Source organism: Brumimicrobium mesophilum (assembly GCF_003025005.1).
GTDB classification, from domain to species: Bacteria; Bacteroidota; Bacteroidia; order Flavobacteriales_D; family Crocinitomicaceae; genus Brumimicrobium; species Brumimicrobium mesophilum.
Map to the genome: position 1 here is coordinate 1 of NZ_PVSS01000015.1, position 107880 is coordinate 107880.

123 protein-coding genes are annotated in these 107880 nt (G+C 34.8%); 94 read left to right on the forward strand and 29 right to left on the reverse strand.

Annotation, left to right across the window (positions count from 1 at the left end):
- Positions 1–504 precede the first annotated feature (504 nt).
- The 3 genes from C6368_RS14285 to C6368_RS14295 all read right to left on the reverse strand — a co-directional run bounded on the left by C6368_RS14285 (position 505) and on the right by C6368_RS14295 (position 6094).
- A complete protein-coding gene (locus C6368_RS14285) occupies positions 505–1209 on the reverse strand; it encodes an SDR family oxidoreductase (RefSeq protein WP_107039905.1) in 705 nt (234 codons plus the stop codon).
- Positions 1210–1411: 202 nt separating this feature from the next.
- Positions 1412–2281 (reverse strand): succinate--CoA ligase subunit alpha, encoded by an 870-nt coding sequence (gene sucD, locus C6368_RS14290; RefSeq protein WP_107039906.1) that lies wholly within the window; start codon positions 2279–2281, stop codon positions 1412–1414.
- A 363-nt stretch (positions 2282–2644) separates the two neighbouring features.
- On the reverse strand, positions 2645–6094 hold the full coding sequence (locus tag C6368_RS14295; RefSeq protein WP_107039907.1) for a S8 family serine peptidase: 3450 nt from the start codon (positions 6092–6094) through the stop codon (positions 2645–2647).
- A gap of 205 nt (positions 6095–6299) precedes the next feature.
- Between C6368_RS14295 and C6368_RS14300 the strand changes: the two genes are divergently transcribed.
- The 10 genes from C6368_RS14300 (at position 6300) to C6368_RS14345 (ending at position 13708) form a co-directional block, all read left to right on the forward strand.
- Positions 6300–7247, forward strand: a complete 948-nt coding sequence (locus C6368_RS14300; protein ID WP_107040017.1) for a glycosyltransferase family 2 protein — start codon at positions 6300–6302, stop codon at positions 7245–7247.
- Positions 7248–7249: 2 nt separating this feature from the next.
- Positions 7250–7792, forward strand: coding sequence for a D-glycero-alpha-D-manno-heptose-1,7-bisphosphate 7-phosphatase (locus C6368_RS14305; protein WP_107039908.1), 543 nt, complete (start codon positions 7250–7252; stop codon positions 7790–7792).
- Positions 7776–8552, forward strand: a complete 777-nt coding sequence (locus tag C6368_RS14310) for a toxin-antitoxin system YwqK family antitoxin (RefSeq protein WP_159038616.1) — start codon at positions 7776–7778, stop codon at positions 8550–8552. The genes C6368_RS14305 and C6368_RS14310 overlap by 17 nt, the downstream gene beginning before the upstream one ends.
- A gap of 35 nt (positions 8553–8587) precedes the next feature.
- Complete coding sequence (locus C6368_RS14315; protein WP_107039910.1) at positions 8588–9259, forward strand: hypothetical protein; 672 nt, start codon at positions 8588–8590, stop codon at positions 9257–9259.
- Positions 9260–9592: 333 nt separating this feature from the next.
- Complete coding sequence (gene rpmB / locus C6368_RS14320; protein ID WP_107039911.1) at positions 9593–9829, forward strand: 50S ribosomal protein L28; 237 nt, start codon at positions 9593–9595, stop codon at positions 9827–9829.
- 41 nt (positions 9830–9870) lie between these two features.
- Positions 9871–10053 carry a 50S ribosomal protein L33 gene (rpmG, locus tag C6368_RS14325; protein ID WP_107039912.1) on the forward strand — a complete coding sequence of 61 codons (183 nt, stop codon included), beginning with the start codon at positions 9871–9873 and terminating at the stop codon, positions 10051–10053.
- Positions 10054–10060: 7 nt separating this feature from the next.
- Positions 10061–10216 carry a DUF4295 domain-containing protein gene (locus C6368_RS14330; RefSeq protein WP_107039913.1) on the forward strand — a complete coding sequence of 52 codons (156 nt, stop codon included), beginning with the start codon at positions 10061–10063 and terminating at the stop codon, positions 10214–10216.
- A gap of 77 nt (positions 10217–10293) precedes the next feature.
- Positions 10294–11250, forward strand: a complete 957-nt coding sequence (gene ftsY, locus C6368_RS14335) for a signal recognition particle-docking protein FtsY (protein WP_107039914.1) — start codon at positions 10294–10296, stop codon at positions 11248–11250.
- Positions 11251–11340: 90 nt separating this feature from the next.
- Entirely contained in the window at positions 11341–12762 is a 1422-nt protein-coding gene (locus C6368_RS14340; RefSeq protein ID WP_234369144.1) for an FKBP-type peptidyl-prolyl cis-trans isomerase, read from the forward strand.
- A 16-nt stretch (positions 12763–12778) separates the two neighbouring features.
- The gene (locus C6368_RS14345) at positions 12779–13708 is read left to right on the forward strand and encodes a 1-aminocyclopropane-1-carboxylate deaminase/D-cysteine desulfhydrase (protein WP_107039916.1); all 930 of its coding nucleotides are present in this window, start codon (positions 12779–12781) and stop codon (positions 13706–13708) included.
- A gap of 330 nt (positions 13709–14038) precedes the next feature.
- Here C6368_RS14345 and C6368_RS14350 read toward each other — a convergent pair whose 3' ends face one another.
- Both C6368_RS14350 and C6368_RS14355 read right to left on the reverse strand, forming a co-directional pair.
- The gene (locus tag C6368_RS14350; protein ID WP_107039917.1) at positions 14039–14446 is read right to left on the reverse strand and encodes a hypothetical protein; all 408 of its coding nucleotides are present in this window, start codon (positions 14444–14446) and stop codon (positions 14039–14041) included.
- A 321-nt stretch (positions 14447–14767) separates the two neighbouring features.
- Positions 14768–15202 carry a peptidylprolyl isomerase gene (locus C6368_RS14355; RefSeq protein WP_107040018.1) on the reverse strand — a complete coding sequence of 145 codons (435 nt, stop codon included), beginning with the start codon at positions 15200–15202 and terminating at the stop codon, positions 14768–14770.
- 344 nt (positions 15203–15546) lie between these two features.
- Here C6368_RS14355 and bshC point away from each other — a divergent pair, with 344 nt between their 5' ends.
- Positions 15547–17133 carry a bacillithiol biosynthesis cysteine-adding enzyme BshC gene (gene bshC / locus C6368_RS14360; RefSeq protein WP_107039918.1) on the forward strand — a complete coding sequence of 529 codons (1587 nt, stop codon included), beginning with the start codon at positions 15547–15549 and terminating at the stop codon, positions 17131–17133.
- A 296-nt stretch (positions 17134–17429) separates the two neighbouring features.
- On the opposite strand, the gene C6368_RS14365 is transcribed toward bshC, so the two are convergent.
- The 7 genes from C6368_RS14365 to C6368_RS14395 form a co-directional block, all read right to left on the reverse strand.
- Positions 17430–17858 carry a hypothetical protein gene (locus C6368_RS14365; RefSeq protein ID WP_107039919.1) on the reverse strand — a complete coding sequence of 143 codons (429 nt, stop codon included), beginning with the start codon at positions 17856–17858 and terminating at the stop codon, positions 17430–17432.
- Positions 17858–18334: a hypothetical protein gene (locus C6368_RS14370; protein ID WP_234369145.1), complete on the reverse strand. Its 477-nt coding sequence runs from the start codon at positions 18332–18334 to the stop codon at positions 17858–17860. The genes C6368_RS14365 and C6368_RS14370 overlap by 1 nt, the downstream gene beginning before the upstream one ends.
- 328 nt (positions 18335–18662) lie before the next feature.
- Positions 18663–19469 carry a TerB family tellurite resistance protein gene (locus C6368_RS14375; protein ID WP_107039921.1) on the reverse strand — a complete coding sequence of 269 codons (807 nt, stop codon included), beginning with the start codon at positions 19467–19469 and terminating at the stop codon, positions 18663–18665.
- 45 nt (positions 19470–19514) lie between these two features.
- Complete coding sequence (gene htpG / locus C6368_RS14380; protein ID WP_107039922.1) at positions 19515–21401, reverse strand: molecular chaperone HtpG; 1887 nt, start codon at positions 21399–21401, stop codon at positions 19515–19517.
- Between the two features lie 103 nt (positions 21402–21504).
- Positions 21505–23853 (reverse strand): heavy metal translocating P-type ATPase, encoded by a 2349-nt coding sequence (locus C6368_RS14385; protein ID WP_107039923.1) that lies wholly within the window; start codon positions 23851–23853, stop codon positions 21505–21507.
- Between the two features lie 14 nt (positions 23854–23867).
- Positions 23868–25220, reverse strand: a complete 1353-nt coding sequence (gene hemN / locus C6368_RS14390; RefSeq protein ID WP_107039924.1) for an oxygen-independent coproporphyrinogen III oxidase — start codon at positions 25218–25220, stop codon at positions 23868–23870.
- Positions 25221–26072: 852 nt separating this feature from the next.
- Positions 26073–26495, reverse strand: a complete 423-nt coding sequence (locus C6368_RS14395; RefSeq protein ID WP_159038617.1) for a hypothetical protein — start codon at positions 26493–26495, stop codon at positions 26073–26075.
- Positions 26496–26613: 118 nt separating this feature from the next.
- Between C6368_RS14395 and C6368_RS14400 the strand changes: the two genes are divergently transcribed.
- The 28 genes from C6368_RS14400 to C6368_RS14525 all read left to right on the forward strand — a co-directional run bounded on the left by C6368_RS14400 (position 26614) and on the right by C6368_RS14525 (position 40697).
- Complete coding sequence (locus C6368_RS14400; protein WP_107039926.1) at positions 26614–26865, forward strand: hypothetical protein; 252 nt, start codon at positions 26614–26616, stop codon at positions 26863–26865.
- A 105-nt stretch (positions 26866–26970) separates the two neighbouring features.
- Positions 26971–29064, forward strand: coding sequence for a hypothetical protein (locus tag C6368_RS14405; protein WP_107039927.1), 2094 nt, complete (start codon positions 26971–26973; stop codon positions 29062–29064).
- A gap of 2 nt (positions 29065–29066) precedes the next feature.
- Entirely contained in the window at positions 29067–29954 is an 888-nt protein-coding gene (locus C6368_RS14410) for an AAA family ATPase (RefSeq protein ID WP_199851650.1), read from the forward strand.
- The gene (locus tag C6368_RS14415) at positions 29947–30567 is read left to right on the forward strand and encodes an ATP-binding protein (protein ID WP_107039929.1); all 621 of its coding nucleotides are present in this window, start codon (positions 29947–29949) and stop codon (positions 30565–30567) included. The genes C6368_RS14410 and C6368_RS14415 overlap by 8 nt, the downstream gene beginning before the upstream one ends.
- Positions 30567–30944 carry a hypothetical protein gene (locus tag C6368_RS14420; protein WP_107039930.1) on the forward strand — a complete coding sequence of 126 codons (378 nt, stop codon included), beginning with the start codon at positions 30567–30569 and terminating at the stop codon, positions 30942–30944. The genes C6368_RS14415 and C6368_RS14420 overlap by 1 nt, the downstream gene beginning before the upstream one ends.
- Before the next feature lie 2 nt (positions 30945–30946).
- A complete protein-coding gene (locus C6368_RS14425) occupies positions 30947–31192 on the forward strand; it encodes a hypothetical protein (protein ID WP_107039931.1) in 246 nt (81 codons plus the stop codon).
- Positions 31193–31222: 30 nt separating this feature from the next.
- Positions 31223–31663: a DUF4494 domain-containing protein gene (locus C6368_RS14430; protein ID WP_107039932.1), complete on the forward strand. Its 441-nt coding sequence runs from the start codon at positions 31223–31225 to the stop codon at positions 31661–31663.
- A gap of 4 nt (positions 31664–31667) precedes the next feature.
- A complete protein-coding gene (locus C6368_RS14435) occupies positions 31668–32324 on the forward strand; it encodes a DUF3164 family protein (RefSeq protein WP_107039933.1) in 657 nt (218 codons plus the stop codon).
- 2 nt (positions 32325–32326) lie between these two features.
- A complete protein-coding gene (locus tag C6368_RS14440; RefSeq protein ID WP_107039934.1) occupies positions 32327–32575 on the forward strand; it encodes a hypothetical protein in 249 nt (82 codons plus the stop codon).
- Positions 32576–32593: 18 nt separating this feature from the next.
- Positions 32594–33007, forward strand: a complete 414-nt coding sequence (locus C6368_RS14445) for a hypothetical protein (RefSeq protein ID WP_107039935.1) — start codon at positions 32594–32596, stop codon at positions 33005–33007.
- A 2-nt stretch (positions 33008–33009) separates the two neighbouring features.
- Entirely contained in the window at positions 33010–33807 is a 798-nt protein-coding gene (locus C6368_RS14450) for an HNH endonuclease signature motif containing protein (protein ID WP_107039936.1), read from the forward strand.
- A gap of 12 nt (positions 33808–33819) precedes the next feature.
- On the forward strand, positions 33820–34098 hold the full coding sequence (locus C6368_RS14455) for a hypothetical protein (RefSeq protein ID WP_107039937.1): 279 nt from the start codon (positions 33820–33822) through the stop codon (positions 34096–34098).
- The gene (locus C6368_RS14460) at positions 34088–34390 is read left to right on the forward strand and encodes a hypothetical protein (RefSeq protein ID WP_107039938.1); all 303 of its coding nucleotides are present in this window, start codon (positions 34088–34090) and stop codon (positions 34388–34390) included. The genes C6368_RS14455 and C6368_RS14460 overlap by 11 nt, the downstream gene beginning before the upstream one ends.
- A complete protein-coding gene (locus tag C6368_RS14465; RefSeq protein ID WP_107039939.1) occupies positions 34375–34791 on the forward strand; it encodes a hypothetical protein in 417 nt (138 codons plus the stop codon). The genes C6368_RS14460 and C6368_RS14465 overlap by 16 nt, the downstream gene beginning before the upstream one ends.
- Before the next feature lie 34 nt (positions 34792–34825).
- On the forward strand, positions 34826–35083 hold the full coding sequence (locus C6368_RS17325) for a hypothetical protein (protein ID WP_159038618.1): 258 nt from the start codon (positions 34826–34828) through the stop codon (positions 35081–35083).
- 4 nt (positions 35084–35087) lie between these two features.
- Positions 35088–35363, forward strand: a complete 276-nt coding sequence (locus tag C6368_RS14470) for a hypothetical protein (RefSeq protein WP_107039940.1) — start codon at positions 35088–35090, stop codon at positions 35361–35363.
- 22 nt (positions 35364–35385) lie between these two features.
- A complete protein-coding gene (locus tag C6368_RS14475) occupies positions 35386–35817 on the forward strand; it encodes a DUF4406 domain-containing protein (RefSeq protein WP_107039941.1) in 432 nt (143 codons plus the stop codon).
- Positions 35818–35829: 12 nt separating this feature from the next.
- Positions 35830–36231, forward strand: coding sequence for a hypothetical protein (locus C6368_RS14480; RefSeq protein ID WP_107039942.1), 402 nt, complete (start codon positions 35830–35832; stop codon positions 36229–36231).
- 12 nt (positions 36232–36243) lie between these two features.
- Positions 36244–36660: a hypothetical protein gene (locus C6368_RS14485; RefSeq protein ID WP_107039943.1), complete on the forward strand. Its 417-nt coding sequence runs from the start codon at positions 36244–36246 to the stop codon at positions 36658–36660.
- 84 nt (positions 36661–36744) lie between these two features.
- Complete coding sequence (locus C6368_RS14490) at positions 36745–37533, forward strand: phosphoadenosine phosphosulfate reductase domain-containing protein (protein WP_107039944.1); 789 nt, start codon at positions 36745–36747, stop codon at positions 37531–37533.
- Positions 37534–37598: 65 nt separating this feature from the next.
- Positions 37599–37976: a hypothetical protein gene (locus tag C6368_RS14495; RefSeq protein ID WP_107039945.1), complete on the forward strand. Its 378-nt coding sequence runs from the start codon at positions 37599–37601 to the stop codon at positions 37974–37976.
- A 151-nt stretch (positions 37977–38127) separates the two neighbouring features.
- Entirely contained in the window at positions 38128–38808 is a 681-nt protein-coding gene (locus C6368_RS14500; protein WP_107039946.1) for a hypothetical protein, read from the forward strand.
- On the forward strand, positions 38796–39242 hold the full coding sequence (locus C6368_RS14505; RefSeq protein ID WP_107039947.1) for a hypothetical protein: 447 nt from the start codon (positions 38796–38798) through the stop codon (positions 39240–39242). The genes C6368_RS14500 and C6368_RS14505 overlap by 13 nt, the downstream gene beginning before the upstream one ends.
- A 178-nt stretch (positions 39243–39420) precedes the next feature.
- The gene (locus tag C6368_RS14510) at positions 39421–39654 is read left to right on the forward strand and encodes a hypothetical protein (protein WP_107039948.1); all 234 of its coding nucleotides are present in this window, start codon (positions 39421–39423) and stop codon (positions 39652–39654) included.
- Positions 39655–39773: 119 nt separating this feature from the next.
- Positions 39774–39914 (forward strand): hypothetical protein, encoded by a 141-nt coding sequence (locus C6368_RS17330; protein WP_159038619.1) that lies wholly within the window; start codon positions 39774–39776, stop codon positions 39912–39914.
- Positions 39915–39920: 6 nt separating this feature from the next.
- On the forward strand, positions 39921–40112 hold the full coding sequence (locus C6368_RS14515) for a hypothetical protein (protein ID WP_107039949.1): 192 nt from the start codon (positions 39921–39923) through the stop codon (positions 40110–40112).
- A gap of 47 nt (positions 40113–40159) precedes the next feature.
- Positions 40160–40429 (forward strand): hypothetical protein, encoded by a 270-nt coding sequence (locus tag C6368_RS14520; protein ID WP_107039950.1) that lies wholly within the window; start codon positions 40160–40162, stop codon positions 40427–40429.
- A gap of 1 nt (position 40430) precedes the next feature.
- A complete protein-coding gene (locus tag C6368_RS14525) occupies positions 40431–40697 on the forward strand; it encodes a hypothetical protein (protein ID WP_107039951.1) in 267 nt (88 codons plus the stop codon).
- Positions 40698–41138: 441 nt separating this feature from the next.
- On the opposite strand, the gene C6368_RS14530 is transcribed toward C6368_RS14525, so the two are convergent.
- The 8 genes from C6368_RS14530 to C6368_RS14565 all read right to left on the reverse strand — a co-directional run bounded on the left by C6368_RS14530 (position 41139) and on the right by C6368_RS14565 (position 46917).
- A complete protein-coding gene (locus C6368_RS14530; protein ID WP_234369146.1) occupies positions 41139–41561 on the reverse strand; it encodes a hypothetical protein in 423 nt (140 codons plus the stop codon).
- Positions 41562–41590: 29 nt separating this feature from the next.
- Positions 41591–42115 carry a phage virion morphogenesis protein gene (locus tag C6368_RS14535; RefSeq protein WP_107039953.1) on the reverse strand — a complete coding sequence of 175 codons (525 nt, stop codon included), beginning with the start codon at positions 42113–42115 and terminating at the stop codon, positions 41591–41593.
- A 1-nt stretch (position 42116) separates the two neighbouring features.
- Positions 42117–42320, reverse strand: a complete 204-nt coding sequence (locus tag C6368_RS14540) for a hypothetical protein (protein ID WP_107039954.1) — start codon at positions 42318–42320, stop codon at positions 42117–42119.
- A gap of 3 nt (positions 42321–42323) precedes the next feature.
- Entirely contained in the window at positions 42324–43139 is an 816-nt protein-coding gene (locus C6368_RS14545; protein ID WP_159038620.1) for a phage head morphogenesis protein, read from the reverse strand.
- Positions 43140–43234: 95 nt separating this feature from the next.
- The gene (locus C6368_RS14550; RefSeq protein WP_107039956.1) at positions 43235–44482 is read right to left on the reverse strand and encodes a phage portal protein family protein; all 1248 of its coding nucleotides are present in this window, start codon (positions 44480–44482) and stop codon (positions 43235–43237) included.
- A gap of 2 nt (positions 44483–44484) precedes the next feature.
- Positions 44485–44946, reverse strand: coding sequence for a phage protein Gp36 family protein (locus C6368_RS14555; protein WP_107039957.1), 462 nt, complete (start codon positions 44944–44946; stop codon positions 44485–44487).
- A gap of 3 nt (positions 44947–44949) precedes the next feature.
- Positions 44950–46479 (reverse strand): hypothetical protein, encoded by a 1530-nt coding sequence (locus C6368_RS14560; RefSeq protein ID WP_107039958.1) that lies wholly within the window; start codon positions 46477–46479, stop codon positions 44950–44952.
- Positions 46480–46917: a DDE transposase family protein gene (locus C6368_RS14565; protein WP_107039959.1), complete on the reverse strand. Its 438-nt coding sequence runs from the start codon at positions 46915–46917 to the stop codon at positions 46480–46482.
- Between the two features lie 65 nt (positions 46918–46982).
- On the opposite strand from C6368_RS14565, the gene C6368_RS14570 reads away from it, so the two are divergent.
- The 23 genes from C6368_RS14570 (at position 46983) to C6368_RS14675 (ending at position 62781) form a co-directional block, all read left to right on the forward strand.
- Entirely contained in the window at positions 46983–48020 is a 1038-nt protein-coding gene (locus C6368_RS14570) for a caudovirus prohead protease (protein WP_107039960.1), read from the forward strand.
- Positions 48021–48025: 5 nt separating this feature from the next.
- A complete protein-coding gene (locus C6368_RS14575; protein WP_199851651.1) occupies positions 48026–48958 on the forward strand; it encodes a hypothetical protein in 933 nt (310 codons plus the stop codon).
- A 40-nt stretch (positions 48959–48998) separates the two neighbouring features.
- Positions 48999–49625 (forward strand): N-acetylmuramoyl-L-alanine amidase family protein, encoded by a 627-nt coding sequence (locus C6368_RS14580; RefSeq protein WP_107039961.1) that lies wholly within the window; start codon positions 48999–49001, stop codon positions 49623–49625.
- Positions 49613–49981, forward strand: a complete 369-nt coding sequence (locus tag C6368_RS14585) for a hypothetical protein (RefSeq protein ID WP_107039962.1) — start codon at positions 49613–49615, stop codon at positions 49979–49981. The genes C6368_RS14580 and C6368_RS14585 overlap by 13 nt, the downstream gene beginning before the upstream one ends.
- On the forward strand, positions 49969–50478 hold the full coding sequence (locus C6368_RS14590; RefSeq protein ID WP_107039963.1) for a hypothetical protein: 510 nt from the start codon (positions 49969–49971) through the stop codon (positions 50476–50478). The genes C6368_RS14585 and C6368_RS14590 overlap by 13 nt, the downstream gene beginning before the upstream one ends.
- A 2-nt stretch (positions 50479–50480) precedes the next feature.
- Positions 50481–50927: a hypothetical protein gene (locus C6368_RS14595; RefSeq protein WP_107039964.1), complete on the forward strand. Its 447-nt coding sequence runs from the start codon at positions 50481–50483 to the stop codon at positions 50925–50927.
- Between the two features lies 1 nt (position 50928).
- The gene (locus C6368_RS14600; protein ID WP_107039965.1) at positions 50929–52158 is read left to right on the forward strand and encodes a DUF2586 family protein; all 1230 of its coding nucleotides are present in this window, start codon (positions 50929–50931) and stop codon (positions 52156–52158) included.
- Positions 52159–52182: 24 nt separating this feature from the next.
- Entirely contained in the window at positions 52183–52590 is a 408-nt protein-coding gene (locus C6368_RS14605; protein ID WP_107039966.1) for a hypothetical protein, read from the forward strand.
- A gap of 24 nt (positions 52591–52614) precedes the next feature.
- A complete protein-coding gene (locus tag C6368_RS14610; RefSeq protein ID WP_107039967.1) occupies positions 52615–52908 on the forward strand; it encodes a hypothetical protein in 294 nt (97 codons plus the stop codon).
- Between the two features lie 41 nt (positions 52909–52949).
- The gene (locus C6368_RS17555; protein ID WP_262494884.1) at positions 52950–53075 is read left to right on the forward strand and encodes a hypothetical protein; all 126 of its coding nucleotides are present in this window, start codon (positions 52950–52952) and stop codon (positions 53073–53075) included.
- A 43-nt stretch (positions 53076–53118) separates the two neighbouring features.
- A complete protein-coding gene (locus C6368_RS14615) occupies positions 53119–54984 on the forward strand; it encodes a tape measure protein (RefSeq protein ID WP_107039968.1) in 1866 nt (621 codons plus the stop codon).
- A complete protein-coding gene (locus tag C6368_RS14620) occupies positions 54984–55640 on the forward strand; it encodes a DUF6046 domain-containing protein (protein WP_107039969.1) in 657 nt (218 codons plus the stop codon). The genes C6368_RS14615 and C6368_RS14620 overlap by 1 nt, the downstream gene beginning before the upstream one ends.
- Positions 55640–56608: a hypothetical protein gene (locus C6368_RS17480; RefSeq protein WP_107039970.1), complete on the forward strand. Its 969-nt coding sequence runs from the start codon at positions 55640–55642 to the stop codon at positions 56606–56608. Before C6368_RS14620 ends, C6368_RS17480 begins: the two co-directional genes overlap by 1 nt.
- A complete protein-coding gene (locus tag C6368_RS14630) occupies positions 56605–57108 on the forward strand; it encodes a hypothetical protein (RefSeq protein ID WP_107039971.1) in 504 nt (167 codons plus the stop codon). The genes C6368_RS17480 and C6368_RS14630 overlap by 4 nt, the downstream gene beginning before the upstream one ends.
- Before the next feature lie 6 nt (positions 57109–57114).
- On the forward strand, positions 57115–57348 hold the full coding sequence (locus C6368_RS14635) for a hypothetical protein (RefSeq protein WP_107039972.1): 234 nt from the start codon (positions 57115–57117) through the stop codon (positions 57346–57348).
- Between the two features lie 76 nt (positions 57349–57424).
- Positions 57425–57787, forward strand: a complete 363-nt coding sequence (locus C6368_RS14640; RefSeq protein WP_107039973.1) for a hypothetical protein — start codon at positions 57425–57427, stop codon at positions 57785–57787.
- Positions 57788–57808: 21 nt separating this feature from the next.
- A complete protein-coding gene (locus C6368_RS14645; RefSeq protein ID WP_107039974.1) occupies positions 57809–58153 on the forward strand; it encodes a hypothetical protein in 345 nt (114 codons plus the stop codon).
- Positions 58150–59400 carry a LysM peptidoglycan-binding domain-containing protein gene (locus tag C6368_RS14650; RefSeq protein WP_107039975.1) on the forward strand — a complete coding sequence of 417 codons (1251 nt, stop codon included), beginning with the start codon at positions 58150–58152 and terminating at the stop codon, positions 59398–59400. Before C6368_RS14645 ends, C6368_RS14650 begins: the two co-directional genes overlap by 4 nt.
- Before the next feature lie 5 nt (positions 59401–59405).
- Entirely contained in the window at positions 59406–59639 is a 234-nt protein-coding gene (locus tag C6368_RS14655; protein WP_159038622.1) for a hypothetical protein, read from the forward strand.
- A 2-nt stretch (positions 59640–59641) separates the two neighbouring features.
- The gene (locus tag C6368_RS14660) at positions 59642–60499 is read left to right on the forward strand and encodes a hypothetical protein (protein ID WP_107039977.1); all 858 of its coding nucleotides are present in this window, start codon (positions 59642–59644) and stop codon (positions 60497–60499) included.
- Positions 60496–60978, forward strand: a complete 483-nt coding sequence (locus C6368_RS14665; RefSeq protein WP_107039978.1) for a hypothetical protein — start codon at positions 60496–60498, stop codon at positions 60976–60978. The genes C6368_RS14660 and C6368_RS14665 overlap by 4 nt, the downstream gene beginning before the upstream one ends.
- Position 60979: 1 nt before the next feature.
- Entirely contained in the window at positions 60980–61828 is an 849-nt protein-coding gene (locus tag C6368_RS14670) for a hypothetical protein (protein WP_107039979.1), read from the forward strand.
- Positions 61829–61971: 143 nt separating this feature from the next.
- Entirely contained in the window at positions 61972–62781 is an 810-nt protein-coding gene (locus C6368_RS14675; protein WP_107039980.1) for a DNA adenine methylase, read from the forward strand.
- Between the two features lie 76 nt (positions 62782–62857).
- On the opposite strand, the gene C6368_RS14680 is transcribed toward C6368_RS14675, so the two are convergent.
- From C6368_RS14680 to C6368_RS14690, 3 genes are all read right to left on the reverse strand, one after another.
- Positions 62858–63349 (reverse strand): hypothetical protein, encoded by a 492-nt coding sequence (locus tag C6368_RS14680; protein WP_107039981.1) that lies wholly within the window; start codon positions 63347–63349, stop codon positions 62858–62860.
- 14 nt (positions 63350–63363) lie between these two features.
- A complete protein-coding gene (locus C6368_RS14685; RefSeq protein WP_107039982.1) occupies positions 63364–64293 on the reverse strand; it encodes a mechanosensitive ion channel family protein in 930 nt (309 codons plus the stop codon).
- Positions 64294–64490: 197 nt separating this feature from the next.
- Complete coding sequence (locus C6368_RS14690; protein ID WP_107039983.1) at positions 64491–65414, reverse strand: LysR family transcriptional regulator; 924 nt, start codon at positions 65412–65414, stop codon at positions 64491–64493.
- Between the two features lie 96 nt (positions 65415–65510).
- Here C6368_RS14690 and C6368_RS14695 point away from each other — a divergent pair, with 96 nt between their 5' ends.
- From C6368_RS14695 to C6368_RS14720, 6 genes are all read left to right on the forward strand, one after another.
- Positions 65511–66974 carry a catalase gene (locus C6368_RS14695; protein WP_107039984.1) on the forward strand — a complete coding sequence of 488 codons (1464 nt, stop codon included), beginning with the start codon at positions 65511–65513 and terminating at the stop codon, positions 66972–66974.
- Between the two features lie 145 nt (positions 66975–67119).
- Positions 67120–67758 (forward strand): peroxiredoxin, encoded by a 639-nt coding sequence (locus C6368_RS14700; protein WP_199851652.1) that lies wholly within the window; start codon positions 67120–67122, stop codon positions 67756–67758.
- Position 67759: 1 nt separating this feature from the next.
- A complete protein-coding gene (locus C6368_RS14705) occupies positions 67760–68077 on the forward strand; it encodes a thioredoxin family protein (RefSeq protein ID WP_107039986.1) in 318 nt (105 codons plus the stop codon).
- Entirely contained in the window at positions 68058–68318 is a 261-nt protein-coding gene (locus C6368_RS14710; protein ID WP_107039987.1) for a DUF6952 family protein, read from the forward strand. Before C6368_RS14705 ends, C6368_RS14710 begins: the two co-directional genes overlap by 20 nt.
- 252 nt (positions 68319–68570) lie before the next feature.
- Positions 68571–69875, forward strand: coding sequence for a T9SS type A sorting domain-containing protein (locus C6368_RS14715; protein ID WP_159038623.1), 1305 nt, complete (start codon positions 68571–68573; stop codon positions 69873–69875).
- A gap of 208 nt (positions 69876–70083) precedes the next feature.
- Complete coding sequence (locus C6368_RS14720; RefSeq protein ID WP_317045984.1) at positions 70084–70233, forward strand: hypothetical protein; 150 nt, start codon at positions 70084–70086, stop codon at positions 70231–70233.
- A gap of 425 nt (positions 70234–70658) precedes the next feature.
- On the opposite strand, the gene gcvT is transcribed toward C6368_RS14720, so the two are convergent.
- A complete protein-coding gene (gene gcvT, locus C6368_RS14725) occupies positions 70659–71741 on the reverse strand; it encodes a glycine cleavage system aminomethyltransferase GcvT (RefSeq protein WP_107039990.1) in 1083 nt (360 codons plus the stop codon).
- A gap of 120 nt (positions 71742–71861) precedes the next feature.
- Complete coding sequence (locus tag C6368_RS14730) at positions 71862–74723, reverse strand: GEVED domain-containing protein (protein ID WP_107039991.1); 2862 nt, start codon at positions 74721–74723, stop codon at positions 71862–71864.
- Positions 74724–74930: 207 nt separating this feature from the next.
- Between C6368_RS14730 and C6368_RS14735 the strand changes: the two genes are divergently transcribed.
- The 8 genes from C6368_RS14735 (at position 74931) to C6368_RS14770 (ending at position 84016) form a co-directional block, all read left to right on the forward strand.
- Complete coding sequence (locus C6368_RS14735; RefSeq protein WP_107039992.1) at positions 74931–75626, forward strand: Dph6-related ATP pyrophosphatase; 696 nt, start codon at positions 74931–74933, stop codon at positions 75624–75626.
- 209 nt (positions 75627–75835) lie between these two features.
- Positions 75836–76954 (forward strand): tetraacyldisaccharide 4'-kinase, encoded by a 1119-nt coding sequence (lpxK, locus tag C6368_RS14740; protein WP_107039993.1) that lies wholly within the window; start codon positions 75836–75838, stop codon positions 76952–76954.
- Positions 76935–77747, forward strand: coding sequence for a purine-nucleoside phosphorylase (locus C6368_RS14745; protein WP_107039994.1), 813 nt, complete (start codon positions 76935–76937; stop codon positions 77745–77747). The genes lpxK and C6368_RS14745 overlap by 20 nt, the downstream gene beginning before the upstream one ends.
- Before the next feature lie 21 nt (positions 77748–77768).
- Complete coding sequence (gene gatB / locus C6368_RS14750) at positions 77769–79232, forward strand: Asp-tRNA(Asn)/Glu-tRNA(Gln) amidotransferase subunit GatB (protein ID WP_107039995.1); 1464 nt, start codon at positions 77769–77771, stop codon at positions 79230–79232.
- 1 nt (position 79233) lies between these two features.
- Positions 79234–80478, forward strand: a complete 1245-nt coding sequence (locus C6368_RS14755; RefSeq protein ID WP_199851653.1) for a TlpA disulfide reductase family protein — start codon at positions 79234–79236, stop codon at positions 80476–80478.
- A 12-nt stretch (positions 80479–80490) separates the two neighbouring features.
- Complete coding sequence (locus tag C6368_RS14760) at positions 80491–81603, forward strand: TlpA family protein disulfide reductase (RefSeq protein ID WP_107039996.1); 1113 nt, start codon at positions 80491–80493, stop codon at positions 81601–81603.
- A 14-nt stretch (positions 81604–81617) separates the two neighbouring features.
- Positions 81618–82400 carry a UDP-2,3-diacylglucosamine diphosphatase gene (locus tag C6368_RS14765; protein WP_107039997.1) on the forward strand — a complete coding sequence of 261 codons (783 nt, stop codon included), beginning with the start codon at positions 81618–81620 and terminating at the stop codon, positions 82398–82400.
- 131 nt (positions 82401–82531) lie between these two features.
- Entirely contained in the window at positions 82532–84016 is a 1485-nt protein-coding gene (locus C6368_RS14770; RefSeq protein ID WP_107039998.1) for a DUF5723 family protein, read from the forward strand.
- Between the two features lie 68 nt (positions 84017–84084).
- Here the strand turns inward: C6368_RS14770 and C6368_RS14775 are convergent, their stop codons facing one another.
- Positions 84085–85455, reverse strand: coding sequence for an exonuclease domain-containing protein (locus C6368_RS14775; protein WP_107039999.1), 1371 nt, complete (start codon positions 85453–85455; stop codon positions 84085–84087).
- 308 nt (positions 85456–85763) lie between these two features.
- On the opposite strand from C6368_RS14775, the gene C6368_RS14780 reads away from it, so the two are divergent.
- From C6368_RS14780 to C6368_RS14805, 4 genes are all read left to right on the forward strand, one after another.
- On the forward strand, positions 85764–86924 hold the full coding sequence (locus tag C6368_RS14780; protein WP_107040000.1) for a hypothetical protein: 1161 nt from the start codon (positions 85764–85766) through the stop codon (positions 86922–86924).
- Positions 86917–87519: an RNA polymerase sigma factor gene (locus tag C6368_RS14785; protein ID WP_107040001.1), complete on the forward strand. Its 603-nt coding sequence runs from the start codon at positions 86917–86919 to the stop codon at positions 87517–87519. Before C6368_RS14780 ends, C6368_RS14785 begins: the two co-directional genes overlap by 8 nt.
- Positions 87509–88204: a hypothetical protein gene (locus tag C6368_RS14790; RefSeq protein ID WP_107040002.1), complete on the forward strand. Its 696-nt coding sequence runs from the start codon at positions 87509–87511 to the stop codon at positions 88202–88204. Before C6368_RS14785 ends, C6368_RS14790 begins: the two co-directional genes overlap by 11 nt.
- Before the next feature lie 1668 nt (positions 88205–89872).
- Positions 89873–90175: a GIY-YIG nuclease family protein gene (locus tag C6368_RS14805; protein WP_107040004.1), complete on the forward strand. Its 303-nt coding sequence runs from the start codon at positions 89873–89875 to the stop codon at positions 90173–90175.
- 766 nt (positions 90176–90941) lie between these two features.
- On the opposite strand, the gene C6368_RS17340 is transcribed toward C6368_RS14805, so the two are convergent.
- Positions 90942–91079, reverse strand: coding sequence for a hypothetical protein (locus tag C6368_RS17340; protein WP_159038624.1), 138 nt, complete (start codon positions 91077–91079; stop codon positions 90942–90944).
- Between the two features lie 128 nt (positions 91080–91207).
- The gene (locus C6368_RS14810; protein ID WP_107040005.1) at positions 91208–91942 is read right to left on the reverse strand and encodes a T9SS type A sorting domain-containing protein; all 735 of its coding nucleotides are present in this window, start codon (positions 91940–91942) and stop codon (positions 91208–91210) included.
- A 220-nt stretch (positions 91943–92162) separates the two neighbouring features.
- On the opposite strand from C6368_RS14810, the gene C6368_RS14815 reads away from it, so the two are divergent.
- The 4 genes from C6368_RS14815 (at position 92163) to C6368_RS14835 (ending at position 97309) form a co-directional block, all read left to right on the forward strand.
- Positions 92163–92408 carry a hypothetical protein gene (locus tag C6368_RS14815; protein ID WP_107040006.1) on the forward strand — a complete coding sequence of 82 codons (246 nt, stop codon included), beginning with the start codon at positions 92163–92165 and terminating at the stop codon, positions 92406–92408.
- A 212-nt stretch (positions 92409–92620) separates the two neighbouring features.
- Complete coding sequence (locus C6368_RS14820; RefSeq protein ID WP_107040007.1) at positions 92621–95047, forward strand: TonB-dependent receptor; 2427 nt, start codon at positions 92621–92623, stop codon at positions 95045–95047.
- Between the two features lie 201 nt (positions 95048–95248).
- Entirely contained in the window at positions 95249–96757 is a 1509-nt protein-coding gene (locus C6368_RS17485; RefSeq protein WP_234369147.1) for a peroxiredoxin-like family protein, read from the forward strand.
- Between the two features lie 84 nt (positions 96758–96841).
- Complete coding sequence (locus C6368_RS14835; protein WP_107040008.1) at positions 96842–97309, forward strand: nuclear transport factor 2 family protein; 468 nt, start codon at positions 96842–96844, stop codon at positions 97307–97309.
- A gap of 127 nt (positions 97310–97436) precedes the next feature.
- Here the strand turns inward: C6368_RS14835 and C6368_RS14840 are convergent, their stop codons facing one another.
- Positions 97437–97685, reverse strand: coding sequence for an HAD family hydrolase (locus C6368_RS14840; RefSeq protein WP_199851654.1), 249 nt, complete (start codon positions 97683–97685; stop codon positions 97437–97439).
- Positions 97686–97812: 127 nt separating this feature from the next.
- Here C6368_RS14840 and C6368_RS14845 point away from each other — a divergent pair, with 127 nt between their 5' ends.
- From C6368_RS14845 to C6368_RS14890, 10 genes are all read left to right on the forward strand, one after another.
- A complete protein-coding gene (locus C6368_RS14845; RefSeq protein ID WP_199851655.1) occupies positions 97813–98577 on the forward strand; it encodes a DJ-1/PfpI family protein in 765 nt (254 codons plus the stop codon).
- A gap of 26 nt (positions 98578–98603) precedes the next feature.
- Positions 98604–99647 carry an MBL fold metallo-hydrolase gene (locus C6368_RS14850; protein WP_107040009.1) on the forward strand — a complete coding sequence of 348 codons (1044 nt, stop codon included), beginning with the start codon at positions 98604–98606 and terminating at the stop codon, positions 99645–99647.
- Between the two features lie 12 nt (positions 99648–99659).
- Entirely contained in the window at positions 99660–100250 is a 591-nt protein-coding gene (locus tag C6368_RS14855) for an HD domain-containing protein (RefSeq protein ID WP_107040010.1), read from the forward strand.
- 84 nt (positions 100251–100334) lie between these two features.
- Positions 100335–101321: an oxidoreductase family protein gene (locus tag C6368_RS14860; protein ID WP_234369148.1), complete on the forward strand. Its 987-nt coding sequence runs from the start codon at positions 100335–100337 to the stop codon at positions 101319–101321.
- A gap of 161 nt (positions 101322–101482) precedes the next feature.
- Positions 101483–102847: a hypothetical protein gene (locus tag C6368_RS14865; protein WP_107040011.1), complete on the forward strand. Its 1365-nt coding sequence runs from the start codon at positions 101483–101485 to the stop codon at positions 102845–102847.
- 164 nt (positions 102848–103011) lie between these two features.
- Positions 103012–104016: a helix-turn-helix transcriptional regulator gene (locus C6368_RS14870; protein WP_107040012.1), complete on the forward strand. Its 1005-nt coding sequence runs from the start codon at positions 103012–103014 to the stop codon at positions 104014–104016.
- A gap of 78 nt (positions 104017–104094) precedes the next feature.
- Complete coding sequence (locus C6368_RS14875) at positions 104095–104373, forward strand: multiubiquitin domain-containing protein (RefSeq protein WP_107040013.1); 279 nt, start codon at positions 104095–104097, stop codon at positions 104371–104373.
- Positions 104348–105541, forward strand: coding sequence for a ThiF family adenylyltransferase (locus tag C6368_RS14880; protein ID WP_107040014.1), 1194 nt, complete (start codon positions 104348–104350; stop codon positions 105539–105541). Before C6368_RS14875 ends, C6368_RS14880 begins: the two co-directional genes overlap by 26 nt.
- The gene (locus C6368_RS14885; RefSeq protein ID WP_234369149.1) at positions 105531–105920 is read left to right on the forward strand and encodes a DUF6527 family protein; all 390 of its coding nucleotides are present in this window, start codon (positions 105531–105533) and stop codon (positions 105918–105920) included. Before C6368_RS14880 ends, C6368_RS14885 begins: the two co-directional genes overlap by 11 nt.
- Positions 105921–106134: 214 nt before the next feature.
- Positions 106135–107481 carry a hypothetical protein gene (locus tag C6368_RS14890; protein WP_107040016.1) on the forward strand — a complete coding sequence of 449 codons (1347 nt, stop codon included), beginning with the start codon at positions 106135–106137 and terminating at the stop codon, positions 107479–107481.
- The last annotated feature ends 399 nt before the right edge of the window (positions 107482–107880 follow it).

Sequence of the window (107880 nt, forward strand, 5' to 3'; positions counted from 1 at the left end):
TGCGCCCAAACTTCAGTAATGTTTACATTTACTTCTGTAAAATTAGCAGGGTCATCTGTAAGAAGTACTTTCAATTGTCCTTCCTTTTTTTTATTACATGAAAACGATAAAGCTAACAGTACTACTACAGTGATGATATTTGTTACAATATTTTTCATGAGGATATAGTTTTAATTTTTTTTGTAAATCTATTAAATTTCTTGGTCCATTCCGTTTCATTTCAGAGTATTTAACAATATACTTTGATTTCCCTCCCTGACAACAGCCGAGAGCTTTATGCAGCTTTTTTTATCGCCGGAAAGTATTTTGTGCTTGCGACCTTGGAAGCACACGCAAAAATATTGACTGCTGAAAAGAGTAAAAAAACTAAAGGGCGGAGGGGGAAATGGTGGACAAAAAAAGTAAACACTTGTTGAATAAAAAAAGCCAGATAACTTTGATTATCTGACTCATTTCGTTGTGATATAAAGTAGGAGGGAATCTACTTTTGATTTTACCTAAATTCTAAAATGGATTCGTAGCATGTACTGTTACTTCGGGAACATATGCTCTTTTGTCCATTTCTAAAGTATTGACAATTGTTATTGCTATATCTTCAGGAGTTAATTTGTTTTCTTCCAATGGTCTTTCTGTTCGGTTTTCTTCGTCTCCAAATGCTGTTGGAACTTCACTTGGGTTAACTTGAATAACGCGAATATTGTTTTTTCTAAGTTCTCCTTGCCAGCATTGTGTCATTCCTCTTAATGCAAATTTTGAAGTGGAATAGATTGAACCTGTTGGATAACCTTTCAATGAAGCAGTAGAGGCTATGTTTACAATATTTCCTTCATTTTGTTTGATGAATATTTTAGCTGCTCCTTGTGCTACCATTGCGGCACCAAATACGTTTACTTCATATACTTGCCTTAATTCATCTCTTGTTAATTCAACCAAAGATTTTCGAATTCCGATTCCTGCATTATTAATCAAAACATCTAATCTTCCGAATTCCTTTTCAATAAAAGTATATAATGCATCAATTTCTTCATCTTTCGTGACATCACATTTGAATGGAGTTGCACCAAGTTCATCTGCTACTGACTTTGTTTTATCGTGGTCTCTACCAGTGATTATTACTTTTGCCCCTTTTTCAATAGAAAGCTTAGCCGTTGCTTTACCTAAGCCAGAATTCCCACCAGTGATTAGAACTATCTTGTTTTTTAAATCCATTTTTATGTTGTTTTTGTATATTTTAAATATAAGGTTTAAATAGCGCTTTTGTTTAGAATGAGATTGTAAGATTCGACAATCAATATTAAAAATAAAAATCGGTGATTGAACCAGTCTTAGGCACCCGCATTTCAAAATTAGTCATTTATTGAAACAAAAAAAGGGAACCTTTCGATTCCCTTTTAAATATATTTGTTGAATGTTATTTTAACAATTCAGCCATTTTATCACCAATTTTCGCTGGAGAATCAACAACGTGAATACCACATTCTTTTAAGATTGCTTTTTTCGCTTGAGCAGTGTCTTCATCACCACCAACAATTGCACCTGCGTGACCCATTGTTCTTCCTGCTGGAGCAGTTTCACCTGCGATAAATCCAACAACTGGCTTAGTTCCATGTTCTTTAATCCATCTTGCAGCATTTGCCTCCAAGTTACCACCGATTTCACCAATCATTACGATTCCTTTTGTTTCAGGGTCGTTCATCAGTAATTCAACAGCTTCTTGAGTAGTTGTTCCAATAATTGGGTCACCACCAATACCAATTGCAGTTGTAATTCCTAATCCAGCTTTTACTACTTGGTCAGCAGCTTCGTAAGTTAAAGTTCCAGATTTTGAAACGATACCTACAGAACCTTTTTGGAAAACAAAACCTGGCATAATACCAACTTTAGCTTCTCCCGCTGTAATAACTCCAGGACAGTTAGGTCCAATTAAACGTGTGTCATAAGCAGAGATGTACTCTTTTGCTTTGATCATGTCATTTACTGGGATACCTTCTGTAATACAGATAATCACTTTAATTCCCGCATTTGCAGCTTCCATAATTGCATCAGCAGCGAAAGCTGGTGGCACAAAAATGATAGAAACATCAGCTGCTGTTTTGTCAACTGCATCTTGAACTGTGTTAAATACTGGTTTGTCTAAGTGCTTTTGTCCTCCTTTTCCAGGTGTTACACCTCCTACAACGTTGGTTCCAAATTCAATCATTTGACCTGCGTGGAATGTTCCTTCACTTCCTGTGAAACCTTGGACAATAACTTTTGATTCTTTATTTACTAATACGCTCATGTTCGCGAGATTTTCTACTTTGGTTAATGTCGCCAAAAGTAGAGTTTACAATAGTCAATGACAAGAAAAAACACTAAAATGTTTCGGTTAATTAATAATAAAAGATACTCCAGAAAAAATAAATGTTAAAATTTGAATTTTTATGTTCTGATCAGAAATAAATAGTTAGATTTGCATCAAGGTTATTTTAGTGTAAATAGAATAACCTGGTTTTATAGTTTTAGCATGGTTTAGCAAAAAGAGGAATAAGTGTTTAGCATTTATTCCTCTTTTTCTTTTTAGGAGTTTTTTATAATAACCATCAATCGGTGTTGCAATGAAGGGACGGTTAGTAAACCGTCCGAGATCATTGTCAATTCTCAATTACTTCACCACACTCAATCGTTTTGAGAATACATATTCTTCCTTATTAGTGATAAAGTGGAAATAATAAATCCCGGCTGACCAATTTTCAATAGTAACTTCTTGATTATTTACTAATAGATTGATTTCTTCAACAATTTTCCCGGTAGAAGAGTAGACAATCACCTTATTTATGTCGTCATTCTCTTTTTCTATTGTTATACTCGAAGAAGCAGGATTAGGAAAGAGTTTTATTCCATGCGACAAGATTTGATTGTCTAACCCGACATTTTGAATATTGAAAGAATTGCAGGTTACAACTGTATCACAATCTCCATAAACAGTTAAGCATACATCGTATAAATCTGTTGTTGCGTATGTGTGAGTTGGTTCGAATGCGGTGGATGTATTTCCATCTCCAAAGTCCCATAAATAAGAAACACCGCCTTGTGAGCCATTGGTGAATTCTATAACTAAATCAAATTGATCTGCAGTAAAACCAGCTGTAGGCAAAGGTACATTTGGAGTCAAAACATTGTATTGCGAGGTAATCTCACAACCAATATTGTCAGTTGCAGTAACTTGGTAGTTTCCACTTCCAATATTGTTCCATGTATCTGAATTTGGACCATTGTTCCATTGATATGTGAATCCTGTTCCACCAGAAGCATTAACTGTAATAGAAGCATCTGTTGCATTTTCACAAGTAGGAGGGGTTATGTTTTCATTAATTGATAATTGAGTGTCATAAATAAGTGAGAAATTAACCGTTGTGTCACAACCTGTTGCATCTGTTATTAAGACTGAATAGTTATTGGTGTTTAAATTGCTTATGTTTTCGGAATTCAGTCCATTATTCCACATAAAAGTATAACCTGGAGTACCACCAGAAGTATTAAGAGCAATTGCCCCATCTTGAACTTCATTACATGTTGGGTCAAGAACTGTGGGATTAACAACAATTCCACAAGCTATCCCGCTTCTAATTTCAATGCAATAATCTTCCACTTCACCGAAGTCAAAATTACCACATTCAGCTGGTAATCCTGTAGCTCCAGCACCTTGATAAGCCATTTGAACACGCATTCTAGTTTTGCCTAAAGTAGCTGACGGAGGAATTGTGAAATTGTCATTTACAGCACCTGTTGAAGTCATTCCTTGGTCAAAAAGTAATTCAGAATTGTCGAATACTCCATTTTGATTTATATCTATCCATATTCTCGTGTATTCTTCTAAGGCTTGACCATCAAATCCTGGAGTTAAAGAAAATGGATAGTTTTGACCGATATTTAAATTAAATGAATTGTCATTAAAAATGTAACCATTGTTATCTCCACTGGAAAAAATGTTTCCATCAATTTCAAATTCTTCTATCCATTCATTTTGTACCCCTAAAAGTGCATTTGGCTGATCACCGTTGTTGATACTTGAGATTAAAGTGTTTCCATCTGCTTGAGAAATCATAACTGCAGGAATAGTAACCGTATTACTATTTCCTCCCATATCAATGGTTCCCGGACCATTATTTATGACTATTACGGCAGTAGCACCAGCGTTTTGTGCATTCATTGCTTTCACTGTAAAATTGCAATTTCCTCTTTCTACTATTGCAATATTTCCGTTTAAAGCCGTTCCGTTTATTAAAGCATTACAACCCTCATTAGGAGAAGTTGTTCCGTCATCCACTAATACTAATTCGCCAAAAACATAACCACTTTCAATATCGCCTCCCCAATTGGTAGTTGCTTCAAAAGTGTAGCTTCCGCTAATTGAATTAGGATGATAAACGGTTAAAGTAGGAGTGGAATTAACATTCGCTTCATTTGCACAATATGGTAATTCAATGCAGCTTCCGCATCCAGAAGTTGTAAATGAATAAATCTGTGATGGACTACCTATTTCTCCGTCACAAATTGTAGAAATAGTATATTCATAGCTTGTGCAACTTGTTAAACCAGTAATTAAATATGACGTATCTGGAAATGTATAGTTAGACCAGTTTCCAGAACCAGCTACCTGAATGTTAATTAAATAATCATTGACAACAGCGGTGTCGATAAATGAAATTTTTGCATCATAATCATTTACATTTATGGTGGAAATGTTTGTTGGTGGCATACATGATCCACAAACAATATTCATTAATTCATCCAAAGAGTTTTTGGCATTTATTCTTCCTCCAGTTACTGTTCTTGCTTGTAAGTGTGGTGTTTGATCCACTCCAGCAAACATCGCTTGACGAACTATTTCGGCAGTTCCAGAAGGATCATTTATAGCCATGGTTTCAAGACTTGAACACGGAATACTGTACATTAACCCAACTAATCCTGCGGTTAATGGACATGCAAATGATGTTCCTGAAGTTGATCCATAAGAATTGTTCTGAGAAGTTGTGAAAATGGAAGAACCAGGTGCGGCAACATCAATAGTTTGGTCTCCGTAACCTGCAAAATCAATAATGTCATTGTTATTTGTGGCTGTAACACTAATCATATAATCGCTTGAGCACGTTGTAGGCACATCTCCAAAAGTGTCAACATCTTGATTTTGATTTGTAGTTGCTCCAATGCTTAGAATTCCTGCCTGGCCTAGATCGTCATAAAAGCTACACCAAATTGGGTAGTTTGCAGGGTTTCCACCATCAACTCCCCAAGAAGAGCTTGTTGCTACTACAAAAGCTCCTCTGGCACCATTGGTTTGATTCCACAAAAGTCTTGCACTTAATGCGTAATTGTAAGAAGCTACTATGTTTGCTTCTGTAAACGGACTTGAGTATCCAGCAATATCCATTATTTTTAAATCCCAATTAATTCCTGATACTCCTTGATCGTTATTTCCCTTAGCTCCCATCATTCCTGCACAACTTGTACCGTGGGATCCAGCACCAATATTGTCGTTATTTGTAGAAACATTCCAACCATTGTAATCATCAATGTATCCATTTCCATCGTCATCAACACCATTGTTTGGAATCTCTTCAGTGTTTACCCAATGATTATCACTCAGGTCATCGTGATTTAATAAATCTGCACTTTCTATAAGGGCAACAACAATTTCTTTTCCATTTGGAGTTGTTCCACCAGTTGTAATATCCCACGCTAATTCCGAATCAATATTTGAATGGTGCCATTGTGACCCATAAAACGGATCGTTTGGTGCAGCTCTCAATTCAACTTTTCTGTTGGGTTGCACATATAATATAGAGGATTGTTTTTGTAGTAAACTTAAAACTTCAGCGATATCAGTTTGGGCGTCGTTAAAATCTAGTAACCAAATGTCAGCGTGAGGAGATAAAATGCTTTCTACATTTATTTCAAAATGAGCTGGTGTATTTCTTAGCATGAAATAGGGGTCTTGACCTTTTTGCATTCTCACTAAAACTTGATTTGAAATAGCGTTTTCATATTGTCCATACATTTGTGGAATGGAGATAATAAAAGAAAGAAAAAGAAAAAATGCTGCATTTTTCATAAAATAGAAAATTGTAAACTGTTTTTATTGCATGCAATATAAATTAAAATTTTGTAAGTGTTTGTGGATTTTAGATACTTATCGGTTTATTATAGGTAAGGTGACATTAGTTTGTGCAGAATTAAAAATTAATAATCACCTAAAATGATCTGAAACAAGTTTCAACAAAAGAAATTTTTATATTTGCTCACTCATGGATAGAAAAATCGAAATATCTATTGTTGTTCCTCTTTATAATGAAGTTGAATCACTACCAGAATTGCATAAATGGATAATTTCTGTAATGCAAAAGAACAATTTTACCTACGAAATTATCTTTGTGGATGATGGGAGCAAAGACGGATCTTGGGATGTTGTCATGGAGTTAAAATCTATAGATGAATGTGTTCGAGGAATTAAGTTTCAGCGTAACTACGGAAAGTCTGCTGCACTACAAAAAGGTTTTGAAGCTGTAAAAGGAGAATTTGTAATTACAATGGACGCTGATTTACAAGATTCACCAGAAGAAATTCCAGAGATGGTTCGCATGCTAAAAGAAGACGATTTAGATATGGTTTCTGGATGGAAAAAGAAGAGATTTGATCCTTTGTCCAAAACTATTCCTACAAAATTATATAATTGGACAGCACGAAAACTGACAGGGATTTATTTGCATGATTTTAATTGTGGATTGAAAGCTTATAAATCCATTGTTGTAAAAAGTGTTGAATTGTATGGAGACATGCATCGCTATATTCCAGCCTTGGCCAAGTTTGCAGGTTTTAGTAAGATTGGCGAAAAAGTAGTTCAACATCAGGCACGTAAATTCGGAACAACAAAGTTTGGGTTGAACAGATTCGTAAATGGTCCACTTGATTTACTATCTGTTGTGTTTATTGGAAAGTTTGGTAAAAAACCAATGCACTTTTTTGGAGCAATAGGAACAATTTTATTTTTAATTGGATTCGCTTTTGCATTGTATTTAGGGATTGATAAAATAGTTAGCTTTTTCTCAGATAGTTTGTCTCCATTAATTGCTCAGCGAACAGAATTTTATATCGCTTTAACTGCAATGATTATTGGTAGTCAGTTTTTCCTAGCTGGTTTTATTGCCGAATTAATAGGGAGAAACTCATCATCAAGAAACGTTTACCTCATAGAAACTGAAGTTTAAAAATGCCTGAAATTAAGATTGATTCTTCATGGACACTTTTTCTAGATAGAGATGGGGTGATTAATGAACGTAATTTTGAAGGTTACATCACATCAACTTCGGATTTTAAATTTTTACCTTTTGTTTTTAAGGGTTTAAAAAAAATGTCAAAGCAATTTTCTAGAATTATTGTCGTTACTAATCAGCAAGGATTGGGAAAAGGAATAATGACTGAAACTACACTTGATACAATTCATTATGAAATGTGCAAAGCTTTAAAAGCGGAAGGAATCATTGTGGATAAAGTGTTTTATGCCTCAAATTTAAGAGGTGCAAAAATGGACAGAAGAAAACCAAATGAAGCAATGGGAATTGAAGCCCAGAATGAATTTCCAGAAATAGATTTTAAAAAATCGATTATGGTTGGTGATACTGGGTCGGACCTTCAATTTGGAATGAATCTTGGAATGAAAACTGTACTAATTCATTCAGCGGAAATCGTCACGATTGAACCAGATATTAAAGTAAATAATTTAAATGAACTTGCAGATGTACTCATTTTTTAAATCAATAATTTTTAGTGGAATCCTCACCATTAGTTTTGGGTTTAATTCTTTTGCCCAAATCAATCAGGTTGATGCGCAAGGGAAAAAGCAGGGAGACTGGGTGAAAACTTATGATGATTCTGATGACATACGTTATAAAGGTCAGTTTAAGAATGACAAGCCTGTAGGGAAATTTATCTTTTATTATCCAACAGGACAAGTTCGTTCTATAATAAGCCATGATGAAAATAGTAATCGTTCTGAAGCATTTTATTATGAAACAACAAAAGAATTAATTGCTCACGGAATTTATAAAGGAGAAAAGAAGGACAGTGTTTGGACTCATTTTTTACCTACGGGACATTATAGTTTTACCGAAACCTACAAAAATGGATTGTTGCACGGCGAGCGCATTACGTATTATGGTCGTGAAGCAGTTGAAAATCCCAAAATAAAATTGATTTTAAGAAAAACTAACTTTGAAAATGGAAAGCCAGAAGGGAAGTTCGTCGAATATTTTCCAGATGGTATAATAAAATCTGAAGGTCAGTATTTAGACGGTGCTTTAAATGGTGTGATCTTAAAAAATCATGCGAATGGTAAAACCATGATTGAAGAGCGATGGAAAAATAAGAAGAAGCACGGTTGGTGGATCACTTATGATGAATCAGGAAAAGAATTAGGGCGTATTTATTATAGAAATGGTGTTCAGTTAGAAGGAGATATTCTTACCAAATATTTAGAGAAATTACAAAAGGAAGGAGTTAATCCGAATAATTAGAATATATTTATTACTTTATAATTTAAACCATTCAATTGAAAAAGACAATCATATTTAGTGCATTACTGCTCGGACTGTTTGCTTGCAAGGAGAAAGCTAGTGTTGATTTTGGTTTTGAATACTTTCCAATAAATCAAGGTGCATTTGTTGAATATGAGGTTACTGAAGTTTTTCATGATGTTAACATAATCCCACAACACGATACCAATCGCTACAGATTAAAAACGCTGATTGGAGAAGATGTTTTGGATAATGTAGGAAGGGTAAATCAAAAATTTTTTCAATATCGATATGATTTACAAACTGGAGATTTGATAGATGAACGCGTTTGGACTCGAATATTAGATGGGTCGCGTGGTGAAGTGGTTGAGGAAAATCAGCGTTTAATAAAAATGGTCTTTTCAGTGAAGAATGATGAAGAGTGGGATGTAAATGCCTTTAATTCAATGGACGAACAAGAGGTTTTTTATTCCAACGTTGATGAAAATCAAGTGATTAATGGATTTGATTTTGAAGAGACATGCAAAGTGAATTACGAGGATTTTTTTTCGTTGGTCGATTATCGTGTGAAATACGAAGTCTATGCAAAAGGTGTTGGATTGGTTGAAAAGAATTTCAAAGACTTTACCATTCAAAATTTTGACACTACTGATATTCAGAAAGGCACCGAAGTTTTTTATAAGTTAATTGATTTCGGAGTAGAATAGAGGAGTACTTTTGGAATAGGATTAGTTCAGGCCAGTTCTCTGAGTGCGGGTAAGGTTGAGATAAATCGCACACTAACTGCGGTGAACTCAAACAGTGAAATGAAATATCGCCGCGACTAATTTTTATTAACAAAACAATTTTAGTATAAAAGTAGATGTAATTTAAAATAATACTTGCATATTTTGTTTGATTGCCTTATATTTGCATTCCATTAAAAATGGGGATTGGTTTTTTGCAGAAATGTGAAATAAAATCTTTAAAACCTTGGCTAATAGAGAAAATTTATATTTCTTTGCAGCCGCTTTTGTAATTAGCATAAACTATTTTAAAATATGTCACGAGTTTGTCAGTTAACAGGGAAAAAAGTAATGGTTGGGAACAATGTTTCTCACTCCAACCAAAAAACAAAACGTAAGTTTTACCCTAATTTAGTAAAGAAGAGATTTTATCTTCCAGAAGAGAAAGAGTTTATAACCCTAAGAGTTTCGACTTCGGCGTTACGTACTATCAACAAGAATGGTATTACTGCGTGTGTGAAAGAGGCAAAGGCGAAAGGATATTTAAAATAGTAGATAACTGCATATAGTTATTACACTAGAAAAATAAGAAAATGGCAAAAAAAGGAAATAGAGTTCAGGTTATACTAGAGTGTACTGAGCATAAAGAGTCAGGTAAGCCTGGAACTTCAAGATACATCAGCACTAAGAATAGAAAAAACACGCCAGAGCGTTTGGAATTGAAAAAATTCAACCCTATTCTTAAGAAAATGACAATTCACAAAGAAATTAAATAGTTGAGTTATGGCAAAGAAATCAGTAGCATCTATTCAAACTGGAGGTGGTAAAGCCCACACGAAAGTGATCAAGATGGTGAAAAACGAAAGAGGAGCTTATTCATTCCGTGAATCAATAGTCCTAAATGGAGAGGTACAAGATTGGTTAAAAAACACCAAATAGTATTTGAATACTCTATTTAAATAAATATTTTTAATTAGCTTCTTGCCTCTGGTAGGAAGCTTTTCTTTTTTTATATTATGGCATTATTTGGACTTTTTGGAAAGGATAAAAAGAAGAAGCTTGATGAAGGACTTGAGAAGACCAAAGACAGCTTTTTATCTAAATTAACTCGTACAGTTGTTGGTAAATCCAAAGTTGATGAAGAGGTATTAGATGAACTAGAAGAAGTTCTGATCACTTCTGATGTTGGTGTAAAAACTACGATTAAAATCATACAACGTATTGAAGAACGAGTAAGTAAAGAAAAGTATGTAAATACATCTGAGCTTAAAGGGATTTTGAGAAGTGAAATTGCTTCGCTTTTGGAAGAAAACAATACGAGTGATATCGATTATGATATTCCTACACATCCTGAAAATAATCCACATGTTATAATGGTTGTTGGGGTGAACGGTGTTGGAAAAACAACAACTATCGGTAAGTTGGCTTATCAATTTAAGGACATGGGCAAGAAGGTTGTTCTTGGAGCAGCGGATACATTCCGTGCTGCGGCTGTTGATCAATTGATTATTTGGGCCAACCGAGTTGGGGTTCCAATAGTTGAGCAAGGTATGCAAGCAGATCCAGCTTCTGTAGCTTTTGAAACGCTGGAAGTAGCGAAGTCACAAGGTGCTGATGTGGTAATTATTGATACTGCAGGTAGACTTCACAACAAAGTTAATTTGATGAACGAATTAACTAAGATCAAACGTGTAATGGAGAAAATTATTCCAGGAGCGCCTCATGAAATTTTATTGGTTTTAGATGGTTCAACTGGTCAAAATGCATACGAACAAGCAAAACAGTTTTCATTGGCCACAGAAATCAATGCTTTAGCCATTACAAAATTAGATGGAACAGCCAAAGGTGGTGTTGTAATTGGTATTTCAGACCAAATGAAAATCCCAGTAAAATATATTGGGGTTGGCGAACAAATGAAAGATTTACAGCCATTCAATAAAAAAGAATTTGTAGACTCTTTATTTGGAGAATAAGCAACTATAAAGTCAATATTCCCAAATAAAGTCTTTTTCTTTGCAATTAATTTAAAATCGAAAATAAACAGTAATAATTATATGAAAAAAATGTTTTTTATCCCGTTAGTAGCGTTATTCTTTGCTTGCACATCTTCTCCGAAAGATGCCTCTGAGCTTGATTTAACAGACTTTAAACAAAAAATATCTTATGCACTTGGTGCAGATATGGGTACAAACTTTACGAATGTTCCAGAAGATATTTTTGCGCAGTTAAACAAAGCTGAATTAGAGAATGGATTTTATCAGTACTTAACTAAAGAGAATTTAAAATCTGTTGAATGTAGAGAAATTCTTGAAGCTGCTCTTTCGAATGGAAATGGAATAGATACTACGAAACACAAAATGAGTGAAATTTCTCATTGTTATGGTTCTATTTTCGGAGAAATGTTGAGAAATTCATTAGTTGGAAAAGACGCAATGGATGAAATTAACCCAGATATTGCAAGAATAGGTTTTGCAAATTCTTTGAACAAAACTGATACTTTGATTCCTATTGAAGAACGTCAGCAAATGATTATGAACTTTAACAATGATTTAAACAACTTCGCTGGAGAAGAGTTCATGAATAAAATGGCTAAAAAGCACAAACATGATGTGAAAGAAGAAGGTTATATTCTTTTAGAAAATGCAGAGGGTACAGGAGCGCCAATTGATTTAACTGGTGAGTACAACATTGTTTATACAATGACAAACATAGCGGGAGATACAATTATTTCTACGTTGACTGATCCAAAATTGTCTGATTTAGAAAATGCACAGGTTGTAAATGCGGATGATATAGTTTTTCCAGAAGCATGGAAAATTGCTGCTAAACACATGAAGGTTGGTGGTGATTACACAATTCACACTTCTCATGAATTAGCTTATGGTGAAGAAGGTTTAAGAGCTCCGAATTCTCCAAACTATGTTATTCAACCGTTCTCGGCTGTAACAATCTATTCAAAAGTATTGTCTCAAGGAGAACGTCACGCAGGAGTGAAAGCAAAAGGTATGGAAGTTTTAGAACAAGCTAAGAATCGTCCAAATACTAAGGTTTATCCTGAAGGATTTATTTTAACAACTTTGGAAGAGGGAACTGGACCTAAAGTGAAAAAAGGAGCAGATGTTCAAGCTCATTATATTTTGAGTAATTCCAATGGTGATGTTATAGAAAACAGCTTCATGTCATCATCTCAAAATAATCAACCAGCACCTTCATTTTCTTTGAATGGTGTAGTTAAAGGATGGCAATTGGCTATTCCAGAAATGAAAGAAGGTGGACGTTATAAATTGGTTCTTCCTTATGATTTAGCTTATGGTGAACAAGGAAATCAAAGTATTCAACCATTTGAAACTTTGACATTTGAAATTCAAGTAATAAAATCTGGTGAGCCTGGAACATTAGTTCAACCTCGTCAACCTCAGCAGCAACAACAGTTTTCAGAAGAACAAATGAGACAACTTCAAGAACAGTTGAAAGAACAACAATAATCTTAAAAAATACGAAGTGTTAGATACTTCAAATTCAATTATAGAAAAGGTTCGTCTTCCGATAGGGAAGGGCGAACCTTTTTCTTTTGACATAAAGCGAGACGATTTAATAGATTCCGTTATTTCTGGAAATAAATGGAGGAAGTTGAAATACAATTTGCTTGAAGCAGCGGAAAGAAAAAATGAAGGACTGATTACTTTCGGGGGGCCTTTTTCAAATCATTTAGTGGCCACAGCTAAAGCAGCGAAGGAGTCCAGTTTAAAATCTATAGGAATAGTTAGAGGAGATGAATTATCTTTTAATAGCAATGAAACTTTAAAAGCTTGTCATTCTTTTGGAATGGACTTGGTTTTTATTTCCCGTTCAGATTACAAGGAAAAAGATGAACCTTATTTCATTAAGCAATTGCACAGCGATTATCCAAATTTTTTCCTTGTACCAGAAGGTGGTCGGAGTTATTATGGAGTAATAGGTTGTCAAGAATTGATGTCTGAAACTCTGAATGATTATGATCATATTTATTTATCAGGTGGAACCGGAACAACGGGAGCTGGAATTTTACTTGGTTCCTCTGAAAAATCAGTAGTAAATGTTGTTTCAGCCCTAAAAGGTAGTTTTTTACAGAAAGATATAGAAGGCTTATTGTTGTCAGCTTTAAATGACCAATCTTTTGTTGACTTATTCATGGAAAGGTTAAAGGTGCATAATAGTTCACATTTCGGAGGTTACGCTAAAGTGAACGATGAATTATTTGAATACATCAATTGGATTTATTCGATATTAAATATAAAATTAGATCCGATTTATACGGCAAAAGCATTTTATCAAATGCATAAAGATTTTAAAGAAGGAATAATTTCTCCAGAACAAAAAGTTCTTTTCATTCATACAGGAGGCCTGCAAGGAGCACTTTCTTGGAAAAACAAAATTGATTATTGCAAGTAGATTAAATTATAAAGAGGGTCTAACCAAAGTTAAACCCTCTTTAAAATTATTCAAAATATCTTACTTTAAAACTATTGAGACGTTTAAGGTGTAAGTACCATTTAATCAAAATTTACTTTGATTCAGGTGAGGTGTATTTTTAATATTATTAGTAAATAATTATCAGATTTCATATGTAAATATAATAAAATGTTTTAATTAATATGAATTTATCATCGTTTAATCGATTAAATTTTTAGCTTGGTCGATAAAAAAGTTGTGATTACGCATTCATATTTATAGCAGGGTAATCTTTTTCATTATTAAAATTTCCCTTGCTGAAATTCTTTATTAACCTAGTGGCATCAAAGCTCCTGCAGTGCCTAAAACGATAGATATGATTGTGAAGGCAATACCAAAGATCGTTACGATTGCTACTATTTTCCAATACTTAAGGAAATTAGTAGCAAATTTATCCATATCAAAAGTTCCTCTATCAATGCTCTTGCCAATATTTAATAATAGAGTGGAAACATAAATTACTACGACATAGAGAGCTAAGTAGATCAATCCAATTATCGGATTTGCAACCAATAGAAATACTCCTCCTAAAGCACCCAATGCACCACCTACAATGGCTATAATAGCTACAATTCTAACATAAATCGATGAGTTTTCTAAATTTTCTTTTGCTGTTACAGAAAGTCCTTCATTGTTTTTAAAATCACTGTTTTGATTGTATTCATTAAAATTTTCCATTAATCGTATTTTTTGAGTTTTTATTAATCTTTTAGAAAAATAGCAATTTTATTGGGTTGCCAAGCTTAGACAAAGTTCTTTCTAAAAGCGTTGCGCTAAATTTGTATCTCCTAGATCTGATTAGTTTTCTTCATTATAGAAAGAATGAAGATCAGTTAATGGAATCTTCAACAAGTTTAAGCCATAGTACCTTCAAAAATATCCCAAAATGTTCCTTTTCTTAAGTAAAAGAACACACCAGGTTTTATAATAAAAATGAGACAAAAAAAAGTCCATTTATCAATTCGATAAATGGACTTAAAGATGCTTAGAGCTAGAATTCTAGTCTTCTAAAATCGTAATTTTTTCAATTTTATCACCAACTTTAATTTGGTCTATTACATCCAAACCTTCAGTAACAATTCCAAAACAAGTATGATTTCTGTCTAAATGTGCAGTATTGTTTCTGCTGTGGCATACAAAAAATTGTGATCCTCCAGTATTTCTACCTGCGTGAGCCATTGATAAAACTCCTCTTTCGTGGTGTTGGTTTCCTCCATCTAATTCACAATCGATAGAATAACCAGGTCCACCTGTTCCAGTTCCTTTTGGACATCCTCCTTGAATAACGAAATCAGGAAGAACTCTGTGCCATGTTAAACCATCGTAATACCCTTCTTTGGATAATTTTACGAAGTTCTCTACAGTTTTTGGAGCATCTTGGTCGTAAAAGTCAACCTTCATTTCTCCACGATTTGTTTTTATAATACCTTTCATAATCTTCAATTTTTCTGCAAAGATAATGAATGAAATACTATATTCTAATTTATAAGGAAAATTTGTGAGTTTAAGCATTGCACACGGCTATGACTAGGCGAACAATTGATTTTTAAAACAAGCCTTCTCTATGTTTTTTGAATAAAATCGGAAAATATATTGAACCTTAAAAGTTGCTGAATAGATGAATAATTCATCAATGTTGTTTTATCCTTCTTTCACCCATTTTCGTACAATTAAAATGTAGATTCTTTACATCATTCTATAATCTTAAAAATTTGTCTCATTTGAAAACATTATCCTTTTATCTTTGTCTTTATACAAAGTTAGAGCAGAATATCATTATGGAAAGATTAACAATAGATCGAAGACAAACAGCTTATTTTAGTGATTTAGCAAATCAAATTAATGACAATCAGAAAGCGCTTCAGAAGTATATTCAAGCTCCTTTTAGTTTGGCTAATTTCGAGCAGCAAATTGATTTAAAAAAAGGACATTTTTCAACTTCTCAAAGAGAATTGTTATATAAAGTTGTTGCTCAACAAATGGCTGATTATTCTGATTTTGACAAGGTTAAATATAATGTCGATTTATTAAAAGAACCAAACACTTTTACTGTTACTGCTGGGCATCAATTGAATTTATTTGGAGGACCTCTTTACATTATTTACAAAATAATGGATGCTGTGCGACTGGCAGAAGAGCTAAAGAAAAAATTTCCTTTACAGAACTTTGTGCCTGTATTTTGGTTGGCTACGGAAGATCATGATTTTGAGGAAATCAACCATTTGCATTTATTTCATGATACTTTTTCATGGGAGTCCGATCAAAAAGGACCAGTTGGAAGGTTTTCATTAAATGGAATAGAAGGATTTAAAGAAAGTGTTTTAAGTAAATTCGATAACAATCCAGAATTTGCTGAGTTCATAGATCAGTTTTACAAGACAGGGAGTCTTTCTGATGCAACGACAGCGTTAATGATGAAGCTTTTTGGGGATTATGGTCTAATTACTATAAATGCGGATGATAAAGATTTAAAATCTTCCTTTGCCCCAATAATGAAACGAGAGTTGGAAACTCACTTTTCTGAAAAAGAAGTGCTTAAGACCACAGCGCAACTCGAGGAAGATGGTTTTCATGGACAAGCTATGGCCAGACCTGTGAATTTATTTTATATAAAAGACCAATTAAGGGAAAGAATTATTCCTACGGAAAATGGAGATTTTGAAATAGGGGAAGAATTGGTTTCCAAGGATGATTTATTTAAGAATTTAGAGAAAAATCCTGAACGCTTTTCTCCAAATGTTGTATTACGCCCGCTGTATCAAGAATTTATTTTACCAAACCTTTGTTATTTAGGCGGTGGAGGAGAAATGGCATATTGGCTTCAGTTTAAAGGAATGTTTGATCAAACAGAAGTTCCGTTTCCAATAATAAAAGTACGTAATTCTGTTCAATGGTTTGATAAATCGACGAATAAGAAGATAGAAAAGTTAAACCTTAAATATACAGATGTATTTTCTTCAATTCATGAGGTTAAAAAGCAATATGTTGTTGATAACGCTGAGGAAGAATTAGATTTTAATGAAGTAGAAGAAAAATCTAAAGCCTTAATTTTGGAATTAGAATCTTTAATTGTCTCTTTAGACAAAGGCTTGGAAGGCTACGCTAAAAGTGAAGCAACAAAAATACAGAAACAGGTGCATGGGGTTCAACAAAAGCTCATTCGTCATTCTAAAAAGAAAAACGAAGATGCTATGAAGCAAATCGATGGAATTTATAATCGATTATTCCCAAATAATGGCCTTCAAGAAAGATATGATAATATGATTCCATTCTTAGGGAAATATGGACCTAAAGAATTCGTGAAAATGGTATATGAAATAATTGATCCTGAAGAGGAAGATTTAATTTTAGTTATTGAGGGTTAGATAATTCGTAATTGAAAATTACGAATTATCAATTCGGGTTACCAAGAAAAGTCGTAATTATTCAAAATGTAAGCTCTTTTATGTTAGTTTGAAAAGCCAATTTATTTCTTCAGGACTAACATTTAAGATAAATTGAATAAGTTAATACTAGTGATTAACGATTTATCTTGGTAGCCCTATGATGAAAATTCGTGTGACTTCAAACTATATATTTTCATAAGCTTTCCTTGTGAATATAGATTCAATGCTCAATCAAGAAAGTTAATCTTTAATTTTCAAATGAAATAAATAATTGATTAATCCAACTTCAAATCGAGTACAATTTCAGCATCATAATCATAGCAAGTTTCTTCGCAATTTTCATAGGACGCAGCATTCAGTTTTTCACTATCAATCACCATAATTGTGTCACCATTTTTAACATACTTAGCTGTAGCAGTATATCTTTTACCAACTGGCATTAAGTAATATTCTTCACTCGAATTGGTGGTAAATGTGTCAAATAATTCGCCGTCGTCAAAATAGCCTTCGTAAAAACTAACTTGTATTGGTTGAGCGTTAGGACTTGAAGATAACTCCAACTTTACATATAGTTCTGTAGGTTTAGAAGTGTAACAAATTTGATTTGGATCACATATATCATCTTGAGAATTTGTTTTACTACATGAAACACTCAAGGCAATAAAACCAATGATGACCAACGTATATTTTAAGTGCTTTTTCATTATTCCTCGAGATTATTTGCTGTTTGTTTATTAATAAACACGCTGAATTTAATATTTAACATATGTGGATTGGAGCTAGGGTTTTGGTTTAAATATAAATAACCTAGATTTATTCTGCTGATTTTAGAAAACTGCCAAGATAAACCTGCTCCCGGAGTTATAGCAAAGCCATTGTTTCTGTCTTCACTTAAACCTTTATATGTTCCGTAGAAATATCCAAATTTTGCCATTGCATACAATCCAACTTTACTTGAGTTCATAAACTGAATGAAATAAAACCTTTTTTCTAAGTCAATAGAAAATTGAAACACTTTTTCTTGAAGTTGATAATAAAAGTTGTCAGATTCTTCGAGAAGAACAGTTTTATAATACGGTCGAAAACTTCCGTTTAAGGAGGCACTAAAATCGTAGCCTAATTCTTCAAAACCTAATCCGAAATCCAAAAGAAAATCTTCATGGTTAAATATCGTTCCCATATTTATCCCGAATGAAGGTTGAAAGTAGCTCCCAGCAAATGGATTGGTTAATATTGGTTGCGCTTTGGAATATGTAGGATTAATTGCTAAAAAGCATAACAGTGAAAAACATGTAATTGCTTTTCTAAAATTGTTCAAAACCATATCAATAGTGTATAAAATTTTTTCAATAGTGTAAAAATAAATAAATAATCTATTGTGGTGCAAGCAAAGAACATTCCATTTTTGAAATAGCTTGTCAGGATGTATGGATATTGGGGTTCTAAAGGATTCTATAAATTAAAACCGTCATTCAAGTGAAGAATAGTTTGGGTAAGAATCATTGCCATTATGCCATTCCTCTTTCCTTTTTTATGTTCTCGTAGGCTTCATTTATTCTTTGGAACTTTTCTTTTGCTCCTTTTTGGTACTCTTCTCCCATTGTGGCTACTTTGTCTGGGTGATAGCGTACAGCCATTTTTCGGTAGGCCTTCTTGATTTCGGCATCTTCAGCATCTTTGGTTGTTCCTAAAACCTTGTAATCGCTTTCTGTATCGCGGTGGAACATGTTTTGAACGCTCGTAAAGTCCATGTTTGGAATTCCCATCATGGAAGCAATACGTTGTAAAAGTTGCATTTCTTTATTTGAAACAGAACCATCTGCTTTTGCTATACCAAATAAATAATGAAGTAATTGAACACGCACTTCTGGTTGTGTTCTTGCGCGCACATCATTACAGATATCTTGAATTGGAAGTGCTTGTGGTTGATCAATAAACGTTTTTAACGTTTGCAGGTGGGATGTAGTAAATTGATTTCCGAATTGTTGTTGTAAGAAAGCTTTAACATATTCTAATTCAGACTTCATGATTTTGTCATCCGCTTTCATCACTGCAGCTGATAGCGCCAACAACATAGTTGGAAAGTCATAACGTTGTGTTTGTCTTTGATAGAAATCAAAAATATCTTGGGTAGATCTAAAATTATGTTGTCTTCCCTGACCTTGCTGACCTTGAGTTTCGTTTAAAAAACTAGCTGCACGGGAAAAGTTATCGATGAATGTACCGATTAAAAATCCTAAGAAAGCTCCAAAAAAACGAAATCCCGTTAGGTAAAACCCTAAACCTGCTCCAATCCACTTAAAATATCCTGTCATAACACTAAAAAAAGGAGCAGACTTTAAAACCTGCTCCTCTGAAATTTATACTAATTCTATACTTCTATTTACGAAGTTTGTAAGTGCTTCACCTTTTAACATACCTTGAGAAAGCATTGCTAAATCGGTTAATTGCTTCGCTTTTTGTGAACGTTCATCACCTTTAGCCGCTAAAATACTTGAAATTTTAGGATGGTTGCTATTCACAATCATATTGTAAGTTTCAGGAAAAGCTCCAAAGAATCCTGCACCGCCCATAGCTTGTTGTTCCTTCATTCTTCTAATGAATTCAGGTTGAGTTACCATTATCGGAGCATCAGTTTCAGACATACTTTCAAATTGAACTTTGTACATGTCTTTATTTACAGTTCCTTCAAAAATTGGTTGTAATTCTTTTTGCTCATCTTCACTTAATTTAGAAGGAATATTTTCTTCTTTCTGAATTAATTTATCCAATGTGTCAGCATCAACTCTTGCAAATGTTACGTTTTCTATAGTTGATTCCATTTTTTGAATCCAGTGGGCAACAAGTGGTCCTTGTAATTCAATAACTTTGTAGCCTCTGTCATTTGCAGATTTCACAAAACTAAATTGTTCTTCTTTATTATTAGTGTAAAGGAAAACTGTTTTGTCGTCTTTATCTGTTTGAGTAGCTTTTACTTCTTCCTTGAATTCTTCTGGTGTGTAGAATTTACCATCTGTACATTCCATCATATGGAAAGCTTTTGCTCTATCTGCGAATTTATCGTCAGACAACATTCCATATTCTGAGAAGATACGTAAATCAGCCCATTTTTCTTCAAAGTCCTTACGGTCCTTGTTGAACATTTCTTTCAGCTTATCAGAAACTTTTTTCGAAATGTGAGCACTAATTTTCTTTACGTTACTATCACTTTGTAAATAAGAACGAGAAACATTAAGTGGAATATCTGGAGAATCGATAACACCATGTAAAAGTGTTAAAAATTCTGGTACAATTTCCTCAACACTATCTGTAATGAATACTTGGTTTGAGTACAATTGAATTTTATTCTTTTGAACTTCAACGTTTTCCTTGATCTTAGGGAAATATAAAATTCCCGTTAGATTGAAAGGATAATCTACATTTAAGTGAATGTGGAACAATGGATCTTCAACAGTTGAAGGATATAACTCTCTATAAAATTGAGTGTAATCTTCTTTTTCTAACTCAGCTGGCATTTTTGTCCATGCTGGAGAAGGATTATTGATTTGATCTGGAACTTCGCTAGAAACTTTCTTTACGTTTCCTTCTTCATCTTTTTCGCCTGTTGGATCTTCGATTTGGATTGAACGAGTTCCAAAAATTACAGGTACAGGTAAGAATTTACAGTATTTGTTAAGAATTCCACCAACTCTAGCTTCTTCTAAAAATTCTGCAGATTCTTCGTTAATATGCAATACGATATCTGTTCCTCTGGTCTCTTTCTCCGTCTCTTGAATTGTATACTCAGTCGTTCCATTGCTTTCCCATCTTACTGGTGTTGCATCTTCGTAACGTCCTAAAGTAATAATTTCAACTTTTTCAGCGACCATGAATGCAGAGTAAAACCCTAATCCAAAGTGACCAATAATTGACTCTTTACTGTCTGAATCTTTATATTTTTGAACGAATTCTTCTGCTCCTGAGAATGCGATTTGGTTGATGTATTTATCAATTTCATCAGCAGTCATACCAATTCCATTATCTCTAATAGTTAAGGTTTTGGCTGCTTTGTCTAAAATTACTTCAACTTGTAATTCACCAACTTCTTTATCATATTCTCCATTTTTGGATAATACTTTAAGTTTTTGAGATGCATCCACAGCATTCGAAACCAATTCACGTAAAAATATTTCGTGATCTGAATACAAAAACTTCTTGATGATTGGAAATATATTTTCCGTCTCTACATTAATATGACCTTTTTTCATTCTATTTTAATTTTTTGTTGACGAATGAACATAGTCAATCTTTATGCCATGAGATTTTGACTGTCAAAATGGCAAAGTTTATTTTGGAAGAGAAAAAAAGGGCTTATTTTATTTTATAAGGTTGTATCAAAAACGTACTCAACAAAACAATCGTAATCGAGCTTATCGGCATTAGGATAGCAGCAAAAAGGGGAGTGACATAACCCAGAAAGGCAAATGTAATTCCGAATGTGTTGTAAATCAATGAGAAATACATGCAGATTCTTAGCACCCTTTTAGCATGAAAACCGAACTTAAAGAAGCTTTTAAATTTTTGAATTTTATCACTTTCTATAATAGCATCACATTTTGGTGTGAACCTGAATTCATCTTCTGAGACGCTTATTCCAAGTTCGGCTTCTTCAAGTGCTTCAGAATCGTTTAAACCATCTCCTATAAAAGCTACAACATCACCAGATTCATTAAATCGAATAATGTGATTCTTTTTATCAGTAGGAGAGAGGTTAAAATGCATAGCTATTGGTTGCTCCAAATCTTTGAATAAAATTTCGTCTGTAGCTTTATCTCCTGAAAGTAAAGTAATTTTATAGTCCTTTTGAAGTCTGTTTATTTCATCGATAATCCCTTCCCTTAATTGCGATTGAAATTTAAAGAATCCAACAATTCTGTCATCTACACTGAAATAACTTCCACTTTCTTCAAATATTTCAGTTGCATTAGTGAATTTCGCATTTCCAATTCTTAAGATTTTACCATCTTCGGTTTTGGCTTCAATTCCTTTTCCAGAAACTTCATTGTAATCTGAAATCACGTCGAAATGATCAACTTTATCTTCAAAATAGCGAGTAATACTCTTCGAGTAGGGATGCGTAGATTGTCTTGTTAATGCAAAAATTTGTCCCATTAAATCTTCTGACAATTCTTCACCTTCGTAGTTCACTCCTTCAATTCTATCTTTTGTTAAAGTTCCTGTTTTGTCAAATACAATGTGATTTATACTTTTCAATTTTTGAATTTCGTGACTATTTCTAAAGTACAATCCTGATTTCCCTAACTTCCGCAAAGCATTTCCATATACGAAAGGGAAAGAAATAGCCAGGGCACAAGGACAAGCCACAACTAAAATTGCAGTAACGATTTCCAAAATTCTGCTCGGGTTAACGAAAGCCCAGGTAATTGCAGCAGCTGTTGAGACTACACCTACGATAATCAGAAAATATTTACTTAATAAATTCTCCCTGTTTTGGACGATAGACTTCGTTGTTTTGGCTGATTTATTCCAAATACTTGCAAATTTACTTCTGTTGGTGGTACTCAAAGCCATTACTTGAATCGCAGATCCAATTAATTTACTTCCTGCATAAATTTTGTCACCTTTTTTTAATGTAGCTAAATTAGCTTCACCTGTAATAAAACTTGTGTCGATTACAGCCTTTTCAGAAACTAATTCTGAATCACAAGGAATAATTTCCTCATTGAAAATTTTCAATACATCATCTTTTTCTATGGATTCTATTTTAACAACTTCTTCTTCCTTCGTGATTTTATTAATTCTGTGAACACCCAAAGGGAAATAGGCTTTTGGATCATTGTCAAACGACATGTTTCTATATGTTTTTGATTGAAACCATTTTCCGATCAACAAGAAGAACACAAATCCAGTAAACGAATCCATATAACTGGAACCTTCTTGCATTAATATAGAACTTGTGCTTTTAATGAATAAAATAAGAATTCCAATGGCAATAGGAATATCTAAATTCAATTGGCGGGTTCGAATGGCTGTATATGCGGAAATTAGATATCCGGAAGCAGAATATAAAAGTACTGGGATGGCAACAGCCAAGGTCAAATATGCAGAGAAATTCCTAAAGTTCTCAAACATATCATCCATTCCCAAGTATTCTGGAAATGACCACAGCATAACATTTCCAAATGCAAAGCCAGCAACACCCAATTGCATCAATAATTTCTTGTCGTAACTGCTTTTATTATCCTTTCCTCGACGCAATTCTGGTTTGTAACCTATACTTTCTAATAAAGAAGCTACTTCAGAGAGTTTTCTAGCCTTTTTTATAGATAGCGAAAGTGTTCTTGCAGTAAAATTGGCTTCACTTTCTAAAATGTCAGGATTTAATTTTTGAAGGTTTTCTAATAAATAAATACATGAGCTACAATGAATGGCGGGTAAGAAAAATGTGACCAAATAAAGGTCTTCATTCTGGAATTCAATAAAATCATCAAAAATTTCAGGAACGTCTAAGGCTGTATATTTTGCATCGGTTTCTGAAACAGGTTTGATTCCACTTTGCGCATTAAATTCATAGAATTTATCTAAACCATTATCGCTAAGAATTTCAAAAACCGTTAAACAACCAGAACAACAAAAATCTTTGTCTTCTTTTGAAATTGGTTTTCCAATTATTTTATCTCCGCAATGATAACAACCCATTTTTCAACTAATTATTATACTGATTTACTAAATCTATCTTGTGTTGGAACTTTTTTCGAATAAGGATCCAATGTCATACAAACATTACGAGAAAATGGCTTTCCATCTTCGGTAACGATAATTTCATTTTCATTCCACTCAATAATTTCATCTTTCTGAAATTCATTTAGTGCTTTTTTGAATGCAGAAACATGATTTTTCATCCATTCATCAGCCGCAAAGTTAGTTTCAAATTGACACATCAATTGAGTAATGTGCTCTTTTAAAGTTGCGTCTATTTTTGAGTGAATGTGACCTTTTACGATAGGTAATTCTCCAGCGTCAATCATTTGGTGATAAGAACGTGTGCTTTTAACGTTTTGAGCATAGCCAAAACCATATTCTGAAATAGCAGAAGCTCCCAAACCAATCATTCTGTCGGTTGTGTTGGTGGTGTAACCCATAAAGGTTCTATTTAAAGCTCCGCCTTTCAACGCTTGAGCTAAAATATCTGTTGGTAAAGCAAAGTGGTCCATTCCAATTTCTATATAACCGTTTGCCAGTAATTGTGCTTTAGATTTTTCATATAAATCTCGTTTTTCATCGCCTGAGGGCAAATCTTCTTTAGAAAAACCACGTTGTCCAGTTCCTTTAACCCACGGCACATGCGCATAAGAATAAAGAGAAATAGCATCAGGTTTCAATTGAATTGTTTTTGCAATGGTGTCCATCATGTCAGTCATGGTTTGCATTGGAAGCCCGAATACTAAATCATGACTGATAGAAGTAAAGCCAGCTTTTCGAGAAGCAATCGTTACTTTTTCAACTGTTTCGAAAGGTTGAATTCTGTTGATGGCTTTTTGAACGATTGGACTATAAGATTGAACTCCAAAACTCACTCTTCGGAATCCCAAATCGTATAATGTTTGCAATTGTTCGTCGCTTGTATGGTTTGGGTGACCTTCGAAACTAAATAGTGGATTCGGTCCAGTTTTTACATTTATTACTTCGATTAATCTTCTTAATTGTGCTGCTTTAAAGAAAGTTGGTGTTCCACCTCCTAAATGAATTTCATCAACTTGAATATTTCCACCATTCAACTCTTCATACATTTTCCATTCTTTGATCACTGCGTCAATATAAGGCGCTTCAACACTGTGTTGTTTGGTGATGTGTTTATGACAACCACAAAAAGTACATAAGCTTTCGCAAAAAGGAAGGTGAACATAAACACTTGTGCTGTGGTTCTTGTTTTGTTCGGCTTTTTTGAATATTGGAGCAAATTCAGTCTCCGAAAACTCCATTCTGTTCCAATCTAAAATTGTTGGATACGAAGTGTACCGTGGACTTGATACGTTATATTTATTGATAATATCTTCACTTAACATAATTATTCTTCAACTAAAATTGAAGGCAAATATCGTGCGATATAAGGAGCTTAAAAATGATATAAGTCAGTTTGGTACCACGTATAAATTATGATTGACTAATGGTTTGATTTAAAATATTTAAAACAAAAAAAGATTCAGCTAATAAAGCTGAATCCTAATTATATGTTTAAGTCTGAATAACTTATTCACCCATTATTATGAATGAATACGCTAAACTCTGAAGGTGACAGAGATCTCGGTCAACTTTATTATTACCATAAGTAACAGAATGGATTATAAAAATTCTATCTGAATTATTGTCTTTGAAATATACCCCCCTTAAAACAATAACTACAAAAGACAACATCCAAAAAAAGCCCTAAAAAGCCCAAAAACATTGAAGAGTAACTAAAAAAGGGCTCCTTTATTAAAAAAAGCGAATAGTACAATAACAACGATTCAGTACCTTTTCAGTACCATTTAGAGCGCCATCTACCTCTCCCAAAAGTTAAACAGTACCATTCGGGAGAGAAAACACAACAGAACGCACGTATACGCCACAAAAACGAAATAGTTTTGTGGCTTTTTTTATGCTTTAAACTTAAATTAATGAATGTTTAAATGGAATTATAACAAATCGAGAATAACTCTAAAAAATAGATTAAAACTACATTAAGGACTACATTAAGAACTACACTTTTTTAATAAAATAGATGCCTTTAATAATCAACTTTGCATATTTATGTATGTTTAGGAAGGTTGAAACGTGCCTTTAACGCTCATCTTTATGATGAACTAGTGTTGATAATCAGTTATTTAGTTTTTTAAATTAGTTGATTAAGGGGGGGGTAACGAACAGAAGTGTACTTTTTAAGGCTTTTTCTTGATCAATTCAATCATTTCTGTCAGCAGTTTATTCTCTCTAGTAAGGAAGTCAACTTTGTTGATCAGAAGTTTATTCTCTAACTCTACTTCTTCAACATCTCTCTTTTGTGACAAACTAGAGTAAGTACTAATATTCTCCATTGCTTTAGAAATTCCTGCTCCTTCCATTACCTTATCGTAAGCTCCTCTTATAGTTTGATCAATCTTCAACATTGACCCTTCTCCCCTTAATAACCACTCAACATTTAGGTTTGGAAAATGCTCCCTTATATTAGAGAGTTTATCTTCTCCAATACCTTTTGAAATACTATTAACGTAGCCATTACTGGCTTTAATCAAGGATTCGAACTCTTTAGTTTTTAAATTCTCGTACTTGATAAAACGCTTTAAACGTTCTTTTACACTCATAATCAGGTTGTTAAAGTAATAACGGTGAAATTCATTAGAGAAAAACTCTATTTTACTTGTTAAATAGAGAAAAACTCTATTATATTTGTAAGCAATTAAACACAAATATAATAAATATATGAAATTCACAGAAGAAGATTATACTGATGCGAAAAATGCACACCTAGATAGAGTGAATTTCCTTCGATCACAAATTGCATACGGAGATTGGAAGGAAGTTGTTAAAATTTGTAATGAGTCTGGTGAAGAGATCGGAAGTACAATGCATGCAATTAACATCATAAGAAGTGTGAATTCAAAAAAACACATGGCAGTTTTCAATGCTCTGGAGTCAGTGATAGAGAAAAGATTACAGCAATTCAAATCATGATGCTAAAAGAAAAACCGAAATCAACAATAGATCTGCTCTTAAAAGTAGTAGGACTATTTGGATCTCTAGGAGCCCTCATCCATTTTATGAATTAACACCAACAAAATGCAAAATTCAAATCAAGAGTTACAATACTCTAATCCATACGAATATTACGGTCCTATTTTATGTGTAAAAGCAAGATGGTTGTATAAGGAGGCATGTATTATTACAAAGCACTTATATGATGCACTTAGAGATAGAGGTCATTTAAACGTTGTTCGCCAAGGAAAAGGGAAAGGAAACTACGCATTAGTAGAATTTGAAAGCATTAGAAATGACATTAAAGAACAAATTGAAAATCTTGTAAAACCAATTGAAGAGGTTTACAATGTTCTCGAGGATCTAATAGAACCGGACAACGAAGCGATCAGATATTTCGCTACGCAATACAGAAAACCTGAAGGTGGTTTACTTCCTCCAGCTAAACAACGTGAATACTGTACAAACGCAATCATTCTTAACGCTTGCAAAAAGTTCTATTCTAAGAATGTAGCGAAAAAGAAAAAAGGCTGGATTTGGGATAAACTATCTCAATCGGTTAATGATCTCGACACAGAGAAATATGTTTTCAAACTTCCATCTACTCCCGTAACTCTTAAACGTGCTTTTGCGAGATATGAAAAAGAAAGTTACATGGGATTAGTTCACGGAGGACACGGAAATGATAACCCTCGTAAAATCAACGATGCCATTGAACGCATTATCCTTTCAATTTCAGCGATGAAAAACAAGCCTTTCAATAATTGGATAGTTGAAATGTACATGAGCTTTATGGCTGGCTCTACAGAGATTGTAGACATGCAGACTGGCGAATTATTCAACCCTGAAGATTTTTACCATAAAGGCGCTCCTGTTACCTTCTCGGAGGCGACAGTTTGGAATTACGTTAACGAACCTAATAACCAAGCTTTATTGGCCAAGTATAGAACAGATTCTCACCAATACAATAACAACCACCGTCCACACGTACACCGCCACGCTCCGAAATTCTCACTTTCTAAGATTTCATTAGATGATAGAGATCTGCCTAGAAAATTGAAAAACGGAAAACGTGTGAAAGCTTATTACGCTTACGATGTTGCATCAGGTTGTGTGATCGGAGCATCTTATTCAAGAGATAAAGACACGAAGTTGTTTATTGATTGTATCAAGGACATGCTGCAATTCTTAGGACGTAACAATTACGGAATTCCAATGGAAATGGAAGTTGAACATCACATTGTAAACAACTTCAGAAATGACTTAATGAAGGCAGGAATGGCCTTTCCATTTGTAAGATGGTGTAACCCGGGTAATTCGCAGGAAAAACGCGCGGAACACTTTAACAAGTCAAAAAAGTACGGTTACGAGAAAAGATACCAGGAAGGAATTGGAAGATGGTATGCTAAATCAGAAGCTCATAGAACGATAGTTGAAAAGGTTTTCGATGGTGAAAACAATAACTACAAAGAAAAGCAATTCGACTATGGAGACCTTGTAGCAGACGATATCCACACAATCGAATTATACAACAATGATCTACACCCCAACCAAAGGAAATACAAAGGCAAAACGAGAATGCAAGTATTGGAAGAGAATATCAATCCTAACTGTAATGATTTTGATGATGTGATCTGGTCGAAGTATGTTGGTGATAAAACAACAACTTCAATTAAAAGAAATCAATACATGAGGGTTAATTATCAAGATTATGGAATTCCAAGTATTGATGTAATGAAGCAATTACAACCTAACAATTATGAAGTTGACGCTTACTACATCAGAAATGAGGAAGGAAACATTGACTACGTAGATGTTTTCCAAGGTGAAGAGTACATCTGTAGAGCTGAACCTATTGCAACATTCAATGAGGCAACGGCTGAGCAGACGGATAAAGATAGAGAGAACATGTTACAACAACAGAAATTCATCTCAAGCTATGACGCATCAATCAAGGAAGCATCAAGAAACAAAATCACAAAACTGCAGATCACAGAACAAGTGAAATATCCACGTATTGATCAACCTAAAGAAGAAATTATTCAAGAAGCCTTGGTTATTGATGATTTAGATACGAACGACGATTTTGAAAGGCTAATGGCTTCGAACAATTCTGACGAATGGATTAAGAAATCAAAAGATAGCCTTTACACTGTAAACCAAAGAAACAACGATTAATTATGATAACAACTGAATTTAAACAACGAGTAGTAACGGCAATTACTGAAGATAGACAAAATTATCCATCAGCTGCAAAACAAGCCGTAACATTAGGAATAAGCTCGGCTCAACTATCAAGAATTGCAAAGGGAGAACTTGAGAAAGTGATTTCTAATCCTAACTGGTTAAGCATTGGAAGACGCTTGAACGTATCTCTCCAGGATAGACCAACTTGGAAAGCAGCGAAAACACCAACATTTGAGTTCATATACAATCAATTAACTGATTGCAAGCGTGACTCAGTAAGCGCTTTATTGTGCGATTCTGCGGATATCGGAAAGACATTTACAGCGAAGTTTTTCGTGAAAGAAAACAAAAACGCTGTTTATATCGACTGCTCCCAGGTAAAATCAAAACAGAAATTCGTAAGACAGATCGCTAAGCAATTTGGAGTAATTCACACAGGCCGTTACGCTGATGTTTATGACGATTTAGTTTACTACTTACAATCGATTCCAATGTCAGCGCCTCCTATTATCATAGTGGATGAAGCAGGAGATTTGGAATACCCAGCATTCCTAGAATTGAAAGCATTGTGGAATGCGACCGAGAATATTTGTGCATGGTACATGATGGGAGCTGACGGTTTAAAGGCAAAGATTGAATCTAACCTTGATCGTAAGAAAGTTGGTTTCACCGAAATCCTATCACGATTTGGAGGAAGCTTTCAGAAAGTGTCTCCAGACGGAAAAGAAAACCTTGAAGACTTCAAGAAGTTGCAAATGGGATTAGTTGCCCGAGTGAACTTAGAAGATACTGCAGTTGATTTGAAAAACATCTATAACAAGACTGGAGGATCATTGAGAAAGTTAAGTGCTTACGCTAAAAATCAAAACGGAAATGTCTAAAAAGCAAGCAACATCAATTCAAAAATTTGTCAAGAAGAAATTCAAGGTTATGGCATTCAAAGGAACATGGAAAGAATTACTAGGTACGCCAGCAACCAATGGTTCTTGGATAATCTATGGAGATTCTGGTCACGGAAAAACAACCTTCAGTATGAAACTGATTAAATACTTGTCAAGCTTCAAAAAGTGCGCTTATGTCCCATTAGAGGAAGGTTTACACCTCACGTTTCAAATGGCGGTTAAGGAAGCAAACTTATTGTCATCATCTTCAAGAATTAAGTTATGGGAAGATTACACAGTTGAGGATATAGATGAAGAGCTTTCTAAGCCAAGAGCACCCGAAATCATATTTATTGACTCGGCTCAATATTTCAAGTCAAACGAAAAGTCAGTTAACGAATTAACAAAATTTGAATACAAAGAACTTTCAAAGCGATATCCAAATGTAATATTCATCTACATCTCCCACGCTGAGAAAGGAGATCCAAAAGGAGGACTGGCAAAGTCGATATACTTCGGTTCACATGTCTGCCTCGAAGTAAAGGACTTTTCAGTGTCCCCAATGAAAAACAGATATGGAGGCAAAGTTTCCTTCGACATAAACGAATTATAATGAAAACAAAACAATCACAAGTTACCCGAAGAGTTGCAGAAATGAGCCACACAAAAGAGGCTGTAATGAATGCTATTGGCGCAAGCTTAATAGAATTCAACACTTTCTTATATGACTTAGGTGTGGCAAAGGCTGAACAAAGCATGAAGCATCAAGAATTGGTTAGAATGCCTGAATACTGGAAATGGTTCAGAAATGAATACTTCATGTTTGAAAAGGACCTATTGGAAGACATGACTTACATCCGTGAGGATTTTTTCTCGGGCAATCCTAATCACGTAGCAAACAACAACTACATATATAAACGTGAGATGTGCTTGCTGCTCACAATAGAGAATGTTGACGCATCATTCTACTCATTCATTAAAGAATTCTAATCATGGCACAATCAAGATATATAAACGACGAAAGAAAGCGATTAAACCTCGTGTGTAAACAAATAATTCTCTTAGAAAAAAGCTTAGCGAACTATCGAAAAGTTGACGATTGGTACATGAAAAAATACAGAGATCTAAATGAATTGAGAATATCAAAGAAAACGATCGAGTCACGCATTGAGAATTTCGGAAAGGAAAAAGGACTCTTAGTGCCTTATGTGATTCCTGAAAGATCGACTAAGAATTAATAAACAAGTAACAATTTAAAACCAAAGTATATGAACAACTGGTATGAAGTAAAAGCAAAGTTCGTCAAGCAAATGGATGACGGAAGATTAAAAAGAGTTACAGAGCCGTATCTAATTGATGCAGTGTCGCACATGGAAGCTGAGGAACGAGCTTGGAAAGAAGTTTTAGAGCATGTTGCTGGTGAAGTAATAGTAACCGGAATCACTCCGAAAAACTATAGCGATATCTATGCTTCAGATGAATCATGTGATTTATGGTGGGCATGTGTGGTAGGTTACCGATCTATTGATGGTGATAACGGAAACGAAAAATACATCAAGAGTAACATCCTCGTCGAAGCTGTAAACATTGACACCGCTTTGGAATCATTAAAAACTTTCATAGTCAGCTTCACAGTGGACACATTTATCCACTCAATCAAAGAAACTTCAATAGTTGAAGTTCTACCATACAAACCAAGTAACGATTAACAAAATGGAAACACAAACAAAAGAAAAAAGCATTCACGAAATGACCTCCAAAGAGATTGAGGTCTTTATGAAAAAGAAACGTGCAGCGGAACAGAAAGCATACGAAAAAGAAAAGAAAGAGTACGAAGATGAGCGTGACGCTACTGTACTTGATTTGATTTATAAAGCTGAGGCCGTAAATGAAGCGCTAAAAGAATTCAAAAACACTTGTCACGAAACTTTCGAAGCGCACAAAGAGCGACTTGACAAATACGGAGGTATTAGGTCTAATTCTAAAGGTGGTTTCTCATTAACGCATGCAAATGGAAACATGAAAGCTACTAGGATTAGATCAACTACTCCGCAATGGGATGAGAGAAGCGAAAAAGCGATTGAGCTAATTAGCGACTTCTTGAGAACAACGGTGAAGAAACGAGACGCAAAGCTTTTCGAAATCCTTATCAGCTTCATTCAGAAAAATGACAAGGGAGAGCTTGAGTATGCTAAAGCAATGCACCTCTTCAAGCACAGAGATAAGTACGATGATCCTCGATGGGTGAAAGGCTTGGATTTGATTAACGAATCATTTTCTATTGCTTTCAGATCATACGGTTACACTTTTTCTGTAAAAGACAAAGAAGGAAAATGGGAGAACATAGATATCAACTTTACAAGCTTATAAATATGGGATGGTTCACAAGAAAAAAGCGTGCTGAAATCAGCACGCTTCAACAGAAAAACAGACTACACACGAGACTAAAAAAGGCAATAACACCAAATCAATACATCGTTGATTGTGATATTGAATTTAAAGGTAAAAAAGTGAGTAGAATACAATTCAAAACAAGTGGTAGATCTCGCAAATCAGTCGCTACTGATATTGAGAATGAAATCAAAATCAAAGTGATGAAAGTAAACAGAACTAAAAAGTAAAATCTAAAACACAAGCAAATGGCAATCAAATTCAATCAATATTTCGCAATTGAAAAGCGAATTAAATCATTAGGAGTTGATATTGATCGTGAAGATGTGATTAGTGAATTAACCGGAGGGAAAAAGGATTCCCTTCGGTCACTTACACCACACGAGTATAAAGAGCTCTTATATGCAATGACTAAGACATTAGGCAATGAGGCCAACCGCATGCAAAAAAGTATGGACGCTCAACGCAAGAAGATCATTGCGCACTTAGCAAAGGTTGGTTATACAACTCCTGAAGGAAAAGCCGACATGAAAAGCATTTACAGTTGGGTGTTGAAGTATGGATACTTGCACAAAGGCCTTAATGACTACACAGCCAAGGAGCTTCCTTTTTTAGTTTCCCAGTCACATAATGTCTATAAGAAATTCATTAAAGCCCTTTAATCATGAGAAAACGAAAATCACCACGCATCTGGACACGTGAAGAGGAGGGAATTCTAAAAAATGAATATCCAACAACATCAACTAAGGAGTTGGCAAAGAGACTGAATGTTTCACAGGAGTTGCTAAGATCGAAAGCTAAACGAATGAGCGTAAAGAAAGACGCTTGGACGCATGGCAGACAACCTTGGACAAGGGACCACAAAGAAATGATGACTAAGTACTTCGCAATAACAAAAAGCTCAGATTTAGCAAAAAAAATGAATAGATCAGTCAACTCGGTAAACTCTCAAGCAATTGTGATGGGTATAAGTAAAGATGAAGATTATTTGAAAGAAGTTGCAATTCAAAGAGACTTAGACCTCACCAAAAGAGGAGAAAAAACCCGGTTCAAAAAAGGAAGAGTTTCAAATCGTAAAGGAGTGAAGTTGACTCCAGAACAATTTGCTAAAATGAAACCAAACATGTTCAAAAAAGGACATAAAACACACAATACAAAACCAATTGGTTACTCAAGAATTACCGCCGACGGCTACATCGAAGTAAAAGTCGAGCAACCGAAAAGATTCGAACTCCTTCACCGATTCATGTGGAAAGTTTGGAAAGGTCCAATTCCCGAAGATCACATAATAACATTCAAAGATGGGAATCAAAAGAATTGCAATATCGAGAATCTAATATGTATTAGTAAAGCTGACAACATGAATCGAAACAATATCAACCGATATCCAACAGATTTAAGAGATACGATGTGGCAGATTGGTAGATTAAAATCAAAAATTAAAAAAATTACAAATCAATAAAAACTAGGAATTATGGCAAGAAATAAATTAGAAGACTTAAGAGATCATTTATTCGCTCAAATGGAAAGATTGAATGATGAATCACTTACTCCAGAACAAATTGCGCAGGAAGGAAGTCGTGCGAAATCAATAGCGATGATATCAAGCTCAATTGTAGACACGGCTAAAATTGAAGTCAGATATCTTGAGCTTAACAAAGAAACAGAAATTGAATCACGAAGCCAGTTGTTTAAGGAGGTTAACCCGGAGACACCTGCCGAAAAATTAAAAAGACTCGACTATGTTGGTTAAGCTGGATAAAGAACAAACAAAAGCGCTTCTTTTTGAGCTTAGAAACTTCTCTATTGAGATTTTCAACTCAGAATATGAAGCTCACATAACAGAGGCTGTTCTAAAGATTTTCGTTACGAAATTAATGAAGCAAAGCATGGATTTAAAACCACGACTTAGCATCACATTAGATCCTCCAACAATGAGAGCGCTTCAATTTGTTTTAGCGAGAATAACTCCTCCAAATAGTTACCATCTATATGTAACAACTCAATTATTAACTCAAATAGACATCAAATGCGCTACCTTATAAAATTCCCAAAACACGAAGCTACAGCAATGGTTGAGTATGACATCAACGGCATGCTTGTAAAATATGAGTTAGAACCAGGAGCATTCGGCAAAGAACAATTCGACTTCCTTGCAAAGGTGTTTCCATACAGTTTAAATAGGCTTGAAAAGGGATTGAAATCACTTAAAATGATAGATGTTCGAGAATTGAAAGAAGATATCTCATTCGATGCGTTCTATGATAAATACGCCCATAAGGTTAGTAAACGATCAAAGGCTGAGAATATCTGGAAACGAATGCCTGATTTAGAGAAAGCGAAAGCGATAAGGCACATTGATCTTTACGAAACACAGCGATTAAAAACAGGCGTAAACAAAAAGTACCCCGAGACTTATTTAAACTCGGAAATCTGGAATAACTGATCAATTACGAATTACAAATTAACAATTAACAATTATGGCAGATAGCAATACAGTGGAGCATTTCGATGCACTAGTAAGGGTTAACCAAAAGGTGTATAGGCATAAGTGTCCAAAAATTAAGGAATACCTTAAAGAACGAAAAAGAAAAGTGAGAATTAATACATCACATTTGACACCTAGTTTTGACAGTCAGTATAAGTGTAACACTTGTAACACAAAAGGAAAATCAAATCCTGAAACGGGATATTGCATAGTTTGCGACACAGATAACTGGGAATTCATCAACAATTAAGAAAATGGAAAACATTGAAATAACACAAAAAGACAAGCTCCACATAGCTGAGTTTGTCTTCGCAGTAGAGTGTGACACATTAATAAAAACTGAATTAACGAGATGCATGATGGCCTTTTATAACTCTAAAATCATTACAGAGAGAGAAAGAGACGTAGTTTCAGCTTATGTAAGTGTCAATTATGCAAAAGCACTTGATCTAATGGGTGACTATCTACTTAGGATATCAGCAGAGCAAGGAGACTTAATTATGAAAGAATATTACGCTGGTAAATTATAAACAATTAAAAATTCAAAAAACAATGATAAAAACAATAGACGACATCACAACTCTAGACATGAATGAGAGCCAAGTTCATGATTTAGCAATTGCAATGGCTACAGGAGACAAAGAACGAATAAAAGAGCTATTCAGCCAAGTCGATAAACGTAAATCAATTTACATAGCCGGAAAGATCACAGGCATGGAGGAAAAGGCGTTTGAACTATTTGGAATGGCTGAAAAGGCATTGGTTGAGTTCGGACACCGAGTAATTAATCCAATGAAATTACCACACGATCATGACAAGACATGGAGCTCTTACATGCGTGAATGTATTCAATATTTAGTAACTGCAGATAGCATCTTTCTATTACCAAACTGGAAAGAAAGCCCAGGAGCAAAAGTTGAGTTTCAAATTGCAACGGCTTTAGAAATGAATGTTTATTTCAAAGTTCAAGAATTAATAAATTAAAATCTATAATTAATGAAAACAATTACAATAACAATATTCCTACTTCTATCCTTAGTAGGTACAGCGCAACACTTATATTTCTCAGATGTCCATCTTTTCGACGTTGACAAGGAAGGGCATGTATTATCACATTCATTTCCTTACACCAATATTGAATTGAAAGTTGAGGACAGTCTTATTCATTACACCGAAATCAATTCATGTGGTACCATCGTGGATGAACGCACTTACACTGTAATCAAGCGTGAGTATGAGAATAAGTTCAATTACTACACCGCTGAGCTTGATGGTGTAACTTATGAAATAGGTTTGCCAACTAAAAATAAATGGATGATTTCAATAGAGGAAATTGGAAATCCTAGAGTAAGATTAATAAGTGCGAGAAATAAATACCTTGTTAAAGGTGAAAACTAAAAACCAATAAAAATGAAAAATCAAAAGATAATTATCGACCTATGGAAAGCTGCAGTAATTGCAGTGTTAACGACAGTAGCGTACATGTTCTACGAAGAAACAATAGTTTCAGTTGTAATTTGGATAGTAATAGGAATATTCGCGATATACTTCTTCATAGTCCACGTGATTGATGTTCCAGACTGGGATAGTCGTGATATCCCCGAATATCGAAAAGACCTCAGAGAATTCGAAGCGAATCAATGTAAAGAAGACAAGTGCCTCCTTACTGATGAGACGCACCTAACTGAAGAAGAATTCTGTGAATTACACTCTCAATTTTATGGTGAAAAAATAGATAAAATCGGCCAATTGAAATGGTGTTGTTTTACAGGGCTTCAATTGAGGGAATACGTTGATCATGCGATTAAGAATAAAAAGCCTAAATAACGGGATGCAGCTAAAAAATAGCGATAGCGACCGTAGGTATTTTTTAGGTGCTGTTAGCACTAGTACGAATTTAAAATCAGAAATATGAATTTACACGATTACGACATAATCATTATCAATTCCAGCGGTGGCAAGGATTCTCTTTGTGCGCTTTGGGAAGTGTGCCGATTGGCTGATGTTCAGGATTTCCCTTTTGAAAAAATGGCTGTCTCGCATCAGGATTTAGGTGATATGGAATGGGCTAGAACAAAAGAACTGGTTAATAGGCAAGCTGATTTATTTGGGCTAAAAACCTACTACTCAAAGCGAAGGGATAAGAACGGATATGAAGAAACGCTTTTGGAGTATGTTGAGAGGCGGGGAAAGTGGCCGAGTAACAAACAGCGCTACTGCACCAGTGATTTCAAACGTGGCCCAGGTGGAAGGGTGGTAACTGCTCTGACAAAACAACTGGGAGAATGCAAAGTGCTGTATGTGTTCGGATTCCGAAAAGATGAAAGCTCTTCCAGAGCGAAAAAAGAAATACTGAAATTGAATAAGCCACTAACCACAAAAAAGCGGACGGTTCACGATTGGTTACCGATACACGACTGGGACAAAGAAATGGTGTGGTCAACTATCAACATACATAACTTACCGTATCATCCAGCTTATGATTTAGGAATGCCACGACTTTCGTGTTGCTTCTGTATATTCAGCCCATTCGATGCACTGGTAGTGGCTGGCAAAGCAAATCCTAAATTACTTGATAGATACATTAAAGTAGAAAAGAAAATCGGTCACACTTTCAGAGATGGCTTTGCAATTGAATCTGTGCGGGAGGCAATTGATAATAATTATGAACCGAAAATCATCAATGACTGGGTTATGTAGCATTGGTGCTAACGAGGGCAAGCATGGTTTGTTTTAAAGTTGATTAACAGATAAATTAAATAGATATGGGAAATATAAAAAGTAAAGATTTAAGAATTGGAAACCTATTGACCTCTAAAAGTTGGGGAGGATATCATCCTGTAAGTGGAATAGAAGTATTTAGGAGTCACTTTGAAGTGAAAATAGGCGGGTATATTCATAAAATATCGGATGACGCTCAGGTAGATTTAGATACGATACCTTTAGATAAAAGTGACTTAATTAAATTTGGATTCGTGAAAGAGGAATGTTTCTATTATAAAAATGGGGTTGCTATAGAAGACGATTTTACATTAGAAGGCTTTGGCGATGTAGAATTGAAATACGTTCATCAACTCCAAAATCTTTACTTTGCCCTTACAGGGGAAGAGTTAGTTATGAAAGATGAACTAACTTTAAAATAAACTACCTCTATCGTTGTGCTCTTTGCTTTTTGGCATTGAGAGACAACATAAGGCTAGGCGCTTTTTTAATGGCGCTTAGCACCTGTTATCAAACCTTAATAGCTGAACTACTTAAAAAGTTTTATAATTTAGTAACCAAAACATCAACAAAATGAAAAAGTTAATTTTTACCCTAGCAACATCCGCATTCCTTTTTTCTTGCGGACCAACAGAATCACTTGAAGATTTAAAAGATGAAAAAATCAAGGTGATTAAAGAAGATACTTACTTGAGTGATTCAATACAAATGAGTTATCTAGACAGAATTACGGAATGCAAAACTAAAGAGTGTATTGAAACAACAGCAGATGAGCATGCTGATAAATCGACAAAAGCCTTTGCATTGGCAATGATTGAAGAGGAAAATAAAAAGAGCTCTTGGGAATACAACTCAACTATTGATGAAATGACAAGTGATAGTTCGTTCTTTGCTAAAATTGCATCAGATAATTTTGCAAACTTGGAATTTCCCTACGGAGGACTGAATTATGCTTCTCTAATGATAAGAAATGTAAACGGAGAAAACAGTATTGTGTTTGCGATTGATAAAGGTCAGTTTAGCACAGATTACAACGTAAGTACTTGGATGGTTAGGTTTGATGATAGAGAGCCGTTAAAATACAGTATTCAAGAGAGTGCTTCAGGGAATTCAACAGTTAGATTTCTTACTCCAGTAAAGTCGTTTATTGAGAATGTAAAGAATTCAGACAGTATGAAAATTCAAGTAAGCTTTTTCCAAGAAGGAAACTTTACCTATAAATTCAAAACATTAGACTTAAAATGGGAACATTAGAAAACGATAACTGGAAAAACATCAGCGTTAAAATCGAAGGACGAGAAGCCTTTGATATTGAAAGCTTCGAATATCCAATTAAAACAGAAAGCTATTTCAACTTACAGGAAAGTGTAACTAGAATCACTCAATTAACGATAGAAGACCAAGAGCGATTAATTAATCTTAAAACTAATGGATACAATATCTCAGAAAAACGATGGCTTATGATAAAAGCTTTTCAAGAAGGTCTGCATAAGGATCGTGAATTAGAAAGCTATTATGAAATGAAAAAAGAAATTTTGAGGACAATGGATCCAATGCAAGTAGTGATTAATAAAAACGGAGGAGTAGAGGTTCAAGCAATCCCTGACTGTTGCTATGCACAGCTTCAAAATCTAAATTACCATATAAACAGAAGGATGTTGGAACTATTGGATATTTATAATCTTTAGGTCTTATTAATTATCAATACAAATAACCCGTATCTTCGCAATCAACAGTATTGCCATATACGAGTTTTAGATTCAATGAAAAGCCTTAGCCGTTCGGTTAAGGCTTTTTTTTATGCTCAATTATTTATGAGCACATTAACTCCTTATATTTGCATTGTACCATACTTCTCAGCTCCTTATGGCATATAATCCAAAAAACAAACTCAAAGCATTCAGAAGGATATTGCAAATCTATTCAGAGGTTAAGCAGGAGGATATTCCTGACACGTTTATTGTTCAAAAAGTATTCCCTAAGCATCACATCTACATCTCTTACCGCACATGGATGACCATCAAAGGCATGAAGCCATCCGAACTTCAATACGAAGGAGATAAAGATTTCGTAGATCCTAACCAACTTTCACTTTTTTGAATTGTCCAAGAATGACCAAAAAAAACCAGTAAATAATGCGAGGTTTTGCGAGATTTAAAGATAATCTCGCAATATTCTAAGACTAGAAGCCTTTCGAATTCTCCAAAAATGACCAAAAAATGAGCAAAAAAGACACAAAACAAACAATCAAAGATCTTAAGAAAAAGCAAAAGCACCACGAAAAGCGAGCAGAGCACTTTGAGAAAAAGGCTAAAGAACTTGAGCAAGAAGAGAAAAGGATTGGTTTTAAATTTTACTAAAGTAATATGAAAACATTCGAAGTACAAAAAAAGGAACAAGACATCATACACTCACGTGCAATGTTGATTATAGATGATCTTAAATCGAAATATCCAAAAGCCAAAGAATACGTAGTCACTAACGAGTATAAGGTCGTTGGACTAGACGATGTTTGGAATGTTAGAATGTATGTGGATGGTGAAGAAGTTAACCATTAATAATTAACCATTAAACATTAAACATTATTTTACCCTATATTTGAATTATGAAAAACACAAAAGCAAAGGAAGGCTGGTTAAATCGGCATGTTGATGGATTACCAACCGGCAAGTGTAAACTAATAATCGACCTCGAGCCTTTCGTGGGGCCAGATGAAAACGCAAACTTTCTATGTTATTGGCATCCTGTGGCGGACAAAGAAATCCATACTAAAGGATATCTAGGCACAGCAACAGTTGGAGAAAACCGAAACGGCATTGGATTTCACGCTTGGGAACAAAATAATAGTGAATTCGTTTATTATAAAATCGTTTAATATGAAAACAAAACTAATCCTTACAATAGAAATCGAAGAGGAATTCTTAGATACTCAATCTCTTTACAGTAAACTTATGGCGTCCGACGGAGTTTTACCAATAAATGAGGTTTTTAGTCCGGGAGCGAAAGTTATTGCAACTCGAGTAAGTAACTTAGTTTCTCCTAGAACAAATTTTGCTAATGCAATAGGAGAATTACATGGGCCAACTACGGCGTTAGAATTAGAGTGCATTATGAGTGGTAGGTCAGAACACAAAGAAGATTAACAACTACAATCGCTCCGCATTCACTTAATATTTGTGAAATAATAGCGTTATAGTTGCGTAGATGCAATTAAAGTATTATAATTGCACTGTTATTACTCAGCAACGAAAAAAGAAATTATTTGTCTTGGGTTGCAAAAAAAGATTAAAGGTCCGGTTTTCCTAGAACTGGGCCTTTTTTTTGTCCGAAAATCGGAATAGGCGTAACACGGGTGTAAGACCTAGGAAGTCTTTTTGGCCGATATTAAATACCTGCTAATACTTTTTTCGCATGAGTAATAACAAACAAAAAAAGGAAGAGGGTAAACTCGTATTCACTATGTACATCACAGTGAAGGGAAAGCGAATTTACCGTAAGAATGGGAAACCATTCTGCTTCCGAGTAAAGTAAACTATTAGGTTTGAACTAGGGTGATTAGGATAAGCCCTAGTTTTTTTAGTTATTTAAACATTATCCGCCTTCCCCCTATAATAAACCGCATATTCCTGCACCCCATCCTCTCTCGGCACTCTACGCCATCCCGTTCGAATCAACTTCCCAAACATCACGTCAGGCTCAAAGCCTTGCACCACCTTATGCACTTCGTCAATAAGAGTCCAAATACTTCTTGCTTGTGTTTTCTGTGTTGTTGGAGCTTGGTAGCTCGTATTGGTTAGTTTCAGGTTGGCAATCCTCAACTCAAGCGAGAACTCACCCATTTGTCTATTCTCAGGCGTTGCAGATCTATCCTTTCCAATATTGGTAAAGTTCGCTGCATTCACATCAATTAATATACAAGGCCATTGCACCGGGAAGTTTGGAGAATAATAATCCAATTGTCCCCAATTCTCATCAACATACTTTGCAGCAGGTACCTCAGTTGCCAACAAATTTTGCGTTGCTGTAATAACTTCAATCATTTCTTGAATTCTTTAATTAAATAATCTCTAATTTCTACCTTCGTGTCCAGGAACACTTCCTCAACCGCTTTGCCAACATTTGGGTGATCTCCGATGAACTGCCTTTGTTCAATCTTTATCTTTTTACCCACCTTCATAAGCGCCATGTTTTTCCATTGTTTCGCCTCAGAACTCATCGCAATATCTCTTTGTGAGCCTTTACCGCTAACTGCTCCTGAAGTCTTGTAATACATCGCCCAAAAAAAGCTTTTCATTTTCTTGGTTACTGTAATTTCTCCTCCTTCATTGTGAATTGAAGCGTACGGGAGAGAAGAGGTGTAAATAATATTATAATTTGAAATTGTTGAATCAATACTCTGCCTCAATGCCCCTGATCGCAACATTAAACTACCTCTATCGTTGTGCATTTTAGTTGGTTTCCAAGCATCATCAAAGAATGCTTTTCGCTCAAAGTTTCTGTCAAACTCATCGTCGAGCTCGAGCTTTACATCCTTTATGAAGTTTTGAATGATCTGTTGCATATTACGATGTTTTAAAAGTTTCAGGATAATCTCGCCTTAAAATCCTAGCGTTAACAATGTGTTGAAGTTGATGAAACGAAGTAACCCACTCACCAATTTCGGAAGAATGTGTCCTTTCTAAATTGATGAATAAATTATGAGCCTTTACAAGTGCATCCATAACCTGCTTCTCTTCATCCGTATATGGTTCTTTAGATTTATCCATAACTTACTTCTTAATTTCCTTTTCTGCAGTAGCTTTTACCGCCTTAGCACCTGCCACTTTGTAGTACGGATGATGTGGAGGGAATGCAACTTTATCCTTGCCCGGATTAAATCGGAAAATCTCCAATCGGTTCTTTCCATCCTTTCCAATTTGGGAGGTTGCATCAGCTCCAAGCTTGTTTGAAATCTTGCTATCCGAAACTTCATACTTCGACTTTCTAACCTCAAAAGCTGTACATCTACATCTCCATCCATTTGGTGGGTAGTATTTTTCCCAAAACTTATCGTCTGCAGGTAAAGTAATTTCGTCAAGAGCTTCATGCTCCAGTCTCACCTTATCATCCTTTGCCGTTCGATACTGAATGTTGTAACGTCCTTTGTTACTTTCAACCTCTGCCCATTTCGCAGACATTTGCGCAGAGCTTCGTGCAAATTCATACTCGGCTTCCAGATAGTTTTGGTTATACTTTTCTTGTATGCTTTTCACATCTTCAGAAAACTTTTGAAAACTCTTCAATTTTCCGTCTTCATCCAACAATAACCTCGATGCTTCACTTAGTTGTGAATGCGTTTTCAATGCAGAAAACACAAATACATCATTTTCCAAACTTGTTAACATTGCTTTTGGGATGACGTTATCCGCAATTCCTTTCTTTAATGCCGTTTTGAAAACCTTATAAGTTGCGTTAATCAACCCCTTATATTTCATGATGTCAGCAGAGACATAAGCACCTGCAGCTAGCAATTTCTTATAAGCTTCTTCAACTTCCTTTAAAGGTGAATTAATTGGCGTTTCATCAGCGTTTAAATTGACTTTCAATTTGTGGCAGTCATCGCAATAATCTGAATAGATTCCCTCCAGTCGCAAATGCAAACTTTCAAAATACTGCTTACTCCCCGACCTAATCGTCGGGGCTAGAGAAAAAGTCCGTCATCAGCTTTAAGCTTTTGAACAACCTCACGCTTACCGATAATCTTAATATCGAATTTCTCTTCTACCCATTCAAGATCTACCTCAGCATATTGCATTACTGCAATAACTTTTTTCCATAGTTCGTCTAAATTTTCAGGTATGTCATAACGCAATTTCACATCACCGGTAATAAATCCAATTCGCTTCAACGCTGGAAGAATAGTTTTATTCCAGTAATCTTGAGCGATCACAATATCTTCCATTACTTTCTCCCAAAGTACATCTTGAGCGCTCTCATCTTTCGAGCGATTTCCATTCACAGTGTCCTGGGCAATTATGGCTCCTGAAATAAGCATGCTCATTTCATTGTTACATAATTTGATTAATTCATTGTAAACGTCTCCAGAACTCGACACACCATCAGCAAATTCAAACTCTTCATGTTCGTCGATGATAAACCAAGCAGCTGCACCCATGTCTGTCATCATTGCCTCGGCACGTTTCAACATTGCAGGATCTCGTGTATCCGTTTTCATGAAACGTGGAGGAATCCCATAAATCTCACACAATTCAGCCCAACAGCTTTGTGCGAAGTCTTTCATTAAAACATGTTTCACAGATTTATTAATGAGACCTCGCTCTTCAGAAACGAACTCCAACAAGAATGTTCCAAACTCACGCATCTCACGGTAAAGGATAAATTTATCATCGTTTACATCAGGATAAAAACGTCCGTTTTGAGGCACTACATTCGCTCTTGGAATGAGTTTCACACTTACTTGCTCAACGTTTTCAATGTCTTTATATTTCCCAATCTCAACGAGTGAATAACCAAAATACAAAGCATTTGCTGCATGCTTTGTCAATTTTCGATAAATACCGGCATCTTTCAATTTCTCGGTTTGCACTTCGTCGATTTCACCGCTTGCAGTTTTCAAATTCCAATCTAAAGAGAACATCTTAGTTTGTCTATTCTCAATTTGAGAGGTCAATAAGCCGTCATCCATCACACGAGTAAAAATGTCTTGCAATGCGAAGTTTCTCGGATCTTCCTCTCGTTCCGTCGCCAAAATTGCCTGATTCCACATCTTTAAATCAATGCGAGTTCTTGCAACCGCTTTTGGTTGAGGGTTCAAAACTCGTCGAGTGATTTCCTTATGAGCGTTGTTTTCAGCTTTCAAGTTTTGAACTGGTTGAATTGTTCCCAATCGCTCATTTATAACTTGCGCCACTTTATTAAATAGTTCCATAATTACTCGTAATTGAATTTAGGTCTCGAACCAAATCGAAACGGTTGATTGTTTTCTCCACTAGGATCAGTTACTGCCGGGTCAACTTGAGGAAGAGATCCAATTGTCATTTTTCCGTCAAGTATCATTTTCAAAGTTTCCAAAGCTCTGTCATAACGCTCCTTGGTTTGCTCATAAATGATATCTGCGTTACATAAATCAACAACGTGCCAAATGGTAACTGTTTTGGTTAAAGACAGAATCAAAGCATTACGGTCAGTTCCTGTAGCTGCGAAGATTGCCTCCACATCATAAACAAGCCTTCCATCATTAAACTCGTGCTTGAAGTTCGGCATTAGATAGCCCTTCACCTCTTCAATAGCAACCTCAATGGCTGTATCAATTATGGTGTCGTCCCCTTCAGTAATTTGGTCAAGGATATAAGCGTACTTATTGGTCTTGAGTTCTAATATTGATAAATACATATCTTAATTTTTAAATGAAATTCGTTTACCTACGATATGCGTAGTTTCTTCCGTTGCAGAATTCTCCTGAAGTTTAAATACGCAACCTTCTAATGCATCTGGACCATCCATTGTTTTTGAAGCAACATCAACATCCAGCATTTGATCTTCCATTCGTTCCATATCGGGAGTGCCTTTTAGTTTTTGGTCGAAAATCAAATCTCCACTCCTGTGGATAGGATCCAATGTTCCTTCAATTCTGTAAAATTTATCAGGCTTATTCCTATTATCTAATGAAAGAGGAAGTCTTGTTTTACGTCTTTTAGCTCGTTTCTTAATTTCAGGATCAATAACCTGTTCATAAAAAGCATCTTGTAAGGAGTTGTTTTCAATCCATCCTCTTCGAATCTGGACATTGTGTTCCATCAAATAATCATTAGCATCATAAAGCCAATCGACAAAGCGTGAGTTGCCCGTTTGATCAAGTCTGATCCAGTAGACGAAATACATGAAGTTTTTATAACCAACTACAATTACACATTTTGCTGAGGCGTTACCTCCGCTCTTGTCTTTGTTCGATGTTGATGGATCTGCATAGAATAGAACCTTCTCACATTTATGAATAGGTGGACATTTACCATACTTAATTTCCTTAAATACTGTACCTTCTTTCAATGGATTATTGAAGTATTCTTTTTGTTGATTTCTGTAGGACATAGGTTTTAACACCCTGTCAATCATTTCCTCTGTATTCTTTTGTGGCCAAGTAGATTTACCTTTCTTGTCCCGAATATTTACAATTTCATATCTATCAGCTTTCTTTCCAAGTTCTGTGATCGTGGTATACTTTCCAATAATGTTTCCTACTGCCATTAAGAGTAGAGGATTAGAAATCGACCGAGTGGCATAAAGTGCTTCAAGTACCCAGTCAACTTTAGCTTTTATTCGTTTCTTATTTCGAACCTCTTCATCTGTATCAATATCATCGATCAAAATAACATCAGGCCTCACAGCTTCGTTTCTAGTTCCACGAGGAGATTGACCTGCACCTAGAGCTCTAAATGCAACTCCTTTCTTGGTGATAAATTCACTCGCAGTCCAACTTCCAACACTTTCTTGCTTTCCGTAATCGTTAATTATACGGTTGTTTGATTCAAGAATAGACTTATAAGGAAGTAGCAAACGTTCAGCATCGGTAGAAGTAGCGGAGACAAGAATAACGTTCTTCTTTTTTCCAGTTACAGTAAGTTTTAAGACGTCCATCATTGTTCTTGCCGATTTTGCCAACTCACGACACCAAGCTCGTACAAGGAAAAACTCAGCGTTTTCCATCACGCATTTAGTTGATGGTTTATGAAATGGAGCTGGCTCACTTAAATAGAAGTTTGGGAAGTAGTATTTATACCACTCCTCGTTATTTCCTTCAAGGCGTTTGATACGCTTGGCTTTGTCTCCTTGACTTTCATCTAAGTCAACAGGGGTAGCTTTGTCAATATTCTTTCTGAACTCCTGCCACTTTTCATAATAGGCCTTGTCGCTGATCTTCTTTGCCATCTACTTCATTTTAGATTGAATGAATAAATCAAAGTGATTAGTAATCTTCTTGGCTTCCTCTAAATCAATCTCACGCACGAAGTCAATAAAGTCTCTTGCAACTTCTACAATTTGACCAATAGAAGTTTCAACCTCCAGCTTTTGAATTGCGCTTGTGATCTTAGAAATTACATCAGCTTCTTTTGCCTCTGCAACCTTATAATCACGTTCTGTAATTTTAAGGTTCAGAAATTCCAATTGATCATACAATTGAGAGATCTGATGTTGCTTTGTGATCAGCATTGATTTCCTCAATTTCTTCCATTCACCTTTTTCAATCCATCGGGAAACTGTTTTTTCTGTCACCTTGACACGTGTTGCGATTTCCTTTTGAGTTAAATTCTCGGAGGTGTACAATGTCTTCGCATAGTCATGTTGTTGTTGTTTCTGCAATCTCATACTACTATTTATATGCAAAGTTGACCTAAATCAATCGGATTTTGAAAAAACGTTGTAAGGGTTGCATGACATTTTGGCGCAATTTGAAAGAATCCGCAATTTTGAAACCTGAACGATTGAACAATCAATTATTAATTCAACTAGAATTTATGCCAAAAAAAGGTGACAGCTTCGTTTTGAACGACGAAAACGAATTGAATAGCTACGGTTTTAGGACTTCAAATGAAGGATTGAACCTAGACAGATTCAAAGACAATCCTGTATTGTTGGATTACCACCGCACTTCTAACGAGTCGGTTATTGGTCGTTGGACAAACATCAGAATCGAAGGATCACTATTGTTAGCTGATCCTGAATTCGACATCGAAGATCCAGCAGCATTGAAAGTAAAAGGAAAGGTTGACCGTGGCTTTATCAAAGGTGCATCAATGGGCTTGACTTTCAGCCATAAGAACATGGAGATTCAACCAGACGGGACCTATCTATTAGGAAAATCCCAATTAATGGAAGGTTCTATCGTGTCCATTCCATCAAATCGTAAATCATTAAAGCTCTATACAGAGGATGGTGATCTAATGACGGAGGAATCTGTCAAATTATCAATTAAGCAAATCAGTAAACCCAAAATAGATATGCCAAAAGTAGCATTAAGTTTTGCTGCATTAACAGCGCTAGGTCTTCAAAGTGATGAAGATTCAGTTGCATTAAGCGCAGCAGTTGAAAAGCTAGCAGGTGAGAAAACCTCACTTACAGCAAAATTAAAAGCTAAAACCAGCGAGCTTGAAGCGTTGGAAAGTAAAGTTGAAGCAGACAACGATGCAAAAGCATTGTCTATGGTTAAGAACGCAATCACAGAAGGTAAAATCACAGCCGACAAAAAGGAGAAGTTCTTAAAAATAGCTAAAGCTGATTTCACATTAGCCGCAGATTTCTTAAGTGAAATTCCAGCGAAAAAAACATTGGCTGGAGAAGTGATTAATTCCACTTCAGGTGGTGACCTTCCAAAAACAATGGATGAGTTCGAGAAATTGTCAACTGAAAAGAAGTTGAGTTTCCAAGCAGATCACCCTGCAGAGTTTGAAAAATTATTCACGCAAAACTAGTAATTATGCCATCATTATTTCCACAAATGTGGCGAACGAGAGTCGCCTTATTATTAAGCTTCACCGATGCAGCTCCTTGGTTGGACGGAATTGAAGAAATCGATACAGAGATTATCGAAGTAGGTTCAGGATCTGCAAGCGAGCAAAACTTGATTCACCTACCATTAGAAAACTTCGATGTAGAGGTTTTATTGAACAACACAACTTATCCATTGGGTACGCAAGCATTTACGGATGACGAAGCAGTTGTGAAGTTGGACAAATGGGAAACGAAAGTTACCAATTTGACTGATGACCAAACTATGGGAGCATCTTATCGCAAAATCGATAACGTTGTGCGTCCACACACTCGAGCGTTGTTGGAAAACAAGTTCATGAAAGCCATTCACGCTTTAGCACCTGCTGTTAACGCAACTGCAACACCTATCATTAAAACGACTGGAACATTGACTGGAGGAAGACGATTGTTTACCTATGAAGATCTTGTAGCCTTAAAGCGTGCGTGTGATACTGCTAAGATGTCTAAAACTGACCGTCGTTTAGTATTGACTTCCAATCACTGGAATGACTTATTGTTAGATCGCGAACGTTTTGCAAATCAATTAAACAACATCAAAGAAGGTGAAGTTGCACCGAAAATTGCAGGTTTCAAAATCTTCCAATATGATGCAAATCCTTTATTCTTTGCTGACGCTGCAAACGCAGGAGCATTAACAAAGCAACCTTTTGGTACAGTGAAAACTGCCACAGATTTCGAAGGATCAGTTGTTTTTGACGGAGGAAACGTGGCTAAGAAAAATGGTTTAACAAAACAATACTTCTCGCCTTCAGCGGCAACGCCAACAAATCCGGTTAATCAATTGAATTACCGTCACTACTTCATGACTTTACCAATTCGTCAGAAGTTTATGGCTGCAATCATTGATGCTGCATCATAGTAATTAACAAGAAAACACACAGAGAGAAAACAGCACCACAATGGGAAAACACAGAATTATATTAGATCCAGGACACGGGGGAGTAAATCCATCGACTGGACAATATGTTACGCCCGGGAAGAGATCATTCCATCCTGTTGATGGTGCTGTTTATTATGAAGGAGAGATAATGCGAGCGTATGCATGCACTTGGGCAAACATCCTTAGAAATGCAGGTTATGAAGTTGTTTTTACGGTTGAGCCTACTGATTATACAGATGTTTCTTTGAACGAAAGAATTCGAAAGGTTAACACTTTTCATGCGCAAAAAAAGAGCATCCTTGTGCCAATTCATTCTAATGGTGTCCGCAATCCAACAGCTCACGGTCATGAAGTTTTCACTTCTCCTGGGGTAACAAACAGCGACCAATTAGCAACCTTTTGGATTGAAGAGTTTGAAGCTATGTTTCCAAACATTCACGTCAGAAAAGACTTCTCCGATGGATATCCTGACAAAGAAGCAAACTTTATGATGCTGACGCTTTCAAATTGCGTTGCCATTTATCTTGAGTTGCTATTTCACACTAATGATGCGGAGGTTAGAATTCTAAGATCACAAGAGTTCAAGGAGAAAACAGGCCAAGCGCTTTTGCGTGCCATCATAAAATACGAGCAATGGTTGAACTAATTATTACGGCAATTATAGCTCCAATAGTGCCAGCTGTCATCGCTTACCTGTTAGGTAGGAAATTGAGACAGAAAAAGGAGGAAGTAGACATTGAAAAGCTACAAGGAAACAATTATAAGATTTACATAGAAAATTACCAGGTAATGCTTGATGACCTTGCGAAAAGAAACGAATTGTCGATTCAGTCAAACAGAGATCAGCGAGCATATTACCACAAGGTAGTTGAAGAATTGAAAACCACAGTAACAGATCTGTCCAATTCAAACAAGCAACTCCATAAAGACATTCAGAAATTAAAACAGGACTACCCATGTCCAGATTGCAAATTAAAACCAAAGACAACGTGCAAAAACTAATATACATATTGCTAACACTTTTGATTCTCACATCATGTGGAAACTCAAGAAACTCGGGGTCAACTATAATTTCAGATAAGACAACTGAAACGACTGTTGATGTCCTAGATAGAGATACTATTTTTAGAATTCCACAAGAAAAAGCATCTCTCTTAGCGAAATTAAGTACCAATTCTAAAGGAGAAATCTCAATTGAGCATCAAACAGTTTCAAATGATTCTGAATCATTATCGGATCCAGTGATCAAGATTGTAGATAACTACATCCACGTCGATTGTGAAAAGAAAGCGCAAGAGCTCTTCGCCCAATGGAAGGAAACGCATAAGCAAACGAAAGTTGTTCAAACCATTACAGAATACTATCCAGTAGAACGAGAAATGACCACCTACGAAACCATTAGTATATGGATGGGTAGGGTTTTTATGCTCATTCTATTGGTATCAATAATCCTGATTCTCGCCAAAGTGAAGAATCCATTTTTTAACAAAAAATCATAGTTATGAATAAAGTTTTTAAAGACAATCCATCACTTAACGAGTTTTATCAAACGACTGATGGTCGCCCTTTTTACGGTGAAAACGCTGCTAAAAATCACGCTAAAACACTAGGCGAAGGAAAAGGAAAAGTTGCGCATATAGTGCGTGAAGTTGAAGTGGAAGCATCTGAGGAAGATGAAAATCCATCACCTGCAGAATACGACATGAGTATGACTCGTCCGCAATTGGATGCAGTGGCTAAAGGTTTTGAAATAAACACTGATGAATTAGGCACGAAGCAAGATGTAATTGATGCTATAGATGCATTTATTAATGGAGTGACTTCAAAAGATTTAGAAGATCCGAAAGATTCAACTGAATCAGTGGATGCATCTGCAAAAACTGAAACGGAAGAAAAAGACACTTCAGACAAAGGAGCTGAAGCAGTAGAAACGAAAAAAACAAAGTAACATGCCATTACCAGGAATAGATATTAGTTTTCAAAACGGAAACCTTGGATCAGTTGTTCCGAGTCCAGACGGTTTACTCGGTTTAGTATGTCACGCTGAGGCAGTAGCTTCAACTTTGGCAAACACAACTCCTTATTTGGTAACGTCAATGAAAGATGTTGCTGCTTTAGGAATTATCGATGATGTTGATAACCACATCGTTTACAAATTCTTATCTGAGTTTTATGCTGAAGGAGGTTCAGGCACACCGCTTTGGATTTACACAATTGCTCGAGACGAAAGCTTAAGCGATCAATTCAAACCTGATGGAACAACTGGAATTGTTCCTGCATCAACATTGTTGGACACAGCAAACGGAGATATCAGAGGTTTAATAGCTCTTTTCAATCCTGATGGAACTTATGTTTCGGATGTTGATGAGGAGATGGAGTCAGAAGTAATTGAATTAGCTGCATTGGCTCAAACATTTGCGGAAGACTATACAGATGATAAGTATGCGCCTTTCTTTGTGCTTACAGAGGGTTACGGCTATACAGGCACGCAAGCAACGTTAACAGATCTTACAGAAAAAGAATACAACCGAGTAGGTATTTTGTTGGGAGATACAGAATCTCGCACAGGAACAACTGCATCAAAAGGTGCAGCGCTTGGTGTTTTGGCAGGTCGTGTTGCAAAAAATGCTGTACAAGTTAACATCGGAAAGGTACGTGATGGAGCTTTAAATCCTCTCGAGATGTTTATAGTTGATGACCTTGTAGAAGTTGCAAATATTGAAGCGTTGAACGATAAAGGTTATATCACATTCAGAAAGCATGTGAGCCGTAGTGGTTATTACTTTACAGATTCACCATTAGCAACTTTACCAAGTGATGACTATAGATTCTTAGAGCGCAGACGAGTAATCGATAAAGCTTACAGAGTTGCTTACTCTTCATTATTAGATTATGTCTTGGAAGACTTGAATGTGAACGCAGACGGTTCTATATCTCCAATCGATGCAAAAACAATTGAGGGAGTTGTTCAGAATGCAATTTTCACAGAAATGACTGCAAATGGAGAATTGTCAACAGATGCGACAAATCCAAACGATTTAGGAGTGATTGTAAAGGTAGACTTAACTCACAATATCACTTCAACATCAAAAATCAAATTGGAATCATTGCAAGTAGCACCAAAAGCCTATGCAAGATATATTGATGTTCCACTCGGTTACATCCCAGTTAGCATTTAGTAATCATCATTAAATAGATAAAAAATGGCATTTAATTCAAGACAATACGAATGGGCAGAGGTAACAGTTATCTTAGGAGGTAAGGATCTCTTGACTATTCGTGCAATCAAATACAAAAAGACTTCTGATAATGAAGCGCTACATGCAAAAGGTAGAAATGCAATTTCTATCCAAAGAGGAAACGTAACTGTTGAGGGTGAAGTATCAATTCTCCAGAGTGAACTTATGGAGCTTGAAGAGTCAGCTCCAAATAAGGATATTCTTCAGCTAGCTCTTGATATGGAGGTGAGTTATTTAGCAAATGGAGTTCTTCGCACAGATAGAGTTACAGGTATTCGTTTCGGTGAATATGAGAAATCATTGACACAAGGAGACAAGTTTATGGAAATTCCTATTCCATTCTTGGCACTTGATGTCGTTCCTGGCGTATAAAAAAATCACTAAAAATTTTCAATAATGGAAAAACCAACTCAAGAAGAAATTAACGCATTGAAAGCCAAGCATGGCGCTTTGCACATGTTAGAAGTAGAAGACAAATGGGCTATTTTGAAAGCTCCGGACAGAAAGACTTTGAGTGCAGCAAGTGCAATAGCGGCAAAAGACCCGATGAAGTTCAACGAAATCATCTTAAAAAACTGCATGGTTGCAGGAGATGAAGAAATTCAAAAAGACGATGCTTACTTTTTAGCTGCATCCAGTAAGATTCCGGAGATCATTGAGATCAAAGAGGCGAAGCTGGAAAAGCTTTAGCGGATGCAAAGATTGATGAACATCGGGACTGGCTACGGGTAATGAACGCATCCCTTATCTACTATATGGGCATTGATCCTGATAGTTTATCGGATGAGGAATGGGCTTGTAAAGTTCAAGAACTCACATTCATCAGAAAACAAGAGAACAAAGGAGGAGGTAATTAGAATTACCTCCTCTTCTAAAAACAAAACGATTTAAACACCAATAATGGCGGATTTAAAATTCATAGTCGAGCTTCAAGACAAGGTTAGCGCAATAGCTGACAAGGTGAATAATGCCATTAATCACACAAAAACGAAGTTGAACGAAACCAGTTCAGCTGCAGAAAAGTTAGGACCTAAAATCAACTCTGCATTTACCGGTGTTTATCAAAAAGCAAAAACTGCAGTAAAAGGTCCAGATGTTTTAGCCAACTCAATTGATGATTTACGTGTCAAGTTGGAAAAGGTGAATAACGTTCGATTCAACACGGTACTTACCAGCGAATTCAAGTCGGCAACTAAAGAAGCTAAAGCTTTAGAAAGACAAATATCAAGGTTGGAGAAAGGAATCTCGAACGCTGGAATAGGCGGTAAAATTGCAAGCTGGAGAAGTGACTTTGCTAATTCAATGCCCGGTGCAGAATTTATTAAAAACCCTTTGACTTTAGCTGGTGCGGCTGTAGGTGGTTTTTGGATGGCAGCCAATAAAGCAATGGGAGCTGGAAAAGAGAAAATGAAGCTTCAAGTGTTATCAGGTTTGAAAGAGATCGGTACAACGCTTTATGATGGTTTAACCAAATTTGCTACAGATACTGTATTTGGAGATGAGCTGTATGATATGGCAGGTCAAATGATGGCCAGCGGAATCAAAAACGCTGATGTTTTGCCAATTATGAAGGAATTGGGTGATATCAGTATGGGAGATGCAAACAAGTTGGGAAGCTTGTCTCTTGCGTTTGCTCAGGTTCAAGGAAAAGGTCATTTAGCAGGTCAAGAATTGAATCAATTGATTAATGCCGGATTTAATCCTCTTCAAGTGATCAGTGAGCAAACTGGTGAAAGTATGGGAGCACTTCGTAAACGAATGGAAGAGGGGGAAATCACAGTTGAAGCTGTAAGAGGTGCTATGCAAAGGGCTACAGGTGAAGGTGGAAAGTTCCACAACATGCTTGATGGTGTAGCTAATACTCCTTATGGTCAACTTGAGAACATAAGAGGTGAGCTTTCACAATTAGCTATTCAAATAGGAAGTGTTTTTATTCCTATTATTTCTAAATTAATGCAAGCATTTTTACAGCTAAACGAAAAGGTAGGCCCTGCAATTAAACCTATTGCAATTGGAATTGGTATTCTTTCAGTATCAATACTTGGATTAGCAGCCGCTCAATGGGTAATGACGACAGCAATATGGGCAAATACAGCAGCTTTATTAGCAAATCCTATTACTTGGGTGGTTGTTGCCGTAGCAGCATTAGTAGCGGCTATTGTAGCAGTTATTCAAAAGTATCATGAATGGGGCGCAGCAATTTTATTGTTGTTAGGGCCTTTAGGTTTTGTTATAAATGCAGTTATGGCTTTATATAACAATTGGGAATCTATCAAAGAAGCTTTTTCTTCAGGCGGAATAATAGCAGGATTAAAACGAATTGGTTTAGTTCTGTTGGATGCCGTTTTATATCCTGTCCAACAACTTTTGACATTGTTGGCGAAGATTCCTGGGCTTACAGATATAGCAACTTCGGGGATAGAAAAAATTGCCAATATCCGTAATAATCTAAACTTAATAGACCCAAAAGCTCCAGCTGAAAAGGTAGAGGCGAAAAATTCATTTACTCAGCAGGAATTATTAATGCAAAATATTACTGCAGGTGGAAATGCAATGGGTAAAAATGCTCCTGAAGCATCGAAAACCAATAAAGCAATTGCAACTGGAGGAACTCGGAACACAACGATAAACTTGAATTTAAGAAACATAATTGAAAATTCAAATATTAGTAAATCAGGCTTTAAAGAGTCTGTTCAAGAATTGGAAACACAAGCAGTTGATGGCTTACTACGAGCATTAGCAATGGCAAATTTAGCAGCAGAATAATGAAATTCAATAGTAACGAAATATTATTAGCGTCTTTGGTTGGTTCAAAAGTAGCCAAGCAAATACCACGTTTTCAAGTCATCCAAAATGAGTTGAGTAAACGTGTGCTTCCTCCTATACCCTTTTTGCCATTGAAAAATGAGAGTGGCGTTGAGGAAGGTTCAAATTATGATTTAAGAGTGAACGCAAACACACCATTGCCAAAGGAAAAACAATTCTTCCCATTGTCTATTAAACGACGAGGAACGAATGATCCTTTCTACACTTTGCCGTATGAGCCAATCATCAATATTAACGGTGCAAACATAATCACCAAGCGCCAAGTTTCAAAAGCGCCAAAATTGATTGGAACGATTAAAGAACATTGGTCACAGGATGATTATCAAATAAATATTGTGGGAACATTAATCGGTGCCCAGGAGACTGGATCACCACAAGAAACTTTTCCACGTGATGATTTTGAGGCATTAAGAGATTATTGTACACATCCAGCAGGATTAGAAGTTCAATGTGAACCTCTTCAACTGTTAGGAATTAACAACATTGTTGTAGAAAGTTTCGACTTCCCATTCTCAAAAGGAGAGAATGTTCAAGCTTACACAATTTCAGCCTTGTCAGATTTTAGTGTTGATTTTTTACTCGAAATAGAAGACTAATGTATTCATTGGATTACGACATATCATTTCAGCACAACGGGAGGAAATTCCAGTTGTATATGCTTGACTCGGTTGAAATCGAATCAGATGCAATGATATTGGCTGACAGTGCCAAAATTGTACTTCCTGAAGCTGTACTTAATCAAGTATTGAATATCAACGATAGAATTGGAAGAGGTGCCGAGGTCAATATTAAGTTAGGTTACGACGGCAACCTGCAGAATGAATTTACAGGATTTGTCCAGGACATAACTACGAACGATTCATCGCTTACAATTCTATGCGAAGATGCGCTATTCTTATTTAGAGTGCCGGTAAAAGATGAATTATTAGTGAATACAAATGTTTCGAAAATCTGCCAAAGTTTGTTGGATCAGGTGAATCCAGAATACACTTTAGTCTGTGATTATGATATCGGATATGAGAAATTCACAATCAATAGAGCTGAGGCTTATGATGTTTTGAAAAAGCTTCAATCGGAAACGAAAGCGAACATCTATTTCAAGACCGAAGAAAAGGAGTTGCACGTTCATTTTCCATACTCAGAAAGAGATGGAGAAGTGAAATACGCATTCGATAGAAACATCGAGAGTTCTTCTTTAGAATATAAAAAAGCCATAGATCGTAAAGTTGAAATAACAGTTGAGAAAATAGACAAAGACGGAAAGATTACAACAGTAAAATCCGGCACTCCAGGAGGTGAAAAATTCAACATTAAAGTTGGAGAAATGAAAGCTTCGGACATTCAGAAAATAGCCGATGCGGAGTTGATTAAGAGAAGCGCAGATAAGTACGAAGGAAGTTTTAAGGGTTGGTTAATTCCAGTCTGCAGACCAACTTACTCAGCAGACATTGTTGATTTGGACTACCCTGAAAAAGATGGAAGATATTACGTGTCTGCAGTAGCAACTTCGTTTAGTTCTGCTGGAGGAGTTCGAACGATTAAAACAGGAATAAAACTATCATGAGCGAATACGCAAAAATAAAGGAGCTTATTAGAGCTATTGTTGGCGACATGTCCAACCTTCCAATTTTCGGGACAGTTACATCAGTAGACTCTGAAACTTGCACAATAAAGCTTTCTAGCGGGTTGAAAATTCCCGACGTTCGGTTGCGTGCAACTGTTGATGGTTCTACTGACTTTTTAAAGCTCATTCCGAAAATTGGAAGTAAAGCATTGGTACTTTCTATTACTGGAGAATTAGATGATCTAGTAATGATCAAATGCGACGAAACGGAAAAGATTGAATATTCTCAAGATGGATTAATCATCTCTATAGATTCAACGGATAAGAAAATAAGCATTAAGAATGATACAACATCATTGCACGACATATTTGACAAGTTAAGCGCGCTGATCACAAACCTGAAGGTAAATACTCCAGCTGGTCCAAGTGTGGGGTTACTCCCTGATACAATCGCAGAATTGGAAGTATTTGAAACGACATATAATTCACTATTAAAATAGATTGAAATGGCATTGAATAAACCAGTATTGAAAAACGGAATAGTAGCATTACTCACGGAAATGGAGACAAAGAATGTGGATGCTAAGGAAGAATTCGCAACGCAACTATCCAACTTGATAGATGCGTTCGTAAAAAGCGGTACAGTAACAGTTAGCGCAGGAATAGCAGTTACAACTGCAGGAACAGCAACTGCACAAACAGGAGCGACAACTGCGACAGGAACAGGAACAATTAGTTAATTAATAAATAACCAAAATAGAAGTAAGCATGAGAAACATTTTAACATTTTTAGCAGTCATTATAGCAATGACATCCATGGCGCAATTAAAGCCAAGCATTTCCATAACCGATGCCAAGGTTAAGGTTTTTGATTATGAAACCGGAAAGAAAATAAAAACTTACAAATTAGCTGAACTGCTAATTATTGAAACTGAGCGTAAGCGGTTGGAAAAAGTGGTGCGTTACCAAGAAATAGGTTTGTTTGATGAAGTCATAGAGGACATTGTTTACACAGTGGACAAAATGGAGAAAGACGCATCTTATTACTATCTAGAACTTAGTAATAATGGAGAGGTAGTCATGATGCGAATTGCCAGGAGAGAATCGGGTGATGTCCAGATATTGCTTAGAAATGAGTTGTACTACATCAAAGGTACGATAACCACTCGAAATTTATAATCCAATTTAAAAAACGAACCAATGAAGGATTTCGCCATACAAATAGTAGACAGCAATGACCAAGGAAACTACATGGATATCAAAGTAGATCCAATAGTTGATACTAATGGTAAAATCCTTCAAGGTTTGGTTATCGCTCCAACCAAAGAACAAAATGAATTATTAATACTGGCGTGCAACGCAGGAGAAATTAAAAGTAGTCCGACCATTGGTGTGGGATTAGCTGATGCAACACTAGATGAAAATGGAGATTTACTTTCTTTTCGTCATAAAATTAGAAGTAATTATAAACTTGATGGATTATCAATTAAGAAACTTGATTTATATGACATCGATAATGTGAATATTGAAAGCTCATACGAATGAAAATAACAGTAAAAGACAACCAAACGATTTATGATATTGCACTGCAATATGCTGGCTCATTGGAGGCTGTTATAGACATCCTTGAAGTTAATGGCAAAATAGACACTACTCTTTTAATAGGGGAGGAATTAACGATTCCAAGTGTATTGGTGCCAAAAATATCAGAATTCTACTCTTCTTCAAATCTGACTGTAGCAACTTCTTCAACTCCTCTTCAGGTAGATGGATTTGTACCACCTCCAAGTATTAATAGACAGGTGGACATTCTCATTAATGGTACACCATTAATAATAGTTCAAGCACCAACAACGTATGATTTATCACTTGTGGATAGCGTTGGTAGCCAAGTGCAGGTAGACCTTGTTGGTGGTCAAGTTGTTGTTCCAAGTCTTCCTTGTTCAGGTACAGGAGATGCAACTGTGAACATTAGAAAAGAAAACGGTGATCTAATTGAGACCATTCTAGCACCTGTATCAACACCAACAGATTACAATGTGCTGAACAGCGTTATTTCAATTGATAATCATTCTTGGGAAGTTGGAGCTACGGACAACTTAAATCTTCAAGTGGTTGACAGCAATAATGATCCTGTAACTACAACGAAGGTTGGGAATAACTTGGTTGTTGGAGATTTGCCGTGCACACCAATTGTTATTCAACACTCATCCGCTGAGTTAATGTCGACCGGAGTTACTGCGTCAACTGCAGATTATGATGATGGTTTTTACGAAGCTGGAAGAGATTTTTTTGTATTGGATTCTGCTCCTGTTCATTTAGATGGTTCACCAACTGTCAACACAACTACTAATAGATTCACCGATGATTTAGGAGGTCAGAATTATTTGAATAATATAGTTGTAGACTGGAGCACTTGGAATTTTGTTAAGGTTCTAGCCTACTCAAGACATGATACTTCAACTCTTGACACTTACAATAACTTTAGAGTTGCCTCTACAAATTATAGTATTTCTGTATTCACAACGGGCTGGAGATTACCTAATATAACAGAACTATATAATATTTGTTTCTTTGGAAATCCCGACCAAAGATTGGTTTACCCATCGCCTTATAGCGCTGTTTTTAATATTTCGTCTATAGTTTTTTGGTCAAATACGGAGTACAACTCAACTCAGATGTTTTTTCTATCCACAAACGGCGCGTTTCCTATACAAAATAGGCTTAAAACAGATACTAGAAAAGCGTTATACGTGAGAAATATGACACCTGTCGGAACAACTTTAACATGATAAAAATGGCAAAATATAAATTTCCACAATTTGAAATAACAATTGAAAACCCTGTTGTTTCAATATTAGAGCCTCACTTGGAGTATCCAAGTCTAGGTAAGATATCGCTTAATGTATTACTCGAAACTTCATCTGCGAAGAAAAAAGTGTTGTTAGAAGATATTTCATGTATAAATACTTATACAGCAGATTTGATGCAATTAGTGCTAGCTAAATTAGATAAATATAAAATAGAGTAGTAATGAGAACACAGCAAGAAATATTTGAAGAAATAACAACATCCTTCATAAATAACGCAACTATCGTTCAGCGCTATGGATTGGCGGCTGGGCAAACTTATGATGATCAGTTTTCTAAGCTAAGTCTTGAAACTGCTTTATTTACCGTTATAAGCTATTCTATATGGATATTGGAAGGACTATTTGGAAAGCATGTTACTTGGATTAATAATAGAGCTAAAGAAATTCGCACAGGAAATACAGCATGGTATGCCTCTCAGGCATTAAAATACCAACATGGAGATACTTTGGTGTGGAATACAACAACGGAGGTGTACGAATATGCTGTGGAAAACACAACGCTTCAAATTGTTCGATACGCCAAGGCTGTAGATTTAGGAGCTTATGTTTTAATGAAGGTAGCTAAAGAAGGTGTTAATGGCCCCGAGAAATTAAGTGTCCCAGAACTCGACGCTTTTAAGGCCTACATGAATGAGGTTAAATTTGCTGGAGTTGAGCTAGTAATAGTTTCAAGAGATGCTGACGATCTGAAGGTTTACTATAACGTTTTTTACAATCCATTAGTAATGAATGCTGATGGATCCTTGCTGTCTGACCCTTCAATATTCCCGGTTGAAGATGCAATTGTATTATATGCTAAGAATTTAGATTTTGATGCAATGTTCAACATCACTCAATTAACAGATCGTATTCAATTAGCCGATGGAGTTGTTTCTCCAATCTTTGAATCAGCTTCGGGTAAATCAGGTGGTCAGCCTTATTCTGCAATAACTAGTTATTATGAGTCTAACTCAGGTTATATGGCTATTGATCCTGCGTTTAGTTTGTCAACGACAATAACTTATACACCAGCGCCATGATACAATTTGATGTAAATAACATAGTTGAGAACAACATTTCTCCAAGGCTAAGAAAGGTATTTACTTTGGCTTTCTTCAAGGCTTGTGCATCACCATTGGTGGTTAGTTTCTCGACCTTTTATCAATTCTATGAAGATAAGAAATATGAATTACTATTCAACGGGCAAGTAATTTACTTAGAGCATTTATTAAACGATCAATTTGACAATATTAATAGAGGCATTTACATTACGGATGCTCCACAACAGGCTGATCAAATTGTGCTCTATAATGAAAATGAAAACAATGAGGAGACCGTTATTTTTAATATTCCAGAAAATGAACCTCCTATTGTTACTTACAATTATAGTGAGATGTTGGCTTGGCCAGACTTTATTGTCAACATCCCTTCAAGTGTTGTTTTTAATCAAACCCAACTGAAGGCATACGTCAACAAATACAAATTAGCAGGTAAGAATTATATAATAAATATAGTGTAACATGAAATTAATAGAAACAAATCCAAATGGTGGTTATCGTTTTTTCTCTGAAGATGTACGATTCATGAATGAGATTAGTAAGGAGATGGTCGACATGGTAATAAAACCTCTAACGGCAATTCATAACGTTATTATTCTTGGTGGTTGTACAATTACAACATCAGGTTTGAATACTACTATTTCTGAAGGGGTGGTACTTTTCAACGGTGAGTTAATGCGTTTCGACTCTCAGACTTACGTAACACCAACAGGAGCTGACAATGCATATTGGGTGCTTGAGAACAATGTTTTGGAAACAAGGCTTTTCCAAGCAGGAAACACAGTAGATGTTTACCAGGAGAATGTAGCAAAGGTTGAAGTCGGATCTGCAATCCCAGCGAACTCAATCAATGTAGTATCTACGAAGAGGTATTGGGAGGTTGTGAATGATCAGATCGTTCATCCGCCAGCACCATCGGCCTTTGAGGCATTTTATTTCGCAACTTTTGTAGAATTCACTTCTAACCTTATTTTTCTATCAGCTGATCCTAGTGGTCTATCAGTTTCATTTGGAGTGAATAAGCAGTGCTACATAGAATTGAACGAAACGAATACTTCTACAGAGATGAAGTTATCTTCCTTTGGTAGCATGGCGCCTTTGGGGACTATTATACATATTCGTTTTAATGTTGCCCCAGATAACTTCAATAATCCTTTTCAAATCGTTTTGAACAGCACAGTGGTTGGTGGTTTACCTCCTATAACGCTAGCTGGAAATCCAAGTGCAAATGCTGTTTTTGCACCTATACCAGTTGGAACTTTAATTAAGTTTATAAGAACAAATAATGGTTGGGAGATAATGGAGTATTAAAAAATAGAAGACCCCCGCTATACATTCGTCCCCACGAAAATATAAAAGCACATTACATGCACGAGAGCCTTCTTTAAGGTCATATTTGCAGGTAGTGTGCTTTTTTTCGTAGGGACGAGCACAAATTTAATAAAAGTATAGTGATGAAAATAGAAAAATCAAAAAATAAAAAGACACCAATCTCCTACTATGGTGGAAAACAGATGATGCTGCCAAGAATTTTACCAATAATTCCTCAACATAAGATATATGTTGAAGCCTTTTTTGGTGGTGGAGCAGTGTTTTGGTCAAAAGAAGAGTCCGAAGTTGAAGTGATCAACGATTTAAATGGTCAGGTAATTAATTTTTATAGACAATTGAAGTCTAACTCAAGAGAATTAAAAGAACGTGTAGAATCGACTCCTTACTCCCGTGAGAGCTATAAACAAGCTATGGTTGTTTATAATGCACCTTATTTATTTAATGAAGTAACAAGAGCATGGTCGTTTTGGGTTGCTACAGTACAAGGGTTCAGTAATAAAATAGGTTCATGGCGATGCGCACAGAACACCAATAAAGAGTGTAAATTACTTGAGAATAAGAAATTGTTGATCAGTGATGAAACCTCGCAAAGATTGAAACATGTGCAGATAGAGTCTAAGGATGCTATTAAATTAATACTAAAACATGACACTCCTGATACGTTTTTTTATCTTGATCCACCTTATGTTGATAGTAATCAAGGTCATTATGGTGGTTATATGCAGTCTCATTTTGATGAATTACTTGATACATTGAGAACAATAAAGGGTAAGTTTCTGTTGAGTTCATATCCAAATGCAAAACTCAAAGAGCTAACAGATTTAGAAGGATGGAGCAGTATTGGAAATGATCTTCCATTGAGTGCGTCAGCAACAGCTGGTAGACGTAAGGTTGAAATGTTGACGTTTAATTATGATTTAAACGAGGATTAAACGAGGATTAAACGTTGTTTAAAAGCCTATAAATTCAAATTGGAAATTACTTTTTTTTGTACTTTTCATTTTGAATTTATAGTACTTTTGGTTTTTTCGAATATAAATAATTTAAAACTCCGTTTGCTTTTTCCTTACTATTTTCTTCATATTTAATCCAATAGTGCTCAATTGAGTCAATTTGATGTTTACCTATTTTCTTTAACACCATTAAGATGTCTTTGTTTGCCATTTTGACTTCTGAATTAAAATAATCAATCAGTTCTATTTTAATATCATGAATTACTGTAACTGCAATTAATCTAGTCTCATTTTGAGATAAACTACTATCTACAGCTGTAATTCCATAATTTCCTTCTATTGTCGATTGTTCTAACCACCAATTTTTAGGAAGACAGATTTTAAATTTTTCAATAGTATCTTGATAAATAAAGTTATCTGAGTCTAATTGTTCATTAAAACAATCCATAGCCTCATCTATATTAATCTTGAAACCATCTATATTTTTTTCATTTTTACAGCTAAATAGTAAAAGTATTAATGGCAATATATAAAGTTTAGCTTTCATAAGTATTGAAGAAATCACTTATTACTTTCCTGTGTTTTTTCAGACTTTCCATTTCCAATAGTTTCAAAATCAATAATCTCATTCAATTTTTCTCCACCTTTAATTCCAAAGTCCAACGTTCTGATTGGGAAAGGAATCATGATATCTTCTTTGTCGAATGCCTTTTTGATGGCAATTAAAGCTTCACTTTGGCTTTTTAAAAAATCGAGTTGACTTTTAAATTCAACCCAAATCATAATTCTAAAGTCAATTGAACTTCCTCCGAAAGCTAAATAAACCAAGTCAATATCCTTGTCTTTATTGATGTTTGGAGTGTTTTCAACAGCTTTTATCGCAATTTCTCTAACACGTTCTAAGTCTTCACCATAAGAAACCCCAACATCTAAATCAATTCTTTTATAAATGTTTTCAGAATCGTTAATTAATGGATTTTGAAACAACATTTTATTAGGAATGATAACCTCTTGGCCTTGAAAAGATACGATTTCCGTAGTACGAATTCCAATATGCTTTATTATACCGCTGTGTCCTTCACAATGAATAACTTGACCAATTTTAAATGGACGTTTTACGGCCATGAAGAATCCAGCAATAAAGTTGGTTGCAATATCTTGGAATGCAAAACCTAAAGCCAAACCAATTATACCTGCACCAGCAAGCAAGGAGGAAACCGTTTTGTCTAAATTCAATAAGCTTAAGGCAGCAAACGCTCCAACTGCTATAACCAAAAAGTATACAACTTTCGAAACGATTTGAGCAAGGGAGTTATTTTGTAAAGTTCTTTGAAGAAGTTTCTTAATTAGGTTTTTAACTAGTTTTCCTGCGAAAACGAAAGCTACTAATACTAAAACTGCTAACACAAAATTTGGGAGCATTTTAACAAGCAGTTCAGACCAATTGATTAATTTTTCAAGAATAATGTCGTAATATTTTTTAATTTCCATAAAGTGATTTTGATTTCCATATAAATTAACATAATTCTACATGTTGATTCTAAAATTTAAGTTTTTTTAATAGTTCTCATTTATTGAAGATTAACAATCGTGAGTTTGTTAACTAATGTTTGACAGCCTTTTTGAAGTAGTTTCTCCTATTTATGTTGTCGATAGAATAAAGATGAATTCAATTCTAGTTGCCAACATCAAATTTCCCAAGGTAAGACCTCTGTATCCTCTGAATTTTTATTCTTAATGTTCTTACTGTTTTGAATAATTCGCATGATTTTTACAATATCCTCTTTTTTCGTATTTCGTTTGAGATGTAATCCTATAATTTGACGAATTGGAGTGCGGTCAATAATTTTCTTAATATGATTAGGATTTAAATTCAAATACGGAAGGTAATAGTAGGGTATCAAAGTATAACCTCCTTCTTGTTCTACCATTTTGGTTAATAAATGAAGATTTCCACCTTCGTAATTCCATTCTGATTTTTTTGCGCTATCTAACCTGCAGAAATTTATCATTTGCGTTCTTAGGCAGTTTCCAGGAGACAATAGCCAAGGGTGTTCATTTTGCAATTGTTCTAATTCTATAGTTTGACCATTAATAGAAGGAGAATATATAAGGACTTCCTCGTCATATAAAATCTGTTGATCTAGATTCACTTCATCTACAGGTCCCGCCATTATTCCGAAGTCAATTGTCTTGTCCTTTAATGCGGCTAAAAGATTAGGAGAAGTTAATTCACTTATATCTAAATGTACTTCACCAATTTGATCTTGCCATTTTGAATAAAGTTCGGGAACCAAATAGTTAGAGATAGTTGGAATAATCCCTATCCTAATCTCGGATTTATAAGTTCCCTTTAATCTTTGAATTTGAACACCTAATTCGTCGTAAGCTGTTTGAATAGCGGATAAACTAGGATAGAGCTTCTTTCCAGAATCGGTTAATGAAATAGGATTCGTATCACGATTGATGATTTGATACCCTAAAGATTCTTCCGCTTTCTTAAGTTGCATTGACAAGGTTGGTTGGGTAACATGACATGCATCAGCTGCTCTTTGAAAGTTCTTGAATTTAAGTAAAGCGAAAATGTATGAAAGTTGAACTGGAGAAATCATATAGATAAAGTTTATGTAAATATAATATTTATTGATAAAAACAATGATAAAAGAATCTCTATCTTTGTGCTGTGGATAAACTAAATAATTAATATTATGGAAAACGAAAAGAAAAAGTTGACATCGGTATCTGGAAGACCAATTGCTGAAAATCAAAATGTAAAAACTGCAGGAAGAAGAGGTCCAATGTTATTAGAAGACTTTTGGTTTTTGGAAAAATTAGCTCATTTCGATAGAGAGGTGATTCCTGAGAGAAGAATGCATGCTAAAGGCTCTGGGGCTTTTGGAACTTTCACCGTGACTCATGATATTAGTAATTATACCAAGGCTAAAATCTTTTCTGAAGTAGGAAAAAAAACAGAAATGTTTGCACGATTTTCAACGGTTGCCGGAGAAAGAGGTGCTGCAGATGCGGAAAGAGATATCCGTGGATTTGCATTGAAATTTTATACTGAAGAAGGGAATTGGGATTTGGCAGGAAATAATACACCAGTTTTCTTTTTAAAAGATCCATATAAATTTCCAGATTTAAATAAAGCAGTAAAAAGAGATCCTAAGACGAATCTTAGAGATGCAAATAACAATTGGGATTTTTGGACGCTATTACCAGAAGCACTTCACCAAGTAACTATCACGATGAGTGAAAGAGGTATTCCGAAATCATACAGACATATGCACGGTTTTGGAAGTCATACTTTTAGTTTTTTAAATGCGGAAAATGAACGTTTTTGGGTAAAGTTTCACTTTAAATCTGCTCAAGGAATTGAAAACTTAACTGATGCGGAAGCTGAAAAGATTGTAGGAGAAGATAGAGAAAGTAATCAACGTGATTTATTTGATTCAATTGAGAAAGGTGATTTTCCAAAATGGCATTTGAAGGTTCAAATTATGCCAGAAGCAGAAGCCAAAGATTACCGTTTTAATCCATTCGATTTAACTAAAGTTTGGCCTCATGGAGATTACCCTTTAATTGATGTTGGAGTGATGGAGCTGAATAGAAATCCTGAAAATTACTTTGCAGATGTTGAGCAAGTTGCTTTTAACCCTGCAAATGTTGTTCCTGGAATTGGCTTTTCACCAGATAGAATGTTACAAGGTCGTTTGTTCTCTTATGGAGATGCACAGCGTTATAGACTAGGAGTTAACCATTATCAAATTCCTGTAAATAAACCAAAATGTCCATTCCATAATCCGCACAGAGATGGAGCAATGAGAGTAGATGGAAATGAAGGTTCAACGATTCATTATGAACCAAACAGTTATGGTCAATGGTCAGAAAGTAAGGAGCATACTGAACCACCTTTAGGATTAGATGGTGATGCATTTCATTATGACCATAGAGAAGATGATGATTACTATACTCAACCAGGAAACTTGTTTAGATTAATGTCTCCTGAGCAACAAAAAGTTTTGTTTGAAAATACAGCAAGACAAGTTGGAGGGGCAGAGCAATTTATTCAAATAAGACATATAGGAAATTGCTATAAAGCAGATCCTGAATATGGAATTGGTGTTGCTAAAGCATTAGGTTTGGATCCAGATAAATTAGATTTAAAATAAGATGATTAAGTAAAATAAGATGAGTTTAAATTAGGATTAAATGATGTTAATTATCACAATTAATTATGTCTGAAATCCTAATAATTTTTATCTTCATAGCATATTAAAAAGTAAACAATTAATAACAAATAAAAACAAAATAATTATGTCAATAGTAGGAAAAACTTTTCCAGATATCCAAGTGGATGCAATGAACGAAATGGGGGATACTTTTAAGATAAACATCCTTGAGGAAGCAAAGAAAAACAACAAGAAAGTTTGTTTATTCTGGTACCCAAAAGACTTTACTTATGTATGTCCAACAGAGCTTCACGCATTTCAAGCAAAATTGAAAGAGTTTGAAGACAAAAATACAATCGTAATTGGAGCTTCATGTGATACACCAGAAGTTCACTTTGCGTGGTTAAGCACAGCAAAGGATAACGGAGGAATTGAAGGAGTAACTTATCCATTAGTTGCAGATTCTAACCGTAACTTAGCAAACATGTTGGGTATTTTAGATATTCAATCTGAAACTTACAACGAATTAACAGATTCTTTCATCTTAGAAGGGGACAACGTAACTTACCGTGCAACTTATTTAATTGATGAAGAAGGTACAGTATTCCATGAAGGAGTTAACCACATGCCAGTTGGTCGTAACGTAAACGAATACCTTCGTTTGATCGATGCATATTCTCACGTACAAACACATGGTGAAGTTTGTCCAGCTAACTGGGAAGAAGGAAGCACAGCAATGAGTGCAGACAGTAAAGGAACTGCAGAATATTTAAAAAACAACTAAAATGGCATTTGTAGAATTAGATACAGATACTTTACAGGACGAGATTTCTAACAATGAAACTGTTCTTGTGCAATATTCAGCCGGATGGTGTGGAAACTGCCGAATCATGAAGCCTAAGTTTAAGAAATTTGCTCAGGACCATGAAAATGTAAAGTTTATTGTAATTGATGCTGAAAAGAATCCAGATTCAAGAAAGTTAGCGAACGTTGATAATTTACCAACGTTTGCAGCCTTCAAAAATGGAGAGTTAGTTCAGCAAACTCAAACAAATAAAACAGAAGTATTAAAATCTTTTATCGATGAGACTACCAGTAATTAAACACATTTCGACTTTTATTGAGGAGAATGACGAGGATTTCGTGAATGAAACAATTGAAACATTGGAAAACCTTACAGAACTTTCTTCAATGAAAGATGAAGAACTTGACGTAATTGGAGAATTACTTTCCAATATGTACGGCGCAATCGAAGTTAATAAAATGATGCGTGAAGAAGGTGCTTCGCAAAAAGAAGCAGCGAACAAGTTTATGAAGCGTGTTACAGGTTCTATTGATAAATAATCTTATGTAGAGATTAGAATAGATTTTAAAATTTTAATAGAGAGACCATTATTCGTAATGGTCTCTTTTTTTGTTTGAAAAGTCTATATTTTGGCGCGAATTTTTAAAAAAAAATCGTGATAAAATATGATATTTATAAACTGTTAGTTTAATTGCGTATTCCATAGAATAATGGATTTCAATTCTGAAACTAGATGTGATTTTATTATTTTTGCAACTTTAATAGACTTAGACTTAAACTTCAATTCAGCTATGAAACTTTGCTTAGCATTTATTTTCGCTTTACTTATTGGTCAATTTGGTTTTTCACAATGTAATGTATCAATAAATGCATCTTCCAATTCAATTGATTGCGGTGATTGTTTTACATTGACAGCTATTGGTGAAGTCGATACTACGGTTTATCTTGAAGATTTTAACGATGCAACTTTAGAACCTTGGATAACCGTTAGTCCAACATTTGATTATTCAAATCCTTGTGGAGCGCCTCTTGATGGTTCGCCAGCAGTATGGATGGATTCATTAACGGTATATCCTAGAAATATTACTACTCAATCATTCGATTTTTCAACAGGCGGAGTCATTTGTTATGAAATGAAGTATGGAATTCAAGGAGCGTCTGGAGTTTGTGAGGGACCAGATTACGCTACTGAAGGAGTTCGTTTGCAATATTCTATTGATAACGGAAATAGTTGGGTAGAAATCATTAATTATGTACCTTCTCCTTTTACTAGTTTGTATGATCAATGGGACACATATTGTGTGACAATTCCATCTGCCGCAGAAACTTCTAATACTCAGATTAGATGGATTCAATTGTTCTGGTCTTCAATGAGTACGGATTTTTGGGGGATTGATAACATAAGTGTTTCTATACCAGTCGATAATAATCATTATTACGATTGGTTTGGGGATGGAACAATAAATCCAGCAGATACTGTAATTTGCCAAAATACGAGAACAGAAGACTATATAGTTTTATTTTCAAATGGTTTTAACGATACTTGCTCAGCAACTATTACTATTCAAGATACAAGTGCATTGTTGAATGTTGACTTTGCATTGGCAAGCGATACAGTTTGTGTTGGAGATATCGTTTATCTTGATGGATCTACTTCAACTGGAGCAAATACCTATGACTGGAGCTTCAATGGAGCAACCCCGAATACTAGTTCAGGAGCATTGACTTCAATAATTTATAATTCAGCGGGTACTTATTCTATTGAATTAGCGATTGGAAACGATTGTAATGAATCGGATACTATAGTCAAAAACATTGTAGTTGTATCTCAAGCAAATTGCACGAATTCCTTGATTAAAAATGATACCGAATCTTTAAAAATTTACTATAATTCTGATTTCGATAGAGTAGTGGTAAACTCCAAAAAGACAGGTAAAGCTTATATCTTGAATTCAAGTGGACAAAAGCTGGTTGAATCACAATTAATAGGTTTAGGTGAAAATTCAATAGATACAAAAAGCTTAACGAATGGAATTTATATTCTTGTATTTGAAGATGAAAATTCCTTACCTAATATTTTTAAATTTGTGAAATAGAACATTGACAATTTATTTAAAAATGATGGTTTTGGACTCAATTTTATTAAAAAACCTTAAAAAATGAGTCTTAATATCAATTTAATCTTGATTTTTTCGCTATTTAGTATTATATACCTTATCTTGCAGTCGAATCACAATACATTGAGTTATCGGACTAGTAAAAATCGTAAGAAAAAGTAAATTAGAAAACAGATATCACCGTAACATGGGTAGAATTTGTGTTCAAGTAACACGTATTCAAAAACAATTCATGGGTATTCCGTTTGAAACAGTACATAAATATCGCCAAACATATACTGGTGAGGTTAAAGACTGTGAGGAGTGTGTGATTTCAAAAGCAGAATTGAGTTACTAAAATATATATTCCGTTTGGAAACGAAAGGTCAGGCATTTGTCTGGCCTTTTTTTTATGGTGTCTTCAGTAGGTGTCTTCGACGGGCTCAGTCACCCAAAGAGAAAACAGTGCCTTCAATGAGCTCAGTTACCAGCATTGAAATCCATAATGCCATTTGCATTTTACAGGGAATTGGATTCTTTTTTCTTATTTCTCATCACATTTTTTGTGATTTTTAGAGGTGAAACTCGTTGACTGAGCCTGTCGAGGGCAACATTTCAAGTTCACCCATCACAAAAAAGAGGATCACATTTCTGCAATCCTCTTTTGAAAAACTTTAATCTAGTTATAATGTTTTATCCTTTGCCTTTGATTATCGATGCCTTTGATAGGCTCAGTCATCGGATTCCCTTTATTGACTAACCCCTAGAAGGTATCATCATAATCTATCCTTTATAAAAAGGAGTCTTTACGATCTCAGCTGCAAGAGATTTATTTCTTACACCAATAAATATTTCACCACCAACATTCGCAACATCAACAGGAACATATCCCATTCCAATTGCTTTGTCTAATGATGGAGACATTGTACCAGAAGTAACACGTCCAATTTCAACGCCTTCTGCATTTAAAATAGGGTAACCTTGACGTGGAATACCTTTGTCCTTAAGTTCAAAACCAATTAATTTATTTTTAACACCAGCTTCTTTCTCTGCTTGTAAAGCTTCGCTGTTTGTGAAATCTTTTGTGAATTTTGTAACCCAACCTAAACCAGCTTCAAGAGGAGAAGTAGTTTCGTCGATGTCGTTTCCGTATAAACAGAATCCCATTTCTAAACGCAATGTATCACGTGCTCCTAAACCGATTGGTTCAATTCCAAAAGCTTCACCAGCTTCAAAAACTTTATCCCAAACTTGTTTAGCGTCTTTGTTTTTAACGTAGATTTCAAATCCACCACTTCCAGTATAACCCGTTGCTGAAATAATTACGTCCTGAACACCTGCAAATTCATTCTTTTCGAAAGTATAAAATTTGATTCCAGCCAAATCAACTGATGTCAATGATTGCATTGCTTCTGCTGCTTTTGGTCCTTGAATAGCCAATAAACTCCATTCATCAGATTCATTCACCATTTCAGCACCGATATCATTTTTTGATGAAATCCAGTTCCAATCTTTTTCAATGTTTGATGCATTAACTACCAACAAGAATTCTTGATCAGATATTTTGTAAATGAGTAAATCATCAATAATACCACCGTCGTCATTCGGCATATAGCAATATTGCGCCTTTCCAGGAATCAATTTACTTACGTCGTTACTTGTAACTTTTTGAAGTAAAGCTTCTGCTTTCTCACCTTTTATGAAGAACTCACCCATGTGAGAAACATCAAAAACACCCACTTTCGTTCTTACAACTTCGTGTTCGTGTTTTAATCCTGCATAAGATACAGGCATATTGTAACCTGCAAAAGGAACCATTTTTGCTCCTAACTCTGTATGTACTGCTGTTAACGCGGTTTCTTTCATCGAATTGACATTTTGGTTTAAAAGTGCAAATTTAATAATTTATCGATGTTAAAGTTGAAAGAGAGATTAAAAGTACCAGTTGAGTTAATCACTTACTCTTTTCTAGTTTAGGATTCTTCTTTATTGCTTAATAATTTTAAATGTTTTTTGATATTCATTATTATAAACAATTAAAGTATAAACTCCTTTCACTAATTTCTGAATGTTAATGGTTGCTTTTTCATCATTATTGAATTCTTGTTGATCAACTAAAACGAGTCTACCATTCATGTCTAAAATTTCAAATTCTAAAGCTCCTTGATTAGTTTTATTTACAATGTTAATATGGTTTCTGACGGGGTTGGGGAAAACTGAAACATCAAAACTCTGTTCATCGGGTAAAGATAAAAAGTTACAACTTCCCTCAACTTCAATGTAAACATGAGCGGTGTCTGCATCGCATGTTCCTTCAGAAACTATTCGGTAATATTCATAAACATCATCAATGGTTGGTGTTGTAATTATGGATTGACCTAATGGATTAAAACTTACATCAAACCATTCTCCTGGAGAGGAAGCATTAGTTAAGGTGTCAAGATCTATTGGTTCATTGATGCAAGCATAAATTGCATTATTACTTCCAGCATCGTTTTCATTGTGAATTGTTAGGTCCAAAATTAAAGTTGAATCACAACCGTTTGATGCTCCTTCAATGAAGATATAGGAAGCTGTATTATTAGAATTGGTATAAGTGTTTCCGTCAATCCATGTAAAACTTTCACATGCTTCGTGAACATCTGTTGCAATAATTGTAGGACATACCAAGGTTGAGAATGTATGAGGTCCTGTCCATGAGCTTTGATTAATCCCACATTCAGATTGTATGTAAAAATCATAGCTTTCATTTGGTGTTAAACCTGTGATCAAGTATGGATTTGAACTTATAGAGTCTAATGTTGTGATCCCTGTACCCTGGGTAAATCCACTTAAACCATATTCTATGTTCCAATAGTTTGCTGTCCCTGGACTGGTCCAATCTAACTCTATAGCTGTTTGTTCAATATGACTAGCAGTTAAACTGTTAATTGCTAAACAAGCGGGTTCTGGAGCAATAGATAGCGTATAGTCATTTGTCTGACCTGAGGTGAAGAGTCCACATGGCGATGGAGATATCGTCATTACTTTTTTTCCTTGTATTCGCATTCGATAGTCTCCAATACTTGTTCCTGATGGTACATTGATTGTTAAGATTTTCAGATTATTCGCTCCAGCTTCGATGTCCATCAATTCTGATGAGTCAAAAGCCCTATCATTGTTCCAGTCTACCCAAATACTTACAATATATGATCCATACATAAACTCTGTTTCAATTTTGAATGTTTGTCCTTCAAAAGAAGTGAAAAGTTCTGATGTTTCATCGATGTAATCATTAGAAGAAGAGAAGTTCGAATAAGATATGTTGTCTAATGCACCATAAGAGATTATACTCGTAAAAAAAGTACCGGATTGCAAAGAAGTTGGTATACAATATTTATACTCGAATGGACCTTGCCATTCACTGGTGTCACCAGGTCCACAAATTGAACGCACATAAAAATCATAATCTTGGTTTTGTGTTGTATTAAAAGTATATGAGTTTGTTGAAACAATTGATTGTGTATATGTGAAAAAAGGATTTGGAAAGAATCCATGATCTCCATATCGAATTTCCCATTCACTCGCCGCATTAGGGTCTGTCCATCCAATCGTTACATTGGTTGGAGTTGATGCAGTTGCTAAAACGTCTGTAGGAACTAAACATGTAGGTTGAGAAATTACGGATAAATTAAAATCAACTGTTGATCCTACTATAAAGTTACCACAGGAAAAAGGATTGGCTGTTGAGCCTTCTGCTGCACGAATTCTCATTCTGTAATCTCCCGTAGCTGTTCCGTTTGGAACTGTAATGGAATGTGAATGAATTGCGTTGCCTGATTGATAGTCAATTAATTCTGATGATTCAAAAGTGAGATTTCCATTCCAATCGATCCAGATTTTTACACCACAAGGAGATGAACGAAAAGCTGTAGTCAGATCAAAAGTTTGTCCCTCATAGGCTTCAAAAACTTGATTCGTTTCATCGGCGTATCCAGAAGTGGGATTAGAATTTACATTATAATTTATGTCGGAAATTGCTCCTTGAGAATTTATAATTTCGATGTAGCGAGTAAATGAAATACCTAAAGCTTCGCAGTATCGATAGCTAATTGGCCCAGCCCAAATGCTTGTATCACCAACATTACAAATTGAACGGACGTAAAAATCATATTCTTCGCCCGGAATGACTGTTGCGGAATAATTACTATTTGTAATGTTCGAGATCCTATTTCCCGATCCTAATGGTGAGCCCAACTCAACATATTCAATTTGCCATTCCGCGGCATTGTTGTAATCGGTCCAAGAAAAATTAGCGAATCCTGTAGAGGCATTGCTTACATTTAAAAAGTTAGGTGGAATACAAGATGGAGGTGCTAATAGAGTTAAGTTAAAGTCAACAGAAGCTCCATTATTTATTGATCCACATGCAGATGGATTTCCTCCTGGTTCTCCACGAACCCTCATGCGATAATCTCCTGGTGCAACTCCTTGTGGGATTGTGTATGAAAATGTCTGTGAAGTATAACTTGTCGAAGAGATAATATGTTCCGAAACGTCAAATGTAAAATCACTGTTCCAATCTATCCATATATTCACCGTAGGGTTGACACCATCAAAACTATACTTCATTTCTATTGTTTGCGTTTCATAAGTCTCAAAAACAATGGAAGTTGCATCTTCATGTCCTCCTGGAGGAGTTGAGCTAGAAGAATAATAGAGATTGGTTTCAGCATCTAAAGTATTGAAGTAATTAAAATGATCTCCGGAATTAACTGTTGTGGGAACACAATAAGTTTGAGCGATAATGCCCATTCCAAATAATAATGATGTTAGAAATAAAGTAGATTTAATAAATGTAGTATTCATAAAAAGTAATTGTAGCGTTCATAATATGAACGAGATTTTTATAAAAACGTTGCTTCATTTTAATATGAATTCGATAAACATCGGTCATAGGAATTAACAATTTAGCAATAGGCTTATTCGTTTTAAAGCAAACTTTCTTCAGATAAATCCTTTTTGTAAGAATCCACAGATTAGAAATTAAATTCTAATTTTGGACAAAAACAAACAATGCATAAACCAAAAGCAGTTTTCAATTGGAGTGGGGGAAAAGATTCCGCATTGGCGCTTCAAAAAGTTCTTCAAGAAAATAATTTTGAAGTTATTGCTTTGTTGACCACTTTTAATGAAGCGGATGAATCTTCTTCTGGACATTCCGTTCCTTTGAAATTTATCCAAAAGCAAGCAGAAAGTATTGGAATTCCCCTTTATCCTGTGATGATTGATAAAAGTCCTAATGATTATGAAAATAAAATGTTGAAAGTGGTGGAGCATTTTAAGCAAGAAGGAGTTGCCCATTTTATTTTTGGAGATTTGTACTTGGACGAAATTAAAACTTACAGAGAAAACAAGTTGAATCCGTATGGTATTGAAGTGGTGGAACCCATTTGGGGACAATCACCAGAAGAGACCATTAAACAGTTTTTAAAATCAGGCCTCAAAGCCAAAATAGTAACAACACAAGGTGATAAACTAGGAAAGTCGTTTGTCGGTAGAGATGTTACCGAAAAACTTATTGAAGATTTACCAGAAGATGTTGATGTATGTGGAGAAAATGGAGAATACCACACTTTTGTTTATTCGGGAAGTATTTTTAAAAAAGAAGTTGATATTGAAATTGAAGAAACTTATAAACTTTCTTTCGATGTTAAATTAGAATCAGGCGAAGTGAATACATACGAATATTGGCAAGCGAAGTTTGATTAAAATATAAAAAAAACATACTTCGATTTGTGAAAATTACAATAAAGTTTGGTTCGAAGTGTTTCCCACTTCGGAGGGGGCTGGGGGGAGGGAAATAAAATGGTTTTACTTATTTAAAATGGGTTTTGAAAAAAACCTCTCTTAATTCCTCTCCAAAGATGGAAATAAAATGACCTCTGTTTTTATAATTTAGTTTCATTGTTTAACTTCTTTTGAAAAATAAACCAACACCTTCGAATATTGGCAAACGAAGATTAAGTAATCTCCAAGAATTTTCTATTTTTAACCCAATGATTTTACTTCGAATTTTATTATTGCCTTTTTCTCTAATCTATGGCTCAATCACAGCGATTAGAAATTGGCAATTCGATAAAAACATCAAACCAGTAACAAAAGTAAATTCTACTGTTATTTCTGTGGGGAATCTTTCAGTAGGAGGAACTGGGAAAACTCCGCATGTTGAGTTTTTGCTCAAAAAACTATCTGAAAAGTTCAAAACTGCTGCACTTTCACGTGGTTATGGACGTCAATCGAAGGGTTTCGTGAAAGTGAATGCCAATTCTGATGTAACGAACGTGGGAGATGAAGCATTAAGTTATGCACAGAAATTTGAAGGGAAAGTGAATGTCGCTGTTTGCGAAAAAAGGGTAGAAGGAGCTCATAGAATTTTGGAAAATCACCCCGACACAGAAGTGATAGTTTTGGATGATGCTTACCAACACAGGTACATTTATAGAGATTGTAATATTTTACTAACAGAATTTAACAAACCGTTTTTCAAGGATTATGTTTTACCTGCGGGTCGCTTAAGAGAGTTTAAAACAGGAAGAAACCGGGCTGATATTGTTGTTGTAACTAAGTCTCCCAATCATTTGTCTGATGCGGAAAAAGCAAGATTTAAGTCAAAGTTGAAAATGAAGTCAAGCATGCCAATATTCTTTTCTTCAATAGATTACGGTAGTCTGGTGGACTTGAAAACGAAAGAAGAAGTCTCAGCTCCAAAGGAAATCTTATTAGTGACAGGAATAGGGAATCCTCAACCATTAATTGAACATTTAGAAATCAATTCAAAAGTCACGCATTTAAAGTTTGGAGACCATCACGATTACACGATGAAGGATATTGAGAAAATTCACAAATTATTTGGTAACTTTGCGATTGCTGAAAAAATCATTGTCACGACAGAAAAAGATGCTGTGAGATTAATGAATTCAGGGGTAAAAGAGGCTTTGCGGTCATTTCCTTGGTATTATCAAGCTATGACAGTGAAAATAGAGGACGAAAATAAATTATTAAAGAAAATATATAGCTATGTTAAATCAAATCAATGAAGCAGTTAAATACCTTCAGTCACAAACTGATGTAAAACCACAAATAGGAGTTATTTTGGGAACTGGATTAGGTGGATTGGTGAATGAAATCAATATCACAAATCAAATTTCTTACGAAGATATTCCTCATTTTCCTGTTTCTACCGTAGAAGGGCATAGTGGAAGATTAATTTTTGGAGAATTAGGAGGGAAACAAGTGATGGCTATGCAAGGTCGTTTTCATTTTTATGAAGGTTATTCTTTGCAACAATGTACTTTTCCAGTTCGTGTGATGAATGCTTTAGGAATTGAGCGTTTGGTTGTCAGTAATGCATCAGGAGGAGTAAATCCAGATTTCGAAATTGGTGAAATTATGTTCATTAATGATCACATTAACCTTTTCCCTGGAAATCCATTAATTGGAAAAAACATTGATGAGTTAGGCCCACGTTTCCCAGATATGAGCGACGCTTATGATGCGGATATGATTGAATTGGCAGAAAAAATTGCAGGTGAATTTGACATCCGTGTTGCAAAAGGAATTTATGCTGGTTTAACTGGACCAACTTTAGAAACACCGGCAGAATATAAAATGATTAATATTCTTGGAGCAGATGCTGTTGGAATGTCTACAGTTCCTGAGATTATTGTTGCAAGACACATGGGAATTCCTTGTTTTGCTGTTTCAATTGTTACGGATTTAGGAGTTGAAGGAAAGATTGTTAAAGTAACAATGCAGGATGTGATTGACGTGGCTAATCGTCAAGAGCCCAAAATGACAAAAATTATTAAAGAGTTAATCGCTCGAGTTTAAACATATTTTTTTACAGAATAAATGGTAACAGAAGAGGTAAAAGCAACATATGAAGCGGTAATTGGACTTGAGGTTCATGCTCAAATGTTAACGAAAACCAAAGCATATTCTAGCGATGCTAATGAATACGGAGCGCGACCAAACACAAATGTGAGCGCCATTACTTTGGGTCATCCAGGAACTCTTCCGAAGATGAACAAGAAAACAATTGAATTTGCAATTAAGCTAGGTTTGGCTTTAAATTGTGAGATTGCAGAAAATCAGCATTTCGATCGTAAGAATTACTACTATCCAGATTTACCGAAAGGTTATCAAATTACTCAAGATAAAACGCCAATTTGCGCTAAAGGTTGGGTTGATTTACAAATGGAGAATGGAGTGACCAAACATGTTGGAATTACGCGTATTCACATGGAGGAAGATACTGGGAAAAGTATTCACGACGTTGATGTTTATGATACTTTGGTCGATTTAAATCGTGCTGGAACACCCTTACTTGAAATCGTGACTGAGCCAGATATGAGAAGCGGTGACGAAGCTTATGTTTACTTGACGGAAATCCGTCAGTTGGTACGTTATTTGGAGATTTGTGACGGAAACATGGAAGAAGGAAACTTACGTTGTGATGCCAACGTTTCTGTTCGAAAAAGAGGAGCAAAAGAGTACGGAAGAAGAGTAGAGGTGAAAAACATGAACTCTATGCGAAATGTGCAACGTGCAATTAATTTCGAAATTGACCGTCACATCGAAGCAATTGAAAATGGTGAAGAAATAGCACAAGAGACCCGTTCTTTTGATGCGGTAAATTTGAGAACGATTTCTATGCGAACGAAAGAGGACGCAAATGATTACCGTTTCTTTCCAGAGCCGGATTTACAACCTTTGTATGTTTCAAAAGAACAAATTGAAGTAATTAGAGCAGAAATGCCTGTTTTACCTAAAGCTCTTTATGAAAAATATACGAAAGAATTAAAATTGTCAGATTACGACGCTACAAATATTATTTCAACAAAACCATTTGCTGAATATTTTGAAGCGTTGATCAAACATACAAAGAACTATAAATCAGCCTCCAACTGGATGAATGGAGATGTGCGTTCTTATTTGAATCAAAGAGGATCAAATATTGAAGACTTTCCAATACAACCAGTGAAATTGGCCGAATTGATTGAACTAATTGATAGTGGAATGGTTTCTAATACAGTAGCTGGACAAAAAATATTCCCAGCATTATTAGACAAGCCTGATGAATCACCGAAGAAAATTGCTGAAGAGTTGAATTTAATTCAAGACAGTGATGAAGATTCTATTTCTGCGGTAATTAAAGAGGTAATAAAACAACACCCAGCCGAATCAGAACGTTATAAAAACGGAGAAAAGCAATTGGTCGGATTTTTTATGGGGCAAGTAATGAAAGCATCAGGTGGTAAAGCGGATCCAAAATCTGCAAACAAACTAATGCGTCAACTTTTAGATGAAAATTAATATGATAAAAAAAAGTATATATGTTTTTGCAATGAGCGCCTTGTTCTTTGCATGTAATTCAGAGGAAGAATCAGAAACGCCAGAGGTTTCTAATGATACTAATTCTGAAATATCAACAAAAAATGATTCTGGTCAAATGATGAAAGACCCGAATGCGGTTCCCAACGTTACACTAGAAGGTGTGGTTAAAAATGGAGGAAATGCGACTTTAGTGTTGGAAGCAAGTACAGATCGTGGTCAAATTGTAATTAATAAAACGACGACAGATGCCAACGGAAATTTCAAATTGAAAGGTGCCATTGAATCTATGGGACTTTACCAATTGCGCGTAGATGGAGTTGTTCAACAAGGTCAAGATCCTAAAGTTATACCTATGACTTTGGTTCCAAATGATGAATTAATACTTGAGTTAGATTTCAATACTTTCAATAGATCAGTGATTTACAAGGGGACTGAATGGGCTGAACCATTGAATGGATATATGGATAAAATGAAAGATTTTATCGATTGGCAAATGTCAATTGTGAATCCTCAAGAATATGATCAAGAGAAATTGATGAAAATGGTGATGGAGAAAAAAGCTCCAATGGATAAATATATTGTCAAAGAAATTCGCAAAGATTCAGATAATCCTGCACATATTCTTTTGATGACTAATTTGATGCCTATGATGGGGTTTGAGAATTATGACACCAAAAATATAGATGTATTAAAAACACTTCACAAAGGATTTGAAGAATCTTATCCAGGTCACCCAATGACAGTGAACATTGGTTCTCAAGTAGCTCAATTGGAGAAACAAATGAGAGATTTTAAAGATTTTAAAGAAAACAATATAGCTCCGGACATTGTATTACCAAATCCAGAAGGTAAGGAAATGAAACTTTCTTCTTTGCGTGGAAAGTATGTTCTCATTGATTTTTGGGCTTCATGGTGTGGACCTTGTAGAGTAGAGAATCCTAATGTTGTTCGTTTATACAATAAATACAAAGGAGATAAATTTGAAATTTTCAGTGTTTCTTTAGATAAGGATGGAGAAAAATGGAAAAAAGCCATTGAGGCAGATGGATTAATTTGGGATTATCATGTAAGTGAATTGACAGGTTGGGAAACTGATTTGGTTCAAAAATATCAGTTTAATGGTATTCCGCATACAGTTTTGATAGACCCTAACGGTAAAATAATTGCAGAAAAATTAAGAGGACCAACTTTAGAAAGTAAGTTGCAGGAGCTCTTTGGAAAATAAAAAACAAAAAATATGATACGTACAATCACTTTATTAATTTTTACTTTACTAACATCTTTAGGTTTTTCTCAGGAGAAATTTTCCTTTGTTTTAAAAGGGCAAATCTTCAATACAGACAGTGACACCTTACGTTTGTATCAAAATTTAAATGGTGAAAACATTGTTGTTGCTTCAATTGATATTGATGAAAAGGGATTCTTTGAAAAGAAAATTCCTTTACAACACAAAGATTATTATATTCTAAGTTTAGAAAACAATCAAGGAATTAATATTATTGTTGAAGGGGCTGATACGATAAAAGTTTACGGAGATGGCTCAGATGTGGTGAATTTTATAAATGTGGTTGGTTCTCAATCCAGTACTTCGTTGATGGATTTCATGAAAATAAGTGCACGATATCAAGCAGATTTGGATTCTACAAATAACTATTTAAAAGCCAATATGGATAAGAGGGAGGAAGTTCAAAAGGATTTTCAGCCGATATATCAGGCTTTTATATCTCAAAGACAACAATTTATGAGGGCAAACGCAAATTCAGCAGCCCTAATAGGAGTAATTCCAACAATCAATCCTGAGCAAGAGTTTGAATTATATGAAAACATTGTAAGTCAATTGGAAGTTGGATTTAGTGAAAGTCCAACGATACAAAGAATAGCTAAAGAATTTGAGGTGAAAAAGGCCCAAAGAATAGCTAACATGCCTTTGGCACCGGGCTCGGAAGTGAAAGAAATTTCATTGCCAAATCCAGAAGGGAAAATTGTAAATTTATCTGATTACAAAGGAAAAGTTGTTTTAATCGATTTTTGGGCCGCTTGGTGTGGACCATGTCGTCGTGAAAACCCAAATGTTGTGAAGCTTTATAACCAATATAACAAGCAAGGTTTTGAAGTTTTCTCGGTTTCATTAGATAAAGACAAAGCAAAATGGTTAGCTGCAATTGAACAAGATGGATTAATTTGGGATGCTCATGTTTCTGATTTAAAAGGTTGGCAATCTGTAGCTTCTCAAGCTTATAATGTTTCTTCCATACCATTTACAGTTTTGATCGACAAGGAAGGTAAGGTGATTGGTACAAATCTTAGAGGAACAGGATTAGAAAGTGCGTTAGAGCAAATATTTGAATAATTCCTGATATTGAAATGTCCAACCCCAATAAAAAGATATATTTTGCTTCCGATTTTCACCTTGGAGTTCCAACTGCTGAAAAAAGTTTAGCACGTGAGAAATTGGTTGTTCAATGGCTCGATGAGGTAAAAGTGGATGCCGAAGCAATCTATTTGGTAGGTGATATATTTGACTTTTGGTTTGAATATAAGCACGCTATTCCTAAAGGTTTTGTGCGATTGCAAGGAAAGATTGCAGAACTCACCGATAGCGGAATTTCTGTTCATTTCTTTACAGGAAATCACGACATGTGGATGTTTGGTTACCATGAAGAAGAATTGGGTATCAAAATGCACCGAGATCCTTTCATTTTCGAAGCTCAAGGCAAGAGAATTTACATTGGTCATGGTGATGGCTTAGGTCCTGGAGATCATGGCTACAAATTCATCAAGAAAGTATTTTCAAATCGTTTTTTTCAATGGTGCTTTGCAAGGATTCATCCAAATTTAGGAATTGGAGTGGCCAATTATTTCTCTAGATCGAGCAGAGCAAAAGCTGGTGATACAGATGAAAAATATTTAGGTGATGACAAGGAGTGGTTGGCTATTTATTCGAAAGAAATTCTTGAAAAAGAAGACATCGACTATTTCATTTTTGGGCACCGTCATTTACCAATTGCAATGTCACTGAATGAAAAAAGTAAATACTTCAATTTAGGAGATTGGATAAAATATTATACTTATGGAGTGCTAGAAAATGGTGAATTTCATTTGAAAACATATCCAGATAATCATGCGTTCTTGTTTTCTAAAGATTGATTTTAATTTCTTCCATTTATTTTTTCTACATTGTGAAGTAATTACAGGTTAAGTAGTAGAATAGAGTAGGTAATTCTTTTATTCCAAACTAAAATTCATCTGGTTAACTCAGCATTTAAACACTATCATTTATGATGAAATCTAAAATTATTTTGGGAGGATTATTTATCCTATCATTTTCTACAGTTCTCTTTGCACAAACACAAGGAATAGCCTACACCGCAGTTGGAAAAGGAGTAGCGACAACTTTTGTTACCGATTACCATTCCTTAGGAATAAATAGCTCATCATTGGGATGGGGAACTGGTTTTGAAGGCAAGCGTTTTACTATTGGAACAACAGAATTTTCTGCAGGAATTTCTAGTCCGACCTTAAATAAAACACGTTTAAAGAATGCATTAACAAGTGTGAAAAATCAGATTTCTGATGGAGAAAGTTTCGATTATGAGCAACAAAGAGAAGCAGTCGCGGAGTTTTCAGAATCAGGTATTAGTGTTAATGCAGGTTATAATTGGTTCGGAGCTTCATTCCAGAGCGAAATACTTGGAGGAATTGCAATTTCAGTTAATGAAGATATCAATTGGTTTTCTCAACTCAATGAACAATCAACAGACTTAATTTTTCGGGGAAAGTATTCAGATTATTATGATTCTTTGGTTGTTGTTTTTCAGGGAGATACCTCGACAATTGCCAATTCAGAAAATATTTCTCAAGATTCACTTGCAGCTGTAATTGAAGGGGTTAGAGATAATCCTTTGTTAATTAGTCAAATTACGGATGGTTCTCGTATCAAATTTTCATGGAACCGTAATTTCAATATAGGGTATGGACGAAAAGTTTTCGGAAACAGAGAGACTTTCGCTTTATATGCTGGAGTTGGTGCAAGATTTATACAATCTATCGCGATGTTTGATGTTGAATCAAACAGTTCTGGATTGAGTGCGAGTTCTTCACTTTCTCCTTTTTTTAATGTCAAATATGACAGCCTTACGAATTCATCAAATAGTGGATTTCTTCCAGAATCTGTTGGAAAAGGATATGGTTTGGACTTTTCCGCAAGTGTTATACTCTTTGATAGAATTAAAATTGCTACGGCGGTAAACAATGTTGGTAGCGTTAAATATACCAGAGATGTTTATTCAGTAAATGACACCTTATTGTCTTCGTCAACTTTAAGTGGAATTGAAAACACAGGTTCGCAAGAAATAATAAGTCAGCTTTCCAATCAAGATGGTTTGTTTGAATTGGAAGAACAACAAGATATCGAAGTGGCAAATGCTGCAACATTTAGGTTAGGAGGGAGCATTTCTTTTATTAATGATAAACTACATGTTGGCGTTGATTTTGTAGCACCGTTTGACAGGAATGCACCTGGAAGTTTACAAAATGCCGTTTTCTCAGTAGGTGGTGATATCCGACCAGTGAAATGGCTGCAATTATCCATGGGATATTTTGGAGGAGGAGTTTATGCAAATAGCATCCCTGTAGGAATTAATTTTATACTCGGAAATGGTAGATACGAATTTGGAATTTCATCTAGAGATGCAGTTTCGTTCTTCTCGAAAGATGGTCATAGTTTGTCGAGTGCTTTTGGAGTAGCACGGTTTAGATTTTAATTGAATTGATAATCAGGATAGCGTAGAAGAATTTGGCCCCAATCACGTTTACCATTAACCTTTTATCATTAGAATTTACGTATTTCAATTCCTTTGCCAATTCGAATCATTCTGTTGATAATCAGTCGAATATCTCGGTCCTCATCGTAGCGGTCAATTGCATCTTTCCATGTTTCTATTGATCTGTCGTTCAGTTTTTTGGGTAGGAAGCCATAGCCTGCAAAAGTTCCTCTTTCGACCATGATTAGTCCTAACTCTTCTGGATTGCGGCCTTTGTCGATAATGAAGAAATTCTCAAGTTCGAAATTAAGACGATCAATTAAACTATTGACACGTTGATTATATTCTTCAGGTGCTTCTTCACCAATACATGCACCTTTGCATTGTTTGATTTGATATTGAAAACAGGAATTTGCTGTCGGGTAAAGTCCAACGAGTTTCTTGCATAACTTATATTCTTCTACAGCTCTTTCCAAAAAAATGCCTCCTTCATTTCTGTTAGAAAATGTTGTAATTGGCGGATCAGTTCTTTTCTTGACTTGATCCAAATGTAAATTGATATAGCCTTTGCCATCTTCAAAAGCATATAGACCAAATGGATACTTGTCTTTGCGCAATTGTCTGTTGAAATGTGGTTTGTGTTTCTTTATTAAATTCGATTCATGGATTAATGCGATGGCCTCAGAACCTGTAATGTCATATTCAACACGCACAATTTCCTTGGACATGTTAATGCCTTTTTTCGTCTTTACGTTCTTCAAATGCTGTTGAACACGACTTTTAATGTTCTTACTTTTTCCAATATAAATTAAGCGACTGTCTTCATCAAAGAATTTATAAACTCCAGTTAATTTTGGAATTTCATCAATGGCATCAAAATTTAAACCAGGGTGCAAATGTTTTGGAACTTTATCCGATTGAATGAGTCCAAGTAACTTCTCTTGATCTTTTTGATACAATAAATGAAAAAGTTCAACGGTTGCTAATGCATCTCCATGTGCACGGTGTCTTCCAACCAATGGAATTCCTAATTCATCAGTCAATTTCCCTAAACTGTAGGATGCATGGCCAGGAATAATTTGACGCGAAGATTTTACGGTACACAAATACTCCATGCGAAATTCAAATCCTAAAGAACGGTACTCACTGCGCAAAACATTATAATCGAAACCTACGTTATGCGCCACAAAAACGGCATCACCAATAAATTCAATAATTTGTTTTGCCAACTCATAGAATTTTGGTGAATCTTCCACCATTTCATCATTGATTCCGGTCAATTGCGAAATAAAAAAGGGTATAGGTCGCTCTGGATCTACCAACGAAGTAAATTCATCTATGATTTTTTCTCCGTCCGTTAAGAAAATTGAGAATTCAGTTATTTTGGAGTTTCTAATCGAACCACCCGTGGTTTCTAAATCTGTAATTGCAAAAAGCATTTTGTAAAAATAAGTAAATTGAAGGGAAAGAACTTATCTATTCAAAAAATGAAATAACATATATTCATAAGAATCTCCTTTTAGTTTGTCTATTTGTGCGATACTTACTTTATTGAACCCTATTCTGATGATGGAATAGCGAGTGGATCTCTTTTGTTGCTGCTTTGAAAATTACATTCTTGACTTTTCGCGAAATATCAGTTGAAAAATTATTTTTTCGCAAAGTTTGAAATATGGTCTTCTAACATTTTCTAAAAAAAAATCGAACCTTTTTCAAACAACTGTGTATTACGGGAAAACGAGATATTATGAAAAAAGCAATGATTTTAATGACCATCCTATTCGGGACATTTTTTATTGGCGCCCAAGAGGAGCCTCAAACAGTTCATTCTGTAATTAAGGAAAGAAAAAGTTTTGAATGGTACACCAATCAATATTCACTTTGGGAAAAGGAGGTTAAAAAGAACAAGAAGAATGGTGAGGCTTGGATTAATTTATATACTGCTGCCAGAATGGCTAGACTTTCAGCTCAGGAGAATGAGCAAACTATGGCTTGGCATAAAACGGAGGCAGACGTGATTCAGAAAATGGGTAAATCGATTAAAGGAACTTATGAATATTATAGTCTTTTGGCTTGGTATACTAATGTTTGGGAGGCGAAAGACAAGGCCGAAGAGGATAAAATTATTGGTTATTCTCTAAAAGCGTTTGAATTGAAGCCGAATAGTCCCGATGTTTATCCTAATTTGATGAATATTTATGAGATTTCTAGACCGAATAAGAAGAAACAAAAAGAATTGTCGGTTCTATGGAAAGCTTCTGGTGATCACACTCCCAAATTAATGGCGCTTTCTTATAATGCTTTAATGAATACTAAGAAAAATGCGATTTTATTAACAGGTGGTGACAATGATACATATCCATTGTGGATTGTGCAACATGCCGATGATTATAGAAATGATGTGAATGTTTGGAATGTTTACCTGTTGAGTATAACGGATTACAGAAATCGGGTTTTTGCAGAAAATGGTATACCAGAATTGGAGGGTCAAATATATGAAACAGCTAAAATTGTGGAGCATATCATCAAACACAAAGGAGGAAGGGAGCTCTATTTTTATAATAAAGGAATTGTTGCGAGTGACACATCAATTTTCGAAAAGTTGTATAATGTAGGCGTGATTTATCAATATTCAGAACAGTCGTTTAATAATTCAGCGCTGATTGTAGATCATTTTGAAAATAAATTTATTGTAGATCAATTGAAATATGATTATTACATCAGTGAATTTGCTCAAAAGGACAAAGACTGGGGTTATGCTTATTTGCCGGGATTAGTTTCTCTTTATCAACATTATGATTTAGTAGGTAATAAAGAAAAAGCGGAAACAACGAAGTCAATTATTTTACATTTAGGAGAAGACTTTGCTAAATTAGAGGATATAAAACAAGAAATAGGCCTTGACTAATTCAAATTATATTACAGATGAACAGCTGATGTCGTCTCTTCAAAAAGGGGACGAATCGGCGTTTACAATATTGTATGAACGGTATAGCAATCGCATCTTGTATTTTATGTTTAAAATGTTGAGAAATGACGAAGCCAAAGCTCAGGATTTTACGCAAGATGTTTTTATGAAAGTCATAGAAAAAGCAGACCAATTTGATACGAATAAATCCTTTAAAACTTGGATTTTTACAGTAGCTGCGAATCATTGTAAGAATTACTTTCGAAGCAATAAACAGCTATTTGATATTGATTCTTCCAATAATTCGCTTGTTTATGACGATTCAATTGAGGAGAATTACGATCAAAAAGAATTTAAAAGACGTTTGGATATTGAGGTGAATAAATTGAGTTACAAATTTAAAGAAACCTTTATCCTGCGTTATTTCGAGGATTTAAAACTCAAGGAAATCGCCGAAATTATGGATTGTCCGGTTGGTACAATTAAATCCCGATTGAACCATGTGACTCAAATTTTAGCGAAGAAATTAAAAGTTTACAAAGTGTTATTTGACTCAAGTCAGGTAATTGAAAAAACGAAAGAATATGAAGACTAAACTAACAGAATTAATCGAGCGAAAGTCATTTAATGAACTGACGAAAGAGGAGCAGAACTTTGTCTTATCGGAGATTTCTGAACAAGAGTTTAATGAAAAGCACGAATTGATTTCTCAAGTGAAGGGAGAGTTAAAATCTGAAGCAAGTCAACTCAAAGCAAAGGACAGTATTCATTTGAATGCATTGGCAGCTTTGAGAGAGAAGAAGGATAGGGAGAGTGTTGAGGAGAGTGATAAAGAGAAAGGTGGAGCTGGCTTTTTTGCATTTAAAATTCCTTTGTGGACTGCTATTGCTGCTGTTTTTATGATTTTTATTCTTTCGACACCTATTTTTATCAATTCAGAATTTGATCAAAACAAGAACGATGAATTATTGGCATTAGTGGATACTGTTTACGTTGATAAAATAATCCGCGATACGATTGAAATTACTCAGCCCGCTGATACTGTTGTGAAAATGATTTACACTTCGAGAGATGCTTCGGATGAGATTACGGAGCTTCCTGCGACAATTGAATCCTTGGATATTAAGGTTAATGAAACTTCAGGTGAAATTATTCAATACAATTCACAAAGTTCAATGAGTATGGGAAGCTATACAAGTACTTTTGATTTTAAAAGCTCAGATACTGGAGAAAGCTTGTCAGAGGATAAAATAGGGAGAGTTCTTTTGAGGATTGAGTAGTGTGAGTAGAGAGTGGAATTGGTTAATCTGCTTCGGGGTTGGGTTTTTGGTTTTAATGATTGATATTCTAATAAAAAGGGATTCCTCAGGTTTAATAAATCTTTCGGAAAGACGATGTTCAGGGGTGGACTTTGGGGAAAAAATGCTCAAGCTCCGCTTGAGCATTTTTTCCCCACCCGCAACTAGCGAAAGTCCGTCATTCCGAAAATGCACAGCATTGAGGAATCCCTTTTTCTCGCAATTAGAACAAAACAACTTTTCGATAATGCGCAGCATTGAGGAATTCAAAAACCACCTAAACACTTATATACAAGTCTGATAGGCGCATTCTTTGAAAAATTGGGATTTTCCTATTCTACTTTCAAGCCTATATTAAAAGAGATTCCTCAGGTTTTTCAAACCTATCGGAATGACGATGTTTCAGGGGGGCTTTGGGATAAAATTTTGCTCAAGCGCAGCTTGAGCAAAATTTTATCCCCGTACTATATGCAAAAAGCCGTCATTCCGAAAATGCACAGCATTGAGGAATCCCTTTTTCTCGCAATTAGAGCAAAACAACTTTTCGATAATGCGCAGCATTGAGGAATTCAAAAACCACCTAAACACTTATATACAAGTCTGATAGGCGCATTCTTTGAAAAATTGGGATTTTCCTATTCTACTTTCAAGCCTATATTAAAAGAGATTCCTCAGGTTTTTCAAACCTATCGGAATGACGATGTTTCAGGGGGGCTTTGGGATAAAATTTTGCTCAAGCGCAGCTTGAGCAAAATTTTATCCCCGTACTATATGCAAAAAGCCGTCATTCCGAAAATGCACAGCATTGAGGAATCCCTTTTTCTCGCAATTAGAGCAAAACAACTTTTCGATAATGCGCAGCATTGAGGAATTCAAAAACCACCGAAACACTTATATACAATTCTGATAGGCGCATTCTTTCATAATTGTGATTTTTCTGTTCTACTTTCAAGCCCATAAAAAAAAGAGATTCCTCCGGTTTTTCAAACCTATCGGAATGACGATGTTCCAGGGGGGCTTTGGGATAAAATTTTGCTCAAGCGCAGCTTGAGCAAAATTTTATCCCCGTACTATATGCAAAAAGCCGTCATTCCGAAAATGCACAGCATTGAGGAATCCCTTTTTCTCGCAACTAGAGCAAAACAACTTTTCGATAATGCGCAGCATTGAGGAATTCAAAAACCACCGAAACACTTATATACAATTCTGATAGGCGCATTCTTTCATAATTGTGATTTTTCTGTTCTACTTTCAAGCCCATAAAAAAAAGAGATTCCTCCGGTTTTTCAAACCTATCGGAATGACGATGTTCCAGGGGGGCTTTGGGATAAAATTTTGCTCAAGCGCAGCTTGAGCAAAATTTTATCCCCGTACTATATGCAAAAAGCCGTCATTCCGAAAATGCACAGCTTTGAGGAATCCCTTTTTCTCGCAATTAGAGCAAAACAACTTTTGAATAACGCACAGCATTGAGGAATCCAAAATCTACCGAAACACTTTTATACAAGTGCGATAGGCGATTAATTTTTATATTGGGATTATTTGGAAGGACGAGGAATCCCTTTTCAGTTAGTTTGCCAAATTCGTTGATGGTGAAGTATTTTGGGTTAAAAGTTAGAAATAACTGATATTATTTACTATCTTAATATAATGAAAACCCCTAAAACATTCTTTGTTTACATGCTATCTAACTATAATAATAAATTACTTTACATTGGTTTTACTAGTGATTTGGCGCAAAGAGTGCATAAGCATAAAACCGGATTCTACGATGGCTTCACCAAGAAGTACAACATAAAACGATTGCTTTATTTTGAAACATATCCAAATGCCGAAGCCGCTATTACTAGAGAAAAACAAATTAAAAGTTATAATAGATCTAAAAAGAACAAATTGATTGATGATGTTAATCCTCAATGGAGGGAAATAAAAGCTCCGATAAATAACTTTTAATTTTCACAAGATGGCTTTGTATAAAGAAAAAAGAGATTCCTCAGATTTAAAAAATCTTTCGGAATGACGATGTTCAGGGGTGGACTTTGGGGAAAAAATGCTCAAGCTCCGCTTGAGCATTTTTTCCCCACCCGCAACTAGCGAAAGTCCGTCATTCCGACAATGCGAAGCGTTGAGGAATCCCTTTTTGGTTGGCCCAAAGGCGTGATGCTTGTCAATTAAAAGGTAATGTCATTCGATGGAATCCCTTTTTTGTTGGTTTGGAAGTTTGGTGCTTGTCAATTCTGGAGAGGGAATTGAAAGGAATCTCTTTTTTGCCAGTCTAATTGAGCCGTGGCTGAACATTTATGGGAACTGTAATTCATGAAAAACGCATTATTTCAATCAAAAAGAGATTCCTCAGGTTTTTCAAACCTATCGGAATGACGATGTTCCAGGGGGGCTTTGGGATAAAATTTTGCTCAAGCGCAGCTTGAGCAAAATTTTATCCCCGTACTATATGCAAAAAGCCGTCATTCCGAAAATGCACAGCATTGAGGAATCCCTTTTTCTCGCAATTAGAGCAAAACAACTTTTGAATAACGCACAGCATTGAGGAATCCCTTTTTCTCGCAACCAGAGTAAAACAACTTTTGAATAACGCACAGCATTGAGGAATCCCTTTTTCTCTCAATTAGAACAAAACAACTTTTGAATTAAGCACAGCATTGAAGAATCCCTTTTTCTCGCAATTAGAACAAACTACCATTCCTATAACGCGAAACATTTAAGAATTCCTTTTTTTTCGGTATGAAAGGTGTTCAGGATTGATTTTAGGATCTAAATATTCAGAGATATGTGTGATTTCTAATGGTCTGGCAGTCACGTGGTCCTCTATTTTTGGGTTCCCTAATTTTTTTCTCATTGTTTTTCTCTAAAATGAAATTTGCAAACCATACATTAAGTGAGTGATGGAATTCTATGTTTCTGGAATTGTAAAATAACTTCATATTCACCCGTAAAAACATTCATTATTAAATCAAATATCAATTCCTATCGAATCACGACCTTCTTTCGGCTTATTTCTGTTGAATTTTCTTTGTTAAGGACTGAGAAGAAATAAATGCCAGGATTTAAATCAGAGACATCGCAGGTATATTTTTTTTCCAAATCCAATAGAGGGATTGATCTCTTAAGTTCTCCCTGAAGATTATAGATTTTTAATTCCCCGTTTTTAATAGGTTCGGTAATTTCTAAGTTGACAACACCTGAAGCTGGATTGGGGTAGAATTTTACATCTAAAACAGGGATTGTTAAAACAGTGTTCGAAGTGTCTATTATTTCTTCATAAACATGAATTACTGGGTAGTTGGTATTGTAAAAAGTACTTCCATTTCCTAAATTACGTAATTGATAGTATCCTATTTGTGCATTGTTTAATGAGGATGTAGATACATAATGAAAATTACCCAATTCAGCAGTGTAATTTTGAGCTTCCAGCAAGGAATCATTAAAAAACCATTGAATTGTATCAAATGTTGGGTACATGGTAGATAACTCGTTTACATATCGCCAATCCATCCAAATTTCTTTATTTACGTTGAAAGCAATTTTAAATGTATCCAAATAAGTGGTAGTGTCTTGCCCTGGAAACATTGTGTAAAAGCGTTCTTCTGCATATTCATTTTCATATCCATATCGAAAACAATCAGATACCTCAATTCCTCTTTGCTGAGAAAAACTTCCAAAACTTAATAATAAAAAAGAAATGATTGTTATTGATTTCATAAAGTGTGCTTTTGTACTTATTTGAACGAATTAATTTACGTTTTATTGTCTTTAATAAAACCCTACGAAGTCAAACAGTTTCATGCACTGCAAAAGAGGAAATAATATACAGTCTATAACAGAAAACTAAATGTAAAAAATCATTAAAATCCATTTAAACTCTTTTATTTCAAAAAATATCTTTTAAATTTAGAATAGGATTAATTAAAACAGAAAAACTATGGGTGATACTAAAAAGAACGAAAAGATTCCTAAAGATAGGGAAGAAGCTGAAAAATTTTATGGAGACGAAGCAAATAATCAATTAAAGAAAAAAGATTTAGATCGATTAAAGCATAAACAAGGAAAAGACGAAAGACCTTCAAATAAAAATCGTTCGAAAAGCAATGTATTAACTCATCCTAGAGATGAAGATGATGAATCTTATGAGATTGATCATAATAAAAAGAATTCTAAGAAGAAATAAAATTTAATACTTCTTGTAGAGTTACCGATTCCTTTCAATTCATTTTGGAAGGATTTTTTTTGAAAAAAACTTTACCTTTTAATTAGTTCAGAAGAACTTTTAATGTTTATTGATGTTTTCTTACATAATAAATAAAATCCGTGACGATAATTAAAGAATGGGAGCTGTCTACCATAAATTTCTTTTACTTTTGAAATATATACTCTTCGACAATGAAACACATTATAGGTTTAATTTTCAGTATTCTTTGTTTTACGACTGCTTTTGGCCAAAATACTGGTGTCATTACTGGGACTATCATAGATAAAAACCTACAACAGGGTTTGATTGGTGTTTTAATCACATTAACAGGAGAGGATACGATTAAAGGTCGAACAGATTATGATGGCAATTTTAATATTTCCGCACCAGTTGGTCGTTATAATTTAGAAACAAGTTACACAGGTTATCAACCTTTCATTAGTTACAACATCAACGTGAATTCTGGAAATGCACAAGTCTTAGAAATTGAACTGGAAGATAAAATAGAAGAATTTGGTGAAGTAACAATTAACGCATCACAATCTGTTCGTGCAACAGATATGGTGACGCCCTTATCAACTCAAAAATTGACAGCCGAAGAAATTAAAGCAAATCCTGGTGGGAATTTCGATGTATCAAAAGTTATTCAAGTTTTGCCAGGTGTCGCTGGTGGTTCAACTCCAAATAGAAATGACATTATTGTAAGAGGAGGTGGTCCAAGTGAAAATGTATATTATTTGGATGGAATAGAAATTCCAGTTTTAAATCACTTTCAAACACAGGGTGCAAGTGGTGGAGCAACAGGGATTTTGAATGTTTCTTTTATTCGTGAAGTGCAATTGACTTCTTCTGCTTTTGACAGTCGTTATGATAATGCTTTGGCTTCAACAATTGTGATTAAGCAACGTAACGGAAATCCAAACAAGTTAAGTGGGAATTTCCGACTTTCTGGAAGTGAGGCCGCTGTTACGCTCGAAGGACCTTTAGGAAAGAAAACAACATTTATGGCTTCTGCAAGAAGGTCGTATTTGCAATTTTTATTTCAACTTCTAGATTTACCGATTCGACCAGATTATTGGGACTTTCAATACAAGATCAATCACAAAATCAATAAGAAAACAGAATTGAATTTTATCGGAATTGGAGCAATTGATAACTTTAAATTGGCCATTCCAGAAGAAGCTGATGCAAACACAGAGTACATAAATCGAGCGAATCCACTCATTAAACAATGGAATTATACTGTAGGGGCTTCATTGAAACGTTTAATTAACAAAGGTTATTTCACAGTTGCTTTGAGTAGAAATATGTTCTTCAATGGTGCTGACAGATATGCAAATAATGCAACCCTAGCAGGACCAAAATTACTAGAGTTAAAGAGTTTTGAAACCGAAAATAAACTGAGAATAGATTTCAATCAATTTTTGAATGGTTGGAAATTCAGTTATGGGGTAAGTGCGCAATATGTGAAATATGACTTGGATTTATTCAACACTATTCAAGATGAATTACTGGATTCTACAGGAAATGTGATTTCTCCGGCAATTAGTTTCGAAAGGGAATCGGCAATAGATTTCTATAAATTTGGAGCTTATTCCCACTTGAGTAAAAAAATCTTAAATGAAAAACTTTTGATCACAGGAGGTTTACGTTCAGACATGAATACTTTTACTGCTACTGGAACAAATCCATTGAAGACAATTTCTCCTAGAATTTCTTCGAGCTATGCTTTCAATGATAAATGGAATATTTCAGCTTCGTTTGGATCGTATTATAAATTGCCAGTATACACAGCGTTGGGATATCGAGATGAAACCAATATTTTAGCGAATAAAGATTTACAATACATCAATTCAATTCATTATACAATTGGAACACAATTTATTCCTCGAAATGATTTGAGAATTACGTTTGAAGCTTTCTACAAGGATTATAGAGATTATCCAGTTTCTTTGTCCGATGGAATTTCTTTCGCGAATATTGGAACAGATTTTTCAACGGTTGGAAATGACAGTTACAGTTCTGTTGGAAGAGGTCGCGTTTATGGTTTTGAGGCATACATGCAGCAGAAATTAATGAAAAACTTATTTTATGTAATAAGTACAACCGTTTATAAATCTGAATTTACTGGATTAGATGGCGTTTTCAGGCCTTCAACTTGGGATTATGGCTTCGTATTCTCCACAACTTTTGGTTACAAATTCAAAAAGAATTGGGATTTAGGTGTGAAATACCGCATTTCTGGTGGTCAACCTTACACACCATTTGATATAACAGCTTCTCAAGCGAGTTATTTAACAACTGGTGTTGGAACTTTGGACTACTCCCAAATCAACGAAAAACGTTTGCCTGTTTTCCAACAATTGGACATTCGTGTTGACAAGAAATTCAACTTTGACAATGTGAGTTTGACCTTATTTGTAGATATTCAAAATGTATTTCTATACAAAATTCCAAGTACACCAAATTTTACATTTCAACGTAATGAAGACAACACAGGGTTTGAAACCACTGATGGAAACCCAATTGCAGCGGATGGAAGTAATGGAATTCCAGTAGTTTTAGAAAGTAGCTCTGCAACTGTGGTTCCTTCAATCGGATTTATATTTGAATTTTAGAAGTTGTATATTTTTATAGAATTAGATGGGATTATATTTACCTAGGTAAAATTGGATGATTAATTTAGGTGATTATTGAGTTTTTGTTCTTGTTACAATGTAATTTTTATGTAAAACGACGATTTTTTGAACTCAAAACATTTATTAAATTGTAAACAATTACAGTAGTTCTGTAGAAATAGTATATAATTAGTTCACCAAATGAAAATTACCATTTTAACATTTGCCGTTGCAAGTACAATACTTTTTTCTTGTGATATTAAAGAAGAAAGAATTTCCATAGAGAATACTGAAAAAACCGAAAATTCAACTGATGAAGAAGTTCAATTTGACAATAAAGGACATCAATTGGTGTACGACATGGTTCAAAAAGTTGGAAATTATAAAACTTTAAGTGCTAAAAAGGATGTAGCGTATACCTATACCTACAAAACACCGGACAACCAAACGGATATTTCCAATGAGAGATATATTTTTAATGGTGAATTGTCATACGGTAAATATGAACAACACGAAAGAACATTAGCTCAATATAATGGGGCAATTGAGCAAGGATATGATGGAAATGAATTTTGGTTAAAAAACAATGGAGAAATCATTGATGACGAAAAATCTTTGGCAAGAGTAAAATTCAATCGACCAACGAATTTTTATTGGTTTACAATGATGCAGAAATTATTGGATCCAGGATTGAATTATGAATTATTGGAAGAAGTAAATATAGATAATCAAGCTTACGATGTTGTGAAGGTGACTTTTGATGCTCAGGATGATAAACCAACAGATATTTATCAATTGTACATTAACAAGGAAACTCAATTGGTAGATCAATTTTTGTTTACTGTTGCCGATTTCGGAAAAATGGAAGTTCCTAACTTAATGAAACTGAAATATGAAGAAGTAGAGGGGATTTTAATTCCAACGGATAGAAAATACCAAAAATCAACTTGGAACGCAGAAGTTGAAGGTAATCAATGGGTAACAGTAAATTGGTCGAATATTAAATTCAATACTGGATTAACAAAAGCAGATTTTAAAAAAGAAAATGAAATGGGAACAAGCAATAAAACATCTTTAAAGTCGAAACTAGAGGAGAAGAAAGCGAATTTCGAAACAAAAGCATCTGACAATAAAAAAAGAGCATATAGAGAAGGAATAGAATCTGTTGAAAAAAGTGGAATTGTGAGTAGTGCGAAGCAAGTTGGCGATAAAGCTCCAAACTTCACCTTAAATAATGCCTTAGGGAATCCTGTAGAATTAAAGGATGTGCTCAAGAAAGGAAAAGTTGTTTTGACATGGTACAGAGGGGGTTGGTGTCCTTATTGTAATTTAACTTTACACCAATTACAAGAAGAATTACCAAACTTCAAAGCAAATGGAGCGACTTTAATTGCTTTGACGCCTGAACTGCCAGATAATTCAATTTCGACTGCCGAAAAAAATGACTTAGAATTTGAGGTTTTAAGTGATATCGGAAATAAGGTAGCTCATGAATATGGAATCGTTTTCAAATTGACAGATGAAGTTGCAGGAATGTATAACGAATCATTTGATATGAATGCTTACAATGGGGATAAATCAAATGAACTTCCTTTGGCTGCGACTTTTATCATCGATGAGAATGGCGAAATTATCTATGCATTTCTAGATGCTGATTATAGAAATAGAGCAGAGCCAAGTGAAATTACTGAGTTTTTGAAAAATAACTAATCAAATGGACTTATTTCGGTCTTAATTATGCCAATAACTGAGGGTTATGGTTTTATTTAAACACTTTAAAACTTTATAATAAAAATGGAAAACAGTGAATTAATTGAAAAATTCTATACTTCCTTTTCGAAAGGAAACTACAAAGGAATGATAGAATGCTATGATGATAATGTAGTGTTTAAAGATCCTGCTTTTGGAGAGCTCAAAGGTGAAAGAGCCAAGAAAATGTGGGAAATGCTATTGTCATCAAAAACTTCTGGCATAAAAATTTCGTTTAACAATGTTCAAGTAACTTCTGAAAATGGCAAGGCCAATTGGACTGCAAAATATGTTTATGGAAAGTCGAAACGAAAAGTCGTTAATGAAGTGAGTGCTGCGTTTAAATTTAAAGACGGAAAAATCATTGAACACATTGATACTTTCGATTTGTGGAAATGGACTAAACAAGCAATGGGAATACCTGGTTATTTATTAGGTTGGTCTCCGTTTCTCAAGAATAAAATTCAAGCAACAACCAAGAAAAAATTAGATCAGTTTATTGAAAAGTCATAAAACAACTAGATCCATTTTTTCTTGCTGCCCAATTATAAGCATCTGTGTGGGGTTTAAATTTTCCGATAGCTTCGATGCTCATCCTCAAATCAAAATATTCGCTAAGTCCAGCATTTTGAATTGTGTTTCAACACCAATATTTGAAGAATTCGTGAATGAAACCACTTTTTACCCTGCATCTTTTACGTTGCAAGGATTCTTTCACCTCTGGATGTGCAGGAAGTGAACGAATAGGAGTAAGGACATCATCTTGCGCTTCTTTTTCCGTTAAGGCTATATCGTGGTTTGCCACCACCATTTGTAAAGCTGCCGATCCAATAAGTCCAAAATCAGTGTATTGTTGACCCACCGTTGAAACGAGAGAATATTGTAACATCGTTGTTAACCACAATAAAAATGCTTACCCTATAGTTTTTGAAGATTTATGGGAGTTCACAAATATTCCCTCTCCTAAGTTTATGGTTGAAATTTAAGTAAATTTGAATTTTAATAAAATCATAGAAATGAGGGCTAAAAATTTAATAGGTATCACTGCATTTTCAGTTTTTCTGATGAGTTGTAATTCTAAGCAAGAGGTAAACCAAGAAGAAATTACTGCACAAGTTGTAAAGGAGGAAGTAGAATTGGAATCTGACACTTTAACTAAACATTTAAAACCATTTGACGAGAGTTTGCCAACGATTGGATTGTTGATGTATGATGGTGTTTTACAAAGCGAAGTTATTGCTAGCTCTGATGTGTTTGCTAAACCAAATGCAGAAGGAAAACAACTTTTTAACGTCATTACAATAGCCGAAACAGCGCAGCAAATTACAACGGAAGAAGGAATGCACTTTGTACCAGATTATTCGTTTGAAAATTGCCCTGAATTGACCGTTTTATTCGTTCCAAGTGCCTACGATATGTACGCCCAAGTGCACAATGAAAAAATTGTAGATTTTATTCGAACTAAAAACGAAGAAGTAGATTACGTAGTAAGTAATTGTGCTGGAGCGCAATTAATCGGGAAATCTGGAATTACAGACGGTCACAAAATCGTTACTTGGATTGGAGGAGGAGTTCAATTGCAGAAGGATTACCCAAACTTGATTGTTCAAAATGATAGTTTGGTGACTTTCGTTGAAGACGGAAAATTTAGTTCTTCCAATGGGAATTTAGCGAGTTATATTTCAGCTCTCAATTTATTAGAAAAAATGACCAGTGCTGAACAAAGAGAGTTTGTGGAGAGTTATTTATACCTGGACCGACTCCAAAACTGGAAGAAGTAGTCCAAACCAATAAATTTAAAGGTGAAATGGGAAAAAGTAGGTTTGGGAAAATTTCAAAAGGAGAGCGATTAGCACGAATAAAGCGTTCTTCAAATTATAGAGATGGAAAATTTCAAAATAAAAACCATACGCCAGAATTGGCTGAAGGGGAGAATGTTTTCAATTTAATTTATGAAAAGTTATTTAAGAAATTCCCCAACACAAAGCCCATTAATAAAATTCCAAGTACCAAAACGGATTTACATCAACTAGATCCTGCAGAAAATATTCTTGTGTGGTTTGGTCATTCTTCGTATTTTCTTCAAATAGATGGAATCCGGATACTTGTAGACCCCGTTTTGAGTGGAAATGCTTCACCCGTTGCAAAAACGGTTTCCGCTTTTATGGGAACGGACGTTTATTCTGTCTCTGATTTTCCGAAAATCGACTATTTATTTATCTCGCACGACCATTATGATCACTTGGATTATAAAACAATTATTGCATTAAAAGATAAGGTGGAGCAAGTGATTTGTGGACTCGGTGTAGGCGCTCATTTTGAAAGTTGGGGATATGATGCTAAGGTAATCATCGAGAAAGACTGGCATGAAAAATTGGAATTAAAAAATGGAATAACACTTTACATTGAATCTTCTAGGCATTTTTCTGGAAGAGCTTTATCAAGAAATAAATCGCTGTGGGTTTCTTTTGTTTTACATTCGAAATCTACTAAGATATATTTGGGCGGTGACAGTGGATATGACCAACATTTTTCTGAGATTGGCGAGAAATATGGACCTTTTGACCTCGTTATTTTGGAAAATGGTCAATACAATAAGTCTTGGCCATACATTCATTTAACTCCAGATGAGGTGATCAAGGCGGCCAATGATTTAAAGGCGAAAAGAATTTTCCCTGTGCATTCTTCCAAATTCGCGTTGTCTAATCACCCTTGGGATGAACCTTTGAAAAGACTTTCGGCACTCACAAAATCTACGGATTTAACCTTAGTAACACCGATTATTGGTGAAAAATTGAATATTAATAATAAGGAACAGAAGTTTACCGAATGGTGGCTCAATGTTCAATAAAATTAAATAAAAATGAATACAGCGGATTTGCTCAAGCAAGTAGAATTTATCAAAGAGATTGACAAGATTAAATATATACAACGCAAAACGAAATTATTTAACAGTGACAGGTGTGAGAATGATGCGGAACACAGTTGGCACCTCGCGATGATGGCGGTGGTTTTAGCCGAACATGCAAACCAGCCTATCGATGTTTTTAAGGTGGTGAAAATGGTGCTGATTCATGATATTGTTGAAATTGATGCAGGTGATATTTTTATTTATGACACCGAAATTAATCACACGAATACAGAGCAAGAATTAAAGGCAGCTCACCGAATTTTTGGGATTTTACCCGAAAAACAAGCCAAAGAATTCATTTCTATTTGGGAAGAATTTGAAGAAGGTCATAGCGAAGAAGCGAAATTTGCAAGAGCGATGGACAGATTTGAGCCTTTACTTCAAAATGCATCAAACGAAGGAGGAACCTGGCAAGAATTTGATGTTCCTCACGACAAAGTTTACGACAAAGTAAAGGTAATCAATCACGGTTCTACTTCAGTTTGGAATTATGCTGAAAACCTAATTAATGAAAGTGTGGAAAAGGGTATTTTGAGAAGATAGTTTTATCTTTTTTGGTTTATCCATTCCTCTTTTTCGATAAACAAGATTAAAACCGTAATTATATTAAGTTTGTTACCAATTAATATGGTAAAAGAACAAACGATGAATCCTGATTTTAAAGAATTCCTATTAAAAACTACCCAAGCAAAAGACTGCAAAGAAATTGTAATGATTCAGTCTTTGTGGAGTGGTTATGGAAAAATCTCTAGAATTCAATTGGACGGAGCAGCGATTGAAACTGTTGTGGTTAAACACATTTCACTAAGGAAAGCCAATGCTCACCCAAGAGGATGGAATACGGATAATTCGCACAATCGAAAAGTAAAATCTTACGAAGTTGAAACGATTTGGTATGAAAATTATAATCAGCGCTGCACAGTTGATTGTCGAACACCAAAGTTTCTAGGTTCATTTTCACAGGACCAAGATCAATGGATAATCTTGGAAGATTTGGATGCTCAATTCCCAGCACGCGAGCAACATTTGTCACTTTGCGAGGTAAAAGTGTGTTTAAAATGGTTGGCGAACTTCCACGCAACTTTCTTGAATGAAACTCCAAAAGATTTATGGGAAATAGGAACTTATTGGCATTTAGCCACCCGACCAGACGAATTTGCTCAAATGCAAGCTTCGGAATTAAAGAACAACGCCAAAATCATCGATGAAATCTTAAACAATTGTCAATACCAAACTTTGGTACATGGTGATGCTAAAGTGGCGAATTTTTGTTTTTCGAATGATGGACATTCAGTTGCAGCTGTCGATTTTCAATACATAGGTGGAGGATGTGGAATGAAAGATGTGACTTACTTTTTAGGCAGTTGTCTCTCCGGCAACGAATGCGAAAAACATGAAACGGAGTTATTGGATTTCTACTTTGGGGAATTAGAAATTGCGAGTAGAGATAAAATCAATAAAGCGGAATACAGCAAACTAGAGCAGGAGTGGAGAAGGATGTATCAGATTGCCTCTGCAGATTTCACACGATTTTTGTTGGGTTGGATGCCGAGTCATGAGAAATTGAATGCATACACTGAAAAGTTGACGAAAGAGGTTTTGGAAAGCTTTTAGAATTGGTCGAGAATTTGGGATTAAAAGTTTGAGGAAAGTTTGTATATTGTGCAGGAATAACTTTACCAAAAGGTGTATAAAGCCAACAAACGGTTGATAGGTTGGTGGACTGATGGTAGGGGTATAAACAAGTTACCTGTAATTTAAAACAACCACCGAGAATGATAATAAGTAAAGTAATAAGTTATAAAAATGCTTGGCAAAGTTTAATTGCAGAACATCAGGAGGAACTTGATGAGATATTAGAAGTTCTACCTCAATTTATTAATGATTATGTTACAAAAAAAGAATCTAATGAAAGGGGATTTACCAGCCATAGAGACATTTGGAGTGAACTTCTTGAACAGAAAGATTGGATAATTGCGGATACTTCATTTTATCTTGAAGATGGCCAACGAATTTTTGTTGGAAATTTAGGACCAATTAAGAACGAAGTTAGCGCGTATATTTCATTTGGACATATCGATTTTGCTAACAGATGGCTTTTTCAACAGACCACACTAGCAGGTAAATATGATATAGCAAAAATACCTATTTTATTAGTACCAACTTCAGAATTTGGGAGCAGACAAGAAGATAGATTTTTTAAAAGACTTTCATTTGAACAATATCAGAGGCAAATCCTTCCTCTTACACCTTTAAGTCACGCTTATCCTTTTTTAATTCTTGGCTATACCGACCAAAATGAACTGTTTGAAACAGAAATCTATGAATTAGAATCAGACCCACTAATTTCCAATGAAAATGTAGTAATTGATAGGTGTATAGAATTTCCGCCAGAATATTATCAAGCTGGTCTGAACATCCTAAACTTTTTTGGCACTTATATTAGAGAACAATATCCTGACCAAGATGCGAAAATCAAAATAGAGCAGAATGATAAAATAGTAAGACTAATCATTGAAACAAGTGATGGAGAAACTGAAGTGATTGAAAAAGCACTTCAAGAATATCAACTTGTAGTTACTGGACAAAAATTACCTGAAGAAGTTACCAAAAACGAACGACTGATATTAGAACTAAAAAATGAATTACGTTTAGCAAAATATAGAGTGGAAACCCAACAGGATATTATGCTAGTTCAAACAGGGCAAATTGATAAATTAATGAACATTTTAGGTCAAGGTTTGACGAATAAAAGTCCAATTCACATTGATTTTAAACCTGTAATTACTTTAGACAATAAAGTCTTGAATAATCAAAATGTTACATCCGTTATATCAGATATTAGCGACTTAAAATTACTGCTTGGCACATCAAGTCCTGAATATTTAGAACTACAAAATTTGGAAGGCTCTCTAACAGCAATTGAAAAAGAAACTAATCCTGAAGTTGTTAAAAATTCAACTGCGATGCAGAAATTGAAAAAGTTCATTGATACCATTTCAGAAGGCAATGAACAAGTTGCGAAAGTTTTAGAAACCACGGAAACGGGAATTGACCTTGTAAGGAATCTTGCTGGGAAATATAATAGTATAGCAGAATGGTGTGGATTGCCACAAGTTCCTAGAATATTTACGAAATAAACTACAGGTAACAATGTATATAAAAAATAGGCGAAACAGTAATAAATTCAAGGCTTTTGGCTCGTATCAAAGTTCGTGCTTAACCGAAAGTTTCGTGCTTCGAAATCGCCTACTTTTCATATACTAACCGTTAGCATTCATTAAAGAAACTAGAAAAATCGCTTATGCCAAAAAATAAGGATGCATACTCAAGATATAAAATAATAGATCAATATTTAAGACAAGTTGAATTTTCAAAATCCTCTCGATTATCTGAAATTTGCTCAGACAAATTAGGAATACCTATTTCCATCAGGACAATTCAAAAAGACATTCAAGATTTAATTGAAGATAGTGCGCTTCAAATATATGCTCCAATAAAATACAGTAATAAACAAAAAGCATATTATTATCCAGAAAATGTAGATGATATTTTTCCTGCTATTGAATTAAATGATGAAGAAATTAGCGCATTGCTTTTTTACGGTATGGTTAATAATCAATATAATAGCCTTGGTATTTTTCAAGAAATATCGAGTGCAATAGAAAAGGTTTTAAATTCTGCGAATATCAAAACAAATATTAAAGAGACTGAAACTGGTACACCATTAATATTAACAGAAAAAACACTTCCTTTAAAAGGTAGTGAACTGTTAATAAAAATACTGCAAGCTCTTAAGCAAAAAAGGCAAATTATATTTGAATACCATAAATTTGGTGGAGAAGTAAAAGAAAGAACTATTTCGCCATACTTATTAAAAGAAGACAAACATATGTGGTACGTGATTGGCTTTTATGAAAAAAGAGAAAATATAATCACTTTTGCTGTAGACAGAATGTCAAAGGTTAGAATTCTAGATAAACCTATTATCAGAAATCATTTTAATCCAGATAATTATTTTAAGTATTCTTTTGGTATTACTGTTCCCGAAGAGAAACCAATTGAAATAATTCTTTTATTTACACAGTATCAAGGACACTATATAAAAACATTACCCATTCATGACACACAAAAAATTTTAAGTGACAATAATGAAGGATTAAAAATCTCTATTATGGTCAAACCAACTTACGAGTTTTACTCAAAAGTACTCAGCTACGGAAATGATGTAAAAATTATTGATCCACAATCAATTGCAATCGAACTAAAAAGCAAAATAGAAGATGCTTTAAAACTTTATTTAAAATAAATTCAATAGCGCAAATAGCTTGCGCCATGATGTTATTAATTTGTAGTATTAAAATAATTAATTTTAAAATTTAATATTATGAGTTCAGAAAATAATAAAAAAGTTGATGCTCCTGGGCAAAACAAAGAGTACCAAATTTTTGTAAATGGTACTCCAGAAGAGTGGACTGGAAAAGAAATATCGTTTGAACAGGTTGTTAAATTAGCCTTCCCAAATGCTTCTTTTGAAAGTTCTAAAGGATACTCAGTTGTATACAAAAAAGCTGAAAATGGAAAAGAAGGATCTTTAGTATTTGAAGATTCTGTTAAAGTTAAATCTGAAATGGAATTCGATGTCTACCCAACTAATAGATCATAATGAAGACTTAAAACGTCTCAAAGACGAGGGGTTTGTTTTGGAATTTCGACCAGGTTATTTACTTGTTCATAGGATTCCTTATTTTAATTTAGCTAAAGAAATTAAATATGGGATTCTAGTTATTAGATTACATCTAGCAGGTGATAAAACAATAAAGAACATCGAACACACAGCTTTCTTTGTTGGTGAAGCACCTTGTGACAGAAATGGAGCTATACTAAATAACATTTTAAATAATAGTAATAAAAGACAACTATTTGATAATTTAGTCGCTGATCATTATTTTTCGGCAAAACCTCAAATTAATAATGGAAAATATAAGGATCACTATGAAAAAGTCAGTACGTATGTCGGTTTAATTAGTAGTCATCCTAAATCAGTTGATAGTAATATTACTGAAAAAGGAAATAAAATAATTAATTCTTCGGAGTCTTCTGTATTTAATTATTTAGATACAAATTCAAATAAACCAGAATTAAGTTCTCTTAATAGTAAATTTAGAGAACAAAAAATTGGGATAATTGGTCTAGGTGGAACAGGTTCATATTTGTTGGATTTAATTTGTAAAGTACCAGTTAAGGAAATACATATATTCGATGGAGATTGGTTCTACAATAACAACGCATTTCGAGCTCCTGGTGCTCCAAGTAAAGAAGAGTTAATTTCTCCTCAGAAGAAAACATCATATTTTTATGAAATATATTCTAAAATGAATAATTCAATTATTGAACATGATTACTATGTTACTAATGAAAGCCTAAAAGAATTTGATGATTTCAATTTTGTTTTCCTCTGTGTTGATAGAGGTAATATAAGAAAAGAAGTAGTTAAATATCTTGAATCTAAAAATATTTCATTTATCGATATTGGTATGGGAATAAATAAAATTGGTAATTCTTTAGGTGGTATGCTAAGAGTAACAGCAAGCACTCCCAAAAAAAGGAATCATGTATGGGATAAAAATCGAATTCCTTTTTCTGATGATTTAGAAAATGAATATAATTCAAATATTCAGATAGCAGAACTCAACTGTCTAAATGCAACATTGGCAGTGATAAAATGGAAAAAACTTCTTGGATATTATCAGGACACCACATTAGAATATAATTCGTTCTATTTATTAGGATCAAACCATAGTATTAATGAAGATAAGGAAAATGAATCATAAGTTTGTAGAATATATTCCAAAAGAAATTGAAGAAAACATTTTATATGTTTCTACAAGGTTTAAAACTGTAGTTCATAAATGTCCGTGCGAATGTAAGGAAAAAATAGTCACTCCTTTATCTCCTGCTGCATGGGAGTTAACTTTTAATGGAGAGACTATTTCACTTTATCCTTCAATTGGAAACTGGAAACTTACTTGTAAATCACATTATTGGATTAAGAATAATGAAGTTGAATGGTCATATAATTTTTCTGAGAAAAACATGAAACAAGTTGATGAACAAGATAAATATGACCGAGAAGCTTATTTACAAAATAAGGTTGAACATAAGAATTATGACAAGAAAAAAACAATATGGGATTTCTTTAAATGGAAATAACGAATGCTAACACCGGCTAAAATTAATACGGGTTTTGGTGCTTACTCAAAGTTTTGTGTATATTTACTAAGTCGCCAAATCCTTTTTGATTTGGCTTTGTAATAGAAAAATAAAACCAAAAAAAAGGCTTCGGCTTAGTCCGTGCTCGAAAAGGCTCTGCTTCTTTTCTTCCCGTACTAATCCTAGCCAAAACCGTTATGCGTAATTTAAGACCATGATAAAATATTATTTAATTCTATTAGTCACTGCCTTATTTCTTAATTCTTGCAATCAAGGAGTAGAAATAAACTCACTTGAAGATTTACAGAAAACCTTGAAGCCAAAGACGGAGAGGTTTGCAATTAATCCAAATCAAGATAATTTTATTGAAGGTGAAAAAGGAACAGTACTTTATTTCCCATCAAATTTATTTGTATATGATGATGGCTCGCCTGTTACTAGTGAGGTTCTAATTCAATTAAATGAGTTTTATTCAGTTTCCGATATCATTTCAGAAAATTTGTCCACACTCTCTGACTCACTATTACTTGAAACTGGAGGAATGATTAATATATCTGCAACTTTAGAAGGTAAAAAGTTGAAATTAGACCCTTCAAAATCTTATGTTGTTTGTTTTCCAAAAAGAGAGAAGAAAAACATGGAACTCTTTTACGGAGAAAATAACAGCGATAATATTAATTGGAAAGTTGAGAGTATTGCAAATTATGTAGACACCAATTCATATGGATTTAATTATTTGAAAAGTGACACGTCCTTAATAACAGAGTATTTAGGTGTATCAGGTTGGTCTTCCTCCAGTTTTGGCCCTAACGGAAGAGATTGTTCATTTGGTTGGCAAATAAAACATTCTGATAGCACGATTTTCAGATATATTAAAACGTTATACGAAGACTCAACAAAATTAGAGAATCAAATGAAGTCAAGTGATTCTCACGTGAGGATGCATTTTGAAATTGGAGAAGATGGAAAAGTTAAATCAATAAGTCATGATTCTATTACAGCTTTTAATTCAAGAGTTGAAAAAGTGATTATGTCTCTTCCACCTTTCGATATGAATAAAATGTATTGCGCACCGGAGTATGAATATTGGTTAAGCGTTGGTGTAACGGATCAAATTGATCGAGATGAATATCTTGAGAAATTTAACAAAAAATACACTGATTTTAGAAATAAAGCTGTAGAATACATAGACGCTAAAGAACTAGATTATTATGTTCTTTCCGCTACGCAATTAGATTGGATCAATTGTGACAGGTTCATAAACACAGAATCTAAAAAAGAAGATCTATTTGTTTCTGTTGAGAACCCAGAAAAAACAAAAGTAATATTAGTATTCAAGGACTTTAATACTATTATGAATGGAATGCCTAAAGATGGTAAATTCGTATTTAACCAAATACCAATTAGTGAATCTATTACCGTTCTTGCAATAACTCATGCTGATGGAAAATCTAGATTGGCTAAACAAACTACAAATTCAAATAAAGGTAAACTTGAACTGAAGGATTTTAAAACATTCACTTTGGATCAACTGACAGATGAATTAAATAATTTAAATTGATACGCATAACATCAAATAAACACAAGCGGCAAACGTTCACACGTGGTAGCCGCATGTGCCTATTTGAAAACCGTTAAATCGAAAATAGTCCATCGCGTAAAGGACAACCCACCCTCATATTGAACGCTGTATTTTTCAAGATTTTTTCTCAAAACCAAGAACGATAAACAGATAATTTGCAAAATTATTTGTTTTTAAAATCTGTTACGCGTAAACCGTACAAACATCTCTTTTTAGAGTGTTTGTGACGTTGGCACGTCAAACAGATTTTATATAAAAGTTAAGTTATTAGAAGAAGATATTTAATACAAAGAAAGTTTGTTTCACTCCTAATGGTCAGTTAACTTGATCGTTCTAAGGTTTTGAGCAAAGGATCGAAGAGAAAGCTCCAGCTACCAT

Coding starts and splice junctions, on each gene's coding strand:
- C6368_RS14710 (WP_107039987.1), top strand. CDS start 68,058: ATGAGACTACCAGTAATTAAACACATTTCGACTTTTATTGAGGAGAAT.
- C6368_RS14660 (WP_107039977.1), top strand. CDS start 59,642: ATGAGAACACAGCAAGAAATATTTGAAGAAATAACAACATCCTTCATA.
- C6368_RS14455 (WP_107039937.1), top strand. CDS start 33,820: ATGGCAAGAAATAAATTAGAAGACTTAAGAGATCATTTATTCGCTCAA.
- C6368_RS14400 (WP_107039926.1), top strand. CDS start 26,614: ATGAAATTCACAGAAGAAGATTATACTGATGCGAAAAATGCACACCTA.
- C6368_RS14585 (WP_107039962.1), top strand. CDS start 49,613: ATGGTTGAACTAATTATTACGGCAATTATAGCTCCAATAGTGCCAGCT.
- C6368_RS14705 (WP_107039986.1), top strand. CDS start 67,760: ATGGCATTTGTAGAATTAGATACAGATACTTTACAGGACGAGATTTCT.
- C6368_RS14525 (WP_107039951.1), top strand. CDS start 40,431: ATGAAAACAAAACTAATCCTTACAATAGAAATCGAAGAGGAATTCTTA.
- C6368_RS14790 (WP_107040002.1), top strand. CDS start 87,509: ATGAAGACTAAACTAACAGAATTAATCGAGCGAAAGTCATTTAATGAA.
- C6368_RS14410 (WP_199851650.1), top strand. CDS start 29,067: ATGATAACAACTGAATTTAAACAACGAGTAGTAACGGCAATTACTGAA.
- gcvT (WP_107039990.1), bottom strand. CDS start 71,741: ATGAAAGAAACCGCGTTAACAGCAGTACATACAGAGTTAGGAGCAAAA.
- C6368_RS14395 (WP_159038617.1), bottom strand. CDS start 26,495: ATGAGTGTAAAAGAACGTTTAAAGCGTTTTATCAAGTACGAGAATTTA.
- C6368_RS14550 (WP_107039956.1), bottom strand. CDS start 44,482: ATGGAACTATTTAATAAAGTGGCGCAAGTTATAAATGAGCGATTGGGA.
- C6368_RS14760 (WP_107039996.1), top strand. CDS start 80,491: ATGATACGTACAATCACTTTATTAATTTTTACTTTACTAACATCTTTA.
- gatB (WP_107039995.1), top strand. CDS start 77,769: ATGGTAACAGAAGAGGTAAAAGCAACATATGAAGCGGTAATTGGACTT.
- C6368_RS14775 (WP_107039999.1), bottom strand. CDS start 85,455: ATGCTTTTTGCAATTACAGATTTAGAAACCACGGGTGGTTCGATTAGA.
- C6368_RS14570 (WP_107039960.1), top strand. CDS start 46,983: ATGACATTTTGGCGCAATTTGAAAGAATCCGCAATTTTGAAACCTGAA.
- C6368_RS14755 (WP_199851653.1), top strand. CDS start 79,234: ATGATAAAAAAAAGTATATATGTTTTTGCAATGAGCGCCTTGTTCTTT.
- C6368_RS14855 (WP_107040010.1), top strand. CDS start 99,660: ATGAATACAGCGGATTTGCTCAAGCAAGTAGAATTTATCAAAGAGATT.
- C6368_RS14540 (WP_107039954.1), bottom strand. CDS start 42,320: ATGGATAAATCTAAAGAACCATATACGGATGAAGAGAAGCAGGTTATG.
- C6368_RS14870 (WP_107040012.1), top strand. CDS start 103,012: ATGCCAAAAAATAAGGATGCATACTCAAGATATAAAATAATAGATCAA.
- C6368_RS14295 (WP_107039907.1), bottom strand. CDS start 6,094: ATGAAAAATGCAGCATTTTTTCTTTTTCTTTCTTTTATTATCTCCATT.
- C6368_RS14420 (WP_107039930.1), top strand. CDS start 30,567: ATGAAAACAAAACAATCACAAGTTACCCGAAGAGTTGCAGAAATGAGC.
- rpmB (WP_107039911.1), top strand. CDS start 9,593: ATGTCACGAGTTTGTCAGTTAACAGGGAAAAAAGTAATGGTTGGGAAC.
- C6368_RS14370 (WP_234369145.1), bottom strand. CDS start 18,334: ATGGGAACGATATTTAACCATGAAGATTTTCTTTTGGATTTCGGATTA.
- C6368_RS14365 (WP_107039919.1), bottom strand. CDS start 17,858: ATGAAAAAGCACTTAAAATATACGTTGGTCATCATTGGTTTTATTGCC.
- C6368_RS14820 (WP_107040007.1), top strand. CDS start 92,621: ATGAAACACATTATAGGTTTAATTTTCAGTATTCTTTGTTTTACGACT.
- C6368_RS14690 (WP_107039983.1), bottom strand. CDS start 65,414: ATGATTTCTCCAGTTCAACTTTCATACATTTTCGCTTTACTTAAATTC.
- C6368_RS17330 (WP_159038619.1), top strand. CDS start 39,774: ATGAGCAAAAAAGACACAAAACAAACAATCAAAGATCTTAAGAAAAAG.
- C6368_RS14415 (WP_107039929.1), top strand. CDS start 29,947: ATGTCTAAAAAGCAAGCAACATCAATTCAAAAATTTGTCAAGAAGAAA.
- C6368_RS14890 (WP_107040016.1), top strand. CDS start 106,135: ATGATAAAATATTATTTAATTCTATTAGTCACTGCCTTATTTCTTAAT.
- C6368_RS14305 (WP_107039908.1), top strand. CDS start 7,250: ATGCCTGAAATTAAGATTGATTCTTCATGGACACTTTTTCTAGATAGA.
- C6368_RS14580 (WP_107039961.1), top strand. CDS start 48,999: ATGGGAAAACACAGAATTATATTAGATCCAGGACACGGGGGAGTAAAT.
- C6368_RS14655 (WP_159038622.1), top strand. CDS start 59,406: ATGGCAAAATATAAATTTCCACAATTTGAAATAACAATTGAAAACCCT.
- C6368_RS14780 (WP_107040000.1), top strand. CDS start 85,764: ATGAAAAAAGCAATGATTTTAATGACCATCCTATTCGGGACATTTTTT.
- C6368_RS14505 (WP_107039947.1), top strand. CDS start 38,796: ATGGGAACATTAGAAAACGATAACTGGAAAAACATCAGCGTTAAAATC.
- sucD (WP_107039906.1), bottom strand. CDS start 2,281: ATGAGCGTATTAGTAAATAAAGAATCAAAAGTTATTGTCCAAGGTTTC.
- C6368_RS14405 (WP_107039927.1), top strand. CDS start 26,971: ATGCAAAATTCAAATCAAGAGTTACAATACTCTAATCCATACGAATAT.
- C6368_RS14355 (WP_107040018.1), bottom strand. CDS start 15,202: ATGAAAGGTATTATAAAAACAAATCGTGGAGAAATGAAGGTTGACTTT.
- htpG (WP_107039922.1), bottom strand. CDS start 21,401: ATGAAAAAAGGTCATATTAATGTAGAGACGGAAAATATATTTCCAATC.
- C6368_RS14670 (WP_107039979.1), top strand. CDS start 60,980: ATGAAATTAATAGAAACAAATCCAAATGGTGGTTATCGTTTTTTCTCT.
- C6368_RS14810 (WP_107040005.1), bottom strand. CDS start 91,942: ATGAAATCAATAACAATCATTTCTTTTTTATTATTAAGTTTTGGAAGT.
- C6368_RS14500 (WP_107039946.1), top strand. CDS start 38,128: ATGAAAAAGTTAATTTTTACCCTAGCAACATCCGCATTCCTTTTTTCT.
- C6368_RS14885 (WP_234369149.1), top strand. CDS start 105,531: ATGAATCATAAGTTTGTAGAATATATTCCAAAAGAAATTGAAGAAAAC.
- C6368_RS14730 (WP_107039991.1), bottom strand. CDS start 74,723: ATGAATACTACATTTATTAAATCTACTTTATTTCTAACATCATTATTA.
- C6368_RS14510 (WP_107039948.1), top strand. CDS start 39,421: ATGGCATATAATCCAAAAAACAAACTCAAAGCATTCAGAAGGATATTG.
- C6368_RS14845 (WP_199851655.1), top strand. CDS start 97,813: ATGAGGGCTAAAAATTTAATAGGTATCACTGCATTTTCAGTTTTTCTG.
- C6368_RS14645 (WP_107039974.1), top strand. CDS start 57,809: ATGAAGGATTTCGCCATACAAATAGTAGACAGCAATGACCAAGGAAAC.
- C6368_RS14535 (WP_107039953.1), bottom strand. CDS start 42,115: ATGCAACAGATCATTCAAAACTTCATAAAGGATGTAAAGCTCGAGCTC.
- C6368_RS14600 (WP_107039965.1), top strand. CDS start 50,929: ATGCCATTACCAGGAATAGATATTAGTTTTCAAAACGGAAACCTTGGA.
- C6368_RS14435 (WP_107039933.1), top strand. CDS start 31,668: ATGGAAACACAAACAAAAGAAAAAAGCATTCACGAAATGACCTCCAAA.
- C6368_RS14665 (WP_107039978.1), top strand. CDS start 60,496: ATGATACAATTTGATGTAAATAACATAGTTGAGAACAACATTTCTCCA.
- bshC (WP_107039918.1), top strand. CDS start 15,547: ATGGAAAGATTAACAATAGATCGAAGACAAACAGCTTATTTTAGTGAT.
- C6368_RS14575 (WP_199851651.1), top strand. CDS start 48,026: ATGCCATCATTATTTCCACAAATGTGGCGAACGAGAGTCGCCTTATTA.
- C6368_RS14285 (WP_107039905.1), bottom strand. CDS start 1,209: ATGGATTTAAAAAACAAGATAGTTCTAATCACTGGTGGGAATTCTGGC.
- C6368_RS14765 (WP_107039997.1), top strand. CDS start 81,618: ATGTCCAACCCCAATAAAAAGATATATTTTGCTTCCGATTTTCACCTT.
- C6368_RS14330 (WP_107039913.1), top strand. CDS start 10,061: ATGGCAAAGAAATCAGTAGCATCTATTCAAACTGGAGGTGGTAAAGCC.
- C6368_RS14865 (WP_107040011.1), top strand. CDS start 101,483: ATGATAATAAGTAAAGTAATAAGTTATAAAAATGCTTGGCAAAGTTTA.
- C6368_RS14620 (WP_107039969.1), top strand. CDS start 54,984: ATGAAATTCAATAGTAACGAAATATTATTAGCGTCTTTGGTTGGTTCA.
- C6368_RS17340 (WP_159038624.1), bottom strand. CDS start 91,079: ATGAGAAAAAAATTAGGGAACCCAAAAATAGAGGACCACGTGACTGCC.
- C6368_RS14495 (WP_107039945.1), top strand. CDS start 37,599: ATGGGAAATATAAAAAGTAAAGATTTAAGAATTGGAAACCTATTGACC.
- C6368_RS14880 (WP_107040014.1), top strand. CDS start 104,348: ATGTCTACCCAACTAATAGATCATAATGAAGACTTAAAACGTCTCAAA.
- C6368_RS14610 (WP_107039967.1), top strand. CDS start 52,615: ATGGAAAAACCAACTCAAGAAGAAATTAACGCATTGAAAGCCAAGCAT.
- C6368_RS14475 (WP_107039941.1), top strand. CDS start 35,386: ATGATAAAAACAATAGACGACATCACAACTCTAGACATGAATGAGAGC.
- C6368_RS17485 (WP_234369147.1), top strand. CDS start 95,249: ATGAAAATTACCATTTTAACATTTGCCGTTGCAAGTACAATACTTTTT.
- C6368_RS14385 (WP_107039923.1), bottom strand. CDS start 23,853: ATGGGTTGTTATCATTGCGGAGATAAAATAATTGGAAAACCAATTTCA.
- C6368_RS14650 (WP_107039975.1), top strand. CDS start 58,150: ATGAAAATAACAGTAAAAGACAACCAAACGATTTATGATATTGCACTG.
- C6368_RS14640 (WP_107039973.1), top strand. CDS start 57,425: ATGGCGCAATTAAAGCCAAGCATTTCCATAACCGATGCCAAGGTTAAG.
- C6368_RS14720 (WP_317045984.1), top strand. CDS start 70,084: ATGGGTAGAATTTGTGTTCAAGTAACACGTATTCAAAAACAATTCATG.
- C6368_RS14375 (WP_107039921.1), bottom strand. CDS start 19,469: ATGACAGGATATTTTAAGTGGATTGGAGCAGGTTTAGGGTTTTACCTA.
- C6368_RS14565 (WP_107039959.1), bottom strand. CDS start 46,917: ATGAGATTGCAGAAACAACAACAACATGACTATGCGAAGACATTGTAC.
- C6368_RS14840 (WP_199851654.1), bottom strand. CDS start 97,685: ATGTTACAATATTCTCTCGTTTCAACGGTGGGTCAACAATACACTGAT.
- C6368_RS14555 (WP_107039957.1), bottom strand. CDS start 44,946: ATGTATTTATCAATATTAGAACTCAAGACCAATAAGTACGCTTATATC.
- C6368_RS14485 (WP_107039943.1), top strand. CDS start 36,244: ATGAAAAATCAAAAGATAATTATCGACCTATGGAAAGCTGCAGTAATT.
- C6368_RS14465 (WP_107039939.1), top strand. CDS start 34,375: ATGCGCTACCTTATAAAATTCCCAAAACACGAAGCTACAGCAATGGTT.
- C6368_RS14460 (WP_107039938.1), top strand. CDS start 34,088: ATGTTGGTTAAGCTGGATAAAGAACAAACAAAAGCGCTTCTTTTTGAG.
- C6368_RS14850 (WP_107040009.1), top strand. CDS start 98,604: ATGGGAAAAAGTAGGTTTGGGAAAATTTCAAAAGGAGAGCGATTAGCA.
- C6368_RS14470 (WP_107039940.1), top strand. CDS start 35,088: ATGGAAAACATTGAAATAACACAAAAAGACAAGCTCCACATAGCTGAG.
- C6368_RS14350 (WP_107039917.1), bottom strand. CDS start 14,446: ATGGAAAATTTTAATGAATACAATCAAAACAGTGATTTTAAAAACAAT.
- C6368_RS14440 (WP_107039934.1), top strand. CDS start 32,327: ATGGGATGGTTCACAAGAAAAAAGCGTGCTGAAATCAGCACGCTTCAA.
- C6368_RS14630 (WP_107039971.1), top strand. CDS start 56,605: ATGAGCGAATACGCAAAAATAAAGGAGCTTATTAGAGCTATTGTTGGC.
- C6368_RS14695 (WP_107039984.1), top strand. CDS start 65,511: ATGGAAAACGAAAAGAAAAAGTTGACATCGGTATCTGGAAGACCAATT.
- ftsY (WP_107039914.1), top strand. CDS start 10,294: ATGGCATTATTTGGACTTTTTGGAAAGGATAAAAAGAAGAAGCTTGAT.
- C6368_RS14675 (WP_107039980.1), top strand. CDS start 61,972: ATGAAAATAGAAAAATCAAAAAATAAAAAGACACCAATCTCCTACTAT.
- C6368_RS14860 (WP_234369148.1), top strand. CDS start 100,335: ATGGTAAAAGAACAAACGATGAATCCTGATTTTAAAGAATTCCTATTA.
- C6368_RS17325 (WP_159038618.1), top strand. CDS start 34,826: ATGGCAGATAGCAATACAGTGGAGCATTTCGATGCACTAGTAAGGGTT.
- C6368_RS14745 (WP_107039994.1), top strand. CDS start 76,935: ATGTTAAATCAAATCAATGAAGCAGTTAAATACCTTCAGTCACAAACT.
- C6368_RS14835 (WP_107040008.1), top strand. CDS start 96,842: ATGGAAAACAGTGAATTAATTGAAAAATTCTATACTTCCTTTTCGAAA.
- rpmG (WP_107039912.1), top strand. CDS start 9,871: ATGGCAAAAAAAGGAAATAGAGTTCAGGTTATACTAGAGTGTACTGAG.
- C6368_RS14340 (WP_234369144.1), top strand. CDS start 11,341: ATGTTTTTTATCCCGTTAGTAGCGTTATTCTTTGCTTGCACATCTTCT.
- C6368_RS14515 (WP_107039949.1), top strand. CDS start 39,921: ATGAAAACATTCGAAGTACAAAAAAAGGAACAAGACATCATACACTCA.
- C6368_RS17480 (WP_107039970.1), top strand. CDS start 55,640: ATGTATTCATTGGATTACGACATATCATTTCAGCACAACGGGAGGAAA.
- C6368_RS14490 (WP_107039944.1), top strand. CDS start 36,745: ATGAATTTACACGATTACGACATAATCATTATCAATTCCAGCGGTGGC.
- C6368_RS14715 (WP_159038623.1), top strand. CDS start 68,571: ATGAAACTTTGCTTAGCATTTATTTTCGCTTTACTTATTGGTCAATTT.
- hemN (WP_107039924.1), bottom strand. CDS start 25,220: ATGTTAAGTGAAGATATTATCAATAAATATAACGTATCAAGTCCACGG.
- C6368_RS14560 (WP_107039958.1), bottom strand. CDS start 46,479: ATGGCAAAGAAGATCAGCGACAAGGCCTATTATGAAAAGTGGCAGGAG.
- C6368_RS14770 (WP_107039998.1), top strand. CDS start 82,532: ATGATGAAATCTAAAATTATTTTGGGAGGATTATTTATCCTATCATTT.
- C6368_RS14680 (WP_107039981.1), bottom strand. CDS start 63,349: ATGAAAGCTAAACTTTATATATTGCCATTAATACTTTTACTATTTAGC.
- C6368_RS14700 (WP_199851652.1), top strand. CDS start 67,120: ATGTCAATAGTAGGAAAAACTTTTCCAGATATCCAAGTGGATGCAATG.
- C6368_RS14520 (WP_107039950.1), top strand. CDS start 40,160: ATGAAAAACACAAAAGCAAAGGAAGGCTGGTTAAATCGGCATGTTGAT.
- C6368_RS14685 (WP_107039982.1), bottom strand. CDS start 64,293: ATGGAAATTAAAAAATATTACGACATTATTCTTGAAAAATTAATCAAT.
- C6368_RS14310 (WP_159038616.1), top strand. CDS start 7,776: ATGTACTCATTTTTTAAATCAATAATTTTTAGTGGAATCCTCACCATT.
- C6368_RS14480 (WP_107039942.1), top strand. CDS start 35,830: ATGAAAACAATTACAATAACAATATTCCTACTTCTATCCTTAGTAGGT.
- C6368_RS17555 (WP_262494884.1), top strand. CDS start 52,950: ATGAACGCATCCCTTATCTACTATATGGGCATTGATCCTGATAGTTTA.
- C6368_RS14815 (WP_107040006.1), top strand. CDS start 92,163: ATGGGTGATACTAAAAAGAACGAAAAGATTCCTAAAGATAGGGAAGAA.
- C6368_RS14615 (WP_107039968.1), top strand. CDS start 53,119: ATGGCGGATTTAAAATTCATAGTCGAGCTTCAAGACAAGGTTAGCGCA.
- C6368_RS14430 (WP_107039932.1), top strand. CDS start 31,223: ATGAACAACTGGTATGAAGTAAAAGCAAAGTTCGTCAAGCAAATGGAT.
- C6368_RS14635 (WP_107039972.1), top strand. CDS start 57,115: ATGGCATTGAATAAACCAGTATTGAAAAACGGAATAGTAGCATTACTC.
- C6368_RS14735 (WP_107039992.1), top strand. CDS start 74,931: ATGCATAAACCAAAAGCAGTTTTCAATTGGAGTGGGGGAAAAGATTCC.
- C6368_RS14425 (WP_107039931.1), top strand. CDS start 30,947: ATGGCACAATCAAGATATATAAACGACGAAAGAAAGCGATTAAACCTC.
- C6368_RS14450 (WP_107039936.1), top strand. CDS start 33,010: ATGAGAAAACGAAAATCACCACGCATCTGGACACGTGAAGAGGAGGGA.
- C6368_RS14445 (WP_107039935.1), top strand. CDS start 32,594: ATGGCAATCAAATTCAATCAATATTTCGCAATTGAAAAGCGAATTAAA.
- C6368_RS14875 (WP_107040013.1), top strand. CDS start 104,095: ATGAGTTCAGAAAATAATAAAAAAGTTGATGCTCCTGGGCAAAACAAA.
- C6368_RS14595 (WP_107039964.1), top strand. CDS start 50,481: ATGAATAAAGTTTTTAAAGACAATCCATCACTTAACGAGTTTTATCAA.
- C6368_RS14805 (WP_107040004.1), top strand. CDS start 89,873: ATGAAAACCCCTAAAACATTCTTTGTTTACATGCTATCTAACTATAAT.
- C6368_RS14605 (WP_107039966.1), top strand. CDS start 52,183: ATGGCATTTAATTCAAGACAATACGAATGGGCAGAGGTAACAGTTATC.